The following is a 115,343-nucleotide window of genomic DNA, read 5'->3' on the forward strand; positions in this document are numbered from 1 at the left end:
CGAAATAGCTTTAGGGCTAGCCTCGAGGAATGAGCGTCGTGGAGGTAGAGCACTGATTGGGTGCGGGGCCCGCCAAGGGTTACCAAGTCCAGTCAAACTCCGAATGCCATAGACGTGCTACTCGGGAGTCAGACAGTGAGTGCTAAGATCCATTGTCAAGAGGGAAACAGCCCAGATCATCAGCTAAGGTCCCCAAGTGTGTGTTAAGTGGGAAAGGATGTGGAGTTGCAAAGACAACCAGGATGTTGGCTTAGAAGCAGCCATCATTTAAAGAGTGCGTAATAGCTCACTGGTCGAGTGACTCTGCGCCGAAAATGTAACGGGGCTAAACACACCACCGAAGCTATGACATGTACCGTATGGTACTTGGGTAGGGGAGCGTTGAATACGGATTGAAGTTGGACCGTGAGGACTGGTGGACTGTATTCAAGTGAGAATGCCGGTATGAGTAACGAAAAGACAAGTGAGAATCTTGTCCGCCGAAAGCCTAAGGGTTCCTGAGGAAGGCTCGTCCTCTCAGGGTAAGTCGGGACCTAACGCGAGGCCGAAAGGCGTAGTGGATGGACAACAGGTTGAAATTCCTGTACCACCGAGGATCGTTTGAGCAATGGGGTGACACAGAAGGGCAGTGACGCGGACTGATGGAATAGTCCGTCCAAGCAGTGAGGCTGATCGATAGGCAAATCCGTCGATCATAAGGCTGGGCTGTGATGGGGAGCGAAAATTGCAGTAGCGAAGGTCATGTACTCCGGCTGTCAAGAAAAGCCTCTAGTGAGATCTAGGTGCCCGTACCGCAAACCGACACAGGTAGGCGAGCAGAGCATGCTAAGGCGCGCGGAAGAACTCTCGTTAAGGAACTCGGCAAAATGACCCCGTAACTTCGGGAGAAGGGGTGCCTCGGTAGGGTGAATAGCCCGAGGGGGCCGCAGTGAAAAGGCCCAAGCGACTGTTTAGCAAAAACACAGGTCTGTGCGAAGCCGTAAGGCGAAGTATACGGGCTGACGCCTGCCCGGTGCTGGAAGGTTAAGGGGAGCGGTTAGGAGAAATCCGAAGCTGTGAACCGAAGCCCCAGTAAACGGCGGCCGTAACTATAACGGTCCTAAGGTAGCGAAATTCCTTGTCAGGTAAATTCTGACCCGCACGAATGGCGTAACGACTTGGGCGCTGTCTCAACGAGAGATCCGGTGAAATTTTAATACCTGTGAAGATGCAGGTTACCCGCGACAAGACGGAAAGACCCCATGGAGCTTTACTGTAACTTGATATTGAACTTTGGTACGATCTGTACAGGATAGGTGGGAGCCTTTGAAGCATGAGCGCCAGCTTGTGTGGAGGCAACGTTGGGATACCACCCTGATCGTATCGGAGTTCTAACCTAGAACCGTGAAACCGGTTCGGGGACCGTGTCAGGTGGACAGTTTGACTGGGGCGGTCGCCTCCTAAAATGTAACGGAGGCGCCCAAAGGTTCCCTCAGAATGGTTGGAAATCATTCGAAGAGTGCAAAGGCATAAGGGAGCTTGACTGCGAGACCTACAAGTCGAGCAGGTACGAAAGTAGGGCTTAGTGATCCGGTGGTACCGAATGGAAGGGCCATCGCTCAACGGATAAAAGCTACCCTGGGGATAACAGGCTTATCTCCCCCAAGAGTCCACATCGACGGGGAGGTTTGGCACCTCGATGTCGGCTCATCGCATCCTGGGGCTGAAGTAGGTCCCAAGGGTTGGGCTGTTCGCCCATTAAAGCGGTACGCGAGCTGGGTTCAGAACGTCGTGAGACAGTTCGGTCCCTATCTGTCGCGGGCGCAGGAAATTTGAGAGGAGCTGTCCTTAGTACGAGAGGACCGGGATGGACGTACCGCTGGTGTACCAGTTGTTCCGCCAGGAGCACCGCTGGGTAGCCAAGTACGGACGGGATAAGCGCTGAAAGCATCTAAGCGTGAAGCCCCCCTCAAGATGAGATTTCCCAGTATGTAAGACCCCTTGAAGACGACGAGGTTGATAGGTTCGGGGTGGAAGCACAGCAATGTGTGTAGCTGACGAATACTAATCGGTCGAGGGCTTATCCTAAACACGTTTACTGTGACCCATACATCCAGTAGACAGCAGCATAAAGGCTTCAGCAAGCCTAATCTTTCGTATCCAGTTTTCAGGGCGCAACTTGCTAATGCATGCATTAGTGAATGTTCTGTAAATCAATAGCTTTAGTAGTAATTGACGCGGGGTGGAGCAGCCCGGTAGCTCGTCGGGCTCATAACCCGAAGGCCGCAGGTTCAAATCCTGCCCCCGCAACCAAACCAAGGTTTCACTTTCGGATTTATCCGAGCTTACATACGGAGCTGTGGTGTAGTGGCCCAACATGCCTGCCTGTCACGCAGGAGACCGCGGGTTCGAATCCCGTCAGCTCCGCCACTTTTACAAGAAGAGTAACAAAATATATGTTGGGGATTAGCCAAGCGGTAAGGCAACGGACTTTGACTCCGTCATTCTCAGGTTCGATCCCTGAATCCCCAGCCATTTATATGCGGAAGTGGCTCAGCGGTAGAGCATCGCCTTGCCAAGGCGAGGGTCGCGGGTTCGATTCCCGTCTTCCGCTCCAATTTTACACATCCAAAACACCTTGCAATGCAGGGTGTTTTTTTGTTATGAATAAGACATTAATAATGATGAGGGGTTCGCGATGCGCAAATTAGTATTTTTTGTAGGCGGTGCAGGAGCAGGCAAGACGACATTGGCAAAAGCGCTGGCAAAGAGGCGCAGTGTGGCCATTATTGATATGGATACGGTGCTTAGGCCGGCAGCTGTTGCGCTTATGATGCAGGCAGGACTTGATCCGAATGACCGAGATTCAAGTCTCTATAAGAAACTGTGCCGCGATTTAGGCTATCGCATTACGATGGATGCTGCACTTGAGAATATTGCTAATGACGGCGATATATTTGTAATCGGGCCCTTCACGAAAGAAACAGAGACCCCGGACTGGATTGAGCAGGAGCTCTTCGCAATCGGGGCCTCTTTATCAGACGTTGAGGTAAAGGTCGTATTCGTTTATCTCCGTGACGACAAGGTGCATTATGAACGAATTGTGCAAAGGGGATCTATACTCGATCAGTATAAGCTGGACAACTGGAGCGAGTTTAGTCCGTCTTTAGTGAGGAGAGAGCTGAAATGGAACATTCCAGCATCCTCAGTGCTTTATTTTGACAACTCCACGCCTCTAAACGAGCAGTCTTTAGCATCTCTGGATCAATTCGTGTATGGTGGAGACGCGTTCTAATAGCACGAACATAACAGCAGTTGAGTACCGTATGAGCATTAAAGCTTACTAGCCGTTAGTTGTTCGAAAAGCTCCTTCGTTCTGGCGGCGTCTTTCTCATTAAAAATAACGGTTAAGCCGTCAAGCTGCATGGTAATGTACGGCGGTGAGTTTTTAAATACATATAGCTTGGCAGCACCCAGCTTCTCTAAGGAAAAGTTGCCACGGGCATATTCGGCTGTCGCTGTGCCATTTGTTCTAAATCCGCTTGGGAGCGTTTCTTCAAGCGTAATTCCCTTAACATCACTTAAATTAAAGCTGTAATCGTATAAAGGATAATCGATGGACACAATACCGTCCTCTTTAATAGTTAGAGTAGGAGCTGTATTGTCAGATTGCACAATAAAAGCAGTCAAAGGAATGACGATTACAAGGACAAGCACGATGCCGCCGTATTGAATCCATTTTCCGGCCCGGGTTGCCATATTGACCGTTGTACCAATTCCAACACGCTTAGGAACCATGATCGTCTGATCATCCGGGTTGTAGTAAGTAGAGCCATTAATCCAGTAGTGGTCGTCATCGGCTACAATACTTTGGCCGTCTGTTTCGGCAAGGCTTTCTTCAACCGCCTGTATCTTGTTATGTACAAAAAAGATGCTGCATAGCGGCAAGAGGGATACCATGACAATACCAATCATCCACTGCGTAAAGCTCAGCGAGCTCCCCTGTGTTAAAATCATATAAGCAACAAAAGCATTAATGCTCTCAAAAACAGCAAGGCTAGGCCAAAGCATGGACCAATAACGACGTGCTGCGCGGTTAATAGCGGCGTTGATGTCGTGGTTTTTGCTGTACACCTTCGTTTTCATTTTGCCAAAGGCAATGTAAATGACGTATAAGATCGCAGTCATCGCGAGTGAGGCAATGCCGGTCATTTTTAAGAGAACGTCGCTGTTAAACAAGGAAACGATAATAGGGACGACAGATAAAAGTGCGGGAATTAGGAACCAATAAGGAGAAACAAGCACCGATTTTTTGAGCTGCGTTACTTTGGTATCAATGCGGATCACTCGTTTTTCTCCGACAAACCATTGTTTATCCCGTTTGAGCACAGCGGCTTTATGATGGATTTTGTTGAAAGGAAGTTTGGATGTATACAAAAAAATTGCAAACCAAAGCAGCATGTAAGTAAAGGCTAATGAAAAGTATTTATCGAGCAGGAAAAAAGGCACTAAGGTTATTAACGTAATGCCAGCATACACAAAATATGATTTTTTATATTTTTCTTGAAGCTGCTTCATTTCTGCATCCTCGAAGGCATGTGCAGGAAATGTTACGCCAAACAATATATGATTGCTTGGTACGGCTTGCTTCAAAAACATAACAAGAATAGTGATGTAGGCAATAGCTGCTGGAACGATTAAAATAATATTGTTCATGAAAGGTCTCCTATTCTGGCAGGGGATGATTTTTGCTCATTGCGGCTTTAAAGATGTTCGAGCAAATGTGCATAAATTGTTCTTGCTCGATACCTTTAAGACTAGCCTCAGAAATAACAAGCTTTAATTCATACTCCAGCTTTTGGCTAAAATCGGCTTGCTTGCTCCATTCGGTGCGTACCTTGGCCCCATGACGGCGATCAATAGATATGTATCCCTCGTTTTTGAGAAGGGCATAGGCTTTGTTTACGGTCATGGCATTTACCCCTAAATCATCGGCGAGCTGTCTTACCGTTGGCAATTTCTCCCCATAATTGAGTCCGCCTACGCCAATTCCGATGACAACTTGGTTGCGGAGCTGGACGTAGATCGGTATATCACTGTTGTAGTCGAGCGTCATAATCATCGGATCACCCCTAGCAATAAAGTATCATTTGTATTAGAGATGTTAATACAGATTATACAAAATGTCAAAATGCAGCTGAATCATTTGGACAGGCAGTCCTTGGCATGGCTATAATAAACAGAAGAAGACTTTCCTCATTTCATAAAAATATAATAAGCGATTAGCCAATAAATCTATTTTTCAAGGAGAGACGATTATGATCAGATTCGGCGTTATCGGTACAAACTGGATTACGGAGTCATTTATTTCTGCAGCGAGCGAGGTCGAAGATTTCAAACTAGCTGCTGTCTATTCGCGTTCGATAGAAACAGCGAGTACATTTGCGGAAAAACATAGTATTGCTGCTACATTTACGGATATCGAAGAGATGGCGGCAAGTGGACAAATTGATGCGGTATACATTGCTAGTCCAAACTCATTTCATGCCGCTCATGCGATTGCTTGCATGAAGCATGGCATTCATGTGCTCTGCGAGAAGCCGATCGCTTCGAATGCGCATGAGCTGCGCCAGATGATTGCGGCTGCGAAGGAAAACGGCGTGCTGCTCATGGAGGCGTTAAAGTCGACGATGCTGCCCGGGTTTAAGGCTGTACAAGACAACATCGACAAGCTTGGAACGATACGGCGTTATTTTGCGAGCTATTGCCAGTATTCGTCTAGGTACGATGCCTATAAGGCGGGTACGGTGCTTAATGCTTTTAACCCTGTATTCTCAAACGGGGCGCTTATGGATCTTGGCATTTATTGCGTCTACCCGCTTGTAGCCTTATTTGGCAAGCCGGATGTAATTAAAGCGACTGGTGTCATGCTGGACTCTGGCGTGGATGGGGAAGGAAGCATCGTTCTTCAGTATGAGAGCATGGATGCGGTCATCATGTATTCCAAAATTACACATTCATCGCTGCCATCTGAGATTCAAGGGGAGAACGGCAGTATCGTAATCGACAAGATCAGTGAAATAGGGAAGGTTGAAATCCAATACCGCAACGGGACAAGCGAAAATATTTCGCAGCCTTCAAATAGCAAGTCGATGTACTATGAAGCGAAGGAATTTATCGAGCTGATTAAAGCTGGCCGTACGGAGTCATCCATTAACACGTTTGCAAATTCACTCGTGACGCTGGAGATTATGGATGAGGCAAGAAAGCAGATTGGACTCGTCTACCCTGCGGATGCTATAGAAACGAAATAATATAACAGGAGCGGCGTGCAGCCGCTTCTTTTTTTATACCCTTATTCGTGACTAATTGCCTATTTTTCACATCAGCCGTTGACAAAGGAATTTAATAATGTCATTATGATAATATCAAATCGAAAAAATGAAACAGATCGGAGTGCAGCAGCAATGGTCGAAAATGAATCCAATTACGCAGCAGATCATTACCGATCACCTGATGGCGCACCAGCAGATATCGTCATCTTTACGATCGTAACGACAGAAAGGCAAACGCCTAAGAAGGCGCTGCCTACGAGGGAGCTGCAGGTGCTGCTGATTAAGCGGAACATATGGCCCTTCGAAGGGCAGTGGGCGCTGCCAGGCGGCTTTACGATGGAAAATGAGACGGTATATGAATGTGCTATACGCGAGCTGCAAGAAGAGACAGCGGTTGAGGACGTGCATATTGAATATTTTAACGTGTATAGCACGCCTGGCCGTGATCCAAGGGGCTGGATTATCTCGCATGCATTTCTAGCTCTCGTTAACGAATGTACACTTGAGAAAAGAGCTGCGGCTGTGGATGCATCAGATGTGCAATTGTTTACAGTCGAAGAAGCGCTTCAAATGGATTTGGCGTTTGACCATAAGCAAATCTTGACCGACGCGCTGCAAGAGATTCGCAAGAAAATGCTGACTACGAAGATAGCGAAGGAGTTTCTGCCAGAGGAGTTTACGCTTAGTGAGCTGTATCAGGTAATAAAAACGGTTGTTCCTGACTTTGAGGAGAAAAATTTCATTCGCAAATTGACGTCAACGAAAAGTCGCAGCACGATTATTGAGGAGGCTACGGACGCAAATGGAAATCCGAAGCAATCCAATCAATATTCGCAGCGAGCAGCGCAATTGTACCTTTTTTCAAAGGAAGAGCCAAGATTGTCTATTTATAGCTGAACGCGTACGAGGAGAGTGATGTCATGCTGAAGTTTAATGGAGTAGAGCTTGGGTTAAAACAGTTTCCGAATGGGGAGACGCTCATAAATGGCGATGAAATTCTTACGCATATGGCGGAATTCAATACGATCGTATGGAAATATGAGAATGATGGCGATCTGGTTAAGCTGATGTTCATCAAGAGCTATCTCGATGATCGGCGCGTTAAATGTACGTTGACCATTTATTATTTGCCGTACAGCCGAATGGATCGAGTCGAAGGTACTTCTGCCTTTACGTTAAAATATACAGCTGCCTTTATCAATAACATGAACTTTGAGTCGGTTACGATTATCGAGCCGCATTCCGATGTATCGCTGGCGCTGATCGATCGCAGTATCGGCAAATATCCAACGATTCAGCTGCTTGAGCAAGTCGCGAACGAAGTAGGTTTTGATTCGGAGAAGGACTATCTTTTTTTCCCTGATGCAGGGGCGCAGAAACGTTACAGCAAGGTTCAAGGCTACCAGCAGCTGGTAGGCTACAAAGCGAGAGATTTTCAGACCGGCCAAATCAAGAGTCTGGATGTCGTTGGACATACCCCGAGTGAGGGCTTTAAGGCCATCATTGTTGATGATCTTTGTTCGTATGGCGGCACGTTTATGCTTAGCGCAGAGAAGCTGAAGGCACTTGGAGCCACGCATATTTATTTGCTGGTAGGACACTGCGAGCATTCGATCTACAAAGGGAAAATATTAGAAACGGATCTTATTGATAAGGTGTACACGACCGATACCATACTTCATCAAGCAGAGCATGACAAAATTCACGTATTCGCAATGGGAGGCCTATAAGATGACGCAAAGATTTGTTTATCCAGCTACGCTGCTATGTGACTTTTACAAGGTGAGCCATAAAAATCAGTATCCAAAAGGAACGGAGCTCGTTTACTCGACGTGGACCGCTCGCACAAGCCGACTAGATGATATTAACGAGGTTGTCGCTTTTGGCTTCCAATCGTTTATCAAACAATATCTCATCGATTATTTTAATGAGCACTTCTTTGCAAGAACAAAGGCAGAGGTAGCGCATGAGTACAAGAGGCTCATTCAATATGCGCTTGGAGAAGCGAATCCCGATGCATCGCATATTGAGGAGCTGCACGATCTTGGATATTTGCCGATCAAGATTAAGGCGATTAAAGAAGGTGCATTAGTACCGATAAGAGTACCAATGCTGACTATTGAGAACACGAAGCCGGAATTTTTCTGGCTGACGAACTATTTGGAGACGTTGATGTCGTGCCAGCTGTGGATGCCGGCTACGAGCGCTACGCTAGCTTTTGAATATCGCAAAATTTTAGAAGCCTATGCGCTGCAGACAAACGGCGATACAGCAGGCGTACCGTTCCAAGGTCATGATTTCTCGATGCGCGGCATGGGTGCGCTTGAATCGGCGCTCGGCAGCAGCGCAGGCCATCTCCTATCGTTCACGGGAACAGATACGATACCAGCGATATTGTATTTGGAAAACTATTATAATGCGAATATAGAAAAAGAATTGGTAGGTACGTCGATTCCGGCAACCGAGCACAGCGTTATGTGCGCGCACGGACGCGATGAGATGGCATCGTACCGCTATTTGATCAAAGAGGTATACCCAAATGACTTTGTCTCGATCGTGTCGGATACTTGGGATTTATGGAGTGTGCTGGACGTGGTCATTCGCGGCTTGAAGGATGATATTATGAGCAGGGACGGCAAGGTGGTCATTCGTCCCGACAGCGGAGATCCGGTCAAAATCATTTGCGGCGACCCGGATGGTGAGAGTGAATTCGAGCGCAAAGGCGTTATTGAAATACTCTGGGATATTTTTGGCGGCACGGTTACGGAGAAGGGGTATAAGCAGCTAGATAGCCACATCGGGGCAATCTATGGAGATGCGATTACGATTTCGCGCTGCAAGGAAATTTGCGAGAAGCTGGCAGCAAAAGGTTTTGCATCGACGAATATGGTGTATGGTATCGGTTCGTTTACTTACCAGTACAACACGCGGGATACATTCGGCTTCGCATTAAAATCGACGTTTACCATTGTGAATGGCGAGGAGCGCAAAATCTATAAGGATCCCAAAACAGATAATGGCGTGAAGAAGTCGCAGACAGGTCTTGTCCTCGTTACGAAGCAGGATGGGGAATTTGCCTATACTGACAATCTTAGCGCAGAGGAATATGAAGCTCGTAAAGCAGAGGATCAGCTGGAAGTAGTGTTTGAAGATGGGAAGCTAGTTCGCGATTTGACGCTGGCTGAAGTACGCGCAAACTTATTGGCTCATTTATAAGTTATTTATCCGTGAAAATAAGATGCTCCTTCGAGCATCTTATTTTTGGTTTATTATAAATGTGTTGACAGAAGTTGGGTGATCAGATTATTATGATGTAAATCAAATGAAAGGAGGTCGATGACAATGTTCGGACTAAATTTTGAACGTAATCATGCAACTAAATATAGCAAGTCCATTTCATCGGCCTCTACGGGGCCTGTGACTATTTTCTAAAATCTTGTATGCTGCAAGCTGCAATGATTGGGAAATAAAGGCGCAAGATTAAGCCATGGACTTTTTGGGGTCCATGGCTTTTTTGTGTTCATTTGAATTTTGAGGAGATTATCGGATATGAAAGAAACGTATTATCAGCAAGTAAAGCTGCCTTCGGGGCAGGTGCATGTTTATGCAGGACCAGAGCTATTCGCGTCCTTGGATTATAAAGTGTTTGAAATGGCGAACAACAACTTACAAATACCGAATCAAGTATATATGAGTTATACGCCTGATGTGCATGTTGGCGTGGGAACCTGTATCGGTACAACAGCGGTATGGAATGCGAGTGATGGCTACGTATCTCCTTCCATCGTAGGCAGCGATATCGGATGCGGGATGCGCGTACAGCTTACAAATCTGCATAAGGATGATTTGAAGGAAGTGAAGCTGCGTCGCAAGCTGGTTAAGGCTATTGAGAAATATATGCCAGTCGAGGAGCATGCAAGAGGTTACTTCTCAGATATTAGACTTGAGAATATCGTGAAGAAGGGCTTGCACGGCTTGCCGAAAAAATATATTCCTGATGCCTACACGCCGCGCAAAGCAACCTCCTTAACCCATGTGGAAAGCAGCCGCTTTGATTTTGACGAAGAGGTGCTGGATAAGTTTCCGGAAGTTGTCTGGCATCGCGCGCATCGCCAGCTCGGCACACTTGGCGGCGGCAATCATTTTGTAGAAATTCAAACGATTGAAATTGCCGAGGAAAACAGAGAAATTGCCGAAGCATGGGGGCTGTTCGACGGCCAAGTGGTCATTATGATTCATTCTGGCTCGCGGGCTTGGGGCGGTGCGGTCAGTCAATATTGCAGCACGGACATTGCCAAAATGATGCGTCAGGAAGGCATAGGCACCGCGGATCCTAAGCTGCTATATGCGCCGTTATCCCATCCGCTCGGACAAACGTATGTCAACCTCATGTACTCGGCCTTAAATTATGCGGTCGTGAATCGCCACTTGATTGCTTATGCTGTCAGGGAGGCTGGCAAGGATGTATTCGGCTCCAAATTTGAGCTGCGCACGCTGTATGATCTCATGCATAACTACGCATGGGAGGAAGAGCAGGATGAGCAATCGTTTTTCGTGCATCGGAAGGGTGCAACAAGAGCGCTGCCGGCAGGACATCCGGATAACCCTGAGCCTTACCTTTGCACGGGGCATCCGGCGCTTATACCAGGATCGATGGGCACTGCCTCGTATATTATGGTCGGAAGCGCTGAAGGGAAAGCGAATCACTATTCCATCTGTCATGGCGCAGGACGAATCAGGTCACGTAACGCAACGAAGCAGCTCGTATCGGTAGAAGAGGTGGCTATTGCAATGCGTGTAGGCACGGATGATGAAATCGTCGTAAACCAGCGCTCTATGGAATCGCTGGTCGATGAATCACCGCAGGCATACAAGGATGTAGATCAAATCATTGAGAGTGTAGTCGGTGCGGGGCTTGCGCAGGTTGTAGCGAAATGCAAACCGTTAGCTGCTGTCAAAGGAACGTAAATAAAGGAAAAGAAGGGGGACGAGGAGAATGTTTAACCAATATCTAGAAGTACAGCTAGTTAACGTAAATGATGAACAATCCAATTCTTTTAATTTAAGCAAAGAGAATAGCTCCACTCCTCGGACCCGTTGTTTGGTATTTGAAGGGAAGCGTGTACTGACCTCGTGTTAGCTGCATTGCTGACTATTCTTTTTCCTAGACTATGGACGATCTTGTCCATGGTCTTTTTTTTTTGCAAGAAGAAGCTGAGTAAAGGAGTGTCTAGAATGACCAACATACATGAAAATATTTTGCTGGAACTGGGTAAAATCGAGCGGGAGGAACAGGTTCGCATCGTTTATGCGTGCGAATCAGGAAGCAGGGCGTGGGGTTTCCCTTCTAAGGACAGCGATTACGACGTTCGATTTATTTATGTCAGGCCGGTGGAATGGTATTTATCGATATTTGACAAAAGAGATGTAATCGAGCGGCCTATAAGTGATCTTCTCGATATAAACGGCTGGGATTTGCGCAAAGCGCTTAATCTGTTTCGCAAGTCGAATCCGCCGCTGCTCGAATGGCTGCAATCACCGATTCCATACTTTACGAAATACTCAGTAGCCAAACAAATCCGCAGCGCCTCTCCGTTATCTTTCTCGCCGAAGTCATGCATGTACCATTATCTCCATATGGCAAAAGGGAACTACCGAGAGTATCTGCAAGGCGAGCAAGTAAAAATAAAAAAGTATTTTTATGTGCTAAGGCCGATTCTCGCTTGCGGCTGGATTGCGAAGTACAACTCGATGCCTCCAATCGAATTTGATCGTTTAGTAGAGGCGCTTATTCCTGAGCAGAGTGAGCTGAGGGCTACGGTTGAACAATTGCTGCGAAGGAAAAAAGCGGGCGACGAGCTCGATTATGAGCCTAGGCTTCAAGTTATTAATACCTATTTGGAGGAGCGAATGGTTCATTTTGAACAAATCGCATTCGCAATGGGCCAAGGGGGAACTGCGCAGGACAATCAGCTTGATGATTTGTTCCGCAGCGCATTACAAGAGGTTTGGGATTAAATAGTGTTGCTTTAAATTGACAAGTAAGGGGAAGTTAAGGATGGCTATCGTGCAAGTGAAATCGACGAACCCAAGCTTTTCGTTCGTCATTAGAAAAAATCCGGGGTCAGGCATGCTGCTGCGCGCTGTTCGCAAAGGAATGGCCTACGGCTGGTATACCGATGAAGCAACCTTCAACGTTTATTTTAAGGATGCTGACAATGAGGTTTCATACAAGCAGCATAGGCAGGACCAATTTGAGTACCTCAATGTATCGCGATATAATACGCCGCTCTTTGTACTGGGAGCGATTAATGAATTTTTTGCAGCGCCGCTCAAAGCGCAGCATTCGAGTGACACGGAGCAATACGAGCATACCTTCCATATCAATATGATTCATATTGAGCTCTTGCGATATATTCATTTTTTTGAGAAACATCTTACCGACTATACATTTGAAGCTGTACACCTGGCGCATAAGAGCTATTCGCTTACCATTAAGACGCATAAATCGTTATATGAGCTTATGCATGTTGTTAGTGTGCTTTGTCTCTTCCTTTCGATGTTCAGCGACGAATATATCGATATTTCTGATGATGTGTTGATTAAATATGTGAAGAGTATTCAAATTATTGACGCGCCCTTTTATATACGAAGCTTGTTTGCCCGCAATTTTCTAGCTTCAAGAGACCGGTTCAAGAAATATAAAGAAGAGCTGGAGAAAACAGAACGTTATGCGGTTCAACTCTCCTTCGGCGGGACGGCTCAGCAGCGGAGAAGCTATATCGGAAGCGTGCTTCCGTTCAATAAGGCCATTCTCGATGTAGGGTGTGGAGAAGGTTTCTATGCGATTCCATTTGCGTCCAAGATTGAAGACAGCTACTACGCGGTTGATATCCATGAGCCGCTGCTAGAGGTGGTAGAGCGGAAAGCGAAAGCAAAGGAACTGGACAACATCGCTACCTTTCCTTCCATTGAACACTTTCTAGAGGCCTATAACGGCGAGCAGGTGGATGTCATTTTGACCGAGGTTATTGAGCATATGAGCCTAAATGAGGCAGCTGTTCTGATACGGCAAATATGCGAACATGTTGATTTTGATTATTTTGTGCTGACAACACCGAATGCAGAGTTTAATGCTTATTATGAGCTGGAAGACTTCCGGCATGATGACCATAAATGGGAGCTTGGGCGAGCGGAATTTCAAGAGTGGCTGCTCGAAACGATTAAAGATCAATCTATGGAAAGCCAATTTGTCGCAATCGGCGATGGAGTGAACGGTATACAAACGACGCAGGGTGCGATTTTGCGGAAGAGGAGAGAGTAGCGTCAATGGAAATGAGAACGAGAGTCCATACGATTTTTATGATGATTGGCACGACGGAATGCGGGAAAACAACCTTTGCAAACGAAGTGCTGATGCCGCAGCTGCGATTTAGGGATGACAGCAAGGGCATGAATGCGAACGTGCAATATATTTCATCCGATAGCATTAGACAGGAGCTTCTAGGCTCTGATTATGATAAATATGATCAAATCATGCTTGAAGCGAGCGATCAGGCTTTCCGCCTTTTGTTCGAGAAGCTGCGGCTGGTCACTACTTTCCCCATTAATGCGGAATTTGTTGTCGTGGATACAACAGGTTTGTCGGAGGATTTCCGGGCGAGAGTGAGGGAGGTTGCAAAGGAAAACAACTACAACCTTGAAGTCGTGCTGTTTGATTACAAGAAGCGGGATGATTATTATTCATCGGAGCGTTCGAAGAAGCTGATAACGAGCCACATTAATCGTTTGCGCAAGGATGTGCTTGGTTCGCTCTCGAGGGAGAAATACAGCAAAGTTCACAAGGTGCGGGCTAAAGATTTTTATTCCCCTATGGATAAGGTTGCGAATCCGGATTATAAGATTATAATCGAGGATGCTGCTGAGTATTTGGATGTTTTTTTACCGCTGGACCAGAAGACGATTATCGTCGGTGACGTTCACGAATGTGTGGATGAGCTGAAGGCTTTGCTCGTTAGCCATGGGTTTCAACTAGAGGGCAATGTACTGGTTGAGACAGGAAAGGTCAGCGGTACAAAAGTATTGCTCGTTGGTGACTGGATCGATAAGGGAAGCCGTACAAAGGAAATCATTGATTTCCTATATACGAATCAGGATAAGTTTTTGTTTGTGCTTGGCAATCATGAAAACTTTGTCCATAAATATATGCGCGGTGAAATTAAAGGTGTGGAAGAGGAGCTGCTTCATGCCTACTTCGATTCAACGGAGGTGCTGAGAGGCGATGATGAGCTGCTTCAGAAGTTTAATCATCTCGTATCGTTGTCGAAGCCTCTCTACAGAATGGTAGGAAAAACAGGACCATCCTATTATGTGACTCACGCGCCATGCGAGAACAAATATATAGGCAAGCTGGATGTGAATTCGGTCCGTCATCAGCGCAATTTTAGACTCGACCGATCGGCGCCGATTGAAGCACAGCTTGCGTTTCTGAAGCGGGATGCAGCAGGAAACCAGCCGTATCATGTTTTTGGGCATGTGGCTGCTAAACAAGCTTTTCGGATCAGAAATAAAATCCATTTGGATTCAGGCGCAGTTCACGGTAATCTGCTAACCTCGGTTTCTCTGTCGATGAAGCCGACTTTCAAATCACAGAAATCGTCAATAGCCGGAATGGAAGGCGAGCTTCCTGCTCTCTTTAAAGAGGAACGCAAAGTATCGCTGCAGGAGCTGGATGATGATGAAGCCCGCAGATTGCAGTATTGCTCGCGCAATAAAATTAACTTTATCTCAGGAACCATGTCTCCTGCAGATAAGGATGAAGCGGCGGGGGAGCTGGAATCGCTGAGGAAAGGGCTGAACTATTTTGTGGAGCGCGGTGTTAAAGAGGTCGTTCTGCAGCCCAAATACATGGGATCACGCTGCAATGTTTATTTGCATGCAGATATCGAGCAATGTTTTGCAGTGAGCCGCAATGGGTACAAAATAAATAAGGTTGACCTGACCGCTGTTTATGAGCGACTGCTGCAAAGATTCGGACGCTACATGAAGGAAAATGATATATCGATGCTCCTGCTCGATGGCGAGCTTTTGCCATGGGAGGCGCTGGGAGAAGGTCTCATTGAAAAGCAGTTTAAGCCAATTGAGAAGGGGCTTGAGACAGAGCTTGCTTTTCTGAAGGCAAATGGATTCGAGGAAGCGTTCGGAAAGCTTGCGTATGATTTCAAGGAAAGCGGTTTTGAAAAGGATCAGTTTCACCTTAGCAAAGGGGCTATTAATGAGAAATATGGCCTAGCCGTCTATCAAAACTTTAAGCATGTTCATTCTGTTCTTGAGAAAAATAGGCCAATTGACGAGCATATCCAAGCATATGAAACGTATAAGAGGCAGCTGGAGCTGTATGCCGAGGCAGGGGAACTTGAATACAAGCCATTTTCGCTGCTCAAAATCGTATACGTAGACGGAAGCGAGCAGCTGCCAGCGTGGAAAACCTCTGAGATGTATCGATTCCTCTCTGACGATCCATTCCTCACGCTTGTGCTGTCTGATGCGGAGAGCTATGAGCTTGCAGAAAAATATTTCTACACGCTTACGGTAGACAATCATATGGAAGGTGTCGTGATTAAGCCCGAGATGCTTCAGCCGTACACGGTTCCCTATATGAAAGTGCGCAATAAGGAATACATGTCTATTATTTACGGTTATGATTATAGATTTCCGCACAAGTACAATAAGCTCATCAAGCAAAAAAATATTACGCAAAAGCTTCGTACATCATTTAACGAGTACCGGCTAGGACAGCATATGCTGGCGATTCCTTTTGCTGAAATTGCCCCAGAAAACGATGGATATCAAGCGGCTGTTGCGAATCTTTTGTTTGAGGTTGCCAAAGAGAAGGAAATCGATCCTAGATTGTAAAACATCAATATACCATACCTCCCAAAATGGGAGGTTTTTCTACATCATTCGACCTATTATGAAATTGGTTATGGTATATATCGGAATAATATGGAATACTGGTATATGTAAAAAGTCCTAGTAAAAAGCAAAGTTGTCGAAAGACAATGACGCAAAGCCAACAGGCCTAAAGGAAATTTCCAAAGGTGGCTGGGTTGCCAAAAGGATGAGTGATAACATACCTATATCCTCTCCTTAAAAACTTCAGGTTACCGCCTACGTTATGAATAAGAGGGGATATTTAGCAATGAAACAAATGATTAAACGTTTTAATGGAAATGTTAATGTTGGTAGTTTTAATATTGTTCAAAAGTTAGCCAATTTAGGTTACTGGGAGTTTGACCATATTCGCAGAGAAGCATCCTGGTCGAATCAAATGTTCGAAATATATGGTATGAAATCTGATTTCTCGATGACGATTGAACAATTTTTTGAGTTTGTACATCCCGAAGATCGTCAGCGCGTTAATGAGCAGTTCCACCTTGCCATTGAATCAAAAAAGGAAAGCGTTTCCGAGTACAGAATCGTTCGTCAGAACGGTGAAGTTAGATATGTGGTGGAAAACATTACGTTCATACGGAATGCCGAAAACGAGATATTGTTGACGATAGGCATGATTCAGGATGTAACGGAAAATAAAAAAATACAGCATCGCCTCACACTAGAAGAGCAGCTTTATAAATCGATATTTGAAAACAATCCTGACGCGGTCTTTTCTTTAGACGCACAAGGGCGTTTTTTGTCATGCAATTCTGTGCTTGAGCAAGTGTTTGGATATACGAAAGAGGAAATTATAAATGATAGTTTTCATAAATTTGTAGATGCCGCAGCACTGGATAAAACGATTCAATATTTTGAGCAAACGGTCAAGACGCTGAATCCTCAAAACTATGATACGACAGGCATTACGAGAACAGGGCAAACGGTCGAATTTAATGTGACCAATATTCCAATCATTATTAATAAAAAGCTTATCGGCGTCTACGGCATTGCCAAGGATATTACGCAGCAAAAAATGATTGAGCAATCGTTGACTGAGACCGAATTAAAATACCGCAGTATTGTTGAACAATCCATTGTCGGTATTTTTGTCGCGCAAAAAAACAACTTCGTTTATTCAAACGATCAGCTCAATAAAATGTTCGGTTATGACTCTTTGATCGGTATGGATATTATACAGACGATCCATCCGTCAGATCGTGAAGCCGTCATTAATCAGCTAACGAAGTTGCAGGAGGGTCATTCTTTATCTAATTTCTGCCACAGAGCCATTAAACAAGATGGGACGATTATTCATTGCGAAGTGCACTATAATCAAGTGTCAAATATGGGTGAGCAGGCGATCGTTGGCGTAGTCCTTGATGTTACGGATCGGAGCAAGGCTGAGGAATTAAATCAATATTTGGCTTACCACGATTATTTAACGGAGATGCCAAATCGCAGAATGTTTGAAGACCAGCTAGATAAGCAGCTAAGGGTAAGCGAGTATTTTAAGCAAAGGCTGGCGATCATGCTGATTGACGTAGATCGTTTCAAATATGTAAATGATACGCTGGGGCATCCGATTGGGGATGAGCTGCTGAAACAAATCGCCTTCCGATTGATGAGCAACTTACGTGATGGCCAAACCGTATTCCGACTTGGCGGAGACGAATTTGCAATTATTATAGCTGATGTAAAGCAGCAAAACGAAATCAAGGATATGGCAGCTACTATTATTAGGCTTATTAATGAGCAATTTTTGATAGAAGGATATGAGCTGAATGTAACCGCAAGTATTGGAATCAGTCAATCGCCTGGCGATGGGAGCTCGGTGGAGCAGTTGATGAAAAATGCGAATGCGGCTCTTTATCATGCGAAGTCCAGAGGCAGCAACCAATCACAGTGCTATTCCGCTTCTTTAAATGTGCAATCATTCAAATTGTTTTCACTCAGCAATGATTTGCGTAAAGCGCAGGAAAGAGGAGAGCTGTTCCTTCATTACATGCCTCGCGTACATTCGCAAACGATGGAAATTGTTGGTGTTGAAGCACTGCTGCGCTGGAATCATCCGGATTGGGGATTGGTTGCTCCGTCTGAATTTATACCGATCGCAGAGGAAACGGGGCTTATTGTATCGATAGGAGAATGGGTGCTTCGCGAAGCCTGTATGCAGCATAAACGGTGGCAGAGCTTAGGCCTGCCTTCGGTTACGCTATCGGTTAACTTTTCGGTGCAGCAGCTTCTTCAGCAAAATATATTGCATACCATCGATCAGATTATCGAGGAGACAGGAATTTCCCAAGATCGATTGGAAATTGAAATAACGGAAAGCTCCTTTATTAGCAATGAGAATGCGGTGACTGAATTGCTGCTGGAGCTGAAGAAAAGAAAAATCAAAGTATCGCTTGATGATTTTGGAACCGGCTATTCCTCTCTTTATTTATTGAAGCGATTGGCACTCGATACGATCAAAATTGATCGGTCATTTATCGAGGAGTTGATGACAGATCGGAGAAATAAGAGCATTATCGAATGCATTATTCAATTGGCTGGCGAGCTGGGCATGCAGGTGGTGGCTGAAGGCGTTGAAACGAAGGAGCAATTCAACTATTTACGCGAGCAGCGATGCGATGAAATCCAAGGTTATTATTTCAGTCGTCCTGTAGAGCCAGACAGCATCGTACAACTATTGAGCAGGAGATCTTGTAAAGAGCCTGCTTTATTTATGCCTAGTAAAGAAGTGCTCGTTAATCGGAGAAAAAGCTTTCGAATCGATTTGAAGCATTGTCTATTGGCAGAGATGACCATTACGATGTTCAAAGGAAGCAGTGTGAAACTTGGGAGTACAGAGGTGTTTGTTCGAAACATCGGACCAGGGGGCCTCCGGTTTATGGTAGGTGTGAAGCTGCCCGTTAACAGCGATATTCTCTTGATGTTCAAGACGAAAATTCTTAATCAAATGTATGTGCTATTCGGATTTATCGTCTGGTACAATGAACTGGGCAAAGACATTTATGAATATGGTGTGCAATTTCAATTAAAAGAAAAGCAGCAGGATGAGCTCGTCAATACGCTTAATTTCCTAGCCATTAAGCAGCGTGATGGCATGCTTCCTCAAACACAAGTGTATGTAGGAGATCCGATACTCCGGATTAAGGAATTGAAAAAACATAATTAAAAAATGAGATGAAAAAAGTATTTTACATTCGGTAAAACCGGGGCGTGAAATGCTTTTTTTGTGCAACATAAAAGTTTTGCCGCATCGGTCTTTGGGTAAAAGGAAATAGTAGTTATTGAAAAGGAGGATGTGCGCTTGAAACTTACACCGGAACAAAGAATTCAGCTGCATGGCTTTAATAATTTAACGAAGTCACTCAGCTTCAATATGTATGATGTGTGTTATACGAGAACGAAAGAAGAGCGTGAAGCATATATCGCCTATATAGACGAACAATATAATTCGGATAGGCTGACGAATATTTTGGAAACGGTATCGGATATTATTGGAGCGCATGTGCTTAATATTGCAAAGCAGGATTATGAGCCGCAGGGCGCCAGCGTTACTTTGCTCGTATCGGAAGGGCCGGTAATTGGCGGACCCAATGAGTCGTTTGAAGAAACGCCGGGTCCCTTGCCTGATTCCGTAGTGATGCATTTGGATAAAAGCCATATAACGGTTCATACGTATCCGGAATATCATCCGAACGAAGGGATAAGTACGTTCCGTGCAGACATTGATGTATCGACCTGCGGCGAGATTTCACCGCTAAAAGCGCTGAACTACCTGATTCATTCGTTTGATACCGATATTATGACGCTGGATTACCGTGTGAGAGGTTTCACTCGCGACATTAATGGTTATAAACTTTTTATTGATCATGATATTAACTCGATTCAGAACTACATACCGAAGAAGGAATCTCTTTTGTATGACATGATCGACGTTAATATTTATCAAGAAAATGTGTTTCATACCAAATGCAAGCTGAAGCAATTTGATTTGAACAACTATTTGTTCGGCTATACGAAGGATTCGTTGTCAACCATAGAGCAAGAGGAAATTACGAGAAGATTAAAGACCGAGATGGATGAAATCTTTTATGGAAAAAATATAAGGAGCTGATTTTCTCATGTCTAATTCGTCATCACAAAAAAATATTAACCCGCCGCAGCATCAAAACCGTCAACCGGGCATTGAATCCGAGATGAAGCCGCTGCCGATTTTTGAATCGGATTCATATAAAGCGGCAGGCAAGCTGAAAGGGAAGACAGCTATTATTACGGGTGGAGATAGCGGCATTGGCCGCGCGGTAGCCGTTGCTTTTGCCAAAGAGGGTGCGGATTTAGCGATCGTATATTTGAATGAGCATGACGATGCAGAGAAGACGAAGGAAGTTGTAGAGAAAGCTGGCGTGAAATGCTTGCTTATAGCTGGCGACGTCGGTGAAGAGGATTTTTGCAAAAGTGTCATTGAGCAGACGATTAAGGAGTACGGCAAGCTGGATATTTTGATGAATAACGCGGCAGAGCAGCATGTGCAACAGAAGCTTGAGGATATTACGTCGGATCAGCTGGTGGCTACGTTCCGAACGAATGTGTTCAGCATGTTCTATTTGACGATTGTCGCTTTGCCGCATTTGAAGGCATCCAGCTCCATCATCAATACGGCATCTATAACGGCATACAAAGGCAATCCGACGTTAATTGATTACTCCGCTACAAAAGGAGCAATCGTTTCCTTTACGCGTGCGTTGTCAGTGAATTTGGCTGAGCAAGGTATTCGCGTTAACGGTGTAGCTCCCGGACCGATCTGGACGCCGCTTATTCCAGCGACATTCGATGAACAGTCCGTAGCTACTTTTGGCTCAGATACACCGATGAAACGACCAGGACAGCCGCATGAGTTAGCAGCTGCCTATGTCTACCTAGCTTGTGATGATTCCAGTTATATGTCAGGCCAGATGCTGCATATTAACGGCGGAGAAGTTGTAAACGGGTAAAGTAAGCCTTACAAGAAACCATGCTGCTTCGCATAATTTCCCCAGTGCGGCTGTCTGCCATCGACGTCGGTTATGCCGAACTCATCAGATAGCTGCCAGCTTGGGAATACTTGTCCGGATCTTTCAAGCAAATCGCTGCTTGCTGCAAGAGCTGCGATTCCGCGTCCAACAAAATATGGCGTTTCCGATTGGCTGAAATGCTCGGCATCTGGCTTGCCGCCATGCACAGCATCAAGCCACGTTTCTTCCGTTACTTCAAAATGCTCCAGCATTTCCTCAGAGCGAAGGAAGCCGGGAGTTACAGCAACAGCCGATACATCATGGGGCTTAAGGTCAGCCGCCATTGCTGCGGCAAGATGAATAGGCGAAATTTTGGCCAAGCTATAAAACAAGCTTCCGCGATAACGGTAATCGATTCCGTCCGTTACTTCAATAATTAGTCCCTTTCTCCGTTTCACCAGCAACGGAGCCCCATAATGGCTCGTAATGAGATGAGCTTTTACGGCACGCTCTTGCATTAACAGGCCCTTGCTTAACGAATGCTCCCAAAACGGCTTTCCCCATTCTGTTAATTTTTCTCCTCCCCAAATGTTATTGACCAGCACATCCAGTTGTCCATTTTGCTCCTTGTTGATTTGCTCGAACAAAGCCTGAACGTCCGCTTCTACTGTATGGTCAACTCTCACCGGGATGCCTACGCCTCCTCGTGCAGTGACCAATTCGGCTGTTTCTTCAATCGTTTCTACTCTGTTCAAATCGGAGGCTTGGCCGCGAATGCTTCTTCCTGTGCAGTAAACGGTGGCTCCTGCTTCTCCAAGACTTACTGCAATACCGCGTCCAGCTCCTCGTGTAGCTCCAGCAACGACTGCGATTTTTCCCTCTAATGGTTTCATTGTATCTCTCCATTCCGATTTCTTTGGTTTACTCTTTGTCAGTTTAGCAAACGATATACGACAGCTACTGTCATATATTCATGCTACAATGAAAAAAACGAATGAGAGCGGCACAGGAGGCTTAGCATATGAGAGCGGGACGGTTAATTGCCATCCTATTATTGATGCAAAACAGCGGGAAATTGACGTCAAAAGAACTTGCGGAAAAGCTGGAGGTATCCGAGCGTACCATCATTCGTGATATGGAGTCGCTAAGTGAAGCGGGCATTCCGGTTTATGCGGAGAGAGGAGTGCACGGAGGGTGGGTTTTATCCGAGGGGTATAGAACCAATCTAACGGGTATGCATGCGGATGAATTAGTGTCTGTTATCGTTGGCAGTCCATCTTCTTTACTGAGCGATCTAGGAATTGTGAGTCATTATGAAGCGGCCGTTCAAAAAATACTGGCTGCCTCTCCTGCTGAAGTGAGCAGAGGGGCAGCACTTATGAAGCAAAAGATTCATATTGATGGAGCGGGCTGGCATCAGATGGAAGAGTTAATGCCATTTTTGTCGATTGTGCAGGAAGCCGTTTGGGAAGAACGATTATTGCAGATTCGCTATCATCGCGAGGACGGTATCGCCGAACGAATCGTCTCTCCGCTTGGACTCGTTGCTAAGCGCAACGTTTGGTATTTAATTGGCGAGGTGAACGGGGGGAAACGGACGTACCGAATCTCAAGATTATTGGATGCCAAAATGCTGGAGGAGCGGTTTGAACGTCCAGCAGACTTTGATCTGGCTCAGTACTGGGAACAGTCCATGGGTGAATTTAAGCAGAGACTGCCGCAATATCCAGCAGTTATTACGTTTCATGATACGGTGCTCTCTCGGCTATCCAAAGAACGATATGTGAAAATCGTACAAAGCAGCCCTTCACTGAAAACGAGTTGGTCATCGGCGCGAGTTGAATTTCAAGGATTGGAATCGGCGTGCGAAATTATTTTAAGTTATGGTTCACGAATAGAAGCGGTTGAGCCTGCAGAGCTGCGGCAAAAAGTGATGGCTGAGGCAATAGCTATCAACCGTTTATATATCGAATTGTAAAAAAGAGGAAACCCAACGATGGGCTTCCTCTTTTTTGGCGTGTCACGATACTTAATAAGGCATTACAACGGCAGGTCTCGTTTGCTGAAAGTGAGGATGCCCGCCATAAAGCCAGCTAGACCGATCAAGAAGAGTATGACCAAAGCGAGTAACGGGTTGCTGCTGCCGCTTGCGATTTCGCTTGGCCTATATAATGAAAAGAGGGAGAAATACTTTAACCAGTTTATATTTGCGCTTATTTTGCCGAGCATATCGAGTCCGAACATGCCGAATGTAATGATCCCTGAGATGCCTAGTGCTTTCTTTTCATCGCTAGAGAATGCAGAGACGAAGAAGGAAATTCCGCCTACTGCAAAAAATAGCATCCATGCAATCACATTCAATAAAATGAAGCGGGAACCGTCAAATTCGTATCGATCACCGATAAACAAGGCATAGCCAATAAAACCTGCAGCTGTCGTAACGATCATAATCAGCAGCAGCCCAGCGATGAGCACACTCGCTTGCGTTGCGGCGATACGCTGCCTTGACGTCGGTGTGGACAGCAGATAAGCCATGGAGCCTTGATCCACCAGCCTTGCCATTAGGCCCGTCGACAGCATGATGCTGAATATAGAGAGCAGAAGAGGCAAAATGAGTCCGTAATACTCTCCCGAGATGAAGGCCTCCATGCTGCCGAAGCCGGCTTGGACGCCGAAAGCATTCATAAGTCCTTCGGGCAGAGCCGACATAAGCTCGTTAAGTGCTCCTGTGTTTTGCGCGATGCCGGGATACAGCCAGAACATGAGCAAAATGTAGAAGGCCGAGCCGATGGCATAGTTGCTTATACCTTTAAAATTGATCTTCATCATTTGTTTAAAAAGGGGAGCGTTCATCAGACGAGCTCCTTCCGGTCATAATAGTGCATGAATACGTCCTCAAGATTTTGCGCGGTTATATCGAGGCTGCGGATAGGGTATTTGGCCGTCTCTCGAATCAGCTCGTTATAATTGCCCTGCACGGCGACTGTGACCCGTCTGCCATCGTGTGATTCGATAGGCACTGTGCCCGATAACACGAACAGATGAGCATCAGCCACCTGCTCGAAAACAATCTCAACCAGCTTGCGCTGCACGGACTGAAGCTCATGTATGTTTTTGACGGTCATTACTTTCCCGTCCTTTATAATCGCGGCGCGGTCGCAGGTTCGCTCGATCTCGGTAAAGCTATGGGAAGACATCAGAAAGGTCGTTCCTTTCGCCTTCTCCTCGAGAACAAGCTCAATAAATGTCTGCTGCATGAGAGGATCGAGACCGGAGGTAGGTTCATCAAGAATGATTAATTCGGGATCATGCATGAATGCAGCGACAATTCCGACTTTTTGCTTCATGCCTTTGGACATCTTCCGAATCGGCGTGTTGACGTCGAATTGCAGCCGTTCGATTAGGCTCCGGCGCTTGGCTGAGCTATCCACTCTCTGCATAGAGGAGAGAAATTCAAGAAAAGCTTTTCCTGTCATTCCTTCGATAAAAGCGATTTCCCCAGGCAAATAGCCAACAAACTTCTGCACCGTTCCTTGTTTCGCCCAGGTGTCGAGTCCCTTTATGGTCACGCGTCCGTGATCCGGCTTCATAAAACCCATGATGTGGCGTATAGTCGTCGATTTTCCTGCACCATTAGGTCCCAAAAAACCGAACACTTCACCTTTGTTTACCGTGAATGACACATCTGTAATGCCGCGGCCATTCCGAAAAAGCTTAGTCAGCCCCTCAACGATTAACATATACCGCTGCACCCCGCATTTATAATTATGAAATTATTTTATTGTTTGATTTCATTATTTATGATAATTTCGTTAGGGTTAGAAGTCAATGGGTTATGAAATATAGATGTGCTATAATTTCATTAAATTAAAATAGACGTGATTGCAGGAGGCAGTATGAACGGTTTTGAGAGAAGGAAGGAATTAATCAAGGAGAAGATTAAGAAGACGGTTTTAGACATGCTCAAGACGTGGGAGCCCAAAAAAATACGAATCGCCGATATTGCAGCGGAAGCTGAAGTATCTCAAGTGACGATTTACAATTACTTCGGCAGCAAGGAAGCACTGCTTAGCGAGGTATTCAAACAATTTATTGATAAGAGCATTACCGATTTTGAAACATTCATTCAAGGTGATCACTCCTTAAAGGAGATCATTCAATATATCGTTTTTGTAGATAAGGAAGCTTATCGCGCCTTTACTCCCGAATTTTTCACACAGTTCCTGATTGATGACGAAACGAATCAATATATTGAAGAGCTTTATCGAACAAAGGGAATGCCGCTCGTCGTACAATTTGTAGAGGAAGGGAAAAGGAAGGGCGAGATCTCGAAGAAGGTATCGACTCCGACCATTATCGCTTATATCAATATGCTAAAAGCGCAATCCCACATGTTCCTAGATTTGGCGCAGCAAAGCGAACAAGTAGACGATTTTCTTGATGAGTTCATTCATCTCTTCTTTTATGGTATTTGCAGCTCTGGACCAGAGTCTAATTCGTAGGTCCATGTTATTTGACTATGGGCTTGTATATTCGATACAATTTAGGCTGCAGCATGTTTGTACATAGAGGTATGAATGAAGGGAGAATACGAGATCATGAGTGGATTTGAACATCATTTAGATACGTATGCAGAGTTGATTGTAAAAATTGGAGTGAACGTACAGCAGGGCCAAGAGGTATTCGTTACAGGAGCTGTCGATCAAGCAGCACTCGTTAGACTTGTAGCCGGCAAAGCCTATGAAGCAGGCGCGAGCAACGTCCATGTGGAGTGGACTGACGATTCATTGTCCAGATTAAAATATGAGCAAGCAGCAGACGAAGTATTTGCGCGTTATCCCGAATGGGAAACGGCAAAACGCAATTCGTTTGTGGAACGCGGAGCAGCGTTTATCTCCATCGTTTCATCAAGCCCAGATTTGCTGAAAGGCATTGATTCCGGACGCATTTCCAGCTTCCAGAAGGCATCTGGCCAAGGCTTGCAGGAGTTCCGCAGAGCTATTCAATCGGATAAGGTGAGCTGGACAGTCGTTGCGGCAGCGAGCAAGCAATGGGCAGCGAAGGTATTCCCGGAAGCAGGGGAAGAGGAAGCGGTCCAAAAGCTGTGGACAGCTATTTTTGAATCGGTTCGCTTGCATGCTGAGAACCCTGTCAAAGCGTGGGAAGAGCATAATGCGAATCTTCACAGCAAGGGCGAGACACTCAATCAGAACCGTTTTCACAAATTGCATTATACGGCTCCTGGCACGGATCTTACGATTGAATTGCCGGAGAAGCATATTTGGGTCGCTGCAGGCAGCACGAACATTAACAACATTCCTTTCATGGCGAATATGCCAACCGAGGAAGTGTTTACAGTTCCGCTAAAAACAGGCGCAAACGGTTATGTATCCAGCACGAAGCCGCTAAGCTATGGCGGCAACATTATCGATCGTTTCAAGCTGACATTTGAAGCCGGACGTATTGTGAAGGTAGAGGCTGAAGAAGGCCAAGACATCCTGCAGAAGCTTGTAGACATTGACGATGGCGCGCATTACCTAGGCGAGGTTGCACTCGTTCCGCATGAGTCGCCGATTTCGCAGTCCAACATCTTGTTCTATAATACGTTGTTTGATGAGAATGCATCTAATCACCTGGCAATCGGCAGCGGTTATGCTTTCAATATCGAGGGCGGCAAGTCAATGTCACCAGAAGAGCTTGCTGAGAATGGCGTAAATGCCAGCATCACGCATAATGATTTTATGATCGGCTCAGCTGAAATGGATATCGATGGCATCACGAAGGATGGAAAGGTAGTCCCTATCTTCCGTAAAGGAAATTGGGCTATTTAATTAGGGTTAGCAAATAAAGAGCTATCTGGAAGAGGCGAACGCTTCTTCCCGGTAGCTTCTTTCTGTTTTATGGGTTCTTTTACATAAATAAGACAACTTCCCAGATGTCTATATGACATATGTCATGCCATCGTATTGACGTTTATGACTACAATGACCTGACAGTTTTCTTTACAATAAAGTTAGAATACTGCGTTAGACGTCCGGGATACTCTCCAAGCGTCATATTGAGGAGGAAAATGCGATGACAGAGCTTAAACATGCTCACTTGAAAAAAGAAGTTGCCCCATTTGAGAAAACGGATTTAAAGTCGAGCATCAGACAGCTTATTAACACCTTAGTGCCACTCGTTCTGCTCTGGTATGCCTCTTACTATAGTCTTTCCATATCGTACTGGCTTACTGCTCCGTTGGTGGTGCTTACTTCTGGTTTCGTCATTCGTACCTTCATCATTTTTCATGACTGCTGTCACGGATCGTTTTTCAAAAGCAAAAAAGCAAACGATATCATAGGTACAATTACAGGCGTCATTACGCTTGTCCCTTATAGACAGTGGAAAAATTCACATTCTATCCATCACGCAACAAGCAGCAACCTCGATAAACGTGGCGTTGGCGATTTGTGGATTTTAACGGTGGAAGAATACGCAGCAGCGCCGCTTATGCGCCGGTTTGCCTATCGTATGTATCGTCATCCGCTAGTTATGTTTGGACTTGGTCCAATCGGTGTTTTCCTTATTCAATACCGCTTTAATGTTAAAGGCGCTAGACGCAAGGAACGGATGAACACTTATTTAACAAATGCTTTGATCGTAGGCTCTTACGCGCTTCTGATCTGGGCAATCGGTTGGCAAGCATTCCTGCTTGTTCAAGGTCCTGTGTTTTTTGTATCGGGTCTGCTCGGCATATGGTTGTTTTATGTACAGCATCAATTTGAGGATTCCTATTTTGAGAATGAAGACGAGTGGAGTTATGTGAAAGCTGCCGTTGACGGAAGCTCTTACTACAAGCTGCCTAAAGTGCTGCAATGGATTACAGGCAACATCGGCTTCCACCACGTTCATCATTTGAGTCCAAAGGTTCCAAACTATAACTTGGAAAAAGCGCATAATGCAACGCCGCCGCTTCACAAAGCGACGACGATTACGATCAGCGAAAGCTTAGAATCACTCCAGTTCCGTCTTTGGGATGAATCAGACAAAAAATTTGTCAGCTTCAAAGGGATCAAGCATCGTCTTCGGAAAGCAAAAGCTGCATCTGAGAAAATAAAAGCGACACAAGCAAGCTTGAAATTTAAATAACTCCATTTAAACATACACCAGAAGCCACGCCCTTACAGGCTGGCTTCTAGTGCATATAGCATCAAGGAAAATAAATACTTGAATTGTTGTATATGCTAAAATGATTATAAAATAATCATAACCATCGTATGGCATGGGATAAAGGATGGACGACCATGAACAAGTGGTATCAGATTTTTCAGAAAAACACAGGTCTAAGCCCATATGTGTGGGTCGTCTTCTGTATTTTGCCTTTTTATTTTATTTTTCGTTCGTCTTCCCCTTATGAAGCCGTATCCGGTATCATCATGATTATTTTATTTTTTATTTGTTACCGGCTATCGTTTGTGTCTAAGGGCTGGCTAGTGTATTTCTGGACGAGTGTGCAAATTATTATATCGATTGCGATGACTTTATTGTTCAGTTACGTTTATTTTTCGATTTTTCTAGCTTTTTTTATCGGACATATTCAGAATCGAGCTGGATTTTTTACTCTGTATACGATTCATATTGTCAGTACGTTCGTAACGGTCAATTACGGATTTGCTACACAGAACACGTTGTTTTTTACACAGTTTCCGTTCATACTCATTAGTCTCATTGTCGTTATCCTGCTTCCCTTCAACACGTACAACAAAAACAAGCAGGGTCAGCTCGAAGGGCAGCTTGAGGACGCGAATAAGCGGATATCGGAACTTGTAAAGCTTGAGGAGAGGCAGCGAATCGCACGTGATTTGCATGATACGTTGGGACAGAAGCTGTCGCTAATCGGTTTGAAGAGTGACCTCGCCGGCAAGCTGATGGTCAAGAACCCAGCGCAAGCCCAAGCGGAAATCAATGATGTTCGCCAGACGGCGAGAACCGCGCTTAAAGAAGTGCGGGAAATGGTTACGCAGATGCGCGGGACGAGAATTGAGGATGAAATGTTTCGGGTAAAGCAGATTTTGAAGGCTGCCGAAATTGAATTCGAGCTCGTCGGAGAATTGAAGCTTGGTACTGCGAATTTGCTCACTGAAAATGTTCTCAGCATGTGTTTGAAGGAAGCGGTAACGAATGTTGTCAAGCACAGCGGAGCAACGACGTGCACCGTAACGATTCAATCATCGCGTACAGAGCTGTCGCTGAAGGTGCAGGACAATGGTGTAGGCATTCCTGATGAAGCTAGAAACTACGGAGGCCATGGTCTACAAGGCATGAAGGAGCGTTTAGAATTCGTGAACGGAAGCCTAGATATCATTTCCAATGATGGAGCAACGCTCATTATTAAGGTGCCGAACGTTATTAAACAAATGTAATGATTAGCTGAAAAGGGGATTGAGGGATAATATGATCAGAATCGTCATTGCCGAGGATCAGCGCATGCTGCTGGGCGCCCTCGCTTCCTTGCTTGACTTGGAAGACGATATGAAGGTCGTCGGAAGAGCAAGCAATGGAGAAGATGCCATAAAACTTGTGCATGAGCATAAGCCTGATATTTGCATTATGGATATTGAAATGCCGGCCAAGACGGGGCTTGATGCTGCTGAGGAGCTGAAGGGACAGGGCTGCAAGGTCATTATATTGACGACATTTGCAAGATCCGGTTACTTTGAGCGTGCTCTCAAAGCGGGAGTTAGCGGCTATTTGCTAAAGGACAGCCCAAGCGAGGAGCTTGCCAATTCGATTCGCAGCGTCATGGCTGGACGACGGATCTTCGCATCGGAGCTTGTAGATGAGGCATACGGACAAGAAAATCCGTTAACAGAGCGCGAGAAGGAAGTGCTTGTGCTCGTAGCAGATGGGAAAAACACGAAGGAAATTGCAAGCGAGCTGTTTATTACGACGGGTACCGTTCGCAACTATATATCTGTCATTCTTGATAAGCTTGACGTCAGCAACCGCATCGAGGCGATTACTCGGTTTAAAGAAAAGGGCTGGTTCAAATAATGTACCGGTACAAGAGCACCGAAGTGAAAATATGATGCGTTATTGAGCGGAGTTATTCGATCTCAACGGCGCTTTTTTTGTTTTCAAGACTTAAAGGAACGGGTATTGGAGAGAGTACTAGGGAAGGGAGTTAATGGGATGAGTTATACAAATTTGACACTTCATACAGATAAGTACCAAATAAATATGATGTACGCGCATTGGCTGCAAGGAAGCAAAGATGAGAGGGTTGTATTCGAGGCGTATTTCCGCAAGCTTCCCTTTAATAACGGCTTTGCTGTTTTCGCAGGTTTGGAGAGAATTGTGGAATACATTCAATCTCTTCATTTCGGAGAAGAGGAAATTACATATTTGCGTACGCAAGAAGAGAACTACAAAGAGGAGTTTCTTGATGAGCTGCGCAGCTTTCGGTTTACAGGCAATATTTATTCGGTAGAGGAAGGAACGCTCGTTTTTGCGAATGAACCATTGTTCTGCGTTGAGGCACGCGTATTTGAAGCACAGCTCATAGAAACGGCTATCCTCAATATGATGAACTATCAGACGTTGATCGCGACGAAGGCTGCTCGAATTAAGCAGGTTGCTCCAGATGACGTATTGCTTGAGTTCGGAACGAGGCGTGCGCAAGAGGCAGATGCAGCGGTTTGGGGAGCAAGAGCTACTTACATTGCGGGCTTCCATGCGACGTCTAATATGAGGGCTGGCATGCTGTTTGGCATTCCTGCAAAAGGCACGCATGCCCATTCTTGGGTGCAGGGGCATGATACGGAGGAGGAAGCATTTCGAGCTTATGCGGAATCGCTGCCTGACTATGTAACTCTGCTGGTAGATACGTACAACACGCTCAAAAGCGGAGTTCCCAACGCGATTAAGATCGCCCATATGCTAGAGAGTCAGGGTAAACGAATGAATGCGATTCGCCTTGATAGCGGCGATTTAGCGTATTTATCACAAATGGCGCGGAAAATGCTCGATGAAGCTGGCCTGCCTTATGTGAATATCGTTGCCTCCAGTGACTTGGACGAAGCTATTATTTCTAACCTAAAGTCACAAGGCGCAAAGATTGATGTATGGGGTATCGGTACAAAGCTGATTACCGCAGCGGATCAGCCTTCACTCGGCGGTGTGTACAAGCTTGTCGCGCGTGAGAAAAACGGGAGCTACGAGCCGGTTATCAAAATTTCAGCTAATCCAGAGAAGATATCGACACCGGGTTTCAAGCAGCTTTACCGAATCATTAACACATCAACTGGAAAAGCAGAAGCGGATTATATTACGCTGAGGGATGAGCAGCATGTAAACAGGGGAGAGCGAATTAAACTGTTTGACCCGGTTCATTCTTATATTCATAAATTTATTACTCATTATGAGGCGATAACATTATTAAAGCCGATTTTTGCAGATGGCGAATTAGTATATGATATGCCGAGCTTAGACCAAATTCGAAGCTATCATAAGGGACAATTTGAACTATTTTGGCCGCAATATTTGCGTAAGCTCAATGCGGAAGCGTACCGCGTTAATTTAAGTGAAGCGACGTGGGAGCTAAAGCGGGAATTGATACAGAAGCATCAACAATAGTAACAGTATGAATAAAGGACATTTGCCGCACTGAAAGTGCACAAATGTCTTTTGCTATTTATTGTATAGGTGTTATAAGCAGCGGTTTTGTCGAAAATGAAGGGAAATCCACTGGTATTGTTGAATTAATAGCAGATACATTTCATTAAACATGGAGGTACTGGTATGAAAAGAAGGGAAAAAGCTGTTTTGATATGGCTGACAATCTGCTTAATGACGTTTTCATTCGTAATGCCAGCTGCTGCAGCTGAGATTTCGAAGGATAAGTATACATATTCGATTTCGAAGAAATCAGGCGAAGTGAAAGAGACGTTAACGTTCAACGATCTAGGAGATGTATATAAGGATGTTACAATTACTTCGATACTCGTTCCAGAAAAAGCAGTTCTGAACTATACAGCAAAGGTTGATACTAGCGTTGTTGTATTTGGTTATAGCTTAGTAAATGGTGTTCTGGTTTCGAGTCCAGTACCTTGGACGATAAACGGCAAGAAGGAGCTCGTTAATGCTTTACCCGCTAATACGACGGGAACAGTAACCTTTGATTATGGCGTTCCCTATTATGAATTGTTCATCTTAGATGAGGCAACAGGCGACAGGGCAAGCTACTTTTTTAAAATCGACACGAGTGCAGCAGTAGGCGATCAACCTGATGCTTGGGCAAAGATAGAGGTTGATGAAGCGATATCAGCCGGGCTTATTCCAGCGGAGCTGCAAAACAACTACAAGAAGCTAATCACACGTGCAGATTTTGCGAAAATTATTATTAGACTGCTTGAAGTGGAGAAAAGCCAGACGATTGATGAGATTTTATCAGAAAAACAAGTTGTCCTGAGCGATAATCCATTTACGGATACGAAGGTTAAAGAAGTCATAGCTGCTTATTTGATGGGTATCGTCAAAGGTAAAGGAAATGGGAAGTTTGATCCAAGCGGAAGCATCACGAGGCAAGAAGCAGCGGTCATGCTTACGAACACAGCCAAGGTGCTTGGCTATAAGGTTCCAGCTGACGCTTCGGCATTTGCAGACAACAGCATCATAGCAAGCTGGGCTAAGCCGAGCGTTGATTTTGTGTCGATGCATGATGTCATGAAAGGCATTGGGAACAATAAATTTAGCCCAAAAGGCACGTATACGCGTCAACAAGCTTATATAACGATTATGCGGCTGGATATTGTGCTTAAATAATATAGGCATGGCTTCGATTTGAGTAAAAAAGAAGGTGAGCACAAGCTGCTCACCTTCTTCGTTTCCAGCCAAACACTTTTACATGCACGAGCAGCCTTGTAATCCAGTGCGTCGCGACATAAAGAATAATAAATAATATAACGAGCGGCTTAAAGACAATCCAAATCACAATCCAAATGAGAAGAACCTGCCAGGGCTTTAGCTTTTTCAAGAGATTTCCCGGCAAAAGCATGATACGATAAAATTTATAATTTTTTTGCAGTCCTTCGAGAAACTCCTGGCGAATTTGTTTGTCTTCAGGATCTAATCTAATCGCGTTCTTGAGCATGAGCAAATAGTCGTCGTAATCGTTCCGTCTTTCTGCTGACCATGCCAAATATAAGTAAACCATATCAGACTCGACATCAAGCCGCAAAGCTTGATTAGCCAGCATTTTTGATTCGGAAAAATGATTTAACAACGCTTCATTATAGCTTAAATTAGCGAGATACAATGAATTTTCAGGAGAAATTTCAAGTCCTTTCAATAGCAAATCTCGGGCTTCTTCATACCTTCTTGTCTTATTGTATATATTAGCCAGCAAGAAATAATAATGTGGTTCATAAGGATCAATTCGCTGCCCTTCGGCAATCGATTCCAAGGCTGCTTTCCAATTTTCCATCGAATAAAAAGCATTGCTGCGAACAAACCAGGCTAATTCATTTTCCGGGTCGCGTTGAAGCGATTGTTTTGTCCAGTGAAGGGCTTGATCCAGATTATCCATGTATAGACTAACTTGCCCGAACAGTGCATAGGCATAAGGGTCCTCTGGAGTATCCTGAATTAGCGCAAGCGCCTCAACAGATGCTTCCTTAAACTTTTTCCAACCCATGAGCTGTTGTATTCGCTCGTATCGTTTACTGGTCATTTCCTCTTCTATTTCCATCATAACTATGTCTACCTCGCTATATCGGATTTATTTCAAACCGCTTTGTTTCATATAATCGAGAACGATTTGATAGTCCTGATTAATATCGCTGAACGTAGCATAGTTTTTGGCTGTGGCAAACCAATCGAGAGTAGTCGCCTTTCGGTTTTTCGCAGCTTTTTTCAAATCGTCCTGCGATATGGGCTGAATTTCTCCAATATCGAGTGTACGCTCCAGCGCACTCTCAACCGCATCCTTCACGATCTGCTCCAGATCTGCTCCTGAGAAATGTTTGGTCTCCTTCGAGATTTTATTTAAATCAAGCGAGGAAAGCGGCTTTCCAGCTAGTTTTAGCTGCAGGATGGTTGTACGCTCCGATTCTTCAGGCGGCGGTACAAAAATCATATGGTTAAACCTTCCGGGTCTGCGCAGCGCGGAATCAAGGTACCAAGGCGTATTCGTCGCTCCGATGACAAATACTTGATCATTGAACGTACGAAGTCCATCAAGCTCCATCAGAAGCTGATTGACAAGTATGCGGTCATGATGCTGACGCATCTGATTGCGGCTGCCGCCCATCGCGTCAAGCTCATCGATAAAGATGACGCACGGTTTATTTTCCCGAGCCTTCTCAAAAATGTCATGCAAATTGTTTTCGCTTTGACCGACATACATGCCGAGTATAGCCTGCAGCTCGATGTGCATGAAATTAGCATCTATTTCTCCAGCAACCGCTCGCGCAAGAAAGGTTTTGCCGCAGCCTGGAGGCCCGTACAGCAGAAGGCTGCCGCCCGCTTCCTTGCCATAGGCTGCAAACAGCTCAGGCTGCTTCAATGGCAATATGAAATTCATGCGTATTTTTTTCTTAACATCCTCAAGCCCGCCCACGTCCGCAAAGGTTTCGTCAGGCTTTTCGGATTCAACTAAATCTTTACCGTTATTATCAAATCGAAGCACCTTCAGCTTACTGCGGCGTCGATCAGCAAGATCATCACGGTCGTTATGATCGGACATGGTCATCATCCTTTTTTAAAACAAATTTGCTACTAGTGTACCAAATTTTGAGAGTTTACAGTGTGTTTTTATAGAGAAATATAATAGAGTAGGGCTTCTCTTGTGAAGTTTATGGATTCAACTTCCAATACACCTCATATGGACGATGTTGATGGGAATAGCACTAGAAATTAGCTCTAATTCCGCCAAATGGACCAAATTTGCAAAAATAGAACTAAAAACTAGTCTAATTTTCATTACTTATCCTCGAATATGACTCAAATGGACGATATTGTTGGGAATAGCACTAGAAATTAGTTCTATTTCCGCCAAATGGACCAAATTTGCAAAAATAGAACTAAAAACTAGTCTAATTTTCATTACTAGTCCTCCAAATTGCCTCAAATGCACGAAGTCGTTGGGAATAGCACTAGAAATTAGCACTATTTCCGCCGAACCGGCCAAATTCGCACAAATAGAACTAAAAACTAGTCTAATTTTCATAACCAGTCCTCCAATATGCCTCAAATGGACGATATTGTTGGGAATAGCACTAGAAGTTAGCTCTATTTCCGCCGAACCGGCCAAATTCGCACAAATAGAACTAAAAACTAGTCTAATTTTCATAACTTGTTCGCCAATATGCCTCAAATGGACGATATTGTTGGGAATAGCACTAGAAATTAGCTCTATTTCCGCCAAACTGACCAAATGCGAACAAATAGAACTAAAAACTAGTCTAATTTTCATTACTTATCCTCGAATATGACTCAAATGCACGAAGTCGTTGGGAATAGCACTAGAAATTAGCACTATTTCCGCCAAACGGACCAAATTCACACAAATAGAACTAAAAACTAATCTTATTTTCATAACTAGTCCTCCAAATTGCCTCAAATGCACGAAGTCGTTGGGAATAGCGCTAGAAATTAGCTCTATTTCCGCCAAACGGACCAAATGCGAACAAATAGAACTAAAAACTAGTCTAATTTTCATAACTTGTTCGCCAATATGCCTCAAATGGACGATATTGTTGGGAATAGCACTAGAAATTAGCACTATTTCCGCCAAACTGACCAAATGCGAACAAATAGAACTAAAAACTAGTCTAATTTTCATTACTTATCCTCGAATATGACTCAAATGCACGAAGTCGTTGGGAATAGCACTAGAAATTAGCACTATTTCCGCCAAACTGATCAAATGAGAACAAATAGAACTAAAAACTAGTCTAATTTTCACAACTTGCCCTCCAAATTGCCTCAAATACACTAAGTCGTTGGGAATAGCACTAGAAACTAGCTCTATTTCCGCCAAACGGACCAAATTTGCAAAAATAGAACTAAAAACTAGTCTAATCTTCATAACTTGTTCGCCTATATGCCTCAAATGCACAATTGTTAGTAGCGAGCTTCCGTGTTTTTAATTTCTAGGTTTATATAATCAATTGAGCAACTTTCGACGATATGCGATAGGTGCGTATGCGTTTATGCCCAGAGGCTTGTTCGAGCAGTCCCTGCTGCAGCAGATGCTGCAAGTATTTACGTGCTGTGCAGTGGCTAACACCTAGAAGATGCTGCACTTCCTTGGGAGTAAAGGTTGATTCCCGCTCACGTTGCTGTCCCCATCTTAGAAGTTCTCGATAGGATGCAGGTAACGGTAGAGCCAACTTTTCGGAGCTTTCGAGACCATACAATTTCCCGAGCAACTGTTGAAGAAACTGCTGGCATTGTCTAGGCCGCTCACCGATGTCGTCATAGGAGAAACGCACTACAATCCAGTTATCCAGCACAAGCTGGTTTTGGCGAAAGCGATCATCTGAAAATTTTCGTCGAGACGCTTGTTTGTGATGTGGCCCGTATCCGTCAATTTCGATAGAAATTCGATAAGGTGGGCGAACATAAGCAAAGTCGAGAAAGCGGCTGCCATCGCGATAATCATTGATCTCATATTCAGGATGCAAATAGTCAAAGCTGCCGAGTACAGGCCACCATATATGAATTGCAAATAGCTGCTCGCTATGATCATCGCGCTCTTCTAATCGGCGTCTGCGTTCACTTGTAGTCTTGCGCAGTTCAGTATGCATCGCAATCCACCTCGTGTATGCTTGTTTCACTTTGTCCAAATGAACCAACCCACCTTCATTCCCACTAGCAGATACAATACGATTCACCATACGTAACATCCCACCCCATCCTCATAAAATAAAAAAACACCGCCCCACCACGAACGAATGTCCGTAGTACGAGCGGTGTGCTTCACCTAAATTAATTGTAGCCGAGCAGCGTTCAACTGTCACTAGACTTAAACAACCTATTCGCATGAGTAGCTGGATTTATTTATCAGGTACTATAATTTTCGTATTCAAATGCCAGCCTACGCAAATAAGTGTATAGTTTAGGGAGCGAGTTAAATGGATTATTGCTAATAGCTTGATGTAATCCTGTCAATAATGAAACTTATGAAGAGGTGGTTGAAAATGACCAAACCGCGTATTGGTATGGTTGGACTTGGAGGAATTGCACAAAAGGCCTATCTTCCTATTTTATCGAAAGCTATAGACTGGAATTTTGTTGGGGCTTTTTCACCTAATGCAGAGAAGCGTAAGGTAATTTGTGAGCAGTACCGAATTTCATCCTATGGAAGCTTACTCGAGCTGGCTGACCGCTGCGATGCTGTTTTTGTACATAGCGCTACTGACACTCATTATGAGGTAGTGTCAACTCTGCTCAAACAGGGTAAGGATGTATATGTGGATAAACCGCTGGCAGCTACTTTGCATCAGGCAGAGCAGCTTGCGGAGCTCGCAGAAAAGTTAGGCAGGAAGCTGATGGTTGGCTTTAACCGTCGTTTTTCCCCTTTATACATAGAAGCAAAGGACCGAATGACGGACACGGCATGGATTCGTATGGAGAAACATCGGACGAATTCAGTTGGTCCGCAAACCGCAGAGTTTACGATGCTTGACGATTATTTGCATGTAGTTGATACAGCACGCTGGCTTGCAGATGGGAAGGCGACTGTGATGAACGGCGTCGTTAACGTTAACGAGTATAATCAGCTGCTTTATGCACAGCATCACTACAGTACACTCGGCGGTTACACGTTATCGACTGCGATGCACCGACACGCAGGAACGAACTTGGAGCAGCTCGAAATTGTATCGGCAGGCGAAATTATTCGTGTAAAAAATATGAGTTTGCTCGAAGTAGAGCGTGATGATAGAGTAACACAAACGTTGCCGCCATCTTGGCAAACGACTCTGAAACAGCGAGGTTTTGAGGATGCTGTTCTTCACTTCATTCAATGTATCGTACAAGATAAGAGTCCAAGCGTGGATGGTGAAGAAGCTCTGAAATCACAAAAGCTGCTAATGAAGATGCTGGAATAAAGGGAGTGCACGAAATGAGTCACGATTCGAAGGCATTGGCAAAACCGAAGCAAGCGCGGAAAAAGAGGGTGCTTATATGGACGTTAGCCATTGTTTTGGTATTACTATTATCACTGGCTGTCGCGTATCAAATGATGGTTTATTCACCATCTGCTGAGGCTAAAGCTGCGATGAAGAGCGATGAACAAGTTACGGTCAGCATTGGACAAGCAGGCTATCGCTTTGAACCGACCGCTGGAGCAGCCGGAATTGTTCAGCCTAATGTTATTTTTTATCCAGGTGGATTAGTGGATCCGAAAAGCTATGCTCCTTTAGCTCACAAGCTCGCTGACGCTGGTCACCGTGTGTACATTGCAAGTATGCCGCTTAATCTTGCTTTAATGGGGCAAAACAAAGCGGATGATTTTATTGCTGAGCATCCAGAGGAAAGTTACGTTATAGGCGGCCACTCGCTTGGCGGTGTTTTTGCTTCACGATATGCTGCGGAGCATTTGGATCAACTTGAGGGTATCTTTTTCCTTGCGGCCTATGCAGAAAAAGCTGGAACACTTGAAGATGCTAAGCTGCCAGTATTGCAAGTCACTGCGTCTAATGATGGCGTGTTGGATTGGGAGGCATGGGGCAAAGGAAAGCGGTATATGCCTAGCTCAACGCAGTATGTCACGATTGAAGGAGGGAATCATGGTCAATTTGGTTCCTATGGCACGCAAAAAGGGGATCGACCAGCAAGCATTAAGCCGGAGGAGCAGTTGGAGCAAGTAAGCAATGAGCTGATCGGATGGATGAAGGGAATTCAAGCAACCAAATAACGGATTGTCCAGTTACTCGGACAAACGTACTGCTTATCATAAGAGGACAAGAAGCTGTCTCACGGTTAATACCCGTAGGCAGTTTTTTTGTTCTCAACGTTTAACCTCAGAGGTCTGTATCACATGCTGTAATGAAATAGGCTTGACATTTATTGGTCACGGTTGTATGGTTAGTTACATAACTAATGAACCATGTAACCTAAAGGGGTGATGACGTGTTTGATGATCGAAGTCCCATTTACCAACAAATAGCAGACAAAATTAAAGACGACATCATAAGCGGCATTTTGCAAGAAGATGAGCAGGTCATGTCAACAAACCAGTATGCTGCGTTTTATCGTATAAACCCTGCCACAGCAGCGAAAGGCTTTCATTTATTGACGGAGGAAGGCATTTTGTATAAGAAAAGAGGAATCGGCATGTTTGTAAATGGCGAAGCTAGGCAATTGCTGCTGGCACAGCGCAGAGATCGTTTTTTCGAAGAGGTTGTCGATCAAATGCTTGCGGAAGCTGAGAAAATTGGTGTCCCTCTTGCAGATATCATTGGTCGCATCGAACAAGTGAAAGGGAGGACTGACGTATGACGCTAGGTATCGAAGTGAATCAATTGGGGCATCGTTATGGATCATTTTCAGCGCTGTACAATATTTCGTTCAAGCTCGAGGGTGGCAAAATATACGGTTTGCTCGGTAGAAATGGTTCTGGAAAAACCAGTCTATTATCGATCATAGCCTCCTATCGACAGCAATCAGATGGTGAAATAACGATAGATGGTGAAGCGCCATTCGAAAATGCACGCATCATGGAGCAAGTATGCTTTATCCAAGAAAGCGGCCATATGCCGGACACTTTATACGTTCGTGATGTATTAAAGCTTTCGGCTAGCTGCTGGCCCAATTGGGATGCAAACTATGCGGATCGACTCATTCGTCACTATGAGCTCCCGATTAAGAAACGTATATCTACCCTTTCGAGAGGAATGAAGTCGGCGCTTGGCGTGACGATTGGCCTTGCTAGCCGCGCACCGGTTACGATTTTTGATGAAGCTTATCTTGGCATGGATGCTCCGTCCCGCTATACCTTTTATGAAGAGCTGCTTAATGATTATATGAAAACGCCTCGTACTTTCATTTTATCTACGCATTTAATTGAAGAAGTAGGTAATTTGTTTGAAGAGGTGCTTATTTTGGATAAAGGTCGCCTAATCATGCATGAGGAAACAGATGCGCTGCGGGCGCGCGGCTCATCTATTACTGGACCGAGTGAAAGCGTGGATCGTTTTGCAGAAGGTTTGACGGTGCTTGGGGAGCAGAAGCTTGGTAAAACGAAGTCGGTTACTGTGTTCGGAGAGCTCACTGATGTGAAGCGCAAGCAAGCATTAGCAGCAGGGCTTGAACTTGGTCCTGTATCACTGCAAGATTTATTCGTTCATTTGACGAAGAAAAGAGGGGATGAATAATGAGCAGCAAGAGAAAACATCCCGTGCTTAATGTGGCACAGCATATGATGTACACCTTTCGGTGGACGATCTTTTTTTATTGGGTCATATTTATTCTGATCTATATTGGTATAGGTATTTTGACGAATGCTGAGGCTATAGTAGGACCTGATTTTGAAGGGCAAGAGGTTTGGGAAAGCACGACCATATCGCCGAGAGTATTTCTGCTTGTCATTGGCATACTGCTGACCCCTGCATCGCTCGCAAGTTTTGTTTCCAGTGGAGTAACGAGAAAGCACTTTATTGGAGGCGTGAGTTTAGTACTAGTCCTATTTTCAGCCATATTCGCCCTTATATTAACGATAGGGTATCCCGTCGAGCAATTCATTTATGACAAAAACAATTGGACACTAGAGCTGAACAATCCGCATTTGTTTTCATCTTCTTTAGAGCTCGGCTGGATCTTTTTTGAATATTTCTGTTTGTTCTTTGCCTACTTTGGCAGCGGCTGGCTCATTGGCTCCGGATTTTATCGTTTTAATTGGAAAATAGGCGTACTAATTTCAGTTGCTGCGCTGCTGCCAATGATGGCGATGGAGGCTGTTCTATCGTCAGACTGGATAGGCAATCTATTGCAAACTGGATTAGAGGTAGAACGAGCATCGCTAGCAGCAGTCATTATTCTTGCCTTTGCTGTCATGCTGTGTATTGTAGCCTTGAATTTTATGATGCTTCGCCGTGTATCGATAAGAAAAAAGTTATTTTAATCCAAGTATTCAAGCCGTTTCCAAAGATCGTAACGATCTTTGAAAACGGCTTTATTTATTTTGTCAACAACCAAATTTTTGAAGGAGGCTTATCGAACATTGTCGAAATATAGTATGATATGAGCATTAACATTATCGAGTTTTTGAGGTGCATGATGAAAGTACTACGTAAATTTTTATTGATCTTCGTGTTTTTGCTCTGTATTGTTACTCCTTTTTTTGCTACGGCTTCTTATGCCATATCGGGTGCACCAAACGTCGAGATTACAGAGTGGGAAATGATGTGGGAAGCAGATCCAACCAGCACAGTCCAAAATGCAGCATCGAGCGCGAGAGCAGGAGATTGGCAACCTTTTTCTTATGGTGAAAAGTTACCAGTTAAGCCAGAAGACATTAAATCCGCTTGGCTCAGGTTTCAGTTGCCTGATTATGAATTGGCAAGACCATCTTTATTGATTAGCAAGCTTACTGCCAAAGATGTATCTATATTTATTGATAACAGGCTCGTTTATGAGTCTAAAAGAAATTATCCTTTTAATAAAAATGAGATTATTTTATCAATATCCGACATCGAAGCAAATCACATGGTTTACATACTTTTAAGTACGGATTCTAGTTGGTTAGGCTTGAAAAAACCAATTATTGTCGGAGAAGAGCAATCTCTTAGTACACTTTTTATGAAAAAAGAGATGTTTGATGTTTTTATTGGAGCATCACTTTTAATTATTTCGCTCGCTATGTTGCTATGTTTTATATTCCTAAATAAATCTTATTTAGATGGATTGAACTCACTCTGTATTATCATTTTTTCAATAGGGTTAATGATACTATCTATATCGCCTTATTTGCATATGGTATATAAGGAATACGGGTTTCCCATCTACTTTATGTTTGATGTGGGTTCAAATTTACTAATGCCTTCAGTTTTTTTCTTTTTCGAAAAAATATTCGGGAAAGGGCCTTTTGGACTGATTGCTCGTTTTAGAAAATTTCTAGTTGTTGTGTCAACGATTTTGATAGCTTGGTCCCTTACTTTACTGTTCTTAGGTAAAATTTCGAAATATTATATTTTATTCACAACGCTATCGTTCAGTGGCATAATCATTTTTGGGAATTTATTACTACTCTTTTATCTGATTAGACTATGTTTGCAAAAAAATAAAGAAGCGATCATTATTACAATCGGTTTTTGCGTATTTGCTGGAATTGGAGTTTTAGAAGTAATATGGTATTTTATTGAGGGTAAAAACTATGATCTATTTTTATGGAAATGGGGTATTTTTAGTTTTATTGCTGCATTAATTATAATTTTAGCAAGAAGAATATTACAAAACTACGAACAGGTTGTTAGCTATTCGAAGCAGCTTGAGGTTTTTAATAATGAACTGCAACGATCAGAAAAAATGGAAATCATCAGTCAATTGGCTGCTTCAGTAGCACATGAGGTCCGTAATCCGCTGCAGGTGACAAGAGGGTTTCTTCAGTTGCTCGGAGAAAAATCGACAAACGATAAAGAAAAGGGTTATATGGTGCTAGCCATCGATGAGCTCGACCGAGCTTCAGACATTATAACGGATTTTTTAACGTTTGCTAAACCTCAGCTTGAAAATACGACACTGCTGAATATAGCCGAAGAAATCAAGAAAATAGAGGCAATACTAGTGCCACTAGCAACGATGCAGGGCGGGGTCATAAAGGTTGATTTAGGTTCTGATTTATATGTTCGTGGTAATTCATCTAAATTCAAACAAGCGCTTATCAACATTATTAAAAATAGCATTGAGGCATTACATACAGAAGGGATCATTATCATTCGAGCTTATCAGGATGAATCTCAAAACGTTGTCATCTGCATTAAAGACAATGGCGAGGGGATGAATGAAGCTGATTTGAAAAAGCTGGGGGAGCCTTATTATTCAAAGAAAACAAAAGGAACAGGCTTGGGATTGATGGTGACCTTCCGAATTATTGAAATTATGCAAGGGAAGGTTGAGTTTATTAGTACGAAAGGAGTAGGAACTGAAGCTATTATTCATATTCCACTAGTAAAGAATTAGCGCTAGCTGCTCTCCAATGAGCAACTAGCGCTTTTTTTGAATTTATTCCCATGCTGCTGCGTTTAATTGATCCGCGTTTTTTAAAGCTTTAGGGTTTTCAGGAAGCACCAAGTAGTATTTATTAGCCGATTCTTCAACAACCTCTACATCGATTGTATCCGGAACATCGATTCCGAAAGCTTCTTTTATTGCATCTTTCGGATTGGCGATAAGTTGTTTCTTGAATTCGGCATCTTCCCAAGCTTTTTGAATGATTTGTTCTTTTAACGATTGTACATTGGACACAATAATCACCCTTCCGAATATGTATAAGTTTACCATACTCAGTCTATCATGCCCGTTCGACAAATTCTATATGAATTTTCAATTATTCGACAATTAATAGATTATATTGTACCTGTTAAACTGAAATTTTAGACAAAAAGTAGTTAAATCCGCCCTCTAGCAGCAACTTTTTGTTTGATTCTATCGTCTCATGGGTATGGTTCAAATGTTTTAGTATAAAGCTATGGAATGCGACCAGTTCACTAGATCCCGCTTCCAATTCAATTAGTCGTTTTTCATTATCAATTGCAAGCTGAACATAAGGTCCGAGGCATCCTCGAATAAAGATTTCATTTTCAACCTTTTGCTCAGTTAAGGAATCTTCCGCAGTTCTATTTGCGGCGATCATCGCAAGCAGGCCATTATAGCTGCCTTCAGCCAGATCTTCTTTCCAATCCTGATAGTCGTCAGACATCTGAAGCGACATCAGCACAATATCGATGGCGAGCTCCATCTTGGCAATGAGCTCTGGCCGTCCTGCTAACAACAGTGCGCCAGTGCTGGCGATTTTGACGGGACCTGCTTTGCCAGCTGTGCGGATGGGGTCGTTTATAAAGTAATCATCGCGATCCTCGTTGGTTACACTTTCGGCCCAGTTCGTTACATAATGGTCGTAATACGCCCAAAATGGTGAAGTTGAAGGGAACAGCTCACGGAATACACGGAACATTTCGAGCATGAGCAGGTTGCCAAGAGCAAGCTGTTCCTTCCAATTGGATGCCGGCTTGCTGTCCATCACGTCATCCTGAATAAAAAAATAGAGCATTCCATATACATTAGCTAATGCGAGCGCTTCACATTGCGAATCATTAATTCCGCTCGGCTCTTTCATCCAGAAGGGGAGAAGGCTGCATATGTAATCCTTGTTACTGTCATGCTTCACCGGATTGAACTTATGCGCATAGGCTAGACCAAGGCTGCCGAGCGGTGCGGGGAAAGCTGCAATACGTTCTTCGGCTTTAGCATAAACAAGTTCCAGCTGTGTGGTATAGCGAGTAAACCATTCCATTTAAATGTCCTCCGCTGCAATAGAATGTAAGCCAAACGACCATACTAAATTAAGATTTGATGCATATAAATAGTATATGAACGGTGTCAATCTTTTCCTACTATATCATTTTTGGAAAAAGAAAATCTTAACATATTTTTAAGCATGAGGAAGAAAAAAACGAAGTCTGTATTGAGTAAAAGCAGAAAATCCAGTAAAATGGATTAAGGTTATAAAAATAGGTGAAGTTAGTAGATGATCCTCTGTCACGCTATGCTTACAGAACTGGACTTAGGTCGGGGATGAATCTATTACCTGAGCAGGTTTAGAATTTAGTTCTCCTGCATTAAAGTTAATACCTAGATGAGAGTTCTTTAATGTGGAGGTAGTATGGCATGAATAGAGATGTTGAAATTTATGTTCTCTTAACGAATACGGGAACCTTATTTTCCAAGACAATTAGATGGTACACTAAAAATATGCTGAATCACGCTTCAATCGCATTTGACAGAGACTTGAATGAGGTTTATAGTTTTGGCAGAAAAAATCCGAACAACCCATTTTTTGCGGGATTTGTGAAAGAGGATGTAAGAGGCGAGTTTTTTGAGAACTCAACCTGCGCTTTGTATAGATGTACGATTAGTCATTGTGCCTATATAAACATACGAAATCAAATTCATTACATGGAGAAAAATCGCGATCAGTATAAATACAATTTGCTTGGCATGTTAGGCATCATGCTTAATATTGAGATGAAACGAGAGTACGCATACTTTTGCTCACAGTTTGTAGCCTCTGTTTTTGAGGAGAGCGGCGTGAATCTTGTTAATAAACCTTCCTTGTTCGTGACACCTGCTGATTTGGAGAATACAACGCTGCTGGAGCTCGTTTACCATGGTAAGCTGCAAGCTTATACAGGTGTTCAAGAGGAAATAAAGGCAACTGGAACCTTCCGCACTGCGTAAAGAAGATCTCACGTGTTGAGATCTTTTTCTTTTTTATAATGATCATTATGACGAAAACGGATTACATCCAGGAGGCTGGTTCACGATGTCTATTATTAGCTTTGGAATAGTTGGCGGAGGCTGGCGCGCAGAGTTTTACATACGTATCGCCAAAGCGTTGCCGGAGAAATTCAATATTCATACGATACTTGTTCGTGATGAGGAGAAGGGGCGGCTGCTGGAGGCAAAATGGGGCATTCGTACGGTTCGCAATATGGATCAGTTTACGGCTGAGTCCAAGCAGTTCAGCTTCGCTGTCGTATCTGTCCCGCGAACAGCGGCTCCGGCTATTATCCAAGAGCTAGCTGAACGGCAAATTCCAGTGCTGGCAGAGACGCCTCCGGCTGCTGATTTGGAAGCACTAACCGACCTGTATCAATCGCTGCCTAAGGATGCAATGGTACAAGTAGCCGAACAGTATTTATTTCAGCCGATGCATGCGGCTCGTATTCAGATTGCCCGCTCCGGGAAGCTGGGTGAAGTATCGCAAGCACAGGTATCTGCTGCCCATGACTATCACGGGATTAGCTTAATTAGACAGCTTCTTGGCGTCGGGTTCGAGCATGCCAGCATCATCGGACAGACCTTTGAATCGAAGATCATGCAAGGGCCAAGCAGACAAGGTGATCCGCTAGAAGAACGAATGGTTCAATCTGTGCAGCGAATTGCAACGCTCCGATTTGGCGACAAGCTGGCTGTATATGATTTTACGGGAGATCAATACTTCTCTTGGATACGGCGCAGCCGCATGCTCGTAAGAGGCAGTAAAGGTGAGCTAGTAGACTCAGAGGTCAGTTATTTAAAAGATTACGCCACGCCTATTCATACGGAGCTTCGCAGAGTCGATACCGGTCAGCACGGGAATTTGGAAGGTTATTATCATCGCGGGATTATTGCGGATGGCGAATGGCTTTACCAGAATCCAGTTGCTCCCGCAAGGCTTAGTGATGACGAAATCGCAATCGCGACTTGTTTGCTGCGAATGGGGCTGCTCGCTTCCGGTAAAGGAGCTTCCTTCTATAGCCTGGCAGAAGCAGCACAGGATCACTATTTGGCGCTCCTTATGGGAGAAGCAATGGCTTCGGGACAAACGGTGCATACGGAGAAACAAGTGTGGATGCCAGAATAGTCATAATCACCAATTAGGACAATTAGCACTAAACAAAATTGGTACCAATTACATGCAGGTGTAAGTCTTCGGCTGTGCTAAAATTGTATGATAAGTAGAAGACTCGTAGTCACTATTTTTGTGATAGAGTCTTTTTTTGTTTTGAATATTCGGAATTTTCTGGAAATTATTATTTTTTTCTTGGAAAAACATATTCGATTTCTTAATTAATGGGTAATCAAGTTATAAAGGAGAAACAGATGCCATTTTTAACGAATAAAAAAAAGAATCCTGTCATTTTATTGCTGATGTTCGTGTTGCTGGCTCTTTCGGTTACAGGGTGCGCTTTGTTTCAAAGCAGCGGCAATTCGGGTGAAGAGAATAAACCAATAGAGACGGAAAAGCCTGTCGCGCCTGCAAACGGTGAAAAGAGTAAAGTGATTCCATTTGTCTATACGACAAAAAAGGAATTGTCTCTTACTTTCAATGGTATGGGTGATGAGAGTCTGATGACCAAGCTGCTCGATGAACTTGATCGCTACGAGATTAAGGCGACCTTCTTTTTGCCGGGCATGAGGGTGGCTGAAGAGCCGGAAGTCGCCAAGGAGATTTTGGCCAGAGGTCATGGCATTGAGAACAACACGCTTAGTCGGCTCGATCTAACTCATTTAAGCTATGAGCAAGTGTTTAAAGAGATCAATGTCAGCAATGAAGTGATCGAGAGGGAGCTAGGAGTAAAGCCTCAATATATGCGGACGAGATCCGGCGATTACAATGATACCGTTCAGCTGGCGGCAGCGCAGAGCGGGCTTTCGGCTGTTGTATCTTACAGTCTTAATTTGCATGAATGGCAGCAGGAATCGGAGCAAGAGAAAGCGGACTATATTCGAAAATATGTGACCCGGGGCGGCATTATTGCCTTGGATACGGAGCTGGATGGACAGGTTCTAGAATCGATACCGCTTATTGCGAAGGCAGCGGCTGAGGTCGGCTACAAGCTCGTTCCGCTTAAAGAGCTGGTAAGCAGTGGACAAGAGAGAAAACCGCTTGAGCAAATACCAGGATTTGATGCTGCTCGAAAAAATTTAAACGACAAACAATCGAGCTACAAGCTTATTTATAACTGGGAAAATAAAAAGAAGGTTGTGTCACTTACCTTTGATGATTGGGGTACCGACTACACGATTACAAAGCTGCTTGATATTTTGGAAAAGCATGACGTGAAGGCTACATTCTTCTTGCGTGCCAACGGGGTAGAGAAAAATCCGAATTTAGCTAAGGCGATAGCGGAAGCCGGACATGATGTTGCTAATCACACGTACAGTCATCCTGTCATTACCAAGTTAACGCCTGAGCAATTGCAAGAGGAAGTCGTCAAGGCTCATCAAGTGATAACCGAAGCCATTCAGCAGCAGCCTACCATGTTATTTAGACCCCCGACGGGTGAAATTGATGATGAACGGGCGAGAATCGTAGCTGCAACAGGCTACACATCCATTGCGATGTATGACGTAACGGTGTTCGACTGGGACTCTGCCAATGATGCCGACCATATCGTGAAGGGTGTTTTGGATCAAACGGTTGATGGGAGTGTTATTCTTCTGCACATGCTGGATAACATTCATACGATTGAGGCGCTGCCAGATGTTATTGAGAAGCTGAAAAGCAAGGGCTATGCATTCGTTCCCATGTCGCAAATGTCTCTAAAATAACTTTTTCTTACTAGATGGAGATGACATATGACGTTATACGAGGAAATCGTTACAAGGCAGAAGAAAATAGCGGTCATTGGATTAGGTTATGTCGGATTGCCGATTGCAGTAGCTTTTGCGAAAAAAGTGGACGTGATCGGTTTTGATGTTAATAAAGATAAGATTGCACAATATTGCAGCGGGATCGATACAACCGGCGATATAGGCAGTGATGTGCTCAAAAATACCGAAGCGCAGTTTACTTCAGATCTGAATGAGCTTAAAGATGTTTATTTCTTCATTGTGGCCGTGCCTACACCGATTCAAAGCGGTAATATACCGGATTTGAATCATGTGAAGAGTGCGTGTCAAATGGTGGGCAAGAAGCTCAAGCATGGTGCAATAGTTGTGTTTGAATCGACCGTCTATCCGGGGGTGACGGAGGAAATATGTATTCCGATTTTGGAGGCAGAGTCGGGTCTTGTTTGCGGCGTCGATTTTAAGGTAGGTTATTCGCCTGAACGAATCAATCCCGGTGACAAGGTTCATCGACTAGAGAACATTACGAAGATCGTGTCCGGTATGGACGAGGAGACGCTGGAAACTGTCGCGAGCATGTATGAGCTGATTATTGATGCAGGCGTATTTCGTGCGGAGAGCATCAAAGTAGCTGAGGCTGCAAAAGTCATTGAAAACGCACAGCGAGATATAAATATTGCTTTTATGAATGAGTTGTCCATGCTGTTTAATGGCATGGGCATTGATACAAAAGCTGTACTTCAAGCCGCAGGCACCAAATGGAATTTTCTTAACTTTAGCCCTGGGCTGGTTGGTGGTCATTGCATCGGAATTGATCCTTATTATTTGACCTATAAGGCTGAGGATACCGGCTATCATTCCAAAATTATTTTAGCGGGACGCCAAATTAACGATGGGATGGGCAAGTATGTCGCTCAGCAAATCATTAAGAGGCTTGTTAAGCAGAAGGTAAATATAAATACAGCCAAAATAGGCTTTCTTGGCTTTTCTTATAAAGAGGACAGCTCCGATATTCGCAATACGAAGGTGACAGACATTATCGAAGAGCTTCAAGAGTACGGGATAACAACACTTGTGGCAGATCCAAATGTGGACAAGCAGCAGGTTTATGGTGAGTATGGCATCGAGCTATGCGACATTGAGGAATTAAGCGGGTTGAATGTTGTTATTGTAGCGGTTCCCCACAGTCAAATTATGAAGATGAATGTTGAGGATTTTGACATGCTGTATGACGACAATAAAACGAAGTTTTTGGTTGATATAAAAGGCGTATTTGATAAGCGGTTATTCGAGCAAAACGGATACGACTATTGGAGCCTATAGTGCCGGATTGGAGACAGCAGCGTGTTTAGACGACAGAAAAAAAAGCCGATAGAAGTGCTGACTGTTCCAAGAGCGGACAGACGCACCCTTTGGAGCGTTCCCGATCCGGAGCATTTGCGGCAAAAGGTTGATCGAAGAGGTTATGCCGAAGGTCAAAGCAAGGACGGCCGTGATGATGCGGCGGCGATGCATAAGCTGCGTGAGCTTAGCCTGAGATATGAGGCTAGCTTTGACGTGCGGCTGCTTCGCAATGGCCGGAGGAAGAAGCAGGCAATAAAGGGAAAAGCGGTAGACATTTCTTCTACAGGCATTTTGATTGAACTGGACGCCTCCGTAATTGGCGATTCGTTCATGGAGGGGGCAAAGTATAAGCTGAGCTTTGAGATCCCGCCTGGGACGATGCCTGAAGGTTATGAGTCTGCCGTGAAAATTGAAGCTGTTATCAAAAGAACATTTACGCGAGATAGCGAAGAGGGAGCGAAGCAGCTTATCGCTTTCCAATTTGAGAGGCCATTATCCACGTATCTTCAGAAGAAGCGTTGGGGTTATTCTGTCTATGCGGCGAGCACCCTGCTGTTTGTAGCAGTTGGTATTATTATGCTTATGCGTGTGGAGAGCATCATTTATTTTAAATATAATTTCATCTTGTATTTATACAGTATTACGGCAGCGGCTTTTTTGCTTACTCGTTACTTCTTCGGCGCGCTGCACCGCGATGTGCCGGTTAATCCGCATTATACGCCAGGCGTATCGATTATAATTCCTTGCTTTAATGAAGAGGAATGGATTCATCGAACGATTTTGAGCTGCATGAATCAAGACTATCCGATCGACAAGCTGGAAGTGATTGTCGTAGATGATCGCTCTAAGGATCGTTCTGTGGAGCAAATTCAGAAGGTTATCGACCTTGTTCACAAAGAGGCGCAGAGGTATGAAACGAAGGATCGTCTGAAATTGCATGTATTGTCCGAAAATGGGGGCAAACGCGTAGCGCTTGTAAAGGGCGTGGAGATGGCAAAGCATCGTTTGGTCGTATTTGTGGACTCTGACAGCTTTCTAGAGCCAACAGCGATTAGAAATCTCGTACAGCCCTTTCAGGACCCGCGAATGGGCGGTGTCGCTGGACGCACGGATGTGGAAAATAAATATACGAACACAGTTACTAAGCTGCAGACGGTTCGTTACTATATTGCATTCCGAATTATGAAGGCTGCGGAATCTTGGTTTGACAGCGTAACCTGCCTGTCTGGGCCACTCTCATGCTACCGCAAGGATTTAATTTTGAAGCATAAGGATGCTTGGCTGACGCAAAAGTTTTTGGGGCAGCCAGCGACCTTTGGCGACGACCGCAGCATGACTAATTTTATTTTGAAAACACATCGTACCGGCTATCAGGATACCGCGATTTGCTCCACAATCGTCCCCTCAGAGATGAACGTGTTCTTAAAGCAGCAAATGCGCTGGAAACGTTCATGGCTGCGTGAATCGCTGCGAGCAGGGGGCTTTATTTGGCGGAAGGAGCCGTTTATGGCTTTGTTCTTCTACATTGGGCTAATTGTTCCAATTGCAGCGCCGATTGTGGTTTTGTACAACTTGGTTTATGTGCCGATCATGTATCGGATCTTCCCAAGCACCTTCCTGATGGGACTGCTGCTGATGGCGCTGCTAATGAGCTTTGCCCATCTGCTGTTTCGAAAGAGCAAGCTATGGGTTTTTGGATTCGTATTTTGTATTTTCTACGAGTTTGTGCTGCTGTGGCAAATGCCTGTTGCTTGGGTGACCTTCTGGAAATCCACTTGGGGGACAAGAGAAACGCCGCAGGACATTGAAGCTCGAAATAAGAAAGCAGCGAGAAAGAACAAAAACAACAAGAATATGGACATGCCGCTTTAAAGCGGCTATGGTCTATTTCATAGATAAGGATGACCGCTATGAATAAGTGGTATACGAATGGAGTTTTCGATTATAAGCGGAAAAACAAAAGAAAGATGATCAGAACGACCGTACAGATGATCATCTTGCTTGTTTTGGGCTTCATTCTTTTCCATGCTGTATTTGATATCAAGCAATATGCGGAGCCGGATAAGGCGCAGTGGACCAATCAAGACGGGTTTATTGCGCTGTCTTATTTTGGCGTAGCAAGAAACGGCACATCGGAGCTGATTTCCAAAAAACGGCTGGATCAGCAGCTGAAAGCACTGCACGATCAAGGTTATGTAACCATTTCGCAGCAGGATGTTATGGACTATTACAAGCTTGGAAAACCTTTGCCGCCTAAAGCGCTGTTTCTATCCTTCGAGGATGGACGAAACGATTCCAGTTTATTTGCTCAGCCTTTGCTGGAGAAATACAATTATAAAGCGACCGTTTTGTCCTATGCGAATAAGGTTGGGAGCAATGAATCCAAATTCCTTCAGCCTAAGGACATGCTCAGTATGATGAAAAATGGCTTTTGGGAGCTGGGAAGCAACGGCTACCGCATGTCTTATATTAATATTTTTGACAAGGAAGGCAAGCTCATTGGTGTGAAGGAAGAGAATGAGTTCAAAGATCGGGCTAACACGAGCTACTACACTCACTACCTGATGGACTTTATCCGGGATGAGAACCTAGTGCCTGCGGAGCATCGAGATGAAATGGAAGCACGCATCAATGCAGACTACAAGTCGATGAAGGAAATATACAACAAGACGCTTGGCTTTGTTCCTAACGTGTATATGATTATGCACGCGAACATTATGTACAACGGCATGAACCGGCTTGTTGAGAATGTGAACGACCATAATATTAAAGCGATGTTCGGCATGCATTTTAACCGTGAAGGACTTTCCTTGAATAAAAGCAGTGACAGCCTTTATAATTTAACAAGGGTGCAGCCTGCTTCCTATTGGTATACGAATCATTTGCTTATGAAAATTAGTAAGGATACAGGTCAAAAAGTCAGCTTTATTGCAGGGGATGAGCGGAGATCGGCAAAGTGGCAGCTTATCAGCGGTGCGGCTGAGTTTACGGATAACCGGATTGCTTTAACCTCTGTTCCAGCAGGAAGCGGCATGCTTTTGTTGAAAGATATTCATGCTGCCAACGTAAAACTTACTGCGGAGCTTGGCGGTCATGCAATCGGCAGCCAATCGGTTTATGTTCGCTACGATCAGAATAAAGATTCATTTGTTCGAGTGTCGATCGAGGATAATTCGGTTATTGTTGAGCAAAAGGTGCCTGGAGGCAAGGTTGAACGGCTGCTAGCAAGCAAGCTTGGGGACAAGGCTGCTGAACGTGCGAAGCAGCTTGAAGTTAGCGTATCGGGCGATCAATTAACGGTGATTGTAGATGATGTACAGCTCTCTTTGCAGCAAATTAGCAGCTCGATCGTCGGCGGAAATATTGCGCTTGCTTCCAAAGCAAGCCTTAACAACGAAAAAGATGATATTTACGACGCTGTTTTTGATAATATAAAAGTAACGACCGTCAAAGAGGACGATACAGAGCATGAGTCATTATACAAGAACGGTTATGTTGGGATTGAGGGGTTAATCAGTAGAGTGAAGAACGCGATAAATGCATCATTCGACTGGGCGATCGATACGTTTTAGCTTAATCAGAACCTAATAATTCGAGGAGTTTGAATCAATGCGGAAACGAAAAGGTCTTATTGCAGCATGTTTGCTTGTGGTGCTTGTAGGCGCAGCAATGTATTTTTCCAATCTTACAAATCGCGCAAAGAAAGCGGAGCAGTCGTCTATTGAAGATGTACAACAGGCTGCAGCCAACGTACTGCCTGAATTGTCAGCTTGGATTGTGGACTGGCAGTGGAAGCAGGGAATTGAGGACCTGAGTATTATTAAAGGTGAATTAACGAGCTTGCAGTTGTTCGCGGCCTATTTTGATTATAAGGATAGTCTTTATTTTACGGATAAGTTCCAGCAGGCGTTGCCTGAAATCATGAAGATTTATAAGAAGAACGAACAGATGCAGCTCTATCTGACGGTAGTAAATGACCAGTTTAAAGAAAATGGCGAGTCTGTTCAAAAGGATTCGAGTTTAATTACGCGGCTAGTAGAGACGGAGAAAAGCCGCAAAAAACATGTTGATGAGTTGATTGCAGCCGTTGATCAATTTGGCTTGAACGGAATTGAGATCGATTATGAGCGAGTCGAGGAAGAGGACTGGGAACGGATGCTGCTTTTCTACTCGGAGCTTCATACTCGTTTGCAGAAAAGCGGGAAGTCGCTTCGAATCATTTTGGAACCAAGAGCTCCTATTGAACAATTAAAGCTTCCGGAAGGCCCGGAATATGTCATGATGGCTTATAACCTATATGGCTCACACAGCGAACCAGGACCAAAAGCGGATGAAGCTTTTATTGAACAATTGGCAGCCAGAATGGAAGTACTGCCTGGCAGTCCGTATATGGCTTTCTCAGTTGGCGGGTTCGATTGGCATGAGGATGGCAAGGTTGAAGCTTTGACTGAGGAGCGAGCGGGGCTGCTGTTAAAGCAAACAGGCAGTAAAGCGCAGCGCGATCAAGCGAGCGGCAGCATGTTTTTTGAATATACAGATGCTGAGGCCAACAATATGAAGCATACCGTGTGGTATGCAGATGAAGTGACATTATCTCGTTGGATAAATATTGCAAAAGATAACGGAATTAGCAAGGCGGCGATTTGGAGATTAGGCGAAATCGAGATGGAATCTCTGACTAATTTGAAGCTGTATATGCAATAAAATAGGGAATAACAAAGTGCTTCCGAAGCTTATGAGAATAGCTGCGGAAGCACTTTTCTTTAGTACTGAAATATTCCATTGACAATGATTATCAATAGCGAATATACTTCATTTTAGGACAAAAACAGATCCAATTTATTGGAGTGGGGAGCAATTATAATGAAGTACAAATTAATGACTTTTTTATTGGCTTGTACGGTAGTATTTACAGGCTGCGGCTCAAATGATGCAGATAAGAATGAGCCTAAACAAGCAGAAGGCAATTCCGCAAGCGGGGCTGTCGTCTCGGATGAGGCTTGGGCACCTATTCTGGAGAGCTATCGTCAATTTACAATTGAGCAAGCCGATACTTTCATACTAGAAACAGAGAAGTTTGTAACAGCTGTGAAGAGCGGGGATGTTGAGGCGGCTAAGAAGCTGTATGCGCCGACACGTATGTACTTTGAACGTATTGAGCCGATAGCTGAAGCGATTGGCGACCTCGATCCGAATATTGATGCGCGTGAGAATGACGTAGAAGATAAGGATTGGCGCGGATTCCACCGTATTGAGCAGTCGCTGTGGGAGAAGAATTCAACCGAGGGCATGAGTGAATATGCAGACCGTTTGCTGGAGGATGTAAAGCTGCTTCGCGCTTTGATGGAAACCGTTGAGGTTGAGCCAAGTTTGCTTGTAACGGGAGCGGTAGAGCTGCTTAATGAGGTATCCTCTTCGAAGGTGACGGGCGAGGAAGAACGTTATTCACACACAGATCTTTACGACTTTGCAGCTAATGTGGAAGGCGCAGACAAAATCTATCAGCTGGTTAAGGCTGAACTGAACAAAAAGGATGCTGCGCTGGATGAGCAAATAGGCAAAGGTTTTGCTGATCTTGAGCAAGCTTTGTCAGCTTACAAATCAGGTGATGGCTATGTGTCTTATCTAGATTTGAAAGAGGAAGATACAAAGAAGCTAAGCCAGCTTATTGATGCGCTTGCAGAGCCGCTTTCTCAAATGGGTACGATATTGGAGGCTTAACAACATGACGGAACCTTCTGATTCCAATCAAAATGAGGGCAAGCCCAACATAGATGCTAAAAAAATCAGCCGCAGAGATTTACTGCGGCTGGCTGGCGTTGGCGGAGCAGGACTACTGCTCGGAGCAGCAGGAGTTGGAGGCTTGTTCCAAACGCAGGAACGAAGCGCGGCTAAGCCCGCTTCCAAGGCAGTTAAAGCAGACAAGGATCAAATTGTCAGCTTTTATGGCAAGCATCAGGCCGGGATCACGACGCCGGCACAAGACTTTATTTTATTCGCTGCCTTTGATTTAACGGCGAGTACACTGGATGAGGTGCGCAAGTTATTTCAAGCATGGACAAGTGCGGCAGCATCGATGACAAACGGTGAGATGCTCGGCAAGACTAACGATAATTTAAATCTTCCTCCGTCAGATACGGGTGAAGCAGAAGGTCTGCTGCCATCACGTACAACAATTACTTTCGGAGTAGGTTCGTCATTCTTTGATGCGAGATATGGATTAGCGGGCAAAAGGCCAGCTGCTCTAGCTGATATGCCTGCTTTTGGCGGTGACGAGCTGCGAGAGGAATGGTCAGGCGGCGATATTGGCGTTCAAGTGAATGCTAATGATATGCAAATTGCATTCCATGCGATCCGCAATCTAGCTCGTATAGCTAGAGGGAAAGCGGTGCTCCGCTGGACGCAGGAAGGTTTCCAGCGCACGAGCGGTGCTGATCCAGCGAATGCTACGCCTCGCAACCTGATGGGCTTTAGGGATGGAACAGGCAATCCAGACGTTAACGATGATGGGGAAATGAACAAGGTCGTGTGGGTAGCCGCAGCTGATGGTACGCCGTGGATGGATAAGGGCAGCTATATGGTCGTAAGGCGTATTCGTATGCGCATTGAGGTATGGGATCGTTCGACGCTCGGTGATCAGGAGTCAACCTTTGGCCGCCACCGAGACAGCGGTGCCCCGCTTGGCGGAGCGCATGAGTTCGACAAGCTTGATTTGGAGAAGAAGGACGAGAAGGGCAAGCCGGTGCTTCCGATGAATTCGCATGTGCGTCTAGCTCATGGCGATGGCACGGTAAAAATTTTGCGCCGCTCCTACTCGTATTCAAGTGGAATGGATCACAAAACCGGGCAGTTGGATGCGGGCTTGTTGTTTATTTGTTTTAACCGCGACTCACGGAAACAATTTATTCCGATGCAGACTAAGCTTGGGCAAAGCGACCTCATGAATGAGTATGTCGTTCATACGGGCAGTGCGATGTTTGCTTGTTTTCCAGGTGTTCGTGAAGGCGGATATATCGGAGAAACGTTATTTTAAATCATGATATTGCTCGATTAGTGCTTTGCAGAAAATAGCTCTTGATGATGAAAGGGGCGGACGTCTATGTTCGCACAAAATGGCGGAATGAAACAGTGGAGTATTCGTTTCATTTCTTTTTTTGTACTGATGATATTGATGTTAGGGAGCAGCGGATTATATGCGTTTGCTGAAGGTGCGCAATCCTCCGAGCTTGATCGTTTGCTTCCGCTCGTTGGCGGTGCTCTTGTTGAAGCAGGTCAAGGAAAGTGGAAGGAAGCAGCGGCTCATATTGACGATGCTTCGGCTAAGTGGAAGCAGCTTGAGCCTGCGGCAACGAGTGAATCGGCCGCGGTGGATTCTGCGCTAGCGGGAGCTGTAAAAGCTTTAGCAGTGCCGGAAAGCGATGCTGATGCTGCCAAAGCCACGTTATCCACATTAGCGAAGGCACTTCATAAATACGTGAAGAGCGTTCAAGACGCACCAGCGACCCAGCTAACTGGTCAAGATGCGGCTGTCAGCATACTTCCTTTAGCAGAGAAGCTGCTTGCAAGCATTCAAGCAGGCGACTTGGAGAAGGCATATGCTGAATATCGTGAAATGAACAACAGCTGGCTTAAGGTTGAGCCTGCTATTCGAGCGGATCACTTTAACGTATACAGCGGCTTGGAAACGAAGATGAGCATGCTTCGGATTGCTGTTCAAGCAGATCCTCCGAGAACCGAACAAGCGAAAACAGAAGCGCTCGCACTCATTCAGCTTATTCAAGATTATCGCGATGGGAAAATAGCGACTGTGGCTAAGGAGTCGGGCGTAACGGTAGCCGATGCTGTGGACATCCTAAATCAGGCGTTAAATGATGTCCAGCAAGGGCATTATCCAGAAGCGGCTGGACAGATGGAAGCTTTTATCGTGCAGTGGCCTGCGATTGAGGGTGTGGTTGCCCTGCGTTCGGCTGCTATCTATAGCAGTATGGAGATTGGAATGGCTGAGGCGGGCGGGTATTTGCTCTCCGATCCTCCAGCGGCAGATAAGGCGGAGCAGCTAATAGCTGAGATGCTGGGGCAGCTAGAGCCAATGATGCAGGATACCCGTTACACCGCTTGGGATGCGGGGATGATTTTGCTGCGCGAAGGTCTTGAAGCCATTCTTGTATTATCTGCTTTACTTGCGTACTTGCAGCGTACCGGCAATCAAGATAAGCGCAAATGGGTATGGTCTGGCGTATGGGTTGGACTTCTGCTTAGCGGTATTATGGCTGTTGTGCTAACGTATGCCATTGCTCAGGTCGCAGCTGGAAGTGCGCGTGAGTCGATTGAAGGCATTGCTGGCTTACTATCCGTTATTCTAATGATTACAGTTGGCAATTGGCTGCACAATAAGTCTAATATGAACAATTGGAATCAATACATCGATAAACAAATGGGTAGTGCGCTCGCAAGAGGAAGCCTATGGTCATTATTTGCTGTTTCGGGTCTAGCGATCTTCCGCGAAGGTGCGGAGACGACGATTTTTTATGTCGGGATGGCGCCGTCTATCGATCCGCTGCAGCTGGCTCTCGGATTTGGCGTTACGTTCATCTTGCTGATTGCACTTGGCTTTGCGATTATTAAATTTAGCGCAAAGCTTCCCATACGGCCATTTTTCCTTGTTGCATCCGCATTAATCTATTATCTCGTTGTTCGCTTCCTTGGCGAGAGCATACATTCCTTGCAGGTATCAGGGTGGGTTCCGTCACATACTGCTTCAGGCGTACCGACTATAGGGGCGTTAGGCGTATATCCGACTTGGGAAACTACACTGCCTCAGCTTGCAGTGCTAGTGTATATTATCGTAAAGATAAGTATAACGCAGCTGCGCAAAGCGGCATCACCCGGTAAAGCAGCAGAAGCCAAATAATGATGTAATGGAGCTGTTCCAAGAGCAGATATAATCTGTTTTTGGGGCAGCTCATTTTTTATTAATGCTTCATTATCATAAAATTGTGGTTAAGTTTAGTATGTAAGGCAAAATAATTACTCATAGCTTGCCAATAGGCGAATGGATTAGGTTTGTGGTATGATTTTTGAAAAGGGAGGAATCGGTATGAAAGGTCCGGGAATTCTTATTTCCGCATTAGTATTCGCGCTTCTTATCGCGATATTTGCGGTTATCAATATCGATTCGGTACATGTGAACTTTTTATTTACGAAGGCAACCCTTCCGCTCATTCTCGTCATATTGGGATCGACGCTGCTTGGCGGCTTAACCGTAGGCCTACTGGGGATGATTCGTCAGATTCGCTTGCAGCGAACCGTCAAATCATTAGAGAAGCAGCTTGCTGAATTTACAACCGAAGCGGAGCTGCTTGGTTTATCCAAGGCAACGATCCGCACGGAGCCGAGCGAAGAGGCGGCTGTTCCACAAAAGGAATAATATAGTTATCAGATCGTGAGGCCATTAATGTTTATTTATACGTATGCATGCCATGAGGACGAAGCGGCTTTGTGTGAGCTGGAGCTGCAAGTCTTATTCGGCGAGAAGCCCAAACAAGGCGTTGTCAGAAGTCAGTATGGGCTATCGGTTGATCGCAGCCCTTTCGTAAAACGGCGTATAGCCGTCATGCTGGAAGCTAACAGTATGGAAGAACTGATCGTTATGCTTCCGTCAATTGAGCTGGGTGGAAAAACGTTCAAGGTTGTTTATACGCAAGGCGATGAAGCATTCACCTTCGATGAGCAAAGAAAGCTCGAGAGAGCTGCCGGCGCGGTTATTCATGGCAAAGCCGATATGCGCAATGCAGAGCAGCTGTTTGGTTTAATGAAGCTTTATGGACGCTGGTACTTTGGACCGCTGGAGGAGAACGGAGCTGTATGGCTGAGGCATCAGAATAAGCCGCAAAACTATTCAACTGCACTGCCAACAAGAGCAGCTCGTGCGATCGTGAATCTTGCGGCTGGGCAAGCAGCTGAACAGCTTAAGCTTATTGATCCGTGCTGCGGAATGGGAACCGTTCTGATTGAAGGCATGTCAATGGGAATCGACATTGAAGGGTTGGATATCAATCCGCTTGCCGTGCGAGGCGCGCGCGTAAATCTTGCTCATTTTGGTTATCCAGACCGAGTAAGACTTGGCGATATGCGGCTTCTCGAAGGTCATTACGATGCTGCGATTGTAGATATGCCATACAATTTGTGCTCTGTCTTGCCAGAAAGCGAGCAGCTTGTTATGCTTGAGAGTGTAAGAAGGTGGGCGAAGCGAGCGGTTATTGTCACAACTGATCCAATGATGAGACAGTTAGAGCTGGCATCTTGGAAGAGCATAAAAACCACAACCCTGAGTAAAGCCTCTTTTACCAGATATATAAGTGTAGTAGAATAAGAAATATGTAGCGCATGAAACGAGGTGAACCTATGTCTACAATCGAACAAAACGAATCCCAAGAGGAGCCTAAGAAGCTGACTCAAGCGGAGAAAGCGAAGCAATTGCTCGCTCAGAAGAAACAAGCGAAAGCTGGAGGAGCTCCAGGCCAATCGCATCTTTCTACGGGGACGCAGGCACTGAAGAGCCAGAACACGAAGAAAGTTAACAATCAGCGTAAAAAAATGGGTGTATAGCTGTCGGTTCCAACTTTTTTTTGAAATGCAGCAATAGCAACAATGAAGGACGCCAGCTGGTAACAGCTAGGCGTTTTTCTTATATAATAATATAAGAAGCAGGTTAGTCAGCTTGGAGGTTCACGGGGTTCTTGCCTAAATTTACTGAAATAACAACAAAAGGCAAGAATGAATCAATCGACTATCCCGCATAATGAATATACACGGATGAATTAGAAAAAATAATAAAACATGAAAATGAATGACGTTTAAGTTAATTACGGAGGGATTCGTTATGACGGCGACCAAACCATCACGAATGAGTATTTATTTGCTTGCCGGTGTCGCAACATCCAATAGCATATTTACGGAATGCAAGGTTAAGCTGGAACAAATGTTTCAATCCGATGGCGTTGAACCAGCTATCCACGTTATATTTCCTTATGGAGATGCCAGTCGCAGCTTGGTTAGACAAGTGCTAGAAGTGAAGAGCGACTTGTCCAACCGTTTAACGGCGGGTCGGATCGGCGGACAACATGCGCTGGAGAAAATCAAACAAACGATGAGCAGCGAGCGTTTATTGCTGATTGGACACAGCGGCGGCGGTGCTGCTGCTTATCAAGCCGCAAAAATGCTTTATGAGCAGGATCAAATCGAGGACTTTCGAATTGTGCAAATTGGATCACCAAGAACGCCGATCGAGCCAAAGCTTCAGGAGCGCGTTAGTTATTTTCATTCCATCGACAGCTTAGGCAAGCTTAATGACCCGATTAGCCGAATTGGTACTTGGGGCGGATGGAACATAAGCAAATATGCGATGCCAAGGTGGAATCGCATGAAGTACGCGCCAGGCTATGTTGAAGGAATTCCAACTGTGGGCGGACATGCGGATTATTTTCGCCATACGGAGGATTTTAGCGACCAAGAGGCCGTTTGCAATCTAGATAAAACAGTGGACCGCGTGCGGGGTTGGTTGAAAGGGTGGGTCTGATCCTATACACTAAGGTGAGAGTAAGCAGCAGCTTCTAAAGTGAGATGCTTACGACTTAGGAGGTGAAGGACCCATGGCCAATACACATACGTACACAAAGAAAGAAGAAATTGCGAATGCCGTCACACATGGGATTGGGGCTGCACTCAGCATTGCGGCACTCGTCGTGTTGATCGTATTCGCGGCAACGAAGGGAACGGCCTTTCATGTTGTCAGCTTTACTATATATGGATCAGCCATGCTGCTGCTGTATGCGGCCTCTACGCTCGTGCACAGCTTCCCCGAGGGAAAAGCGAAGCGGGTATTTGAATCCCTTGATCATTCGTTTATTTACGTCTTTATAGCAGGAACTTACACTCCGATATTGTTCCATATCGTGCAGGGTACGCTTGGCTGGGTACTGTTTGGGATCGTTTGGGGAGCGGCATTAATCGGTGTAGCGTTTAAGGCTTTTTTTGCATCACGATTTTTATTCACATCAACGATCATTTATATTGCAATGGGATGGATTATCGTATTTGCTTGGAAGCCGCTCACAACGCATCTAGCTCCAGGAGGGGTGCAGCTGCTCGTTACAGGGGGATTGCTGTACACATTCGGAACGATATTTTATATGTGGCGTGCCTTTCCTTACCATCACGCCGTATGGCATTTGTTTGTTCTTGGCGGTTCAATCGTCCATTTCTTCGCTATATTGCTATATGTTCTCCCAGCGAAATGACAAAGATTATTTTGACATACAGAAGCAAATCTTACTCGCATGAAGCAAGCTGTGCAGAGTTGAGATTTGCTTTTTTTGTTTTTTTAGCAGCTCGGAATTAAACTTCAATTGCTGGGCACCAGCCTGGCGGCTCCGCGCAAATAGCCAAGGCAAAGGCGGGATCTTCTTGCGCAAGATCAGCGAAGTAGCTTGATAATATATGGTTTCCTGAGACAGAGCCCATACGGAACGAACGTTTCACCTCACCCTTTGCATGCATATAGTAGTAAGTTTGTTTGGTTTTTGGCGATTGGTAAACGAGCGTAGGCAGATGGGGGACGATATCAAATTCATTTTGAAAACGCCAATGCGTACCAATGGATGCGTTGTAGCTGCTCGCAAACTTCGGATCACCGACTCGAGGCGCTCCATACGTATATATAATGGGATCAGTAAAAGCAGTGTTGTTCGCCAGATCGAGAGCAGCAAGGGTTGCAAGTGCACCCCCAAGGCTGTGTCCCGTGATAAACAGCGGTCTGCCCTGTGGAAGCTGATTTATAATTTCAATGATTTGAGTCCGTGCTGACATATAGATGTCGGTAAACCCCTTGTGCGTTAGACCGGCATTTTTGACTGGGCGGTAAGTCGTTTGCTGGGCAATGAAATCAGATACCCAATCCACTGCAGAGTTGCTGCCGCGAAAAGCGAGCACGGACGCACGCTCAGATGTTAAAACAAAACCGAATCGTTCATCGCTGTCGTCATATGCTCTAGCCGTAAATTCACTTACTAAGCTGTAGGTTCTAGGTACAAGAAATAATCCGTCCTTGTTATTGTATTGCATGTACGTTTGTCCGCAAACCGCAGCCAAAAACAGAGCTGTTCGAAAATCGAGATCCTGCGTGGCTAACGTGCCTCTCGTTTTTGCTGTCATACCATCCCTCCGCTCATACAACTCCGGTTCTCCCGATGTTTGTAATATATGATCAGCCCTGCAGATGGGTACCAGCGGAAAAAAATGGACTTCTTAAGGCAGCTCCAAGTATAATCGGGGAATAACGCGATTTTGAAAGGGGATTCATAAATGACTCTTCAAATAGGTATTGCAGGTACAGGATGGTTTGGCATGATGCACGCGGAGAAGCTCGCTAAGCTTGCCGGCATCAAGGTAACTGCTTTCTTAGCAACTAGCCAGCAAAAAGCAGATGCAGCAGCACAGCGCTTTGAGGGTGCACGCGGTTATGATTCGATACATCGCATGCTTGATGATCGTAAGCTTGATGCGGTATATATTTGTGTACCGCCATTTGCGCATGGGGAGATTGAATCTGCATTGCTTGAAAGAAGCATTCCCTTTCTTGTAGAGAAGCCGCTTGGAGTGGACGAGCAGCTGCCGTCTGAGATTTTGAAAGGAATCGAAGAGAAAAAGCTGATTACATCGGCTGGCTATCATTTCCGTTATATGGATGGAACCGACCGTGCAAGAGAGCTGCTGCGCGAGCGCACAACATTAATGGCGCTTGGCTATTGGATGGGCTCCATGCCGGGAGTAAGCTGGTGGCGCAAGATGGAAGGATCAGGCGGTCAATTCGTAGAGCAGACAACACATATTGTGGATCTGCTAAGGTATACGGTTGGCGAGGTAAGTGAGGTTTACGCAGCTTATGGCAATCGATATATGGGCAGTGTTGAAGAAGGTGTGACGGTTCCTGATGTAGGCACAGTTACGCTGAAGCTAGTGGGTGGTGCAGTTGCTACAATTAGCAATACTTGCGCTATTCCAGCTGGAGATCGTTCCGGCCTGCATATTTATACGAACAAAGGCGTGCTGGAGCTTGGCCATAGCGGATTGATTGACACGGAGGCTGGCCGCAGAACAGAGTATGCTAACCAAACGGATCCCTATGAGCTGGAAAATGAAGCTTTTCTTCATGCGATCCGAACCGGGGATGTTTCCCGCATTCGCTCCAGTTATGCGGATGCAGTAAGAACACATCAAGTGACAATTGCTGCTAATGAATCTGCTCGTACTGGATTGCCAGTTAAGCTTTAGAATATGATGTAAAAAAACCGTCCATGAAGGTCATTGACCCTAGTGGACGGTTTTATTATGGGCTGACTTTCATTATTGGCTTCGTTTTCTTTGGGAACGAGTTTGAGCTTGAGGGGGTTCACTTGAAGCATTCGCAGAGGCTTTCTGAGAACGGCTGCTCTTCGAACGCTTGGAACGTTTTGTCGGAGAGGAAGAATCAGTAGTAACAATCTCCTTCGGATTGCGTCCATTTAACAAGTCGCCAGTCCAGCCTTTCTTCCAAAGCCATAAATACATGAAAATCGTAACGAATAAAATAAATACGTTCATCGCTGTAAAGCTCCACTTATTATCTTTAAATGGCAGGATCTCGAAGTTAACTCCCCATATTCCGCCTATAATCGTAGCAGGCAGGAACAAGACGGTAAATATCGTGAGCGTCTTCATAATATCGTTGCCGCGAAAGTTGGAGATGGCATCGTCCATTGAGATCAAGGTATCTATTTCCAGTGCGTAATGCTTCAGAAGCGCTTCGATTCTCTCCAGCTTATGCGTAATGCGTTTAAAGCTGTCCGTCTCGGTGAGTTCATCCATGAAAGCTTCCTGTGCAGCACTATGTACTTCTCTAATCGGAATGAAGAGATGACTCCAATGAAGCAAATCATAACGCCTCTCAAAAATAGTATCAATAAGGCCGGTACGATTCTCATTGCGCATCGTCGTTTCAAGCTCTCCGAGTCTTTTTTCAAAACCATCAAGACCAGCATGGAACGTTTCCAAAATAATGCTCAGCATAATAAATAACGCTTCAGGAGCTGATTCGCAGCTCTCGAACTTTAGGTTATGATCAATGGACTGAAGCCGGAGTGGTATGCGCATATCATCATGCATCGTCAGCAGCCGGTCTTCTGTCAGCCAGAAGTGAAAGGGTTGAATATCCGATTGGTCGTCCGAAACTTGGAACATAACAGTGCCATATAGCAGCTTCTGCGAATGCGTCGCACCGCCAACGGATATATTGTTTGTTCTTCTGCCTGCGCATTCATCAATCCATGACGCACATTCCGGAAATAGCTGCTTGAGCTCATCTCTCTGCTGCTGAGCCGCTTCCTGTTCCTGTTTGGTAATGGCTTTAATGGTCTTTTGTCCTTCGCTTGAAGAAACGGTTTGCCTTTGTGCACCTTTCCTGCTGGGCAAGGGCTCATTCCTTACGGTTTGCTGCCTCGCTTGCTGCAGTACATGCCATTCCCATCCTGCGGGATAGCGAAGCATCCGATGAATCATCGCTCTGCCTCCTGCTTGTCCGATTTTCCAATATCTATTCCTCCATCATACCGCGAACTTCAATGATGCACAACCTGATCATTTGATAACACAAAACCTTCGTTATTTCATGTCAAATTTCAACACAATACGACTTAATCCGCCATAAGAAGGGCATACCAAGATTAGTATGCAACACAAGGAGGATAAGGCAATGGCAAAAAAAATAGGCATATTTGAAACGGAGCAGCAAGTCATAACGGCTATTGAACAGCTGGTGCAAGCGGGCTTCGTTCAAGGCGAGCTAAAAGTCATAGCGAAAGATTCTGAGCATTCTAGGCGAGTAGAAGCAGAGAGCGATGTCCATGTGGACGAGCTTAGAGAGCTCGAAGATATGCCTGACCGTCAAGGTTTGGGTAGTCTTGGCATGGCTGCAGCTGCTGGGTTTGCAGGAGCTGGCATGAATGCCGTTTATGGCATGACAGGTTACGGGACAGCGCCTTATGCTGCCGGAGGTTTTCCTTTTGCGGCGGCAATTTTACTTGGCGATGACGATCACAGTGGAACGCTGCAGTCGCTTGGTCTTGAAAATGAAGAGGTTCGATTGTGCAGCGATGCTCTGCAAAGCGGTTCATTAATCGTTATTGTTGAAACTCTGGAAAGCAAATCGTTGTTTGACAAGGATGGCGGTCCGGATTTGTCACGGCTAGGGGCGGCAGAAGCTGTTTTTCGCGCCTGCAATGCCTCCAGCGTTATTGCTGGCGAATAGCTGCTGGTAACATCAGAAAGATAATATAGAGAAGTCTCACTTATCGCGCAGAAGCCTTTTTTTGCCGATAGGTGAGGCTTTTTAATTATGTATATAAGCCGTCCGACGGACGGCAGCCGCAATAAAAAGTTGTATCATTTATGTTGTTGATTATACATTTGCTAAGGATTTGCGATCCAGCTTTACGATTTCAGCTAAGGGATGCTCTTCGCCGATAATAAGATCACGCAGCAAATGGGATGCAAGCATGCTGTATACGGTACCGTTGCCGCCATAACCTAAGCAATAATAAACATTTTTCCAAGCGGGATCAGCACCTATAAAGGGCAAGCCGTCACGCGATTCGCCGAAGGTGGCGCACCATTCATAGGCAATGGGAGCCTGCAGCTCGGGAAATAAAGCCTTTAGCTGGCTGTACAGCTTATCGCTGTGTTTCCTAAGTTCTTTATCGCTGTGAGTGGGCTTTTCAGTATGCTCATCCAAGCCGCCGACAACGACGCGGCCGTCAATCGTCGTTCGCATATACAAATAGGGACGGGCGGTTTCCCATACGAGAAAGCGTTCGTGCCAGCTTTGAAGACTTGGCTGAACTTCAGTAACAACTGCAAAGGAGCGATTCAGCTCCGCCTTGATCAGCTTGCCGCGGAGCTCCTCAGGCTCATATCCTACAGCATAAACAACATGCTCTGCTTCAATCTCATAACCGTCAGCGGTTTTTAGAAGATGGAGACCGCTTGGCAGCGTTTCATGTGCTACAACATCGGTTTGCTCATAAATCTCAAGCCCAGCTTCAGCGGCATCATTTGCTACACCGTTTACGAACTGATAAGGATTTACCTCTGCGTCGCCGTGTGCAACGATCGCACCTGGCTTCTGAAACGGAAAATGTTTGGCGATATCGCTTGGGGACCAAAATTCGACTTCAAGTCCACAAGCCTTTAAAGCCTCATATTCCCTTTTGAGTTTTGGAAGCTCCTGCTCTGATGAGGCATAATATAGGCTGTTTCTTCTAATTAAACCTACATCGACAGAAAGGGAGTCAGCTGTTTTCTCGAGCATTTGGACTGCATCTCTGCATGCTTTATAGAAGATTTGGGCATCCCGCTCCCCGATTTGATCGATGAGATCACAAAGCATAATATCGTTGCAAAATTGCAGGAGGCCTGTATTTGCAGAGGTGCTTCCGCCTGCTACCTGTCCACGTTCAAGCATAATGGTGGAAAGGCCGCTTTTATTGAATACAGAAGAACAGATCGTACCTGACATCCCGCCGCCTATAACAGCCACTTGTGTTTTTTTGTTTTGCCGCAAGGGCGCATACACCACTGGATTGTTTAATGTAACCGGCCAATATAAGTTACCGGTGTGCAGCTCTTTCATAGATCATCACTCCCTACGATAGTATTACCCGAATTTAAGAATATGAAGCGATCGGGAGCTGATACTAACAAGAGGATGGAAATTCAGCTAAACGGTGCTGCTTAGTCTCCTAAATTCCGCATCGCCATGCGGTATGCTGTAGGAGATTGGCCATGAAGCCGGCGGAATTGTTTGGAGAAGTACAGAGCATCCTGTAGACCGACTGATGCGGAAATTTGTTCGATGGTCAGCTCTGGCCGTTCCCTCAGCATGCGGCGTGCTTTATCGATTCGGAGCTTGAGCAGGAAAGTAACGGGAGACACGCCAATGCGCTGCTTGAACAAACGGGACAAGTACGCTCTATTGTAGCCAAGCGATTCCGCCATTTGTTCAATGGAGACCGGATGGGCATACTGCGTTGATAAGTAATGGATGACTTGTTGAAGCAAGTGATCGCCTTCTGCTTGGGAGGTACGGATTTCATTGCCGTTTTGGGTATTAAGCACACTTTTGTACTCGGCAAGGAGCAAATGCAAATAACCTACGGCTCTCATATCAGACGCAGCGCCTCCCCGCCGAAAGGTATCATATATTTGACGAAACAAAGCAGCGGCTCGCCGCTTATCTGGCGTGAACACTACCTGCTGCTCTGCTGTTAAGCCAGCGGTTGCAACAAGATCGGCGGACAATGTTCCATGAAATGCGACCCAGCGATATTTCCATGGCGTGTCACCGTCAGATTCATAACTGATTAATTGTTCCGGCTCAATTAAGAAGGTATGCCCTGCACGAAGCTCATGCTTAACCTCATCACAAATAAAGATGCCCGTTCCTTCCAGTACGATGTGCATCAAATAGAAGTCATAAACCTTGGGACCAAGCCGGTGGTACGGCTTCGTTTGGCTCTCGCCAGCAAACAATACATTGAGTGGGGAGTTTTTGCCATCACTGATAACGGGATTGGAGGCTACGGTATACATATCCTGCTGCATTGTACTTTACACCTGCTTTACAGTGGAATGCGAAGATAAACAATTGTAGAGTTTATACTATCATAGCATGTCCGATGTTTAAGCGAGAAGTCACATTAATCCATATAAAAAGCACTTGCCGCCATTTAGTTTTACTGCTGCTTCCCGTATACTAAAGTTGTTATCCAAACATACAAAATCGATATAAAAAGGAACGTGATAGCAAATGGCAAACATTGAAGCGCTAACACAGCAGTTCATACAACAATACGGCGGAGAAGCAAGCGACATCGCTGTATTTCATGCTCCAGGCCGCGTAAACTTGATCGGTGAGCATACAGATTACAACGGCGGCTACGTATTCCCAGCTGCACTTACTTTCGGAACGACACTTCTTATCCGCAAACGCCCTGATCATCAGCTTGGTCTAGCGACAACAAACTTCCCGGCGTCAAAAAGCTTCTCGCTAGGCACAATTGTGTATGACGAGGCTGACGACTGGATGAACTATCCTAAAGGAATCGTTCATGAGCTTTTGCAAGCAGGCGTGAAATTTTCCAGCGGCTACGACTTGCTGTATCATGGCGAAATTCCAAATGGCGCTGGACTTTCCTCCTCTGCATCCATTGAGGTCGTAACAGCTTTTGCACTGCAAACACTTGAGGGACTTCCAACTGATAAAGTGAAAATCGCATTGCTGTCACAAAAATCCGAAAACGAGTTTAATGGCGTGCAATGCGGCATCATGGACCAATTCGCGGTAGCAAACGGCAAAAAGGACCATGCCATCCTGCTCATGTGCGATACGCTTGAATATGATCTCATTCCATTTGATTCCGGCAGCTATAAGCTGGTTATAGGCAATACGAACAAACGCCGCGGCTTGGTTGACTCCGCGTATAATGAGCGCCGCGCACAATGCGAGCAGGCGGTACAGGATCTAAAAGCAGCATTCCCTGAGCTTACACTTCTTGGACAGATTAATCTGGAGCAATTTAACTCTGCAAAACATCTGATCAAGGATGAAACAGTTCGCAAACGCGCACAGCATGTTGTAGAGGAAATCGACCGTGTCCTGCAATCAATCAAAGCATTGAAAGCAAACGACCTTGCGCAGTTTGGACAATTAATGAACGGCTCACACGATTCGCTGCGCGATCTTTACGAAGTAACGGGTGCTGAGCTGGATGCGATGGTTGCGGCTGCTCGCCTCGTGCCAGGCGTACTAGGTTCGCGTATGACCGGAGCAGGCTTCGGCGGATGTACGGTTTCGCTCGTTCACGAAGACAGCGTTGAAGCGTTCCAAGCAGAGGTAGGCCGCAAGTATAATGAAGCAACAGGCTTAACTGCTGACTTCTATGTATGCACAATCGGAAATGGCGTAGAGCGCCTAGTATAAATAGCATGATCATGCGACACCAAATGGAGAGGGGAAATGAATCATGGCAGTATTAGTAACTGGAGGGGCTGGCTACATCGGCTCGCATGCAGTAGCGGCATTGCAGGAACGCGGTGAGGAAATCGTTATCGTCGATAACTTGCAGCAGGGTCACCGCAAGGCTTTGCTTGGAGGCAAATTGTATGAGGGTGATCTTCGCGATACAGCTTTCATGGATACCGTCTTTAAGGAAAATGAAATCGATGCAGTGATCCACTTTGCAGCGAATTCGCTTGTTGGTGAAAGCATGAAGGACCCGGGCAAATATTATCACAATAACGTGTTTGGTACGCTTTGCCTGCTTGAGAAAATGAATGAATACAATGTTCGTAAAATCGTATTCTCTTCGACAGCTGCTACTTACGGCGAACCGGAGAACGTGCCGATCGACGAGTACGACCGCACGCTTCCGACGAATGCTTATGGCGAAACGAAGCTTGCGATGGAAAAAATGATGAAGTGGTTCGACGTTGCTCATAACATCAAGTTTGTTTCGCTTCGTTACTTCAATGCGGCGGGCGCTCATGAGAGCGGAAAAATCGGCGAGGACCATAGCCCGGAAACCCATTTGATTCCTATCGTGCTCCAAGCAGCGCTTGGTCAACGTCCTCATATTTCGGTATTTGGAGAAGACTATGAGACGCCTGACGGTACGTGTGTCCGTGATTATATTCATGTAAGCGACCTTGCCGATGCCCATGTGCTTGCAGTGGATCGTCTTCGCAGCGGGGCTGAAAGCTCTGTATACAATTTAGGCAACGGAACAGGCTTTTCTGTCAAACAAGTTATTGAAATTGCGCGCACAGTGACTGGCAAAGAAATCCCTGCTGTGTTCGAAGCTCGCCGTGCGGGCGACCCTGCTATTCTCGTAGCTTCATCAGATCGTGCTCGCAAGGAGCTGGGCTGGAATCCGAAGCGGGATAAGCTTGAGGACATTATCAAAAGCGCTTGGAGCTGGCATGAAGCGAATCCAAATGGATACAACGACTAGGGTTGACGCATAAAGGAAAGGAGCTGCATCACCTTGGAAACTAAGCAACAAGCAACATTAGCAAACGATGCGCTGATTCTTATAGAACGCTTGCTGCAATTTGGATTGCAGCGCAATCTGCTGAACGATCAGCTTGATACGCATGCAGCGAGAAACGAACTGCTAGATCTCTTTCACTTTACTGAGCCTTTTGAAGGCCAAGTGACAGAGGAGCGACTCGAAAGCGCAGTACCGCTTCTGGAGCCGCTGCTTGACTATGGTTACGCAATCGGACTCATTCCAGATAATACGACGACATATCGCGATTTGCTTGATGCTCGCATTATGGGCTTCTTGCTGCCGCGTCCTTCAGAAGCCAGCGCTGCATTTTCACGTTTGGCGAAGGAGCAGGGACTAAAAGCAGCTACGGACGCTTTCTACAACCTGAGCATCGATTCCAACTACATTCGGATGGACCGCATACGCAAAAACCTTTATTGGCTGCACGAGACGGAATTCGGAAATCTTGAGATTACGATTAATCTCTCGAAGCCCGAGAAAGATCCGAAGGAGATTGCGCTGCTCAAAACGATGCCGCAGGCGAAATATCCGAAGTGCTTGCTCTGCGTAGAAAACGTTGGCTATGCTGGCCGTCCTGATCATCCGGCTCGTCAAAACCTGCGTGTCCTGCCGCTCACGCTGCAAGAAGAGCAGTGGTATCTGCAATATTCACCGTATGTTTATTACAATGAGCACAGCATCATTTTCAAAGGCGCACATGAGCCGATGGTTATTTCACATTCTTCATTCGCGAGACTGCTCGATTTCGTGGAATTGTTTCCGCATTATTTCATTGGCTCGAACGCTGATTTGCCGATAGTCGGCGGATCGATTCTAAGCCATGATCATTTCCAAGGCGGCCGCCATGTGTTTCCGATGGAAGCTGCATCAACAGATACGCTGTTTACTGATCCTAAGCTGCCAGGCTTGCGCTTTGGCATCGTGAACTGGCCAATGTCAGTCGTTCGGGTTAACGGGACGTCCAAAGCGGATGTTCATCGTGCAGCTTGCCATATTCTCGACGAATGGCGTAATTATAGCGATGAAGCTGTAGATGTGATGGCATTTACGAAGCAGGCCGATGGCACAAATACTCCGCATAACACGATTACGCCTATTGCACGTCTACGGGACAACGGCGAGTATGAGATTGATCTAGTGCTTCGCAACAACCGCACGAGCGAAGAGCATCCGGACGGTATTTTCCATCCGCATCAGCATTTGCATCATGTGAAGAAAGAAAATATCGGTTTGATCGAAGTCATGGGACTGGCGGTACTGCCAGGACGCTTGAAGGATGAACTGGAGCAAATTGCAGCTTATTTGTCAGGGGCATCAGCTGCTGTAGCAGAAGAACTTCATGCGGACTCTCATCCGCTCCATAAGCATGCGGAGTGGCTGCTAGCTCTAATCGATCGCTTTGGATCTTCAAATACTGCTGAACAAGCGAAAAAAATCGTTGAAGCTGAAACGGGCAGCAAGTTTCTAGAGGTGTTGAAGGACGCAGGCGTATACAAGCGCACCGCTGATGGCGCCGCAGCCTTCGAACGTTTCTTAACGTCTATAGGGCTCCAAAGAGCATAAAATAATAAAACCTCTATCCACGCGGGCCACTAGCGATTGGATGGAGGTTTTTTGCTATCAAGCTTAAAAATGAAGCAATTTATATAAAGTTTTATAATCATGCATTGTGAAATTATATTAATTTGTAAAGTGACAAAATTTATGGTATTTTTTATAGAATAAACAAACCTTTTTGAATTATATTTTTATTTCTCTATAAACTATTTATCGGAGGGGTCAAGATGTCCGAAAAAATGCTGCCGTTGGACGACTTTTTGCAGCTTAGCACTGACGAGCAAGTGGAAAAATTAAAGCGTTGGAAGATGGATTACACGCTTAAAGACATTCGGGAAGCTTGGAACTTCAAGCATTCCGCGCAATATTATATGCTGCTGAAGAAGCTTCGGATTTACGAAAGAGTTGTTAATAAATCAGATAAGTTTTATCCCGTCCAAGAGCAGCTCATAACAAGAACGAATGCTGGCGGAGAGCGCGGCTGGTCCGGCCAGTCTGCTTTTGCGGAGCGCAAGCTTCCGTCGGATAGCTTCGATTACCATTTAAATACGACGCTAAGCGGACCTGCACTTGCAGACAAGCTGGAGCGTATCGCACATTTTCTAAAAGGCGAGCATAAGGAAGTATCGATAAAGCTGTCTATAGAAGCTGCGGAAATTGAAGTGGAAGAGCTGGAGTAAATAAAAAGAACCGAGTTCGGCAAAGTTGCCTGGCTCGGTTCTTCTTTTGTAGAAAAATGAAAATAAATGTCTGATACTGGAATATTATGTTTGTAAATAGTTTATTGCAAACGCAGCTTTCCAAGCTCGGAAACGAGCGCTTCTACCTCGCTGATGCTGAATTTCTCTTTTGAAGCGACTACTTCGTACAGATCTTTTATATCCTCATATTTATTGAGATCAAAGTTAGATGCCTGCATTGCTGCAGCGGAAGCCATTTTCAGCTTTGTTTTGATAACTTCAATCATAAACGCTACATTTTCTTGCGTTTGTAAGTTTAAATTCGTCATGGAGTGCCTCCTAAAGTTTTTACGAGCCGAAGTCGGCTTCGGAAATGGGCTTGTTCGAACGTTTTGCAATGCTGCAATTGTAACATGTTTCAAACGAGTATGACCACAAATTGAACAGTATCTTAAAATTGGATACAATTGAACTAGATACGATTGGCAATCGAAGACAGGGCAGGTGCAATACGACGGAACAGCTAACGAGCAGTGAATTGGAGAACTTTTTTAGTGCCATTGCAAATAAGTATATGAATCGCAGCGGCATTGTATTTGTATGTATAGGCAGTGATCGTTCCACAGGGGACTCTCTTGGCCCGTTAGTGGGAACGATGCTTAAGGAAAGAGGTTGGCCGAATGTCATTGGAACATTGGACAAGCCATGTGATGCGCATGCGGTTCAGCAAGCCGCTCAGTCGCTGCATAAAGATGACGTTGTCATTGCCATTGATGCATGCCTTGGCAAACCAACCTCCATCGGCCGTTTTATTTTGCATGAAGGACCGCTTGAGCCAGGAAAGGCAATCGGCCGCAGACTTCCAGCAATTGGGCATTATAGTATTGCAGGCGTAGTAAATGCTAACGGACCCAAGGCTTACTGGATGCTGCAAACGACTTCACTTTACCAAGTGATGCGTATGGCAAGCGAGATCGCGTGCGCGGTAGATTCAGCTTGGGGCCAGCATTCGGATAGCTTGTCATATGTTAATCAAGCATTACAAATTCCATCCGTGTAGAGGAGCATGAACAAATGACAAATGAAAATAGCAAAGAAGTATACTCAATCGCACAGCGCAAGCTTTTTTTGAATAACGGATTGGAGCTTGCCTATTATGATTCCCATCCGGATGACGGAGGCGCGGCGGATGGCATTAGCGAGGTTGTCGTATTGCTGCATGGCTACTGCGGAAGCTCTTCCTATTGGGAGCATATCTTGGATGGGCTAGAGCAATCTGTACGTATCATTGCGCCTGACGCACGCGGACATGGAAGAAGCTCTGCGCCAAGTGATGAGGTTTATACGATGGAATTGTATGCGGAGGATATTGCTGAGCTGCTTATCAAGCTGCAAATTCATAATGCAGTATTGATTGGGCATTCCTTAGGGGGCTACATTACTCTTGCATTCGCTGAAAAATATGCGAAGAAGCTTTCCGGCTTTGGCCTGATCCATTCAACAGCGCTAGCAGATAGTGACGCTGCCAAAGAAAACCGTGATAAAGCAGCAGCGGCTCTCGAGCAAGATGGCGTGAAAACATTCGTTGATGGTCTTATTCCTAAGCTGTTTGCTCCCGCTAATGTGGAGGCTTTGTCCGCTGAGGTTGAGCAAGGAAAGAAAATAGGCTATGGCACATCCCTGCAAGGCGCAATCGGCACAGCAAAAGGAATGAAGGCACGTCCAAACCGGACGCAGGTAATCGAGCAATCTGAGCTGCCAGTACTACTTGTTGCAGGGGTGTCAGATAAGGTTATTCCGGTGGAGAGTGTTTTTGCAGCATCAAACGGATCTACCGTGAAAGTGGAGCTTGGCAGCGCAGGTCATATGGGAATGATCGAAGAGCCGAAGCAATTGATCAATGCTATTCTTAGCTTTGTAAAGAATAAGCAGCAGTAGATTGGCGAGAGGGGGAACCAGATGTTTCAGCGCGATTATTTCATGCGAATGATTGAGCAAATGACAGAAGCAGTCGGTCAAATTATGAATTTGAGGCGAGAGCGCAAGCACGAGGAGGCTTTGCTCTACATCGATGAGCTTCTTGATACAAAGTTTAGGCTAAGCAGCAAGCTTATTCGTTCCCTTTCGGATGAAGACTTACTAAAAATGATGACCACGAACGGGATATTGGAAACGGATCATTTGCAAGCCATTGCTCTTCTGTTGAAGCAGGAAGCTGAATTGACTGCCGACTTGGGACGCGAGGATGAGAGTTTTATCGCGTATGTGAAGTCGCTGCATTTGTTTCTAAGATTATCGCTAGTAGATGCGGCGCCAACGATTACCGAGCCTCGCGAACAAATAAAGGAGCTGCTTGAGCGGCTGAAGCCATATGAATTGCCCCTTGCTACGAAACGTTTGTTAATGGAATGGCATGAAGCAGAAGGGCGTTATGACGCTGTTGAAAATATGATGCATGAGCTGCTTGAAGATAACGCGCTGACGAACGAGGAAGCAGTTGCAGCTTATAGACGATTGTTGCTGCAACCGGACGAGCGGCTTGATGCGGGAGGCCTGCCGCGCGAGGAGATTGAGCAGGGAATTGAAGACCTTGCCAAGCAGCAAACAGACGATATAGCATAAGCGTACGAATAGTGAGCTTAGCTTCAAAACAGATTTAGGAGTGATTGGACAGCATGACGGAACAATGGCAGCAAGAAATTACGAAATGGATCAATGGCAAAGAGCTGCTGCAGGCTACGCTTAGCCAGCCGAAGCGGAAGGACGGAACCGCAGCGCCTAAAACAATCATTCGTCCCATTGAGATGAAGAACGGCTTGTTTTATCAATTTGAATATCATTTTGCAAACAAGGTTACGCATGACAATGTTGCAGAGCCGCAAGCGGCTGAGCGAGTCATCGATTTGCTGCAGGAGAACTATCGTCAGGCGCTTGTAAAAACGAACGAGGCTGACGTTCAATTGCTCTTTAACAAAAAAGGGAAAGCAGCTATTTTAAAGAAACCGCCAACTGGTGATTCGAGCAAAGCAAATTTGCAGCATAATCGGCAGAAACAGCGTATTTTGTCCGAGAATCAAGCGGCCCCTTTTCTTGTTGAGCTGGGCATTATGACACAGGAAGGGCTTGTCCACGCCAAAAAACAGGATAAATACAGACAAATCAATCGTTTTCTAGAGATGGTAACGGATGTGCTTGCGTATTTGCCAACGGACAGGGAAATTACGATCGTTGATTTTGGCTGCGGCAAATCTTATTTGACGTTTGCGCTTTACCATTTGCTTGCAGTGGAGCAGAAGCGGAATATTAACATTATTGGACTTGACCTTAAAGCCGATGTCATTGCTTTCTGTTCAGAGCTTGCGGAGAAGCTGGGTTATGACAAGCTTAAGTTTCTTGTAGGTGACATTGCTGAATATGAAGAGCTGCAAGCTGCTGATATGGTTGTCACTCTGCATGCATGCGATACGGCTACGGATGCTGCGCTTGCCAAGGCTGTTAATTGGGGAGCCTCCGTTATTATGTCGGTACCTTGCTGCCAGCATGAGCTGTTCAAGCAGGTAAAGAATGATGTACTATCACCGCTACTCTCTCAAGGCCTGCTGAAGGAGCGTTTTTCCGCACTCGCCACGGATGCCGCAAGAGGAACTTTGCTGGAGGTTTTGGGGTATAAGGTTTCGATGCTGGAATTTGTAGATCCAGAGCATACGCCAAAAAATCTGCTCATTCGCGCGGTTCGTTCAGAGCAGCATGGGCCATCTATGAAAAAATGGGAAGAGTATGAGCAATTCCGTCAGTTTCTGAACATTTCCCCGTCGCTGGAGCATATGCTTTCCGAACGATGGCCTAATCACATTTCCAAATAATATTGCTTATTGGCGAATGTTACACTTTGAATTTTTTGAGGGTAAGCAATTGTCGATAGTATTAACATTTGCTACAATGGAAGAAGATGGCTATCAAATGAATGGGTGAACCGTATTGGAATGGATGATCTGGCTAGACTTTAGTATGTTTCTAGTGCTGCTCGGCTTGTTTTTCTACGTGTTTGCCTCCAGCAACGTTACGATTTTGCATCGTATGTATTTGACTTTGCATGTCGTTTTTATGTGTTGGACGCTTTTTCAATTTGCGTCCCAGACGACAACTTCTGCACTCTTTAGACTATTTTACGTTTCCATATCGTATGTAGGGCTTTCTCTGCTTGGAATTGGATGGTTCGTATTCATCGTATATCTCACCGGCCAGTCGTATGTTATACGAAAGAGCCGGTTGTTCATTTTAGCGATGCCCGCGCTTATTTCTGTAGCTGTGGTTATCATTAACCCAAATGGCATGTTTCTACGAATTAACGATCAGCTAAGTCCCCTCAAGCAGCTAGAGCAAGGGCCGTTGTACTGGATTATGATTACGCAATTAATTGTTTATGTAACCGTTTCTTTTGTTATTATGTTCTACAAGCTGCGCGGCGAAAATTCGGTACGGCAGCGCACATTAATCAAAACCGCAATAAACGGTATGTTTGTACTCGTTTCGTTTGCTATAACAGATTTATTTATCAATGTTCTATTAATTGAAAAAATGAATCAATATATTCCGCTTATTTCAGTAGGAATGGCTGTTGCCGCTGTTTATTTGGTACATGCCATTAGACGGAACAAAGTACTAGATATTATTCAAACCGTACAAAGAGATGTAATGAATACGATGTCGATGGGTATTATCGTGCTTGATGAGAACGATATCATCATCGATGTAAATAAAGTAATAAAGCCGATTCTGAGGCTGCGCATTGGCGACAAGTTTAATTCCGCTCATCTAGGACCGCAATTTAAAGGCGAGGTTACTAGAGATATTGCTGCTTTTTTTGAAGAGCAGAATAAGCGTCCGATGGATAGGCTTGAGATGGAAATTGCAATTCAGCATGACAAGCATAGACATATTATCGTACAGTCTGCGCCTATATTGAACAATAAGAAGACATTGGTAGGCAGAGTACTGACCTTCCAGGATGTGACGGAGCTTCGCCTGCTAGTCGAAGAAACGAATGTTCAGAACGAGCTGCTTCAGGATCGGAATCGCGATCTGCTTATTATGCAGGACGAGCTGTTTCAAGCGAATAAGAAGCTTGAGCATATGGCGATTACTGACGGTTTGACCGGCTGCTATAATCGGCGTTACTTGCTTCATCAATTGGAGCAAGAAGTGATTGCTAACATTCGTTATGGCATACCCTTCTCTATATTTTTATTTGACCTCGATCATTTTAAATTGATTAATGATAAATATGGCCACTTAATTGGTGATGAGGTGCTTTGCGGTACGGTTGATGCCGTTAGAGGGGTTCTGCGATTTACGGATATATTAGCTCGTTATGGCGGAGAAGAATTTACGGTGTATTTGCCGCATACCAACCGAGACCAAGCTGATCAGATAGCGGAGATTCTTATGGAATCGGTTGAGCAAAATAAAATAAACACGGGAACCTCTGAGGAGCCGGTATCGGTAACGATAAGCATGGGCGTAATCTCTATTGAACATGTTGACCCAACCGATTTAGTTGATCCAAAAGCTTTTTTAAGAGAGTTGCTTGCACAGGCAGATGCCGCATTATATGAAGCTAAGTATAATGGACGTAATCGGATTGTTAAACGAAAATTAGCCTAGCAGCCTGAACAGTATGTTTAGGCTTTTTCGTGTTTGCTGCATAGTCAGTTGGACATAGTTCTGATAAAATGGATTTGATCCGGTTACAATCGCTAAACTATCAAAGGCGGGAACTAATCTAATGAGAAAAACGCAGATTGGAATGGTCAAGCCGGGAGACAAGGTGGCTAAACCCATTTTTCAAGAAAACGGCAACGTGCTTCTAGGAGAAGGGGTTGAATTGAATGATCGTTACATCGATCGATTGCGGAACTTAGGCATCGATTTTCTATTCATAGAGGATGGGTTGACGGAGGATCTGATTCCTGAAGATACGATCCGTGATGAAACGCGTAAGCAAGCGGTCGATACTATTTACAAAACGATGAACTCCTTCAAAGACCAGACCGTAACAAAAGGGCGAACGATCGCACCGGATATGGGCCGCAACTTTCGGGCGGTATTCGGCCAAATTATGCAGGATTTATCCTCAAGACCAAACATGCTAGTTAATTTAACGAGCATTCATGCAATGGAAGGTTATTTATTTCAGCATTCCTTTAACGTGGCTGTGCTTTCAGGCATTATGGGCATGGCAAAGGGCTTTAATCGCAATCAGCTTGAAGAGCTTGGCATTGGCGCGCTGCTCTTCGATATCGGTATGACAAAGGTGCCGCCAAAGCTGCTGGCTCATACTGGCGGTTTATCGCTGGCGGAACGTGAAGTTATCAAAAGCCATGCGAAGGACGGGTTCGATATATTGCGCAAGTATCACGATATATCTATCGTTTCTGCACACTGCGCGCTTCAGCATCATGAACGATTTAACGGATCAGGTTACCCGCGCGGTCTCAAGGAAAGCGAGATTCATATGTACGCTCAAATCGTAGGATTAGCGGACACTTTTGATGCATTAACTTCACCAAGGCCTTATCGCAAACGGTACACGGCAAGCGAAGCGATTGAGTTTTTATTTGCTGCCGGCGGCACTTTTTTTGATCTGGACTTGATTAAGCTGTTCTGTCGGCATATATCAATATATCCAGTTTCGACTTCGCTTTTGCTTAGCACTGGTCAAGTTGGTGTCGTTTCAGAAAATACGGAGCTCGCTGTCCATCGTCCCCGTGTACGAATTATTATGGAGCCAGACGGCACAATGCCGGCATCGCCTTATGAGATTGAGCTCAAGAACGAGCTTCATATTACGATCGTAAAGGAGTTGTAATTATTTTTTGTAGGAAATAGGCGCTATGTCTTTCGCGCTAACTTGAATATTAAACATGGATAGAAACCTTCTCTTAGAGGCAAATTGCTGCTAAAGTGGAAGGTTTCTTTTTTTGCAATAATGACAGAGTTGCTTTATATCTGGTACTTTTTAAGGTAAAATAATGAGAAATAGAGCTAATAGGGGGATGTGCGTACATTTATGGGATCATTACAGCACCACAAACTGTCCAAGCTCGAAGTGTTGCGAAGAGTGCTGTTTATTACACTAGGCGCTGCGCTCGTCTCAGTTGGGCTGGAAATCTTTCTAGTACCAAATCATATTATTGATGGTGGTATTGTCGGCATATCGATCATGGCCTCCTATTTAACGAAAGTGCCGCTGGGTCTTTTTCTCTTTCTTCTTAATCTTCCATTTTTGTTTCTTGGTTACAAGCAAATCGGCAAAACCTTTGCAATATCGACGCTGTACGGCGTTTCGGTCATGTCGCTAGGAACGTTTTTGCTTCATCCTGTACCGCCTCTTACGGTAGAGCCTTTTCTAGCTGCTATATTCGGCGGTGTCATTTTGGGCATTGGCGTTGGCATGGTTATTCGCTTTGGCGGATCGCTCGATGGTACCGAAATTGTTGCAATCGTGTTTAATAAGCGTATTCCTCTTTCGGTTGGCGAGACCGTTATGTTTTTCAACTTATTCATTCTCGGCAGTGCAGGCTTCGTGTTTGGCTGGGATCGGGCGATGTATTCGCTTATCGCGTATTACATTGCTTATAAATTGATTGATATCACGATCGAGGGCTTCGATGAATCAAAAGCGGTGTGGATCATTAGCGATGAAGCGAAGGAAATCGGCGCAGCGATTATGAGCCGTTTAGGACGCGGAGTTACTTACCTGCATGGCGAAGGCGGCTTTACTGGCGGCAGCAAGCGCGTTATTTTTTGTGTCATTACGCGGCTTGAAGAAGCGAAGATGAAGTCGATTGTTCATGAGCTTGACCCTGTGGCGTTTCTTGCCGTCGGCAATATTCACGATGTGAAGGGCGGACGGTTTAAGAAACGGGATATTCACTAATGATGGTAGTAGGGCGTGTCTGAGAACTCTGAGGACAGCAAATTTTGCCGAATTTTCGTTCCATGCAAGGCGTGTTTGTGAAGGCGTACCAGGGGTACGTCAAGCAAACGGAACGAAGCAGGGGGCGAAAAGGCGGTGAAAGGTGGCACTGAACGGGTTTTCAGACATGCCCTAGTCAGTTTCTAAGAAATGCGAGGCCGACTTGGCTTGCACAGATCGACCCACTTTTGCTTTGAGATGAAGGAGACCGGCAATTTGGATGAGTTTGCGAGTATTCATCATTGGACGGCAGGCAGGCAAGGAAGTGCTTGGCAGCGCGAGCGCGGCGTGGTTATAGGGATAGGCGATGATACCGCCGTAGTTGATCCCGCTTCTGCTGCGGATGGCATTGCTGCTCCAAAGCGGATGCTGCTGGCCGTCGACACGATGGTGGAGACGGTACACTTCAAGCCGTCGACGATGCGGGACGAGGATGTCGGCTATAAGGCGCTTGCCGCCAACATTAGCGATATTGCCGCGATGGGAGGCGTGCCTTTGCATGCGCTCGTCTCGGTCAGCGTACCGCCATCGTATACGCCGGAGCGAATGCGGAGGCTGTATGATGGGCTGTACGAGTGCGCCGAGCGCTACGGGGTTGCCATTGTAGGCGGCGATACGACGTCGGCGCCGGAGCATTTGGTTGTCGCTGTAACGGTGGTTGGCACCGTGGAAGCCGGGCGTGAGCTGTGTCGCTCGGGCGCAAAGCCGGGCGATGCAGTGTTTGTGACCGGCGCCGTAGGCATGTCGGCGGCGGGATTGCATGCGCTCCTTGCAGAGGAGGAGCGCGCGGTGCTGCAGCCCGCGGATTTCGGCGCGGGCAGGGAAGGTTTGCTTGTGCAGGCGCATCAGCGGCCAACTCCTTCAGTGCGTGCCGGAAGGCTGCTGCTTGAGCATGGGAGCTGTCGTTCACTTAATGATGTAAGCGACGGCCTCGCGAGCGAAGCATGGGAAATTGCTGAAGCGTCGGGGCTTCGCCTCGTGCTGTATGAGAAGCTTCTGCCAAAGAGCGGCAGCTTGGCCGCTTACGCTTCAAGCGTAGGAATAGATCCGCTGGAATGGATGCTGTATGGCGGAGAAGATTACGTCTTGCTAGGCACGATAGCACCAGAGCATGCGGAAGCGATGCGAGCAGCTTTTCACCTTGAAGGTATTCCTTTTTTTATTATTGGGGAAACCGAGATGGGTGAGCCCGCTGTTGAGCTCATTCGACATGATCAAGCTTTTAAGGAAAAAGAGTCGCTGCCTCATTTGGAGAAGAGAGTTTTGCTTAAGAAACGCGGATATAATCATTTTTCGACATGAACGGGTGAATAGCATGCAACAACAGATAAGCCATGCCACTTGGCTGGCACAAACGGAACAAGACACTGTAACGCTAGCCGAACAGCTTGCTTCTTGGGTAAAACCAGGTACATTGCTTGCATTGGATGGTGATCTGGGCGCGGGAAAAACTAGATTTTCACAAGCTTTTGCAGGTGCAATCGGCGTGAAAGGCATTGTGAATAGTCCGACTTTTACAATTATAAAAGAATACGAAGGGAATCAGCTTCCCTTTTATCATATGGATGTTTACAGGCTTTCGCTGGAGGAAGCGGATGAGCTTGGTTTGGATGATTATTTTTATGGCGATGGCGTAACGATTGTGGAATGGGCTAGCTTGATCAAGGAGCTGCTGCCAGCTGAGCGGTTGGAGCTGTATATTGAGCATCTTGGCGATGAAGCACGGCGCATACAATTGACCGGCTACGGTGAAATTTACGCAGGCTGGTGTGAAGCTTTAAGCAAGTTAGGAGCAGACAGATGAGTAATGAGCAGAGAAATCAAACGGGACCGATACTCGCTTTAGATACGTCCACGGCGTCGATGGCAGCTGCTATCGTTAGCGGTCATGAGGTGCTTGCGGAAATTCAAACATTAGCGGAAAGAAACCATTCTGTCCACGTTGTGACGCATATTCAAGAAATGCTGCGAAAAAGCGGCCTTGCTAATACGGACATCGAGGCGATTGCGGTTGGGAATGGACCAGGATCATATACAGGAATGCGTATTGCGATCTCTGTAGCAAAAACGTTGGCATGGGTATGGAACAAGCCGCTGGTGAGCGTGTCCAGCTTGGAGGCCATAGCATATGGCGCTTGGCATCAGCAGGTGAGCGGAATTGCGGAGCTGGAGAAAGCGCGTAATGGCGAGCATTGGGTATTTCCGATTATGGATGCAAGGCGCGGTCAGGTGTATACATCGGCTTTCTCGATGACGGATGCATCTGAATGGACTCGCTGGCTGGATGATGGCGTTCGTATTATGAAAGATTTTGTAGATCAGCTTGAGCAGCGATTAGCGAATTTGCCGGCTGGAAGCATAAGGAGCATCTCACTCGTCGGCGACCTGTCGCTTCATGAAGATAGCGCGATGCGCTTGAAGCAGATTGGCGATGCAGCAGGCGTTATCGTTCAGCTTCAACCCTATATCCAAGAGGGCAAATGGATAGCAGAGCTTGGCCTCAAAAGACTGCAGTCAGGTCTAATAGAAGATCCGCATACTCTTATTCCTAACTACACTCAGCTAACTGAGGCTGAGGTCGTATGGAAGGCAAAGCAGGCAGGTGAAGCTAAGGCATGAAAGTAGAAGTGAACAAACTCATTTTTCGAGCGATGACTATGGCAGACATACCCGCTATCGTTGCGATTGAACAGGAAGCCTTTACGAGTCCATGGACTGTGGAAGCATTCACGAATGAGCTCATGAACAACTTATTTGCTCGCTATATGATTATGGAATATGAGGATCAAATAATAGGCTACGGCGGCATGTGGGTTATTATGGACGAAGCACATGTAACGAATATTGCGGTACGCTCAGATTATCGCGGGCAAGGTTTAGGAAACTGCTTGCTTAATGAGCTGCAGCGGACGGCAGTTTTCTTTGGCGCGGTAAAGATGACGCTAGAGGTTCGTCCCTCCAATGAAATTGCGCAAAACCTTTATCGGAAATACGGTTTTGAGCCTGCCGGCATACGCCCGAGGTACTACTCGGACAACAATGAAGACGCGCTTATTATGTGGGCTGAGCTAGACAAAGAGCGGTTGAAGGTAAGGGAGCAATGAATGTGAATCAATCGAAACAGGCAGTGAATGAACAGTCAATGAATGATCTTGTTTTGGCGATCGAAACGAGCTGCGACGAAACGTCAGCGGCGGTTATTCGCGGTGGAAAACATATTTTATCGAATGTCGTGTCCAGCCAAATTGAAATACATGAGCGATACGGCGGTGTAGTTCCCGAGATTGCTTCGCGTAAACATGTAGAGTCGATTACATTGATAATAGAACAGGCTGTCAAGGAATCAGGGCTGACGCTAAAGGATATGTCTGCTATCGCAGTCACACAAGGTCCTGGTCTTGTAGGTGCTTTGCTCGTAGGTATTGTAGCGGCCAAAAGCCTGTCTATGGCATTAGATATTCCATTGATCGGTACGCATCATATTGCAGGTCATATTTATGCAAATGAGCTCGTTCATGACATTATATATCCATGTATGGCGCTAGTTGTTTCGGGGGGCCATACAGAGTTAGTGCTGTTAAAAAGTGAAGGTGATTTCCAAGTCGTTGGCCGTACTAGGGATGACGCAGTCGGTGAAGCGTATGACAAGGTAGCGCGGGCGCTGCATTTGCCATACCCAGGCGGGCCGCATATCGACAAGCTTGCAGTCGAAGCAGAGGAATCGATTACTTTGCCTCGTGCATGGCTGGAACCGGATAGCTATGATTTTAGCTTTAGCGGCTTGAAATCAGCAGTACTAGCGGTTATTAATCAGACGAGAATGAAGGGCTTAGTCCTGAATGAGGCGGCACTTGCTCGCGGATTCCAAGAGTCAGTCACTGAGGTGCTCGTCACAAAAGCTCTGCGCGCAGTCAAACAATATGGCGCGAAGCAGCTGCTGCTTTGTGGCGGCGTGGCTGCGAATAAGGGCTTGAGGGCAGCTTTAAGTGCGAAGTGCGTGTCAGAACGTGTGCCTCTGCTCATACCGCCGAATTCGCTGTGTACAGATAATGCTGCAATGATTGGAGCAGCGGCTTATTTGAAGCTAAAACGGTCGCAATTCACAGATCTTGACATGAAAGCTGACCCTGGTTTATCGCTTGAGAGCTGGTCAGTGAGCAATATGCCACATTCATTGGCCGAATAGGGGCTAATAAAAAATTATTTCAATTGGAATTGACAGACAATTTATTAGAGCATATAATAAGCAACAATACTTCAAACTTCAACTTCATACGTTACAAACGCAAAGAACAGGAATAGTAAAGCTTGTCCGGGAATGTCTGAAACGTCACTATGAATGTATATCATTCATACGTCGTTATGACACAAGAGAGCTGCGGGATGGTGCAACGCAGTCGAAGGATGCTTGAAACTCGCCTGGGAGCGGAACAGTGGAAACGATGGCAGCATGAGTTCATGCTGATAGCCATGCAGGTACATTGTTACGGTTAACCACCGTAATCGGGTGCATGTGAGTCAACATCCGGAGTTGGCCATATGCTTAAGTTGGGCGTCCCTGCTCGTTTGCGAACGTATGGGTGTCAACAAGGGTGGTACCGCGCGGGTCATAATAACCTGTCGTCTCTTGATTCAAGAGATGACAGGTTTTTCTTGTTGTCTTGAAGTGAAGGATTTAACGAATTAATGATTATTAACAATCCATATAGAGTGAAAACGCAATGAACAGGAGCAGTAGAACAGTAGGCTGGCAAAATGAATTTCAAGATATGTTCATCAAAAGCGGATGAACGAATTGAAATCGTACAGAGAGCTGCGGGGTGGTGTGACGCAGTCGAAGCTGAGGTTTGAATCTCGCCTGGGAGCGGAACGTGGGAAGCAAGCTGTCATAAAAGACAGTTTTTGTCTACAACGTTACGGTTAGCCGCCGTCATCGGGCATTTAAGCGGGCTCGGTTCCCGCAGCAAGCTATTCAATATTGCCTTTTTGCAAGGCAGCATTGTTTAAGCTTCTGCAGCAAGAACCGGTCAATTAGAGTGGTACCACGGCAGCGTAAGCGCGTCGTCTCTTACAAGGAGACGTCGCGCTTTTTTTTGTACCCAAAAATTAAAAAAATACATCCAAACGAATCCCTAGGAGGAATTAACAATGACAAACGAAATGAAAAAAATCCAAATTTTTGATACAACTCTTCGTGATGGCGAGCAGTCACCAGGTGCTTCGATTGATCCTGAACGTAAAATTATTATTGCACGCCAGCTTGGCAAGCTTGGCATTGATGTTATTGAGCCAGGTTTCCCGGTTTCCAGCCCAGGCGAATTCGCGGCTGTACAGCAAATTTCACGTGAGCTTCAGCATGTAGAGATCGCAGGTTTTGCGAGAGCGGTAAAGGTTGATATTGACGCTGCAGTGAAAGCGACACAGGATGCAGCACGCAGACGCCTTCACTTGTTTATATCCTCCTCCGATATTCATCTTAATCATCAGCTTCGCAAATCTCGGGAAGAGGTCATTAAGATTGCGAGAGATATGGTTGCTTACGGCAAGCAATTCGTAGATGAAATCGAGTTTTCTGCAATGGATTCCACACGATCTGGCAGAGACTTTGTCATTCAGCTCGTTGAGGCGGTTATTGCGGAAGGTGCGACTATCATTAACCTGCCTGATACGCTTGGTTATGCTATGCCAGAGGAAATGAGCGAGCTGTTCCGTGCGGTGCGCAAGCAAGCCAGAGGCGGAGAAACGGTGAGATATAGTGCCCATTGTCATAATGACCTAGGCCTTGCTGTAGCTAACAGTATTTCGGCTATTAATGCAGGTGCCACGCAAATCGAAGTGACTGTAAACGGGATTGGCGAACGGGCTGGCAACTGCTCTCTAGAAGAGCTGGTTATGGCAATAGAAACGCGCAAGGATGCTATTCAAGCAGAAACAAACATTAAAATTAGCGAAATTTATGAAACCTCTCGTTTGGTTAGTCGCGCGATGCATTTCCCGATTGCTTACAATAAGCCAATCGTTGGCCGCAATGCATTCCAGCATGAATCGGGCATTCATCAAGACGGCTTGCTGAAAAACCGCAACACGTATGAAATTATGGATCCGGAAGCGATGGGGATTTCGCGGAACATGATTATATTAGGCAAGCATTCCGGCCGCCATGCGATTAAACATCGCCTTGCTGAGTATGGCATCGATATGACAGAACTGCAGCTGCAGGATGTGTACGATAAATTCAAGGAAGTCGCTGATGCTCAAAAAATCGTGACAGATGATGAATTGATTCGTATCGCAGGTGAGCTGACACAGACGCAGCCAGATCCATATGTACTGGTTGATCTGCATGTTCACGCGGGTACGCAGCCTTCACGTACAGCGACGGTTACCATCCGTGAGAATGAGTTTGGTGTAGAACAATCTTATATTGCAATGGGAGGCGGCCCCATTGAGGCAGTCATCCATGCCATTCAACAAGCGATTCCAGTAGCAGCGGAGTTCGAGGATTTGGAGCTTCATTCGCTATCAACCGGCGAGGATGCGCACGGTGAAGCGGTCGTCAGCATTATTCATCAACAGAAACGATTCCGCGGTACATCCATTCATAGTGATATTGTGCTTGCAGCTGCTCAAGCCTATGTTTCAGCGTGCAATCAAGCAGTTATGACGACAGGCAGCAGAGTAGTAGAAGAAGTCCAAACTAAAGCTGCCAACTAATTTCTCATAAGGCCAACGGATTGCTTTTCCCATAGAAGAGTAAGTTCTTTCTATTATGGGAATAAGCGCTGCTGTTGGCATAAAACCTCAAGGAGGTATATGCGATGAGTATAATTATTCAATATTATAATCAGTTTGATGAATGGGGGCGTCTCGATAGAGCGCCCCTTGAGTTTATCGTCAACTGGCATTTTATTCGAAATTACTTGCCTGAGCGTGGACATATTTTGGATAATGGCGCCGGGCCTGGAAAATATGCGATGGAACTAGCTGCTAGCGGCTATGATGTCACGTTAACAGATTTGACACCAAGGCTGGTACAATTAGCCGCTGAGAAGGCAGAGGAGCTTGGGCTTACAGATCGTTTTAAAGGTTTCCACGTTGCAGATGCTAGAAGCTTGAGCTCGTTTGCCGACGAGACTTTTGATGCTTCATTGATGATGGGGCCGCTCTATCATTTACAGAAGGAAGAGGATCGTGAACAGGCGGTTAAGGAGCTATATCGTGTAACACGGAGCGGAGGTTATGTGTTTATCGCCTTTATGACACGTATTAGGCATTTGCTAAATGCTCTTGCTTATCCGCAAAGCTGGAAGCCTCTCGATTCAATAGATGAGATTCAGCAGTTTATGGATTCCGGCGTTTTTAATCATACAGATGAAGGCAGATTCACAGGAGCCTATTACTATGATATCGATGCGATTAAGCCGTTTATGGAAGCGCAAGGATTTGAAACGGTCAAGTTGATTGGTTCCTCCAGCGTTGCAGGAGCACTTACAACGGAGCAGTTCGATTATTGGAGGTCTCAGGGAAACAAACAATTCTCCGATTTCATGCAAATGATTTATGATTCTGCTGAAAATACTCATTTATTAGGTTCAGCTTCACATTTGCTTTATATCGGAATTAGAAAATAGCAATAAAAAATTACCAAAATTAGTGTTGTGCACAAAGTTATCCACAAAGAGGCTTCATTTTGTGGATAAAAGAGTGAAATGCCCGAAAACACTGGATTTACGAAAGATCAATAATGTGAACGGAAAGGGGATATTATTTGCGGTGTATAACTGTGGATAATGTGTATAACGTGGATAAAATAAATAAATGTAAGAAATTGTACCTATAAAACGACGGATTCCGCTAAAATGCTACTCTTATACGTAGGTACTATCGACAGAATTAACTAACAATTTATACAGAACTGTTGATATCTCTGTGGATAAAGGTGATTGGTTGTTTATAGCAGCTTTTGGAATCATTAGTAAGCTTCCTTTTGATTTGCGCTAGCATTGCGGTCACGCAAAAAAATTGCGTGAATTACTAGACAGGTTTTCGGTGAAAAAGTTAACGGTATGCGTTATCTTGAAACTATGACGCATACCAAAACATAAATCTCACCTTATAGCTTTTAGTGATAGGCAATGCTTAAGTGTGAATGGAGGTTAACCAAGGAATGGATAAGCAAACGATCATTCAGGTAAGCTCGGTCAGCAAGTACTATGGTGCGAATAAGGCAGTAGATCAGGTTTCCTTCAAAGTAAACGAAGGTGAAATATTCGGTATTATCGGTACGCACGGCGCGGGAAAAACGACGTTGCTAGAGATGCTAATGGGGATTCGTATGCCCGACCAAGGCAGCATACGCATCTATGGACATGATGTGGTGCTGGATGCAGAAAAATTGAAGGAAGACATCGGAATTCATCTGCAAAGCACAACCTTAGTAGATAAAATGAATGTTCGAGAGGCAATGGAGCTTTTCCAAGGTTTTTATAAACGGAAAAATAATTTGGATCACATCATTGAACAGTTTGGGCTTAGCCCATATTCGGATAAACTAGTTAAACGTTTATCAGGCGGCTGGAGACAACGTACGGCACTAGCTATCGCATTGGTGAACGATCCAAAAATCATATTTTTGGATGAACCCACAACAGGACTGGATCCGCAAGCCAAACGTGATTATTGGTCACTGCTGCAGATTCTTAGACAACAAGGGAAAACAATTATTGTCGCTTCTCATGATATGGAGGAAATTCAGCGGAATTGCGATCGCGTATGCGTGATGCGCAAGGGAGAATTCATTACTTGCGATAACCCGTCTACACTTATTGCACAGCTGCCTGGCGGCGGCATGACAATGGAAGCCGTTTATATGCATCACGCAGTTGAGATGAATGGGAGTGTCAGCATATAAGAAAAACAAAAACTAAAAGTATGTTTATTGCACATGTATTCCTCAAGGAGGGCTTTTTAGTAAATGGATCATCGAGATCGCATCGAAAGTCCGTCAGTCGAGCGCAGAAAACTATTGGAGAAGAGAATGGAGATGATTACAAACTTAATCAATCAAATGAATGAGGGGGAGAGTCAGAAGCAAGAAGATCAAAAGCAAAAAAAACAAAAGCGCAGAGACGACTGCAACGGCATAAGGACACTACATCGGTTAGGACGATTTGTAACTGTATTTCAGCGTATGTTTATGTAACGATTTAGTAGTATAATATAATGATCTTGATTTGGCGGAGGATCGATTGTGAACGATTGTATTCCACTCATTGGTCAACACATGCGATTATTGGTTCAGCGTTTCTTTACAGCTGAGCCTCTTGCACGTTATGCAGAGCAGTTTATTGCGGACAAGCTTGAAGAGACGATTCGATTTGGTCAACTGACGGTTATTCATTACCGCATGTTTGGCGGAAAAGGCGAAGACCCCATAAAAGCAGCTGCTGCAGTCGAATTATTTATTTTGGCGTCGGATATATTGGATGATTTGCAGGATCAGGATGTTCCAAGCAAGCCTTGGATGAAAGTCCCAATGCCTATAGCCATTCATGTTGCCTCCTCTCTACTAACTTTGTCGCAGCAAGCAATGTTAAGCAGCACATCTAATCATGAGATTCGATTGGCACTCACAGAAATGATGAATGCGCAGCTTTTGAAGGCCGCAAATGGTCAAATGCTTGATATTATGAATGAAATGAACGACGAGGAATCCTATTTGGATGTCGTAAAACAAAAGTCTGCTACGCTTCTTCAACTAGCGTGTATGGCCGGCGTAATATTGGCTGGTCGCCCTTGGAATGAAACCGTAGCAGAATATGCGCTAGAAATAGGTGTTTCAGCTCAAATTCAAAATGACCTCCGAGATTTGCTGCGATGGGATGAAAAAAGTGATTTTCTTCAACGTAAATGCACCTTGCTTACTCTGTATTTAATAGAAGGAGAAGCAGAAGAGGATCGCTGGATTAAAGAGTATTTTGAGGGTCGGTTAACTTCCGAAGAAATTGCGATGAAAAGAGAGCTTTTTCTTGAAACCTGTGAAAGAACAGGAACTATATTATATGGCTCTGTCATGAGTCGGATGCACTATAATCGCTTTGAGGAATTAGTAGACTCCATACAGGAAATAAGTCCTTGGAAAGCGGAATTTTTGCACATAATAAACTCTAAAAATGCATAACAACAAACCACGCAAAACGTCTTTCGGTAAATACGAATCACTTTTGCGTTTCCTGTCGTATCTATTCCTGTTATAGTAGAGAAGAAGAAAAGATTACTAATATAGTAGTAGAGAAGCGGAGGAGTTAATATGTTAAAAGAAGCTATTCGTCAGTTGGTAAGCAACACTGAAAAAATGTCTATGGCTATGGGTGGACAATTGCAAGTAGCAGGTGTTTCAGTTGCTGAACAACGCGCTCTTCTTGGCGAACTAAAGAACAAAAACGAAAAAAATAGCGGCTACGCATACATGTGGAATTAGCATACTGATTTGTAAGGAAGGAAGAGGAGTGCATGAGACCTAACTTATTTAACCGAATTGTTGCAATCCTCTTCCTGTTTGTCTTGTTAGGTTCTGTTTTATACTTAACCTCGGTAATCGTAAGAATTCCTTCAATCGGTGCTGTACTAGTGGAGGAGCCAGGTAATCGTTATTTTGTTAAGTCGATAGAACCAGCGGGACAAGCGGATGTAAAAGGTATTGAAATAGGCGATCAGATTTTAGAAATAAACGGTGATTCAGTACAGGATTTTGAGTATGTGAAGAAATATAATTCAATTGAATCCGCAGATTACGTTCTTGTTTTACATAAGGATAAAGTTACACAGAAAATTGAGTTTCCCAAGGGGTGGACAGGCGACCATTCGTTATGGGAGCTGCTGATTCAGTTGTATATCCCTGGTGTTTCACTCATTATTTTTTGTGCATTTTCAGGATTTTTGTATGCAAAACGAAGGAATGATAAGGCTGTAATCATTCTTATTTTGTTTTTTATTTCGATTGGCTTAAGTTACTATAGTTCTGCAGCATCAAGTCGAAGCGATTCTGTAGGGCTTACTATTATTTATTTGGTTCTACCCAACATACCATTGCTGTTTATGAGCTTCATGAACATTTATTTAAAGCGATTCGATGTTCATTTTATTAGTAAATCAATATTGAACACTTTATATGGGATTGTGGGTTTTGTAGGGATCATAAGCTTGATTTATATCTGGACAAATTTAGCGTCAAACAATATCTATACCTATATTCAAATAGCCTATAGCAGTTCTGTGCTGATAGGTAATTTTGTATGCGTTTATATGCTTGTGCGAAAGTTTATCAAGCACCGGCGTACAAAGCTGCATTCTCTGTTCACAATCACGTTGATCTCGCATCTAGTTGCTTTTACTCCGTTTGCATTAATGAACTTGCTGCCTCAAATTATTGGCAAAGACCAAGTTTTTCCAGCCGCTTTTACTGCGCTATTCCTATTCTTATTACCTATCGTTTATTTCTATCTGTCTACCTCAAATCAATTATTTGATATTGACTTTATTCTAACTAGATTTAAATATTATACGGCGCTAGCCTTTATTCCAGCTGTCATTGTGGCGGCACTTGTAGCGTTCGTATTACTAGGAGAGAACAATCCGTCATGGTCCGCGTGGTTTGGCGTATTTTTTGTCATTTACATCGGAATGACGTTGTTTTTATATGGGAAGGAACAAATTGATCAAAGGTTCAGACCTAAGCTCTTTAAGGCGATGTATAGTTATCAGGATAGTCTGGATCGTTTCTCGCGAAAAATCGCTAGAGTAATGAAGCAAAGCGATTTGGAAGCTGTGCTTAAACAAGAGATTAGTGATCTGCTGCCAGTTAGTCGGATTACTTTTTTACTTATTGAGCAAACGGAGAATACCGTATACCCGATGGGCGATCATCCTGAGGAACTTATCACTGCCGAGTTTTTGCTCGGAACTGTAAATTCCTTACAGGTGGGCGAATTAATCGAGCTGCCTTATGGACTCGGTCTCGTAATAGGCAGACAAAGGTCAAGGTACCATATTTTGTGGATCGGCATGAAAACCAATCATACGCGCTTTAATTCGGACGAGCTTCGTTGGCTTAAGACGATGTCCAATTATTCCAGCATCGTATTTGAGAATCTATATTTAATTGAAGGTTTAATTGAGGATTTAGAGTCGGAGGTTCGCAAAGAGCATTCAACTTCACCATGGGTGCTGCGCCTTCTATTCTGTTTGTCTGAGAACGAGAGAAGAAAACTTGCTGCTGACTTGCATGACTCAGCGCTGCAAGATCAGCTGCTTTGGTACCGGAAGCTTGAAGCCATTATGATGGACTATCCGATTTCGAATAGTTTGGGACGCGAGCTGGAGGATATTAAAGAAGGATTACTCGATGTTATCCATCAAATTCGTGAAACTTGCAATGAACTGCGTCCACCGCTTTTGAAGGAGATGGGAGTAGTCGAGGCTGTTGAATCGATTATCGAGCATACTCAAATGCGTGTTAACTTTGCAGTGGATTTTCGCGCAAAATCATTTAATCGTCCGCTTAACGAGGAACAAATTACGGCGATTTACCGGATCGTACAGGAATTGCTGCGTAATGCGGACAAACATTCTCAAGCTAAATTAGTTGTTCTTGAGCTTGAGCTGCGCAAAGGAACGATATATTTCCGATATCAAGATGATGGTGTCGGTATGGATGTAAATCAAATGAGTGTTTCTTTTGAACATATGGGCTTGTCAGGCATTAAAGAGCGGGTGACTGGTCTGGAAGGTGACATATCATTTTATTCGGAAAGCGGTAACGGCTTAGAGGTTGTCATCTTGCTGCCAGAGATCATGACAGCCGGTAGATCGGAGAGGGGTATATCGCGTGATTCGTATCTTATTAGTTGATGACCATCCTTCTGTCGGAGAAGGAACCAAAACAATGATTGAGCAAGACAGCGAGATGTCGGTATCGGTCGTTTTGTCCGCCATTGAGGCGCTCGATATTGTACAAATCCAGCAATTTGATCTCATTTTATGTGATTTGAATATGCCAGGCATTAGTGGATTGGAATTAACGAAACGTCTTATTCAACAGGATCCGGAGCGCAAGGTTATTATTTACTCGGGCTATGAGATTGGCTCGCATTTTAACTTGCTGATCGAATCAGGCGTCTCTGGTTTTATTTCCAAGACAGTATCAAGAGAGCAGCTGCATAATGCGATTCGATGTGCGATGAGAGGGGACACGGTTATACCGATCACCCTGTTGAAGCAGCTTAGAAGGCATGAAGTAACGATCGGACGGACAGAAGTAGCTGTTGAAGATGTGTCGATTAATGAGAAAGAACAGACCATATTACATGAAGTAGCTACTGGAATTAGCAATAAAGAATTGGCAGCCATGCTTCATGTTAGCCAGCGGAATGTTGAATATCAGCTGTCGCGTATATTTGATAAACTCAACGTGCGGTCCCGTTCGGAAGCAATTAAGGAAGCACAGCGTTTAGGCTTAATCAGCTTGGAACAATACTAGAATTAGGTTAGTTAACTCTAGCTTGTTTAGGTGGTTAAGTAGGATAGGAATGAATAAAACCGGCAGCTAAAGGATTATCCTTAAGCTGCCGGTTTTAATTGATTTAGGAATTGATTTACGAAACTTACATGTATTGTTCCCATTCCTCATATGCGGTCGATAGTGAGGTTTTAACAGCTTCAATGGCAGCTTGAATTTCTTGAATTCGGATGTAATCATTAAAAATCGCAGGATCAGTGAGCTGTAATTCCAAATCGGTTATTTGCTGCTCCAGAGTAGCGATTTCCAGTTCTAATTGTTCAACTTTACGCTGCCGTGTACGTTCTTCACGTTTTGCTTGCTTGTCCGCCTCGTAAGAATTGGCAGGTGAAATGTCGGATACGGCTGTTGTTTTTGAGTTTGAAGCCTGATTTGACAGTGCTTCGAGCCGTGCTTCTTCGATTTCACTTTTTTTCTCTATCATTTCGTCATAATTTCCTAGGAAATGATCAGTACCTGACGACTTTAGTTCGACAATTCGTTCAGCCATCTTGTTTAGGAAGTAACGATCATGTGAAATGAAGAGCAAGGTTCCTTCATAGTCAAGCAATGCAGCTTCAAGAACTTCTTTGCTAAATAGATCGAGATGGTTGGTAGGCTCATCCAAAATAAGGACATTGGCCTCTGCAAGCATAAGCTTCGCTAGGGATACACGTGCCTTCTCACCGCCGCTAAGGGAAGAAATTCGCTTGAGTACGTCTTCGCCGCTAAATAAGAAGTTGCCGAGCACCGTACGAATACGTGCCTCCTCCATATGGGAGTAGCTGCCCCAGACCTCTTCAAGAACAGTATTTTGGCCGTTCAGCCTCGTTTGTTCTTGGTCATAGTAACCGAGTTTGACGTGAGTTCCAAACTTAATTGTACCTGTTGTTGGTTCATTTTGACCGACAATAACCTTTAGCAGTGTGGATTTCCCAATCCCGTTCGGACCAATTAATGCAACGGTTTCACCACGAGTGAGCTGGAAGGATACATTTTTAAAGATAGGTGTGTCCTTACCTGGGAAAACAACGGAAACCTCATTAACAGCAAGTACGTCTTTGCCTGTCGAACGCTCGATTTCAAATGTGAAATGAGCTTTTTTCAAATCACCCTGCGGCTTGTCCAGGCGATCCATTTTGTCCAAAGCTTTCCGTCTGCTTTGTGCACGTTTGGTCGTTGAAGCTCGAACAATATTTCGTTGAACAAATTGCTCCATACGCGAAATTTCGTCCTGCTGTTTTTCGAATTGACGCATATTGATTTCGTATTCGGCAGCTTTCAGCTCCATATAGCGGCTGTAATTTCCGGTGTAGCGCTTGGAGGTATGACGCTCGATTTCGATAATCGTTTGGGCAAGAGCATCTAGGAAGTAACGGTCATGGGATACGACCAAGATGGCACCCGAATATCCGCGCAAATAGGACTCTAGCCACGTTAAAGTCTCAATGTCGAGATAGTTGGTAGGCTCATCAAGCATGAGCAGATCTGGTGCCTGAAGCAATATGCGAGCGAGTGCGAGCCGTGTTTTCTGGCCGCCGCTTAATGTTGATATTAAAGTGTCAGCTGGAAATGTTCCGAAACCCATACCGTGAAGAACACTGTTAATACGCGTGTTGACCTCGAAACCGCCTTGCTCGCGGTACCAATCTGAACGCTTGGCATAACGATCGAGTATGGCTGTATAACGTTTCTCATCCTGATGAAGTTCGGGATCTGCAATTTTGACTTCAAGATCACGAAGCTCTTGCTCTGCTTCAATTAGATGAGAGAAAACGGCAAGCATTTCTTCACCAATCGTTCGATTGGATTGCAATCCGCTATTCTGAGCGAGATAACCAATTTTAGTTTCTTTGGCTTTATGAATAGCGCCAGAATCTGCGGACATTTCGCCTGCAATGATTTTGAGCAGTGTAGACTTGCCTGCACCGTTCACACCTACGAGACCAATACGTTCTCGTTCCAGCACTTGCATCGAAATATTGGATAATACGACATTTACGCCGTAGCTTTTTGTTACGTTAGAAACCTGCAGCAGCATTTTGAAACCTCCAACAAATAAATGGTAAAGAACGAATGCTCATACTACATATTAGTGTACCATAAACGAGCGCTAGCATTGGCGAAAGTTGCACAACAATGTTAAACTACAATTAATGAAAGAAAATGATGGGAACTAGAATAGGTGAATGCTTTTGGTTGAACCAAATCAACGGGGCGATAAGGCTTACATACGAAGTAAGATAACGATAAAACGAAATAAATTACCAGTGGAGCAGCGGCGATTATGGTCAGAAGCAGCTTGCACGAAAGCGATGGCTTTTATTGAAAGCCATTCGGTCGGCGCGTTTATGGTGTACGTGTCTTTTCGGAGCGAGCTTGATTTGTCGGGTCTCATTGAATGGGGCTGGCGAACAGGGCGAGAAGTCATTGCGCCAAGATGTATCGCAGCAGATCGTTCCATGGAGCTCTATACCTTGCGGAGCTGGGATGATCTGATACCTGGTGCATATGGGATTATGGAGCCGAATCCGAATACAGCGCAGCCTTTTAAGGACAATTGTGAACTGGGTGTTGTCTTTGTGCCGGGACTAGCCTTTGACCTTCAAGGAGGCCGCCTTGGTTATGGGGGCGGTTATTATGACCGATTTACTGAATCAGTTCAAAACAATGCTTCTAAGCCGTACTGGCTTGGAATAGCGTTCGAGGCGCAGCTCATCGATGAGGTGCCTCTCGAGGGGCATGATTTGAAAATGGATGGCTTGATTACTGAAAAAAACATGTATTTAGTTTAGAGGAAATACAGCTGAATGATTGCCAAGCGAGCTATGAACGTTAAAGGCGAACCCGTTCATTAGCGCTAGAAGGAGCGTTTGAGGTGGAGTTGACACATTTTAACGAGCAGGGCCGGGCGCGAATGGTAGACATCTCTGACAAGGAAGTCACTTCCCGCACGGCAGTCGCTCAAACCAGAATAACGATGAACCAAGATACATTAGAACAAATTAAGGCTGGCAAGATCGGGAAGGGCGATGTACTGGCTGTGGCTCAGGTTGCTGCAGTTATGGCTGCCAAAAAAACGTCAGATTGGATTCCAATGTGCCATCCGCTACCGCTCACAGGCATCAATGTGGTTTTCAGCGATAACGGAACGGATGAGCTTTACATAGAAGGTACAGTAAAGACAACTGGAAAAACCGGCGTGGAAATGGAAGCACTGACAGCCGTGTCTGCCGCAGCTCTAACGGTCTACGACATGTGCAAAGCGCTGCAAAAGGATATGGTTATCGGTCCTACGCAGCTGGTTTCAAAAACGGGCGGAAAAAGCGGCGATTATCGAATTTCGTCAAACCCATGAGCGAAATAGGAATGGGAGGAATGGTAAATGCGGTGGAAAGTAGCAATTTTAACAGCAAGCGATAAAGGATCACGTGGAGAACGTGAGGATACGAGTGCCCAGGTTATCCGTGAATTGGTTGAGGAAGAGCTGGGTGGAGAAATTATTGATTATCGGATTGTACCGGATGAGCAGGATGAGATAATGGCAGCCATTATTGAAATGACAGAGTACTTCCATGCGGATCTTGTGCTTACGACGGGCGGCACAGGTCTTGCAGAGCGCGATGTTACGCCCGAGGCAACGCTCAAGGTTATTGACCGTGCTGTGCCGGGGATTGCGGAAGCGATGCGTATGGGCGCTCTCCAAAAAACAAGAAGAGCAATGCTCTCAAGAGGCGTCTGCGGCATTAGAGGCAGCTCATTAATCGTTAACTTGCCTGGGAGCCCGAAGGGCGTACACGAGAGCTTAATGGCGATCATGGATCAATTGCCGCATGCTCTGGGCATTTTATCCGGAGAACTGGGGGAACATAGCGTATGAGTCAGCAGCAGCATCATGCTAAGAACGGAATAGAACAACATGGATCGACGACACTAAGAGAAGTTTCCGTATATGATGCGATCGGGCTGCGACTGGCTCATGATTTAACGCGAATTATTCCAGGTCAGTTTAAAGGTCGATTGTTCAAAAGAGGTCATGTCGTAGTAGAAGCAGACATTCCTAATCTTCTTGATATTGGCAAGGAGCATATCTATATTATGGAGCTTGGAGAAAACGAGCTTCATGAGGATGATGCAGCCATTCGAATGGCTGAAGCGTTATATGACGAGAAACTCATTCTTTCAGAGCCGCATGAGGGCAAGGTGAGCATTAAAGCAAACCAGCTGGGCCTTGCGGAGATTGATAAGGCGTTAGTTGATGCCATTAATGAGCTGGGTGAAATTGCATTAGCAACGATTAAGGCAAAAACAGTCGTTAAGCCAGGACAAGCGCTGGCTGCAACAAGAGCCATTCCGCTTGTCGTACCAAAATCAAAGGTGGAGACGGTGGAGAGGCTTGCCGCCGAATATCGTGAAGCGAATGGCGGAGCTTCACCGCTGCGCGTTCGCCCTTTCCGTAAATTTCGCGTCGGTTTGTTGACGACGGGCGGCGAAGTTTTTAACGGAAGAATTGAAGATAAATTTGGTCCGGCAGTAAGAAGCAAGCTCGAGGAGCTTGGATCAGAAGTTGCAGAGCAGCGTTTTGCACCCGATGATCGACAAACAATTGTCAAGGAAATACACTATTTGCTTGCACAACGATATGATATGATACTAGTGACTGGCGGAATGTCGGTAGATCCCGACGATCGCACTCCTGGAGCCATAAAGGAAACAGGCGCGGATATCGTGAGTTATGGAACTCCGATGCTGCCAGGCTCAATGCTGCTTATTGGATATTTAAACGGAGTGCCGATATTGGGGCTTCCAGGATGCGTCATGCATGATCCATATACATCATTTGATGTGCTGCTGCCGCGGATACTTGCGGGAGATACGATTGTTCGTGAAGATATTGTCAGCATGGGATATGGCGGCTTAAACAGCTGTTAAGTATGAGCTGCTTAATAATGATGCTGCTACATAAAATTACGAGGAGGTTGGCAAATGTCAGGAATTGGTGCAACAGGTGTTATACTGCTCGTGTTGGTTGCTTTGCTACTATTTGGACCAAACAAGCTTCCAGAACTTGGACGTGCATTCGGACGGACATTGCGTGAGTTTAAATCCGGAGCAAGAGAGATCATGGATGATGATGATCGTGACCGTGATCGCAAGGACAAAGATTCGAGCCGTGTTGAAGTGAGTCGCTCGGAAAATAGTGATAAAGACAATAAGCGGCTGCCGGATTAATCGGGCCCGCTTTTTTCTTGAAAAAAAGGTTTACCGCTAGGCGAAGGAGGTATAGTGCAGGTGGGATCGGAAGGAAACAGCAAATCGGAGCATAAATCACGTAAAGCGCTTCTTCGTGAAGAAGGGTTGATGCCGCTTTTGGAGCATCTTGGCGAGCTGCGCAAGCGGATCATTTACGTGCTTATTATTTTAACGTTAGGCTTAGTCGTCGGACTTATATTTGCACAGCCTACCTATAACTTTCTAATGAGCCAGAAGCCTGCTAATACAATTTCGTTACATACGTTTTCCCTCTGGGATGGCATTGGCATGTATATGAAATTTGCATTTGTCATCGCTTTAATTATTTCTTTGCCTGTTATTGCATATCAGCTATGGGCATTCGTAAAGCCGGCTTTGCGCAAGAACGAGCAGCGTTCCACGCTTAAATATGTTCCGTTTGCACTAATCATGTTTTTAATTGGATTGGCGTTTTCTTATTTTGTCGTCTTTCCACTCGCTTTTAATTTCACAAGAACAGTATCACAGCATTTAAACCTTGAGGAAACATATGGCATCGCGCAGTATTTTACGTTTATGTTTAATCTGCTCATTCCGATATCGCTGTTATTCGAACTGCCGCTTGTCATCATGTTTTTGACAGCTATTCGTTTAGTGAATCCACAGCGGCTGCGCAAAATGCGCCGTCTAGCGTATTTCATCATGGTGCTTATCGGAGTTATGATAACGCCGCCGGATTTCATATCGGACATATTAGTGGCGATCCCATTACTCGTTCTATATGAGATTAGTGTGTTTTTATCAGGCTCGGTACACAAAAAGCAGCTTGCCGCTGATGCAAAATGGGAAGCGGAGTATGGCGAGTCAATGTCTGAAGCATAGGAAGAAGAAGGGGAATGTCCTCTTCTTCTTTTTTTTTAATATAAGGAGCTTATAAAGGGCATATATTTCTCCGTCAAAGCTGCTTTAGCATCCAGAGGACGCCGAAGGCGAGTTTGCGTGGTTGACAAAAACATCATTTCCGCATAATATTTAAACAGTTGTTTAAAACAATTGTTTAAATAGAGAAAACGGGAGTGGATCATATTGAAAAATGCACTAATTGCTTTTATGAAACGTCCAACGACTATCGTTGGTATATTTACGGCAATCATGTTCCAGGTTATTTTTTCGGTCATTTGGATGACAGGTTATAATGGTGTTACGGACCGCGTACAAAATTTGCGTATTGCTATTGTGAATGAAGATGCACAGATGGGACAGAAGATTGCTGGCAACCTTGTTCAGAACTTGCCTTTTAATATGAGTGAAATCAGCAGCATTGATGAGGCGAAGCAGCAGCTGAATGAGCGTGAGCTGCAGATGGTCGTATGGATACCGGCGGATTTCTCTCAGAAGGCTTCAGCAGCCGATGGTACAGCCTCCATTCAATATGTAATAAACGAATCAAATCCAGCACTGATTAAAAGTATTATGAGTGGTGCAGCCGGACAAATAACAGCAGAAGTAAATAAGCAGGCCGTAACGGGCGGCATTCAAACCGTACTTGGCAACATGCAGCTGCCAGCAGAGCAAGCTGGAGCAGCGGCACAAGGATTGTCAGAGCGTGTTAAATCTGAAATTCAGTCAACGAACGTGATACAAGGAATGAACAATCAAATGGTTCCGATGATGCTGGTGCTTGCTTCTTATGTCGGCGCGATGATCATGGGTATGAATTTTGAGCAATCTTCCCTTTCACTAGGAGCAACAACAAGCAGATGGAAACGTTTCGGCGCAAGAAGCGTAATTAATGTAGGAGCAGGTGTCATTGTTTCGTTAGTAGGTTCTTCCTTGCTCGCTGCATTTGGCGGTCAGATGGAACAAGGCTTCCTTCATATCTGGTTGTTCCAGCTGATGTTCGTATTAACATTTATATTCGTTTCGCAAATGTTTATTTACCTGTTTGGTTTAAGCGGCATGCTGTTCAATATTATTTTATTGTCGGCACAGCTTGTTACCTCTGGTGCGATCGTACCGCGTGAATTGTTATCCGACTTTTACGTCAAGCTTGGTGATATTCTTCCAGCGACGTATGCAGTTGAAGGTACGATGAATATTTTGTTCGGCGGCCCAGCGGCTACAGCTGACTCTTTGTCACTTAGCGTTATTGCTGTCGTTGCCTTTGCGGTTAGCGTAGTTGCGGTTGCGCTGAAGCGCCAAGCCGCTCCTGTAGTACAGCCTACAGCAGTTATTGCAGGGCAAAAACGATAATTCAAATGCAGTTGCTGTTGGTTTAGTGTGGTTCAAAATAAAAGATATTGTTTTTATGGGGGCCCGTCATGACAACAGGAGATGCGGATATTAAAATTAGAATATTATCAGCTGCCAAAAAGCTGTTTGCGGAAAACGGCTTCGATAAAACGACCGTTAGGCAAATATGCGAAGAGGCTGGAGCTAACGTTGCGCTCGTCTCGTATCATTTTGGCGGGAAAGAAAATATGTTCTATGCTTTATTTGATTATTATTTTCCAAACAATCAAATTGCCGAGCTAGACCCCATGCAGCTAGATCCGGTAGAGGGAGTTAGACTTATTGTTCGTGAGGTAACTAATTTCCGCTACAGCGACTATCAATTAATTAACATTATTCAGCAAGAAGTTATCATGAACACGGATCGAATTGAAAAGATACGCAAGCATGTGATGCCGATGTGGGGGAAGCTCCGCTACTGGCTCAAAGAGGGCAGGGAGCAAGGATTATTTCAATTCAACTCCTTAGATAACACTTTGTTTTCCATTATCGGTACGTTGCTCTTTCATCGGAATAGCCAATATTGGGCTATCTTGCATGAAGAAGAACGTTCATCACAGGAAGCGATCGTCGAGGATTTAACCTTATTTATTTTGGGTGGATTGTACTATAGAGGCGAATAGCTGAAAACCATGAAATACCGTGCGCGAGAAATCGCTGTACGGTATTTTTTTTGTTACAGCCTTCTGCTATTCATAAACTACTGGTACAATTTAGGTGCAACGATTATGAAAGTTTGGAATATCAAGCCTAATGCCCGTTTAGTATAAAGCCAGCAGCTGCGCAGGCAGAATAGGAGCGAGATTATACAAATGAAACGTGAACGGATACAGGAGATTTTGCAGCAGCATAGGAAAAAAGGGCTGATGCTTCTTACCTCAAGCGGCGAAACGCGGAAGCCATGTTCGCAACTGTGGAATCAGTCCATTAATGAACAGCTCCTTGAAGAGATTAAAAGGGAAGCCGATCGCTTCATGCTTACCTCTGATCCCGAGCTCACCTACTCCCTCTTTCGTGTCTATGGAGATACAGGAGAGCGCTTAGCTTATGAACGAGTATATTTTGAGAGGCGAAAAAGATTGAATTCGTATGTCATTATGGCGCTGCATGAGCCGGAAAATGCAGATTACGAAGTTGCCGCTCTAAATATGATCTGGTCGATTTGTAATGAGTTTACTTGGTGTCTGCCTGCTCATTTTAATGAAGGATCAGATAGGCTGGACATCGATTTATTTTCGGCGGAGACTGGGTTTGCACTGAGTGAGATAAAGTTGTTATTAGGTGACCGTTTGCCGGTTATGCTGCACAAGCGTATAGAGACTGAGGTAGAGAATCGCCTATTCCGTCCTTTTTTGGAGCAAGGCCCATACGGTTGGGAGACAGCGGATCACAATTGGGCGGCTGTATGCGCGGGTTCGGTTGGGGCAGCGGCGCTTTATCTCATTGAGGATTTGCATAGGCTGTCGCAAGTGCTGGAACGTGTGCTTCATTCGCTTGATTGTTATTTGAGTGGATTTGGCGATGACGGCGCGTGCGCGGAAGGTTATTTATATTGGCAGTATGGTTTCGGGTATTATGTATATTTTGCTCAGATGTTAAAAAGGGCAACAGATGGAGAAATCAATTTATTTGCTTCGAATAAGGTGAAGGAGATTGCACTTTTTCAGCAGAAATGTTTTACAGGAAGCAGCACGGTCGTTAACTTTAGTGATTCGCGTCCTGAAAGCGGTATATTTATGGGACTCAGCTGCTGTCTGCATCAGGAGTTTGCAGAGGTCATTGTACCGGATGCTAGCCTTAGAGCGGAGTATTCTGCTGATCATTGCGGACGCTGGGCGCCGGCGATTCGTAATTTGCTATGGGTGAAGGAAGAATGGATGAAGACGACTGAAAGTAAAACGATCTGGCCTGCCGAGTCCTATTATTTATCTGATGTGCAGTGGCTCTTGTCCAGACATGCAAGCGAGAATGGCGGCAACTACAGCTTTGCGGCAAAAGGGGGCCATAATGAGGAGCCTCATAACCACAATGATGTGGGCCATTTCATCATACATGCGGATGGACAAGCTTATTTAGCGGATTTGGGCAGCGGAAAATATACGGCGAAATATTTTGGCCCGGAACGGTATTCAATTTGGTGCAATGGCTCTCAAGGGCATTCTGTTCCTATAATAGACGGCTCACATCAGCAAAATGGGGCTGTGTTTCGAGCAGCTGTTATGGAAGCGTCAACAAATGCGTGTATGGATAAGTTAGCGCTGGAAATCAGCTCGGCGTATGGCCATTCCAAGCTGGAGCGATTGGAGCGCCGATTCCTTTGGGAAAAGGAAAAGCTGCCGCGCCTGACGCTGACGGACACGATTTGGATGATGCCAAATGGAGAAGAAGCTGATGCTGAGCGGCAAGTTACAGAGCGTTTCATTACGTTTCTAGTTCCCGAGCTGGCGGAGGAAGGTCGAGTGATTTTAACAGGACAACGCCAATTACTCATTAATTATGATCATCAGGTTTGGAAGCCGGTCGTTACCGCAAGGAGCGATATCGATCATTATGGCGTTGAGCGATTCTGGTATACGCTTGATTTTGAATGGAGAGCAGCAGCAGTTGAAGTGCCGTTGATTGCAAATTTTATTTTTCAATTTGAATCATAACTACAATATTCGATGCGAGGAGCGAGTAAGGATATGGAGCAGATCAATTGGGCAAATGAAGCTTGGGCAAATGTACATGAGAAGGTTACGAGAACGAGCAATCGGATTGGTGCAAGATTTCCGCATGCGAGCGTCGATGGAACGTATGTGCTGGAGGCGCCTCAGTGGTGGACAGCCGGTTTCTGGCCGGGCTTGTTATGGCTGCTGTACCGTGATTCGGAGTCGAAGGATGATCGATATAAAGATATTGCCGAAGCATGCGAGCAGCAATTGGATGAAGTATTATTCGGATATGATCGCTTGGATCACGACATCGGCTTCATGTGGTCGCTAACGAGTGTAGCCCGCTATAAGCTGCTTGGTGAAGAGCAATCCCGCAGACGAGCGCTGTTAGCGGCTAGTGTACTCAGCGGAAGATTTAATGTAAAAGGAAATTATATTAGAGCTTGGAACCCATGGGGTGAGGGTGATCGCAATGAGGGCTGGGCGATTATTGACTGCATGATGAACCTGCCTTTGCTCTACTGGGCGAGCGAGACAACGGGCGACCCAAGATTTAAGCATTTGGCGATGGAGCATGCGGATACGGTGCTGGAGCATTTTATACGGACGGACGGTTCGGTAAATCATATTGTAGTCTTTGACCCGCATACGGGTGAATTTGTAAGTGTGAACGGCGGACAAGGCTTTGCACCAAACTCAGCGTGGTCTCGCGGAGCATCGTGGGCGATTTACGGGATGGCGCTCAGCTATCGTTATACGGGCGAGGCTCGGTACTTGGAAGCGGCGAAGCGGGTTGCCCATTTCTTCCTTGCGAACTTGCCTGAGGATTCAGTGCCGCATTGGGATTTCCGCTTGCCTTCAGGTGTAGAACGTTATCGCGACACGTCAGCTGGCGCTTGTGCAGCCTGCGGTCTGCTCGAAATTGCAAGATCAGTTCCTGCAGAAGAATCGGAGTTATATCAAGCGGCTGGCGAGCGAATATTGCGTTCACTGTACGAGAATTACGGTGCTTGGGATGATGAGGCGGAGGAAGGCTTGATTTTGCATGGGACAAGCCATTACCCAGAGCGGAGAAACATTGACGTGCCGCTTATTTATGGCGACTATTTCTTCGTAGAAGGTTTAGCACGAGTAAGAGGGGATTCCTCGACGTTCTGGTAGAGGAGAGGTAACGAACATGCAAATCGAAAGTGGATCACAGATAAACGAAATGCTACCTGTGCGCAAATACTGGCTGGAGCAGATGCTCGCTATTGGCGATCCTGTGCTTAGCGCCCTTGCGGAGCGCCGTCTTAAAGAGAAGATGCCTATAGAAATCGCAATAACTGCTGGAGAGGCTGATGATGAGAAAGCTGCCGCTGAACTTAAAGCTGACCGAGCGAAATTCACGCATTTGGAAGCGTTAGGACGCCTTTTATCCGGCATGGCTCCATGGCTTGAGAATCAGCACATTAATGGACACGAAGAGGAGCTGCGAGTTCGTTATGCCGCGCTTGCTCGTGAAGCAGTGGGTGCGGGCACTGATCCAGCATCGCCAGACTATATGAACTTCAGCGATGGTTACCAGCCGATTGTCGACGCTGCTTTTTTGGCGCTTGCGATATTGCGTGCCCCGATAGAGCTTGGTGAAAAGCTGGAGCAGCGTGTCAAAGCAAATGTAATTACGGCGCTGAAGCAAACGAGGTCGAGAAAGCCTGTCTTCTCGAATTGGCTGCTGTTTGCAGCAACGATTGAAGCGGCGCTGCTTAAGCTGGGTGAGCTTGACTGGGACCCGATGCGGATCGATTACGCGTTGAAGCAGCATGAACAGTGGTATTTGGGTGACGGCGCATATAGTGATGGTCCAGATTTCCACTGGGATTACTATAACAGCTTCGTTATTCAGCCGATGCTGGTCGATGTGCTTGCCGCAGCAGGTGATGAGCACGAGGAATGGGGAGCCATGCGCGCTGCTGTTGCAAGCCGTTCACGGCGTTATGCAGAAGTGCTTGAGCGGCTAATTGGAACGGATGGAACATACCCGCCAATTGGACGCTCGCTTGCCTATCGTTTCGGAGCCTTTCAAAGCCTAGCTCAGCATGCTTTAAATGATGATTTGCCAGCGTCCGTCACAGCGCCTCAGGTACGCTGTGCGTTAACCGCTGCGATTCGTCGAACACTTGAAGTGCCAGGCAATTTTACAGCGGATGGATGGCTTACAATCGGCTTCTGCGGACATCAGCGAGATATTGGCGAGCGGTACATATCAACGGGAAGCCTCTATTTATGCGCTGCGGTGTTCTTGCCGCTTGGCCTAGCAAGCGAGCATCCATTTTGGAGTGGAGCGGACGAGGCTTGGACTTCTAAAAAGGCGTGGTCAGGACAGGCTTTTGGCATCGATGCGGCTTTGAAGTGAATTTCTACTGAGCCCGAGGTTGTTTTAAAAAGAGTAAATGGCCGAGAGAAGGGATTAGAGCATATTCGTATTCTCAAGATGTACTTGGCGCATAATAATAGCTTGAGCGAATCACATTGGACGGGCCAATCCGCATAAAAAAGATTTAGTTCCTTCTGCCTAGTGTAAATAAACGGAAAAATGAAACCAAGCACTTGAAATTGATAGCGAAAATGAGTATGATAAAAATAGTTGTTAGCACTTGAAGGTTTCGAGTGCTAACGAGAATATAAGCAGCGACAAATTTTGAAGGAGGCTATTTTCAATGATCAGACCTTTGGGTGAACGCGTATTGATCGAAGCAATCGCGAAAGAAGAAACAACCGCTAGCGGTATCGTATTGCCGGATTCGGCGAAAGAAAAGCCGCAAGAAGGCAAAGTGATTGCAGTTGGAAGCGGCACGCTGAAAGATGGTGTTCGTATTGCTCTTGAAGTTAAAGAAGGCGACCGCGTTCTTTTCTCCAAATATGCAGGCACTGAAATCAAATACGAAGGCAAAGAGTATTTGATTATGAAAGAAAGCGAAATTCACGCGATTTTTGAATAACAACCCGCTTAGGGTCACATAGAAGTCAACACATAAACTAAGCAGTTCTACTTAAACTATTTTGGGAGGTTTCTGTTAATGGCTAAGGAAATTAAATTTAGCGAAGACGCTCGTCGCGCAATGCTGCGCGGTGTTGATGCACTTGCAAATGCAGTTAAAGTAACACTAGGTCCAAAAGGCCGCAACGTGGTACTTGAGAAAAAATTCGGAAGCCCGCTTATCACAAATGATGGTGTTTCCATTGCAAAAGAAATCGAGCTTGAAGATGCTTTTGAAAACATGGGCGCTCAACTTGTTAAAGAAGTAGCTACAAAAACGAATGACGTTGCTGGTGACGGTACAACTACGGCAACTGTTCTTGCACAAGCGATGATTCGCGAAGGCTTGAAAAACGTTACAGCTGGCGCTAACCCTATGGTTATCCGCAAAGGTATCGAGAAAGCTGTTAAAGCTGCTGTTGAAGAGCTTAAAGCAATCTCGAAACCAATCGAAGGCAAACAATCGATCGCACAAGTTGCTTCGATCTCATCTGCTGACGATGAAGTAGGCCAACTTATTGCTGAAGCTATGGAAAAAGTCGGCAACGACGGCGTTATCACTGTAGAAGAGTCGAAAGGCTTTGTTACAGAGCTTGAAGTTGTTGAAGGTATGCAATTTGACCGTGGTTATGTATCTCCATACATGATTACTGACACTGATAAAATGGAAGCTGTCCTAGACAACCCTTACATTCTTATCACTGACAAAAAAATTACGAGCATTCAAGAGATCCTTCCAGTTCTTGAGAAAGTCGTACAATCCGGCAAGCAATTGCTAATCATCGCTGAAGATGTAGAAGGCGAAGCTCAAGCTACTCTAGTAGTGAACAAACTTCGTGGAACATTCACTTGCGTAGCTGTTAAAGCTCCAGGCTTCGGTGACCGTCGTAAAGCTATGCTTCAAGATATCGCTGCTCTAACAGGCGGCCAAGTGATTACAGAAGAGCTAGGCCTTGAGCTTAAATCAACTGGCGTTGAATCACTAGGTTCTGCTCGTCAGATCCGCATCACTAAAGAAACTACAATCATCGTTGACGGCAGCGGCAACTCCGCTGACATCGTTGCTCGCGTGAACCAAATCCGCGCTCAACTGGAAGAAACAACTTCCGACTTTGACCGTGAGAAGCTTCAAGAGCGTCTTGCAAAATTGTCTGGCGGCGTTGCAGTTATCAAAGTTGGCGCAGCTACAGAAACAGAATTGAAAGAGCGCAAACTACGCATCGAAGATGCCCTCAACTCCACTCGTGCAGCGGTTGAAGAAGGTATCGTATCGGGCGGCGGTACTGCCCTCATTAACGTATACAACGCTGTTGCTGCTGTTAAAGCAGAAGGCGACGAGCAAACAGGCGTTAACATCGTTCTTCGTTCCCTTGAAGAGCCGCTTCGCACAATCGCTGCGAATGCTGGTCAAGAAGGTTCGGTTATCGTTGAGCGTCTGAAAAACGAAAAAATCGGCGTAGGCTATAACGCAGCTACTGGAACATGGGTTAACATGTTCGAAGCGGGTATCGTTGACCCTGCTAAAGTAACTCGTTCTGCGCTTCAAAACGCAGCTTCCGTTGCAGCTATGTTCTTGACAACTGAAGCGGTTGTTGCTGACAAACCAGAACCTAAGGGTGCTGGCGCTGGCATGCCTGATATGGGCGGCATGGGCGGTATGGGCGGCATGATGTAAGGCTGATAAGCCTTTACATCGGGAAAGCAGCGTGAGCTGCTTTCCCGCCTGTTCGGTGCATTGAGAATTGGTCATGTGAATAACTAATTTCTAAAGAATAGACTACTTCCTAATTCCGAGGAGGTAGTCTTTTTGTGTTTCTAAAGTTTGCGTATCAGGATTTTTTGGAAGATAGGCATTTTAAGAACACAACACAGAAGAACATTAGGAACTATAAGACCATGTTAGGTGAGTTTGTAGATTATTGTATTGGACAAGAAATTGTTAGGGTAGAAGATATTACTTATCAGCATGTACGTCAACATCTAATCGATTGCCAAGGACGTGGGAATAAAGCTGGTTCGATCAATACGAAACTCACAAGAATACGTGCCTTTTTGAATTATATGGTGGAATGTGAGGTTATATCTAAGAATCCAGCGCAACGAGTAAGGATGCAGAAAGAAGAAGTAAGAATTGACGTATTCACTGATGAACAAATACGCCAAATGCTTAATTACTACAGACGGATTAAGCAAAGAGACAAGAGTTTTGTCGCATATCGGGACTATATGCTGATTGTTTCGATTCTTGGGACAGGCATTCAGCGTGGTGAGCTGATTAATTTAAAATGGTCAGATGTAGTGTTATCGTTGTGGAGTGAAGGAATGATTAGTACTTGAGGATAAGGAGATAAATATGAATAAAGAAAATGATTTCAAGGAATTTTTAAATCACTTATTGGAATCCGTTTCTAAAATTAGTGACGATTACATTAAGATTTCATTTTCAGGTCAAGCAGATGAAAAATATAGGGAAAGAGTTTTTTGTTATGAGATGTACCATCAATTGAGACTTGTATTGCCCAATTCTAAGTACAAACTGCATGGAGAAATGGATAAAAGAAGTCATGCATTATTTAACAAACATAAAGAAATAAAAAACTCAGTTCCTGATTTTATCTACCATGTAGAAGAAGGTATGGATAGTAACTTAGCAGTAATTGAAGTTAAACACTGTAAATCTGATTTGTCTAGGATTAAAGATGATATTGTCACTTTAAAACATTTTATAAAAGAGGCAAAATACTATAAAGCAATTTGTTACATATACGGTGATGTACGCTCAGAATGGTTAGCACCTCTTAAAGCACTAATAAATAAAGATATTGTTTTAATTGTTCATCGAAATCAAAAATGTATTGAAATAATTGAGTCTCAAAATACTGTTGACTAATAAATTCATCATGGAGGTCAACTTGAGGGAGTATTATTACTAGTTTCAGTGAATAGTTAAATGTTAAAAGCCATCGCTCAGTCTTGAGGGATGGCTTATATTTATCTATAGTCGTCAGCCTTGTATTGTGAAAATTTAAAGTGCAGCATAGAAGAGTAAATAACTCTTAATAAAAACTTTTTGAGGATTACTTTTTAACAATTGTTTTCACAATTCGTTTAGCATATAAATTTGCAGCATCTTGGAGAGCTTGATAAGTCTCACCATTCATGCGAATATCATATCCCTCATTACTTAGTTTAAAAATAAAGTTATCAAAGCCATTTTCTCCTTTGCCAAAATAACCATCTTTATATTGTTCAAATAGTTCTAGTATTTTGTAATCACCGCATGCAATTTCAAAACGTGCTTTTTCTTTTTTATTCATTTGCTTAATTGTAGCTGATAATAAGGTAAGACCAGCACGAGCAACCTGTGAAAAACCATCTACTATTAAGATAGTACTACCATTTTCAACTGAAACTATATTGGAATGTGTCTTATATTTAATTAAATCAGGGTCATTTCTGGTTAAAAAATATGGTAGATGTGAGTTAAATTTATTTACAATTTTTTCATCATTCCTTCCAATTGCTTCACAAAGAGTGATGAAATGGTGAATATCAATAGTAGTATAGCCAAGATCATACAATGACGTATGTTTTAGAGATATTCTTATTATCGCAATATTTCTGTCCAAATAGAATGCAACTCCCTATAAAAAGATTAAAATAAAATCAATGGCATATTAACTTGAGTTTGAGTAATAAGTCATTTTGCTATCAGGCTCTCAAATTATCTGATTTAAAGGATGTTAAAATATACCTATGACATTATAACTAATTACAGACAATTTTGGAAGAGGATTTCACGGAACGAGGTCAATATTAATATAAAAGTCAATCTAAATATTATAGGTTAATAGATAGGTGCGCAGACTGGTGACTTCCATGTTAATGAAAGCATCTTCTCAACAAATTGTAGATTAGGAGTTATTCGTATCGAAGATGCATTGGTTTGTGAGTCAAAGCGCTCCTTCGACCCAACGGTGTTACTTATACGTTAAACTTCTAAATAAATAAAATTTGAAATCCTGAACAAAAAGCCAAGAAAAGTATTGGATTCTGAGGGACTGTTGTCCTAACATAAAACCTCAATTTTATGTATGGATATTTCTGAGGATGCTGAATTCTATTCTGAATTCTTCCTATCTTAGAAGGCTAATTTACCTTATAGATTTATTAACTAAGCTACGATGTTTGATAATACCCAGATATTATGTACGATTATGTTGAATGATGTTATGATATGGGTAAAAAGGTGATAATTCTCATGAACCAGATTTCCATGATTGGTGGGTATGAAGGGTTGTATCATACTTATTATCAAAGGATTTGCGATGAAGTAGACAATATTCAAGTGGAAAATGAGTATGAAAGAAGAAGTCATTCATTTGCTCATTGGTTTCTTACAAGTATTCGTGGAATTAATGAGGACGATGTGTCGGAATATATTACAGATGGTTTTAATGATTGGGGAATTGACGCTGTAATAATTGATGAAGAGAGAGACTTGATTGAGCTTTATCAATTTAAAATGCCTGAGAAAGTTACAAATATTGAGAGGTCTATTAGCCTTACTGAAATTGAGAGTTTTTTAAGGGGCTACAAAATTTGCTCGAGCGGAGTAGTTCCAAATAATGCGAACGATGAGTTAAAAGAGAAAATCAATGAAATTGTTGATTCAGATATTTTTAACTTTAAACTAGTGTATGTATCTTATACTAATGCACTTAGTGATCATGCAGAGGTAGTACTTGAAACAGAATTAAAACAAATCAAGGATACTGGAAACAAGATTTATTGGGAATTGTATGATAAAGAGCGTATTGCAAACATTATCTACACTAGTAAGAGGAGATATGAAAATTTTGAAATTGATCTAGTTCAATCTGGTTCAAGTACAGGATTATTAACATCTGAAAATGCTGCTTCATATTCCATTCATTGTTCTTTAAGTGAATTGGCTGATGTTTGTTTGAAGTATCAGGATATTATATTTGATGAGAATGTAAGATTATTTCATGGTGCTAATAACAAGTTCAATAATGGTATTATAGAAACTGCGACTTCAGCAGAAGATGTTAATAATTTTCATCTATATAATAATGGAATTGTAATGGTTTCTCCAAAGGTTAAATATATCGATACTAGGAAAAAGCTAAAAGTGACCAACCCTATGGTTGTTAATGGATGTCAAACGATGAATAGCCTATTGGAAGCAAAAAAACAAGGTTCTCTGCAAGAAGGATTTGTTCAAGTAAAAGTAATTGAAATTAATGACCCAATCATTAGACAAAACATCTCTATCTACTTAAATTCTCAAACGGAGATTAAGGATAGTTATTTAATATCTAATTTACCTATTATGCGGCAGTTAGAAGAAGACTTAGATCAGTTAGGGTACTTTTTAGAGAGACAAGCTAATAAACTGGAACTTTTAAAGAAAGTGCTCACAAAAAAAGAGAAGGTCGAAAGATTTGGTGTAAATCAAAATAAGACTATTAGTCTTGAATTGGCTATACAACTTTACGCCAGTGTGTATGAAGAACTAGCATCTGTCGCTAAAATGAAAAAGTCACTACTGTTTAACGATGATAACTTGCCAGGGATTTTAAACAGTATAAATGCCGAAAGAATAGTATTTGCTTTCAAAATATACTCTAGAATAATTGATGTCATAAGTGATTACAGACGTTACGTTCGAAACAAGAGGAAAGCTGATATACTTCATTACCTGGAGATAAAAGGGAAAGAATTGAAACAATATTCATTCCTAAATACTGCAGATATATTTTTGCTTTCTTTATTCGCTAATATTGCACAAAGAGAAATATGTAAGTTCGATAAGATTGGTAAGTCAGAGGTTAAAGATTTTTCCGAATGGTCAATAAAAGCTGAACAGAATTTTGATTTATATCTTAAAGAAGCAATTAGTATAATTAAAAATGCTATAGCTGAAGAGACAAGTGGTAAAAGTATTGCAACTCTTACAAAGAGCCAAGCATTTCATAGAAAACTTATAACAAAGGTGCATTATAATGGTTGATTGTGATAAATCATAAAAGTAGAATTTTTGTTACAGTATTCCACACGATATTAGAGTATCTATTACGATCGTTTTTAATAAAGCTATAAATGAATTTGTGAAAATTATTTTTGTCATATAACAAAAATAGCCGAAACCCAAGCGTATCAAGGGTTAACGGCTATTTTTGTGTTATGAGCTATCACACCAGAACTATTATTGGTTAATCCTTTTGTCAACAGAAATGGTTGTTTTTGTGCCATCGGGGGAGATTGTAGTTATTGTTGTAACTGAATTCTCGATTTTTGATGCTGCGTTAAGAAAAGCTTTAAATGATTCTTGAACTAAAGGATCAGCAGCAACTTGAACTGTTTCAACGACAAGAGGTGATTCTTTATGTTCTAATCCAAGATTTAATAAATCAATTGAATCTGTTGTGCCTGATAGAAGAGAGGTGAGAAGTGTTACAAATATAAGAGCAACTTCGCCTTTAGTTTTTAACTGAGCCCAAAATGAACCCTCAGTTATTCTAATAACTTCTAAGGTTGACATATCTTCAAATAAAGCAAGAATTCTGTCTTTCGAACTATCACTTTTAGAATATGAGAGTGCCACACTTTCATATGCCAATGAGAAAGTAGTTATTAGGTGTCCAAGATCTTTAAACTGTAGCCTGTCGTACTTAAGGTGAAAATCCAACTCCACGATTGTGATACCTCCAATGGTATTATATTCAAATTCACTCTATCATCTTCTCAACGATCTATCAAGAATCGGTACGTTCGGATTTCTGTTTATTTACAAAATATACACAATTAATCTTTTTTCTAATAGTAACTTTGTATCAATAACGAACGTATAAGAGACTGTTATTAAAATAACTAAAAAAAGACTTAAATCTATCGGATTTCAGCTCCTAAACTCGTTCCAAAAACTTAGTTGCATTATCGTACTTGTTTTTGATGCAATATGGTTATAAATGTAACTTGGGAGCGGGTTCGAGATGGAAATTGGATATGCAAGAGTTTCGACAGTTGATCAATCTCTGGATTTGCAAATGGATGCGTTGAACAAAGCAGGGTGTGAACGCATATACACAGAGAAAGCCAGCGGAGCGAAAGATGATCGTGCTGAACTACAAAAAGCCTTGGATGCATTGAGACAAGGCGATGTGTTTATAGTGTATAAGCTTGATCGGTTAGCACGATCTACAAAGAAGTTAATTGAAGTATACGAGCAATTGACTAGATTGGGTGTTGAATTGGTCAGTGTCATTGATGGTTT

Annotated in this window: 103 protein-coding genes, 4 tRNA genes, 1 rRNA gene and 1 riboswitch (2 of these 109 cut by a window edge); of the genes, 89 read left to right on the forward strand and 19 right to left on the reverse strand. The window is 44.6% G+C overall.

Going from position 1 to position 115,343, the window contains the following annotated elements:
- The 6 genes from AC0VYE_RS05370 to AC0VYE_RS05395 form a co-directional block, all read left to right on the forward strand.
- Positions 1 to 2,067, forward strand: a 23S ribosomal RNA gene (locus tag AC0VYE_RS05370) (it extends 865 nt beyond the left edge of the window).
- A 148-nt stretch (positions 2,068 to 2,215) separates the two neighbouring features.
- Positions 2,216 to 2,292: transfer RNA gene (locus AC0VYE_RS05375), tRNA-Met, on the forward strand.
- A gap of 40 nt (positions 2,293 to 2,332) precedes the next feature.
- Positions 2,333 to 2,409 (forward strand) — tRNA-Asp (locus tag AC0VYE_RS05380).
- A 30-nt stretch (positions 2,410 to 2,439) separates the two neighbouring features.
- A tRNA-Gln gene (locus AC0VYE_RS05385) sits at positions 2,440 to 2,514 on the forward strand.
- Between the two features lie 7 nt (positions 2,515 to 2,521).
- Positions 2,522 to 2,596, forward strand: a tRNA-Gly gene (locus AC0VYE_RS05390).
- A gap of 81 nt (positions 2,597 to 2,677) precedes the next feature.
- The gene (locus AC0VYE_RS05395) at positions 2,678 to 3,274 is read left to right on the forward strand and encodes a P-loop nucleotide/nucleoside kinase family protein (RefSeq protein WP_475446538.1); all 597 of its coding nucleotides are present in this window, start codon (positions 2,678 to 2,680) and stop codon (positions 3,272 to 3,274) included.
- 38 nt (positions 3,275 to 3,312) lie between these two features.
- Here the strand turns inward: AC0VYE_RS05395 and AC0VYE_RS05400 are convergent, their stop codons facing one another.
- Both AC0VYE_RS05400 and AC0VYE_RS05405 read right to left on the reverse strand, forming a co-directional pair.
- Positions 3,313 to 4,695, reverse strand: a complete 1,383-nt coding sequence (locus AC0VYE_RS05400) for a DUF5808 domain-containing protein (protein WP_475446540.1) — start codon at positions 4,693 to 4,695, stop codon at positions 3,313 to 3,315.
- A gap of 10 nt (positions 4,696 to 4,705) precedes the next feature.
- Entirely contained in the window at positions 4,706 to 5,101 is a 396-nt protein-coding gene (locus AC0VYE_RS05405) for a GntR family transcriptional regulator (RefSeq protein WP_475446542.1), read from the reverse strand.
- 196 nt (positions 5,102 to 5,297) lie between these two features.
- Between AC0VYE_RS05405 and AC0VYE_RS05410 the strand changes: the two genes are divergently transcribed.
- The 11 genes from AC0VYE_RS05410 to AC0VYE_RS05460 all read left to right on the forward strand — a co-directional run bounded on the left by AC0VYE_RS05410 (position 5,298) and on the right by AC0VYE_RS05460 (position 21,250).
- The gene (locus AC0VYE_RS05410) at positions 5,298 to 6,293 is read left to right on the forward strand and encodes a Gfo/Idh/MocA family protein (protein ID WP_076271710.1); all 996 of its coding nucleotides are present in this window, start codon (positions 5,298 to 5,300) and stop codon (positions 6,291 to 6,293) included.
- A gap of 153 nt (positions 6,294 to 6,446) precedes the next feature.
- A complete protein-coding gene (locus AC0VYE_RS05415) occupies positions 6,447 to 7,211 on the forward strand; it encodes an NUDIX domain-containing protein (protein WP_475446544.1) in 765 nt (254 codons plus the stop codon).
- Positions 7,212 to 7,234: 23 nt separating this feature from the next.
- On the forward strand, positions 7,235 to 8,044 hold the full coding sequence (locus AC0VYE_RS05420) for a ribose-phosphate pyrophosphokinase (RefSeq protein ID WP_475446546.1): 810 nt from the start codon (positions 7,235 to 7,237) through the stop codon (positions 8,042 to 8,044).
- Between the two features lies 1 nt (position 8,045).
- A complete protein-coding gene (locus AC0VYE_RS05425; RefSeq protein WP_475446548.1) occupies positions 8,046 to 9,530 on the forward strand; it encodes a nicotinate phosphoribosyltransferase in 1,485 nt (494 codons plus the stop codon).
- Between the two features lie 333 nt (positions 9,531 to 9,863).
- Positions 9,864 to 11,282, forward strand: coding sequence for an RtcB family protein (locus tag AC0VYE_RS05430; protein ID WP_475446550.1), 1,419 nt, complete (start codon positions 9,864 to 9,866; stop codon positions 11,280 to 11,282).
- 267 nt (positions 11,283 to 11,549) lie between these two features.
- Positions 11,550 to 12,332 (forward strand): nucleotidyltransferase domain-containing protein, encoded by a 783-nt coding sequence (locus AC0VYE_RS05435; RefSeq protein WP_441911758.1) that lies wholly within the window; start codon positions 11,550 to 11,552, stop codon positions 12,330 to 12,332.
- A 40-nt stretch (positions 12,333 to 12,372) separates the two neighbouring features.
- A complete protein-coding gene (locus AC0VYE_RS05440) occupies positions 12,373 to 13,638 on the forward strand; it encodes a methyltransferase domain-containing protein (protein ID WP_475446552.1) in 1,266 nt (421 codons plus the stop codon).
- A gap of 5 nt (positions 13,639 to 13,643) precedes the next feature.
- A complete protein-coding gene (locus tag AC0VYE_RS05445) occupies positions 13,644 to 16,229 on the forward strand; it encodes a metallophosphoesterase (RefSeq protein WP_475446554.1) in 2,586 nt (861 codons plus the stop codon).
- Positions 16,230 to 16,345: 116 nt separating this feature from the next.
- Positions 16,346 to 16,431: riboswitch (cyclic di-GMP riboswitch) on the forward strand.
- An 84-nt stretch (positions 16,432 to 16,515) separates the two neighbouring features.
- Positions 16,516 to 19,428 carry a sensor domain-containing protein gene (locus AC0VYE_RS05450; RefSeq protein ID WP_475446556.1) on the forward strand — a complete coding sequence of 971 codons (2,913 nt, stop codon included), beginning with the start codon at positions 16,516 to 16,518 and terminating at the stop codon, positions 19,426 to 19,428.
- A gap of 135 nt (positions 19,429 to 19,563) precedes the next feature.
- Positions 19,564 to 20,373 (forward strand): adenosylmethionine decarboxylase, encoded by an 810-nt coding sequence (gene speD, locus AC0VYE_RS05455; protein ID WP_475446558.1) that lies wholly within the window; start codon positions 19,564 to 19,566, stop codon positions 20,371 to 20,373.
- Between the two features lie 7 nt (positions 20,374 to 20,380).
- A complete protein-coding gene (locus AC0VYE_RS05460) occupies positions 20,381 to 21,250 on the forward strand; it encodes an SDR family oxidoreductase (protein WP_475446560.1) in 870 nt (289 codons plus the stop codon).
- Between the two features lie 8 nt (positions 21,251 to 21,258).
- Here AC0VYE_RS05460 and AC0VYE_RS05465 read toward each other — a convergent pair whose 3' ends face one another.
- A complete protein-coding gene (locus tag AC0VYE_RS05465; protein ID WP_076271699.1) occupies positions 21,259 to 22,143 on the reverse strand; it encodes an SDR family oxidoreductase in 885 nt (294 codons plus the stop codon).
- Between the two features lie 128 nt (positions 22,144 to 22,271).
- Here AC0VYE_RS05465 and AC0VYE_RS05470 point away from each other — a divergent pair, with 128 nt between their 5' ends.
- Positions 22,272 to 23,228 (forward strand): helix-turn-helix transcriptional regulator, encoded by a 957-nt coding sequence (locus AC0VYE_RS05470; protein WP_475446563.1) that lies wholly within the window; start codon positions 22,272 to 22,274, stop codon positions 23,226 to 23,228.
- Positions 23,229 to 23,290: 62 nt separating this feature from the next.
- On the opposite strand, the gene AC0VYE_RS05475 is transcribed toward AC0VYE_RS05470, so the two are convergent.
- Both AC0VYE_RS05475 and AC0VYE_RS05480 read right to left on the reverse strand, forming a co-directional pair.
- Positions 23,291 to 24,103 (reverse strand): ABC transporter permease subunit, encoded by an 813-nt coding sequence (locus AC0VYE_RS05475; RefSeq protein WP_076271697.1) that lies wholly within the window; start codon positions 24,101 to 24,103, stop codon positions 23,291 to 23,293.
- On the reverse strand, positions 24,103 to 24,990 hold the full coding sequence (locus AC0VYE_RS05480) for an ABC transporter ATP-binding protein (protein ID WP_475446565.1): 888 nt from the start codon (positions 24,988 to 24,990) through the stop codon (positions 24,103 to 24,105). Before AC0VYE_RS05480 ends, AC0VYE_RS05475 begins: the two co-directional genes overlap by 1 nt.
- Before the next feature lie 156 nt (positions 24,991 to 25,146).
- On the opposite strand from AC0VYE_RS05480, the gene AC0VYE_RS05485 reads away from it, so the two are divergent.
- The 7 genes from AC0VYE_RS05485 (at position 25,147) to AC0VYE_RS05515 (ending at position 33,055) form a co-directional block, all read left to right on the forward strand.
- Positions 25,147 to 25,752 (forward strand): TetR/AcrR family transcriptional regulator, encoded by a 606-nt coding sequence (locus tag AC0VYE_RS05485; protein ID WP_475446567.1) that lies wholly within the window; start codon positions 25,147 to 25,149, stop codon positions 25,750 to 25,752.
- A 96-nt stretch (positions 25,753 to 25,848) separates the two neighbouring features.
- Positions 25,849 to 27,081, forward strand: coding sequence for an aminopeptidase (locus AC0VYE_RS05490; RefSeq protein WP_441911740.1), 1,233 nt, complete (start codon positions 25,849 to 25,851; stop codon positions 27,079 to 27,081).
- A gap of 244 nt (positions 27,082 to 27,325) precedes the next feature.
- The gene (gene desA, locus AC0VYE_RS05495; RefSeq protein WP_076271694.1) at positions 27,326 to 28,381 is read left to right on the forward strand and encodes a Delta(5) desaturase DesA; all 1,056 of its coding nucleotides are present in this window, start codon (positions 27,326 to 27,328) and stop codon (positions 28,379 to 28,381) included.
- A 155-nt stretch (positions 28,382 to 28,536) separates the two neighbouring features.
- Positions 28,537 to 29,655 (forward strand): sensor histidine kinase, encoded by a 1,119-nt coding sequence (locus tag AC0VYE_RS05500; RefSeq protein ID WP_475446570.1) that lies wholly within the window; start codon positions 28,537 to 28,539, stop codon positions 29,653 to 29,655.
- A gap of 31 nt (positions 29,656 to 29,686) precedes the next feature.
- Positions 29,687 to 30,286 (forward strand): response regulator transcription factor, encoded by a 600-nt coding sequence (locus tag AC0VYE_RS05505; RefSeq protein ID WP_076271692.1) that lies wholly within the window; start codon positions 29,687 to 29,689, stop codon positions 30,284 to 30,286.
- A gap of 138 nt (positions 30,287 to 30,424) precedes the next feature.
- Entirely contained in the window at positions 30,425 to 31,867 is a 1,443-nt protein-coding gene (locus tag AC0VYE_RS05510; protein ID WP_076271691.1) for a nicotinate phosphoribosyltransferase, read from the forward strand.
- A gap of 165 nt (positions 31,868 to 32,032) precedes the next feature.
- On the forward strand, positions 32,033 to 33,055 hold the full coding sequence (locus AC0VYE_RS05515; RefSeq protein WP_475446573.1) for an S-layer homology domain-containing protein: 1,023 nt from the start codon (positions 32,033 to 32,035) through the stop codon (positions 33,053 to 33,055).
- A 49-nt stretch (positions 33,056 to 33,104) separates the two neighbouring features.
- Here AC0VYE_RS05515 and AC0VYE_RS05520 read toward each other — a convergent pair whose 3' ends face one another.
- From AC0VYE_RS05520 to AC0VYE_RS05535, 4 genes are all read right to left on the reverse strand, one after another.
- Complete coding sequence (locus AC0VYE_RS05520; protein ID WP_475446575.1) at positions 33,105 to 33,983, reverse strand: tetratricopeptide repeat protein; 879 nt, start codon at positions 33,981 to 33,983, stop codon at positions 33,105 to 33,107.
- Between the two features lie 27 nt (positions 33,984 to 34,010).
- Positions 34,011 to 34,976 carry an ATP-binding protein gene (locus tag AC0VYE_RS05525; RefSeq protein ID WP_441877492.1) on the reverse strand — a complete coding sequence of 322 codons (966 nt, stop codon included), beginning with the start codon at positions 34,974 to 34,976 and terminating at the stop codon, positions 34,011 to 34,013.
- A 240-nt stretch (positions 34,977 to 35,216) separates the two neighbouring features.
- Entirely contained in the window at positions 35,217 to 35,705 is a 489-nt protein-coding gene (locus AC0VYE_RS05530; RefSeq protein WP_475446578.1) for a hypothetical protein, read from the reverse strand.
- Positions 35,706 to 36,390: 685 nt separating this feature from the next.
- Positions 36,391 to 37,140 carry a DNA-binding response regulator gene (locus tag AC0VYE_RS05535; protein WP_475446580.1) on the reverse strand — a complete coding sequence of 250 codons (750 nt, stop codon included), beginning with the start codon at positions 37,138 to 37,140 and terminating at the stop codon, positions 36,391 to 36,393.
- A gap of 294 nt (positions 37,141 to 37,434) precedes the next feature.
- On the opposite strand from AC0VYE_RS05535, the gene AC0VYE_RS05540 reads away from it, so the two are divergent.
- The 6 genes from AC0VYE_RS05540 to AC0VYE_RS05565 all read left to right on the forward strand — a co-directional run bounded on the left by AC0VYE_RS05540 (position 37,435) and on the right by AC0VYE_RS05565 (position 43,417).
- A complete protein-coding gene (locus AC0VYE_RS05540) occupies positions 37,435 to 38,346 on the forward strand; it encodes a Gfo/Idh/MocA family protein (protein WP_475446582.1) in 912 nt (303 codons plus the stop codon).
- Between the two features lie 14 nt (positions 38,347 to 38,360).
- Positions 38,361 to 39,155 (forward strand): alpha/beta hydrolase, encoded by a 795-nt coding sequence (locus AC0VYE_RS05545; protein WP_076271902.1) that lies wholly within the window; start codon positions 38,361 to 38,363, stop codon positions 39,153 to 39,155.
- A gap of 215 nt (positions 39,156 to 39,370) precedes the next feature.
- Complete coding sequence (locus tag AC0VYE_RS05550; RefSeq protein ID WP_076271901.1) at positions 39,371 to 39,739, forward strand: GntR family transcriptional regulator; 369 nt, start codon at positions 39,371 to 39,373, stop codon at positions 39,737 to 39,739.
- A complete protein-coding gene (locus tag AC0VYE_RS05555) occupies positions 39,736 to 40,614 on the forward strand; it encodes an ATP-binding cassette domain-containing protein (RefSeq protein ID WP_475446584.1) in 879 nt (292 codons plus the stop codon). The genes AC0VYE_RS05550 and AC0VYE_RS05555 overlap by 4 nt, the downstream gene beginning before the upstream one ends.
- Positions 40,614 to 41,360 (forward strand): hypothetical protein, encoded by a 747-nt coding sequence (locus tag AC0VYE_RS05560; protein WP_076271899.1) that lies wholly within the window; start codon positions 40,614 to 40,616, stop codon positions 41,358 to 41,360. The genes AC0VYE_RS05555 and AC0VYE_RS05560 overlap by 1 nt, the downstream gene beginning before the upstream one ends.
- 152 nt (positions 41,361 to 41,512) lie before the next feature.
- Positions 41,513 to 43,417, forward strand: coding sequence for an ATP-binding protein (locus tag AC0VYE_RS05565; RefSeq protein WP_475446586.1), 1,905 nt, complete (start codon positions 41,513 to 41,515; stop codon positions 43,415 to 43,417).
- Positions 43,418 to 43,459: 42 nt separating this feature from the next.
- Here AC0VYE_RS05565 and AC0VYE_RS05570 read toward each other — a convergent pair whose 3' ends face one another.
- Both AC0VYE_RS05570 and AC0VYE_RS05575 read right to left on the reverse strand, forming a co-directional pair.
- Positions 43,460 to 43,702: an NHLP leader peptide family RiPP precursor gene (locus AC0VYE_RS05570; RefSeq protein WP_441959442.1), complete on the reverse strand. Its 243-nt coding sequence runs from the start codon at positions 43,700 to 43,702 to the stop codon at positions 43,460 to 43,462.
- A gap of 115 nt (positions 43,703 to 43,817) precedes the next feature.
- Positions 43,818 to 44,750 (reverse strand): hypothetical protein, encoded by a 933-nt coding sequence (locus AC0VYE_RS05575; RefSeq protein ID WP_475446588.1) that lies wholly within the window; start codon positions 44,748 to 44,750, stop codon positions 43,818 to 43,820.
- Positions 44,751 to 45,124: 374 nt separating this feature from the next.
- Between AC0VYE_RS05575 and AC0VYE_RS05580 the strand changes: the two genes are divergently transcribed.
- From AC0VYE_RS05580 to trhA, 15 genes are all read left to right on the forward strand, one after another.
- Entirely contained in the window at positions 45,125 to 45,694 is a 570-nt protein-coding gene (locus tag AC0VYE_RS05580) for a C40 family peptidase (protein WP_076269627.1), read from the forward strand.
- An 85-nt stretch (positions 45,695 to 45,779) separates the two neighbouring features.
- Positions 45,780 to 46,862 carry a Gfo/Idh/MocA family protein gene (locus AC0VYE_RS05585; RefSeq protein WP_475446590.1) on the forward strand — a complete coding sequence of 361 codons (1,083 nt, stop codon included), beginning with the start codon at positions 45,780 to 45,782 and terminating at the stop codon, positions 46,860 to 46,862.
- A 239-nt stretch (positions 46,863 to 47,101) separates the two neighbouring features.
- Positions 47,102 to 48,553 carry a polysaccharide deacetylase family protein gene (locus AC0VYE_RS05590; RefSeq protein ID WP_475446592.1) on the forward strand — a complete coding sequence of 484 codons (1,452 nt, stop codon included), beginning with the start codon at positions 47,102 to 47,104 and terminating at the stop codon, positions 48,551 to 48,553.
- A gap of 27 nt (positions 48,554 to 48,580) precedes the next feature.
- On the forward strand, positions 48,581 to 49,894 hold the full coding sequence (locus AC0VYE_RS05595) for a nucleotide sugar dehydrogenase (RefSeq protein WP_475446594.1): 1,314 nt from the start codon (positions 48,581 to 48,583) through the stop codon (positions 49,892 to 49,894).
- A 21-nt stretch (positions 49,895 to 49,915) separates the two neighbouring features.
- Positions 49,916 to 51,787, forward strand: a complete 1,872-nt coding sequence (locus AC0VYE_RS05600) for a glycosyltransferase family 2 protein (protein WP_179089864.1) — start codon at positions 49,916 to 49,918, stop codon at positions 51,785 to 51,787.
- 38 nt (positions 51,788 to 51,825) lie between these two features.
- Positions 51,826 to 53,487 carry a polysaccharide deacetylase family protein gene (locus AC0VYE_RS05605; RefSeq protein ID WP_475446596.1) on the forward strand — a complete coding sequence of 554 codons (1,662 nt, stop codon included), beginning with the start codon at positions 51,826 to 51,828 and terminating at the stop codon, positions 53,485 to 53,487.
- Between the two features lie 37 nt (positions 53,488 to 53,524).
- Positions 53,525 to 54,619 carry a glycosyl hydrolase family 18 protein gene (locus AC0VYE_RS05610; protein WP_475446598.1) on the forward strand — a complete coding sequence of 365 codons (1,095 nt, stop codon included), beginning with the start codon at positions 53,525 to 53,527 and terminating at the stop codon, positions 54,617 to 54,619.
- Between the two features lie 159 nt (positions 54,620 to 54,778).
- Positions 54,779 to 55,636, forward strand: coding sequence for an iron uptake system protein EfeO (gene efeO / locus AC0VYE_RS05615; RefSeq protein WP_475446600.1), 858 nt, complete (start codon positions 54,779 to 54,781; stop codon positions 55,634 to 55,636).
- A gap of 4 nt (positions 55,637 to 55,640) precedes the next feature.
- The gene (gene efeB, locus AC0VYE_RS05620) at positions 55,641 to 56,948 is read left to right on the forward strand and encodes an iron uptake transporter deferrochelatase/peroxidase subunit (protein ID WP_475446602.1); all 1,308 of its coding nucleotides are present in this window, start codon (positions 55,641 to 55,643) and stop codon (positions 56,946 to 56,948) included.
- Between the two features lie 66 nt (positions 56,949 to 57,014).
- Positions 57,015 to 58,826, forward strand: coding sequence for an FTR1 family iron permease (locus tag AC0VYE_RS05625; RefSeq protein WP_475446604.1), 1,812 nt, complete (start codon positions 57,015 to 57,017; stop codon positions 58,824 to 58,826).
- A 186-nt stretch (positions 58,827 to 59,012) separates the two neighbouring features.
- The gene (locus AC0VYE_RS05630) at positions 59,013 to 59,342 is read left to right on the forward strand and encodes a LapA family protein (protein WP_475446606.1); all 330 of its coding nucleotides are present in this window, start codon (positions 59,013 to 59,015) and stop codon (positions 59,340 to 59,342) included.
- A 27-nt stretch (positions 59,343 to 59,369) separates the two neighbouring features.
- Entirely contained in the window at positions 59,370 to 60,287 is a 918-nt protein-coding gene (locus tag AC0VYE_RS05635; protein ID WP_475446608.1) for a TRM11 family SAM-dependent methyltransferase, read from the forward strand.
- A gap of 32 nt (positions 60,288 to 60,319) precedes the next feature.
- On the forward strand, positions 60,320 to 60,523 hold the full coding sequence (locus AC0VYE_RS05640; RefSeq protein WP_179089865.1) for a hypothetical protein: 204 nt from the start codon (positions 60,320 to 60,322) through the stop codon (positions 60,521 to 60,523).
- Positions 60,524 to 60,797: 274 nt separating this feature from the next.
- On the forward strand, positions 60,798 to 61,493 hold the full coding sequence (locus tag AC0VYE_RS05645; protein WP_076269639.1) for a lipase family protein: 696 nt from the start codon (positions 60,798 to 60,800) through the stop codon (positions 61,491 to 61,493).
- Positions 61,494 to 61,566: 73 nt separating this feature from the next.
- Entirely contained in the window at positions 61,567 to 62,214 is a 648-nt protein-coding gene (trhA, locus tag AC0VYE_RS05650; RefSeq protein WP_076269640.1) for a PAQR family membrane homeostasis protein TrhA, read from the forward strand.
- 97 nt (positions 62,215 to 62,311) lie between these two features.
- On the opposite strand, the gene AC0VYE_RS05655 is transcribed toward trhA, so the two are convergent.
- Positions 62,312 to 63,127 (reverse strand): lipase family protein, encoded by an 816-nt coding sequence (locus AC0VYE_RS05655; protein WP_475446611.1) that lies wholly within the window; start codon positions 63,125 to 63,127, stop codon positions 62,312 to 62,314.
- A 150-nt stretch (positions 63,128 to 63,277) separates the two neighbouring features.
- Here AC0VYE_RS05655 and AC0VYE_RS05660 point away from each other — a divergent pair, with 150 nt between their 5' ends.
- Positions 63,278 to 64,246, forward strand: a complete 969-nt coding sequence (locus AC0VYE_RS05660) for a Gfo/Idh/MocA family protein (protein ID WP_475446613.1) — start codon at positions 63,278 to 63,280, stop codon at positions 64,244 to 64,246.
- Between the two features lie 72 nt (positions 64,247 to 64,318).
- Here the strand turns inward: AC0VYE_RS05660 and AC0VYE_RS05665 are convergent, their stop codons facing one another.
- A complete protein-coding gene (locus AC0VYE_RS05665; RefSeq protein ID WP_076269643.1) occupies positions 64,319 to 65,509 on the reverse strand; it encodes a magnesium transporter CorA family protein in 1,191 nt (396 codons plus the stop codon).
- A 193-nt stretch (positions 65,510 to 65,702) separates the two neighbouring features.
- Between AC0VYE_RS05665 and AC0VYE_RS05670 the strand changes: the two genes are divergently transcribed.
- Complete coding sequence (locus tag AC0VYE_RS05670; protein WP_475446615.1) at positions 65,703 to 66,257, forward strand: hypothetical protein; 555 nt, start codon at positions 65,703 to 65,705, stop codon at positions 66,255 to 66,257.
- Positions 66,258 to 66,407: 150 nt separating this feature from the next.
- Here the strand turns inward: AC0VYE_RS05670 and AC0VYE_RS05675 are convergent, their stop codons facing one another.
- Positions 66,408 to 67,637 carry an NAD(P)/FAD-dependent oxidoreductase gene (locus tag AC0VYE_RS05675; protein WP_475446617.1) on the reverse strand — a complete coding sequence of 410 codons (1,230 nt, stop codon included), beginning with the start codon at positions 67,635 to 67,637 and terminating at the stop codon, positions 66,408 to 66,410.
- Positions 67,638 to 67,738: 101 nt separating this feature from the next.
- Positions 67,739 to 68,608, reverse strand: coding sequence for an AraC family transcriptional regulator (locus AC0VYE_RS05680; RefSeq protein ID WP_076269646.1), 870 nt, complete (start codon positions 68,606 to 68,608; stop codon positions 67,739 to 67,741).
- Positions 68,609 to 68,813: 205 nt separating this feature from the next.
- Here AC0VYE_RS05680 and AC0VYE_RS05685 point away from each other — a divergent pair, with 205 nt between their 5' ends.
- The 4 genes from AC0VYE_RS05685 (at position 68,814) to AC0VYE_RS05700 (ending at position 73,313) form a co-directional block, all read left to right on the forward strand.
- Positions 68,814 to 69,986 carry a galactokinase gene (locus AC0VYE_RS05685; RefSeq protein ID WP_076269647.1) on the forward strand — a complete coding sequence of 391 codons (1,173 nt, stop codon included), beginning with the start codon at positions 68,814 to 68,816 and terminating at the stop codon, positions 69,984 to 69,986.
- 43 nt (positions 69,987 to 70,029) lie between these two features.
- Entirely contained in the window at positions 70,030 to 71,016 is a 987-nt protein-coding gene (gene galE / locus AC0VYE_RS05690; RefSeq protein WP_475446620.1) for a UDP-glucose 4-epimerase GalE, read from the forward strand.
- A 33-nt stretch (positions 71,017 to 71,049) separates the two neighbouring features.
- Entirely contained in the window at positions 71,050 to 72,639 is a 1,590-nt protein-coding gene (locus AC0VYE_RS05695) for a UDP-glucose--hexose-1-phosphate uridylyltransferase (protein ID WP_076269649.1), read from the forward strand.
- Between the two features lie 221 nt (positions 72,640 to 72,860).
- The gene (locus tag AC0VYE_RS05700; protein WP_076269650.1) at positions 72,861 to 73,313 is read left to right on the forward strand and encodes a hypothetical protein; all 453 of its coding nucleotides are present in this window, start codon (positions 72,861 to 72,863) and stop codon (positions 73,311 to 73,313) included.
- A 101-nt stretch (positions 73,314 to 73,414) separates the two neighbouring features.
- On the opposite strand, the gene AC0VYE_RS05705 is transcribed toward AC0VYE_RS05700, so the two are convergent.
- A complete protein-coding gene (locus AC0VYE_RS05705; protein WP_076269651.1) occupies positions 73,415 to 73,642 on the reverse strand; it encodes a DUF1128 domain-containing protein in 228 nt (75 codons plus the stop codon).
- Positions 73,643 to 73,752: 110 nt separating this feature from the next.
- Here AC0VYE_RS05705 and yyaC point away from each other — a divergent pair, with 110 nt between their 5' ends.
- From yyaC to AC0VYE_RS05805, 20 genes are all read left to right on the forward strand, one after another.
- On the forward strand, positions 73,753 to 74,373 hold the full coding sequence (gene yyaC / locus AC0VYE_RS05710; protein ID WP_256710981.1) for a spore protease YyaC: 621 nt from the start codon (positions 73,753 to 73,755) through the stop codon (positions 74,371 to 74,373).
- 14 nt (positions 74,374 to 74,387) lie between these two features.
- The gene (locus AC0VYE_RS05715; protein WP_475446623.1) at positions 74,388 to 75,251 is read left to right on the forward strand and encodes an alpha/beta fold hydrolase; all 864 of its coding nucleotides are present in this window, start codon (positions 74,388 to 74,390) and stop codon (positions 75,249 to 75,251) included.
- A 21-nt stretch (positions 75,252 to 75,272) separates the two neighbouring features.
- Positions 75,273 to 75,935 carry a DUF6483 family protein gene (locus tag AC0VYE_RS05720; RefSeq protein WP_475446625.1) on the forward strand — a complete coding sequence of 221 codons (663 nt, stop codon included), beginning with the start codon at positions 75,273 to 75,275 and terminating at the stop codon, positions 75,933 to 75,935.
- Positions 75,936 to 75,988: 53 nt separating this feature from the next.
- Complete coding sequence (locus AC0VYE_RS05725) at positions 75,989 to 77,176, forward strand: class I SAM-dependent methyltransferase (RefSeq protein WP_475446627.1); 1,188 nt, start codon at positions 75,989 to 75,991, stop codon at positions 77,174 to 77,176.
- A gap of 124 nt (positions 77,177 to 77,300) precedes the next feature.
- Positions 77,301 to 78,977, forward strand: a complete 1,677-nt coding sequence (locus AC0VYE_RS05730) for a histidine kinase N-terminal 7TM domain-containing diguanylate cyclase (protein ID WP_256710986.1) — start codon at positions 77,301 to 77,303, stop codon at positions 78,975 to 78,977.
- A gap of 121 nt (positions 78,978 to 79,098) precedes the next feature.
- Positions 79,099 to 80,181 carry an HD-GYP domain-containing protein gene (locus tag AC0VYE_RS05735; protein WP_076269655.1) on the forward strand — a complete coding sequence of 361 codons (1,083 nt, stop codon included), beginning with the start codon at positions 79,099 to 79,101 and terminating at the stop codon, positions 80,179 to 80,181.
- A 201-nt stretch (positions 80,182 to 80,382) separates the two neighbouring features.
- The gene (locus tag AC0VYE_RS05740; RefSeq protein ID WP_076269656.1) at positions 80,383 to 81,252 is read left to right on the forward strand and encodes a YitT family protein; all 870 of its coding nucleotides are present in this window, start codon (positions 80,383 to 80,385) and stop codon (positions 81,250 to 81,252) included.
- Positions 81,253 to 81,489: 237 nt separating this feature from the next.
- A complete protein-coding gene (gene thiL / locus AC0VYE_RS05745) occupies positions 81,490 to 82,593 on the forward strand; it encodes a thiamine-phosphate kinase (RefSeq protein WP_475449452.1) in 1,104 nt (367 codons plus the stop codon).
- Positions 82,594 to 82,606: 13 nt separating this feature from the next.
- The gene (tsaE, locus tag AC0VYE_RS05750) at positions 82,607 to 83,095 is read left to right on the forward strand and encodes a tRNA (adenosine(37)-N6)-threonylcarbamoyltransferase complex ATPase subunit type 1 TsaE (RefSeq protein ID WP_475446630.1); all 489 of its coding nucleotides are present in this window, start codon (positions 82,607 to 82,609) and stop codon (positions 83,093 to 83,095) included.
- On the forward strand, positions 83,092 to 83,910 hold the full coding sequence (gene tsaB / locus AC0VYE_RS05755) for a tRNA (adenosine(37)-N6)-threonylcarbamoyltransferase complex dimerization subunit type 1 TsaB (RefSeq protein ID WP_475446632.1): 819 nt from the start codon (positions 83,092 to 83,094) through the stop codon (positions 83,908 to 83,910). The genes tsaE and tsaB overlap by 4 nt, the downstream gene beginning before the upstream one ends.
- Positions 83,907 to 84,395: a ribosomal protein S18-alanine N-acetyltransferase gene (gene rimI / locus AC0VYE_RS05760; RefSeq protein WP_076269659.1), complete on the forward strand. Its 489-nt coding sequence runs from the start codon at positions 83,907 to 83,909 to the stop codon at positions 84,393 to 84,395. The genes tsaB and rimI overlap by 4 nt, the downstream gene beginning before the upstream one ends.
- Positions 84,396 to 84,433: 38 nt before the next feature.
- Positions 84,434 to 85,477: a tRNA (adenosine(37)-N6)-threonylcarbamoyltransferase complex transferase subunit TsaD gene (gene tsaD, locus AC0VYE_RS05765; protein ID WP_144376825.1), complete on the forward strand. Its 1,044-nt coding sequence runs from the start codon at positions 84,434 to 84,436 to the stop codon at positions 85,475 to 85,477.
- 962 nt (positions 85,478 to 86,439) lie between these two features.
- Complete coding sequence (locus tag AC0VYE_RS05770; RefSeq protein ID WP_475446634.1) at positions 86,440 to 88,005, forward strand: 2-isopropylmalate synthase; 1,566 nt, start codon at positions 86,440 to 86,442, stop codon at positions 88,003 to 88,005.
- A gap of 104 nt (positions 88,006 to 88,109) precedes the next feature.
- Positions 88,110 to 88,922, forward strand: a complete 813-nt coding sequence (locus AC0VYE_RS05775) for a methyltransferase domain-containing protein (RefSeq protein WP_475446636.1) — start codon at positions 88,110 to 88,112, stop codon at positions 88,920 to 88,922.
- A gap of 536 nt (positions 88,923 to 89,458) precedes the next feature.
- The gene (locus tag AC0VYE_RS05780; RefSeq protein WP_076269663.1) at positions 89,459 to 90,202 is read left to right on the forward strand and encodes an ABC transporter ATP-binding protein; all 744 of its coding nucleotides are present in this window, start codon (positions 89,459 to 89,461) and stop codon (positions 90,200 to 90,202) included.
- Between the two features lie 63 nt (positions 90,203 to 90,265).
- Entirely contained in the window at positions 90,266 to 90,493 is a 228-nt protein-coding gene (locus tag AC0VYE_RS05785; protein ID WP_076269664.1) for a hypothetical protein, read from the forward strand.
- Between the two features lie 48 nt (positions 90,494 to 90,541).
- Positions 90,542 to 91,471 carry a polyprenyl synthetase family protein gene (locus AC0VYE_RS05790; RefSeq protein WP_475446639.1) on the forward strand — a complete coding sequence of 310 codons (930 nt, stop codon included), beginning with the start codon at positions 90,542 to 90,544 and terminating at the stop codon, positions 91,469 to 91,471.
- Between the two features lie 129 nt (positions 91,472 to 91,600).
- Positions 91,601 to 91,771, forward strand: coding sequence for a competence pheromone ComX (locus AC0VYE_RS05795; protein WP_161807554.1), 171 nt, complete (start codon positions 91,601 to 91,603; stop codon positions 91,769 to 91,771).
- A 32-nt stretch (positions 91,772 to 91,803) separates the two neighbouring features.
- The gene (locus AC0VYE_RS05800) at positions 91,804 to 94,200 is read left to right on the forward strand and encodes an ATP-binding protein (RefSeq protein WP_076269666.1); all 2,397 of its coding nucleotides are present in this window, start codon (positions 91,804 to 91,806) and stop codon (positions 94,198 to 94,200) included.
- Positions 94,178 to 94,828, forward strand: a complete 651-nt coding sequence (locus AC0VYE_RS05805) for a response regulator transcription factor (RefSeq protein ID WP_076269667.1) — start codon at positions 94,178 to 94,180, stop codon at positions 94,826 to 94,828. Before AC0VYE_RS05800 ends, AC0VYE_RS05805 begins: the two co-directional genes overlap by 23 nt.
- A 124-nt stretch (positions 94,829 to 94,952) precedes the next feature.
- On the opposite strand, the gene abc-f is transcribed toward AC0VYE_RS05805, so the two are convergent.
- Positions 94,953 to 96,887: a ribosomal protection-like ABC-F family protein gene (gene abc-f / locus AC0VYE_RS05810; RefSeq protein ID WP_475446642.1), complete on the reverse strand. Its 1,935-nt coding sequence runs from the start codon at positions 96,885 to 96,887 to the stop codon at positions 94,953 to 94,955.
- Positions 96,888 to 97,041: 154 nt separating this feature from the next.
- Between abc-f and AC0VYE_RS05815 the strand changes: the two genes are divergently transcribed.
- From AC0VYE_RS05815 to AC0VYE_RS05885, 15 genes are all read left to right on the forward strand, one after another.
- On the forward strand, positions 97,042 to 97,641 hold the full coding sequence (locus AC0VYE_RS05815) for a 5-formyltetrahydrofolate cyclo-ligase (RefSeq protein WP_475446643.1): 600 nt from the start codon (positions 97,042 to 97,044) through the stop codon (positions 97,639 to 97,641).
- An 83-nt stretch (positions 97,642 to 97,724) separates the two neighbouring features.
- Positions 97,725 to 98,204, forward strand: coding sequence for a cyclic pyranopterin monophosphate synthase MoaC (gene moaC, locus AC0VYE_RS05820; protein WP_076269670.1), 480 nt, complete (start codon positions 97,725 to 97,727; stop codon positions 98,202 to 98,204).
- A gap of 27 nt (positions 98,205 to 98,231) precedes the next feature.
- Positions 98,232 to 98,726 (forward strand): MogA/MoaB family molybdenum cofactor biosynthesis protein, encoded by a 495-nt coding sequence (locus tag AC0VYE_RS05825; RefSeq protein WP_054026672.1) that lies wholly within the window; start codon positions 98,232 to 98,234, stop codon positions 98,724 to 98,726.
- Positions 98,723 to 99,778: a molybdopterin-binding protein gene (locus AC0VYE_RS05830; protein WP_076269671.1), complete on the forward strand. Its 1,056-nt coding sequence runs from the start codon at positions 98,723 to 98,725 to the stop codon at positions 99,776 to 99,778. Before AC0VYE_RS05825 ends, AC0VYE_RS05830 begins: the two co-directional genes overlap by 4 nt.
- Positions 99,779 to 99,832: 54 nt before the next feature.
- A complete protein-coding gene (tatA, locus tag AC0VYE_RS05835; protein ID WP_076269672.1) occupies positions 99,833 to 100,078 on the forward strand; it encodes a twin-arginine translocase TatA/TatE family subunit in 246 nt (81 codons plus the stop codon).
- A 129-nt stretch (positions 100,079 to 100,207) separates the two neighbouring features.
- Positions 100,208 to 100,960, forward strand: a complete 753-nt coding sequence (tatC, locus tag AC0VYE_RS05840; protein ID WP_076269790.1) for a twin-arginine translocase subunit TatC — start codon at positions 100,208 to 100,210, stop codon at positions 100,958 to 100,960.
- Positions 100,961 to 101,164: 204 nt separating this feature from the next.
- Positions 101,165 to 102,331, forward strand: coding sequence for a YhgE/Pip domain-containing protein (locus AC0VYE_RS05845; RefSeq protein ID WP_475446647.1), 1,167 nt, complete (start codon positions 101,165 to 101,167; stop codon positions 102,329 to 102,331).
- A 68-nt stretch (positions 102,332 to 102,399) separates the two neighbouring features.
- The gene (locus AC0VYE_RS05850) at positions 102,400 to 102,993 is read left to right on the forward strand and encodes a TetR/AcrR family transcriptional regulator (protein WP_475446649.1); all 594 of its coding nucleotides are present in this window, start codon (positions 102,400 to 102,402) and stop codon (positions 102,991 to 102,993) included.
- A gap of 189 nt (positions 102,994 to 103,182) precedes the next feature.
- Complete coding sequence (locus tag AC0VYE_RS05855; protein ID WP_475446651.1) at positions 103,183 to 105,021, forward strand: heparinase II/III family protein; 1,839 nt, start codon at positions 103,183 to 103,185, stop codon at positions 105,019 to 105,021.
- A gap of 33 nt (positions 105,022 to 105,054) precedes the next feature.
- Positions 105,055 to 106,185 carry a glycoside hydrolase family 88 protein gene (locus AC0VYE_RS05860; RefSeq protein ID WP_475446653.1) on the forward strand — a complete coding sequence of 377 codons (1,131 nt, stop codon included), beginning with the start codon at positions 105,055 to 105,057 and terminating at the stop codon, positions 106,183 to 106,185.
- 16 nt (positions 106,186 to 106,201) lie between these two features.
- Positions 106,202 to 107,419 carry a DUF2264 domain-containing protein gene (locus AC0VYE_RS05865; RefSeq protein WP_475446655.1) on the forward strand — a complete coding sequence of 406 codons (1,218 nt, stop codon included), beginning with the start codon at positions 106,202 to 106,204 and terminating at the stop codon, positions 107,417 to 107,419.
- A gap of 304 nt (positions 107,420 to 107,723) precedes the next feature.
- A complete protein-coding gene (groES, locus tag AC0VYE_RS05870) occupies positions 107,724 to 108,005 on the forward strand; it encodes a co-chaperone GroES (protein WP_054026679.1) in 282 nt (93 codons plus the stop codon).
- A 78-nt stretch (positions 108,006 to 108,083) separates the two neighbouring features.
- Positions 108,084 to 109,718, forward strand: a complete 1,635-nt coding sequence (groL, locus tag AC0VYE_RS05875; RefSeq protein ID WP_076269676.1) for a chaperonin GroEL — start codon at positions 108,084 to 108,086, stop codon at positions 109,716 to 109,718.
- Positions 109,719 to 109,852: 134 nt separating this feature from the next.
- Positions 109,853 to 110,380 (forward strand): tyrosine-type recombinase/integrase, encoded by a 528-nt coding sequence (locus AC0VYE_RS05880; protein WP_475446658.1) that lies wholly within the window; start codon positions 109,853 to 109,855, stop codon positions 110,378 to 110,380.
- Between the two features lie 16 nt (positions 110,381 to 110,396).
- On the forward strand, positions 110,397 to 110,933 hold the full coding sequence (locus AC0VYE_RS05885) for a hypothetical protein (RefSeq protein WP_475446660.1): 537 nt from the start codon (positions 110,397 to 110,399) through the stop codon (positions 110,931 to 110,933).
- Positions 110,934 to 111,120: 187 nt separating this feature from the next.
- On the opposite strand, the gene AC0VYE_RS05890 is transcribed toward AC0VYE_RS05885, so the two are convergent.
- Complete coding sequence (locus AC0VYE_RS05890; protein WP_475446662.1) at positions 111,121 to 111,672, reverse strand: hypothetical protein; 552 nt, start codon at positions 111,670 to 111,672, stop codon at positions 111,121 to 111,123.
- A gap of 632 nt (positions 111,673 to 112,304) precedes the next feature.
- On the opposite strand from AC0VYE_RS05890, the gene AC0VYE_RS05895 reads away from it, so the two are divergent.
- Positions 112,305 to 114,080, forward strand: a complete 1,776-nt coding sequence (locus AC0VYE_RS05895) for an AIPR family protein (protein ID WP_475446664.1) — start codon at positions 112,305 to 112,307, stop codon at positions 114,078 to 114,080.
- A 195-nt stretch (positions 114,081 to 114,275) separates the two neighbouring features.
- Here the strand turns inward: AC0VYE_RS05895 and AC0VYE_RS05900 are convergent, their stop codons facing one another.
- The gene (locus AC0VYE_RS05900) at positions 114,276 to 114,764 is read right to left on the reverse strand and encodes a hypothetical protein (protein ID WP_475446666.1); all 489 of its coding nucleotides are present in this window, start codon (positions 114,762 to 114,764) and stop codon (positions 114,276 to 114,278) included.
- A gap of 298 nt (positions 114,765 to 115,062) precedes the next feature.
- On the opposite strand from AC0VYE_RS05900, the gene AC0VYE_RS05905 reads away from it, so the two are divergent.
- Positions 115,063 to 115,343, forward strand: the beginning of a protein-coding gene (locus AC0VYE_RS05905; RefSeq protein ID WP_475446668.1) for a recombinase family protein. The gene runs 286 nt beyond the window's last position; the window shows 281 of its 567 coding nt (coding positions 1-281); the start codon lies at positions 115,063 to 115,065; its stop codon lies off the right edge, out of view.

The sequence above is a fragment of the Pristimantibacillus sp. Z349TD_6 genome (assembly GCF_056173205.1).

Excerpts from the sequence above, each read along its gene's own strand:
- AC0VYE_RS05395 (WP_475446538.1), top strand. The coding sequence starts at position 2,678 with ATGCGCAAATTAGTATTTTTTGTAGGCGGTGCAGGAGCAGGCAAGACG.
- AC0VYE_RS05400 (WP_475446540.1), bottom strand. The coding sequence starts at position 4,695 with ATGAACAATATTATTTTAATCGTTCCAGCAGCTATTGCCTACATCACT.
- AC0VYE_RS05405 (WP_475446542.1), bottom strand. The coding sequence starts at position 5,101 with ATGATTATGACGCTCGACTACAACAGTGATATACCGATCTACGTCCAG.
- AC0VYE_RS05410 (WP_076271710.1), top strand. The coding sequence starts at position 5,298 with ATGATCAGATTCGGCGTTATCGGTACAAACTGGATTACGGAGTCATTT.
- AC0VYE_RS05415 (WP_475446544.1), top strand. The coding sequence starts at position 6,447 with ATGGTCGAAAATGAATCCAATTACGCAGCAGATCATTACCGATCACCT.
- AC0VYE_RS05420 (WP_475446546.1), top strand. The coding sequence starts at position 7,235 with ATGCTGAAGTTTAATGGAGTAGAGCTTGGGTTAAAACAGTTTCCGAAT.
- AC0VYE_RS05425 (WP_475446548.1), top strand. The coding sequence starts at position 8,046 with ATGACGCAAAGATTTGTTTATCCAGCTACGCTGCTATGTGACTTTTAC.
- AC0VYE_RS05430 (WP_475446550.1), top strand. The coding sequence starts at position 9,864 with ATGAAAGAAACGTATTATCAGCAAGTAAAGCTGCCTTCGGGGCAGGTG.
- AC0VYE_RS05435 (WP_441911758.1), top strand. The coding sequence starts at position 11,550 with ATGACCAACATACATGAAAATATTTTGCTGGAACTGGGTAAAATCGAG.
- AC0VYE_RS05440 (WP_475446552.1), top strand. The coding sequence starts at position 12,373 with ATGGCTATCGTGCAAGTGAAATCGACGAACCCAAGCTTTTCGTTCGTC.
- AC0VYE_RS05445 (WP_475446554.1), top strand. The coding sequence starts at position 13,644 with ATGGAAATGAGAACGAGAGTCCATACGATTTTTATGATGATTGGCACG.
- AC0VYE_RS05450 (WP_475446556.1), top strand. The coding sequence starts at position 16,516 with ATGAAACAAATGATTAAACGTTTTAATGGAAATGTTAATGTTGGTAGT.
- AC0VYE_RS05460 (WP_475446560.1), top strand. The coding sequence starts at position 20,381 with ATGTCTAATTCGTCATCACAAAAAAATATTAACCCGCCGCAGCATCAA.
- AC0VYE_RS05465 (WP_076271699.1), bottom strand. The coding sequence starts at position 22,143 with ATGAAACCATTAGAGGGAAAAATCGCAGTCGTTGCTGGAGCTACACGA.
- AC0VYE_RS05470 (WP_475446563.1), top strand. The coding sequence starts at position 22,272 with ATGAGAGCGGGACGGTTAATTGCCATCCTATTATTGATGCAAAACAGC.
- AC0VYE_RS05475 (WP_076271697.1), bottom strand. The coding sequence starts at position 24,103 with ATGAACGCTCCCCTTTTTAAACAAATGATGAAGATCAATTTTAAAGGT.
- AC0VYE_RS05480 (WP_475446565.1), bottom strand. The coding sequence starts at position 24,990 with ATGTTAATCGTTGAGGGGCTGACTAAGCTTTTTCGGAATGGCCGCGGC.
- AC0VYE_RS05485 (WP_475446567.1), top strand. The coding sequence starts at position 25,147 with ATGAACGGTTTTGAGAGAAGGAAGGAATTAATCAAGGAGAAGATTAAG.
- AC0VYE_RS05490 (WP_441911740.1), top strand. The coding sequence starts at position 25,849 with ATGAGTGGATTTGAACATCATTTAGATACGTATGCAGAGTTGATTGTA.
- desA (WP_076271694.1), top strand. The coding sequence starts at position 27,326 with ATGACAGAGCTTAAACATGCTCACTTGAAAAAAGAAGTTGCCCCATTT.
- AC0VYE_RS05500 (WP_475446570.1), top strand. The coding sequence starts at position 28,537 with ATGAACAAGTGGTATCAGATTTTTCAGAAAAACACAGGTCTAAGCCCA.
- AC0VYE_RS05505 (WP_076271692.1), top strand. The coding sequence starts at position 29,687 with ATGATCAGAATCGTCATTGCCGAGGATCAGCGCATGCTGCTGGGCGCC.
- AC0VYE_RS05510 (WP_076271691.1), top strand. The coding sequence starts at position 30,425 with ATGAGTTATACAAATTTGACACTTCATACAGATAAGTACCAAATAAAT.
- AC0VYE_RS05515 (WP_475446573.1), top strand. The coding sequence starts at position 32,033 with ATGAAAAGAAGGGAAAAAGCTGTTTTGATATGGCTGACAATCTGCTTA.
- AC0VYE_RS05520 (WP_475446575.1), bottom strand. The coding sequence starts at position 33,983 with ATGATGGAAATAGAAGAGGAAATGACCAGTAAACGATACGAGCGAATA.
- AC0VYE_RS05525 (WP_441877492.1), bottom strand. The coding sequence starts at position 34,976 with ATGTCCGATCATAACGACCGTGATGATCTTGCTGATCGACGCCGCAGT.
- AC0VYE_RS05530 (WP_475446578.1), bottom strand. The coding sequence starts at position 35,705 with ATGAAAATTAGACTAGTTTTTAGTTCTATTTGTTCGCATTTGGTCAGT.
- AC0VYE_RS05535 (WP_475446580.1), bottom strand. The coding sequence starts at position 37,140 with ATGTTACGTATGGTGAATCGTATTGTATCTGCTAGTGGGAATGAAGGT.
- AC0VYE_RS05540 (WP_475446582.1), top strand. The coding sequence starts at position 37,435 with ATGACCAAACCGCGTATTGGTATGGTTGGACTTGGAGGAATTGCACAA.
- AC0VYE_RS05545 (WP_076271902.1), top strand. The coding sequence starts at position 38,361 with ATGAGTCACGATTCGAAGGCATTGGCAAAACCGAAGCAAGCGCGGAAA.
- AC0VYE_RS05555 (WP_475446584.1), top strand. The coding sequence starts at position 39,736 with ATGACGCTAGGTATCGAAGTGAATCAATTGGGGCATCGTTATGGATCA.
- AC0VYE_RS05560 (WP_076271899.1), top strand. The coding sequence starts at position 40,614 with ATGAGCAGCAAGAGAAAACATCCCGTGCTTAATGTGGCACAGCATATG.
- AC0VYE_RS05565 (WP_475446586.1), top strand. The coding sequence starts at position 41,513 with ATGATGAAAGTACTACGTAAATTTTTATTGATCTTCGTGTTTTTGCTC.
- AC0VYE_RS05575 (WP_475446588.1), bottom strand. The coding sequence starts at position 44,750 with ATGGAATGGTTTACTCGCTATACCACACAGCTGGAACTTGTTTATGCT.
- AC0VYE_RS05580 (WP_076269627.1), top strand. The coding sequence starts at position 45,125 with ATGAATAGAGATGTTGAAATTTATGTTCTCTTAACGAATACGGGAACC.
- AC0VYE_RS05585 (WP_475446590.1), top strand. The coding sequence starts at position 45,780 with ATGTCTATTATTAGCTTTGGAATAGTTGGCGGAGGCTGGCGCGCAGAG.
- AC0VYE_RS05590 (WP_475446592.1), top strand. The coding sequence starts at position 47,102 with ATGCCATTTTTAACGAATAAAAAAAAGAATCCTGTCATTTTATTGCTG.
- AC0VYE_RS05595 (WP_475446594.1), top strand. The coding sequence starts at position 48,581 with ATGACGTTATACGAGGAAATCGTTACAAGGCAGAAGAAAATAGCGGTC.
- AC0VYE_RS05605 (WP_475446596.1), top strand. The coding sequence starts at position 51,826 with ATGAATAAGTGGTATACGAATGGAGTTTTCGATTATAAGCGGAAAAAC.
- AC0VYE_RS05610 (WP_475446598.1), top strand. The coding sequence starts at position 53,525 with ATGCGGAAACGAAAAGGTCTTATTGCAGCATGTTTGCTTGTGGTGCTT.
- efeO (WP_475446600.1), top strand. The coding sequence starts at position 54,779 with ATGAAGTACAAATTAATGACTTTTTTATTGGCTTGTACGGTAGTATTT.
- efeB (WP_475446602.1), top strand. The coding sequence starts at position 55,641 with ATGACGGAACCTTCTGATTCCAATCAAAATGAGGGCAAGCCCAACATA.
- AC0VYE_RS05625 (WP_475446604.1), top strand. The coding sequence starts at position 57,015 with ATGTTCGCACAAAATGGCGGAATGAAACAGTGGAGTATTCGTTTCATT.
- AC0VYE_RS05630 (WP_475446606.1), top strand. The coding sequence starts at position 59,013 with ATGAAAGGTCCGGGAATTCTTATTTCCGCATTAGTATTCGCGCTTCTT.
- AC0VYE_RS05635 (WP_475446608.1), top strand. The coding sequence starts at position 59,370 with ATGTTTATTTATACGTATGCATGCCATGAGGACGAAGCGGCTTTGTGT.
- AC0VYE_RS05640 (WP_179089865.1), top strand. The coding sequence starts at position 60,320 with ATGTCTACAATCGAACAAAACGAATCCCAAGAGGAGCCTAAGAAGCTG.
- AC0VYE_RS05645 (WP_076269639.1), top strand. The coding sequence starts at position 60,798 with ATGACGGCGACCAAACCATCACGAATGAGTATTTATTTGCTTGCCGGT.
- trhA (WP_076269640.1), top strand. The coding sequence starts at position 61,567 with ATGGCCAATACACATACGTACACAAAGAAAGAAGAAATTGCGAATGCC.
- AC0VYE_RS05655 (WP_475446611.1), bottom strand. The coding sequence starts at position 63,127 with ATGACAGCAAAAACGAGAGGCACGTTAGCCACGCAGGATCTCGATTTT.
- AC0VYE_RS05660 (WP_475446613.1), top strand. The coding sequence starts at position 63,278 with ATGACTCTTCAAATAGGTATTGCAGGTACAGGATGGTTTGGCATGATG.
- AC0VYE_RS05665 (WP_076269643.1), bottom strand. The coding sequence starts at position 65,509 with ATGATTCATCGGATGCTTCGCTATCCCGCAGGATGGGAATGGCATGTA.
- AC0VYE_RS05670 (WP_475446615.1), top strand. The coding sequence starts at position 65,703 with ATGGCAAAAAAAATAGGCATATTTGAAACGGAGCAGCAAGTCATAACG.
- AC0VYE_RS05675 (WP_475446617.1), bottom strand. The coding sequence starts at position 67,637 with ATGAAAGAGCTGCACACCGGTAACTTATATTGGCCGGTTACATTAAAC.
- AC0VYE_RS05680 (WP_076269646.1), bottom strand. The coding sequence starts at position 68,608 with ATGCAGCAGGATATGTATACCGTAGCCTCCAATCCCGTTATCAGTGAT.
- AC0VYE_RS05685 (WP_076269647.1), top strand. The coding sequence starts at position 68,814 with ATGGCAAACATTGAAGCGCTAACACAGCAGTTCATACAACAATACGGC.
- galE (WP_475446620.1), top strand. The coding sequence starts at position 70,030 with ATGGCAGTATTAGTAACTGGAGGGGCTGGCTACATCGGCTCGCATGCA.
- AC0VYE_RS05700 (WP_076269650.1), top strand. The coding sequence starts at position 72,861 with ATGTCCGAAAAAATGCTGCCGTTGGACGACTTTTTGCAGCTTAGCACT.
- AC0VYE_RS05705 (WP_076269651.1), bottom strand. The coding sequence starts at position 73,642 with ATGACGAATTTAAACTTACAAACGCAAGAAAATGTAGCGTTTATGATT.
- AC0VYE_RS05715 (WP_475446623.1), top strand. The coding sequence starts at position 74,388 with ATGACAAATGAAAATAGCAAAGAAGTATACTCAATCGCACAGCGCAAG.
- AC0VYE_RS05720 (WP_475446625.1), top strand. The coding sequence starts at position 75,273 with ATGTTTCAGCGCGATTATTTCATGCGAATGATTGAGCAAATGACAGAA.
- AC0VYE_RS05725 (WP_475446627.1), top strand. The coding sequence starts at position 75,989 with ATGACGGAACAATGGCAGCAAGAAATTACGAAATGGATCAATGGCAAA.
- AC0VYE_RS05730 (WP_256710986.1), top strand. The coding sequence starts at position 77,301 with ATGATCTGGCTAGACTTTAGTATGTTTCTAGTGCTGCTCGGCTTGTTT.
- AC0VYE_RS05735 (WP_076269655.1), top strand. The coding sequence starts at position 79,099 with ATGAGAAAAACGCAGATTGGAATGGTCAAGCCGGGAGACAAGGTGGCT.
- AC0VYE_RS05740 (WP_076269656.1), top strand. The coding sequence starts at position 80,383 with ATGGGATCATTACAGCACCACAAACTGTCCAAGCTCGAAGTGTTGCGA.
- thiL (WP_475449452.1), top strand. The coding sequence starts at position 81,490 with ATGAAGGAGACCGGCAATTTGGATGAGTTTGCGAGTATTCATCATTGG.
- tsaE (WP_475446630.1), top strand. The coding sequence starts at position 82,607 with ATGCAACAACAGATAAGCCATGCCACTTGGCTGGCACAAACGGAACAA.
- tsaB (WP_475446632.1), top strand. The coding sequence starts at position 83,092 with ATGAGTAATGAGCAGAGAAATCAAACGGGACCGATACTCGCTTTAGAT.
- rimI (WP_076269659.1), top strand. The coding sequence starts at position 83,907 with ATGAAAGTAGAAGTGAACAAACTCATTTTTCGAGCGATGACTATGGCA.
- tsaD (WP_144376825.1), top strand. The coding sequence starts at position 84,434 with ATGAATGATCTTGTTTTGGCGATCGAAACGAGCTGCGACGAAACGTCA.
- AC0VYE_RS05770 (WP_475446634.1), top strand. The coding sequence starts at position 86,440 with ATGACAAACGAAATGAAAAAAATCCAAATTTTTGATACAACTCTTCGT.
- AC0VYE_RS05775 (WP_475446636.1), top strand. The coding sequence starts at position 88,110 with ATGAGTATAATTATTCAATATTATAATCAGTTTGATGAATGGGGGCGT.
- AC0VYE_RS05780 (WP_076269663.1), top strand. The coding sequence starts at position 89,459 with ATGGATAAGCAAACGATCATTCAGGTAAGCTCGGTCAGCAAGTACTAT.
- AC0VYE_RS05785 (WP_076269664.1), top strand. The coding sequence starts at position 90,266 with ATGGATCATCGAGATCGCATCGAAAGTCCGTCAGTCGAGCGCAGAAAA.
- AC0VYE_RS05795 (WP_161807554.1), top strand. The coding sequence starts at position 91,601 with ATGTTAAAAGAAGCTATTCGTCAGTTGGTAAGCAACACTGAAAAAATG.
- AC0VYE_RS05800 (WP_076269666.1), top strand. The coding sequence starts at position 91,804 with ATGAGACCTAACTTATTTAACCGAATTGTTGCAATCCTCTTCCTGTTT.
- abc-f (WP_475446642.1), bottom strand. The coding sequence starts at position 96,887 with ATGCTGCTGCAGGTTTCTAACGTAACAAAAAGCTACGGCGTAAATGTC.
- AC0VYE_RS05825 (WP_054026672.1), top strand. The coding sequence starts at position 98,232 with ATGCGGTGGAAAGTAGCAATTTTAACAGCAAGCGATAAAGGATCACGT.
- AC0VYE_RS05830 (WP_076269671.1), top strand. The coding sequence starts at position 98,723 with ATGAGTCAGCAGCAGCATCATGCTAAGAACGGAATAGAACAACATGGA.
- tatA (WP_076269672.1), top strand. The coding sequence starts at position 99,833 with ATGTCAGGAATTGGTGCAACAGGTGTTATACTGCTCGTGTTGGTTGCT.
- tatC (WP_076269790.1), top strand. The coding sequence starts at position 100,208 with ATGCCGCTTTTGGAGCATCTTGGCGAGCTGCGCAAGCGGATCATTTAC.
- AC0VYE_RS05850 (WP_475446649.1), top strand. The coding sequence starts at position 102,400 with ATGACAACAGGAGATGCGGATATTAAAATTAGAATATTATCAGCTGCC.
- AC0VYE_RS05855 (WP_475446651.1), top strand. The coding sequence starts at position 103,183 with ATGAAACGTGAACGGATACAGGAGATTTTGCAGCAGCATAGGAAAAAA.
- AC0VYE_RS05860 (WP_475446653.1), top strand. The coding sequence starts at position 105,055 with ATGGAGCAGATCAATTGGGCAAATGAAGCTTGGGCAAATGTACATGAG.
- AC0VYE_RS05865 (WP_475446655.1), top strand. The coding sequence starts at position 106,202 with ATGCAAATCGAAAGTGGATCACAGATAAACGAAATGCTACCTGTGCGC.
- groES (WP_054026679.1), top strand. The coding sequence starts at position 107,724 with ATGATCAGACCTTTGGGTGAACGCGTATTGATCGAAGCAATCGCGAAA.
- groL (WP_076269676.1), top strand. The coding sequence starts at position 108,084 with ATGGCTAAGGAAATTAAATTTAGCGAAGACGCTCGTCGCGCAATGCTG.
- AC0VYE_RS05885 (WP_475446660.1), top strand. The coding sequence starts at position 110,397 with ATGAATAAAGAAAATGATTTCAAGGAATTTTTAAATCACTTATTGGAA.
- AC0VYE_RS05895 (WP_475446664.1), top strand. The coding sequence starts at position 112,305 with ATGAACCAGATTTCCATGATTGGTGGGTATGAAGGGTTGTATCATACT.